The organism is Nocardioides iriomotensis, from assembly GCF_004168035.1.
GTDB classification, from domain to species: Bacteria; Actinomycetota; Actinomycetes; order Propionibacteriales; family Nocardioidaceae; genus Nocardioides_B; species Nocardioides_B iriomotensis.
This window is the reverse complement of the sequence record NZ_SDPU01000022.1, coordinates 113,101-227,513: the sequence shown is the minus strand read 5'-3', so window position 1 is coordinate 227,513 and position 114,413 is coordinate 113,101. Positions and strand designations below refer to the sequence as shown.

Annotated in this window: 104 protein-coding genes and 1 tRNA gene (2 of these 105 only partly in view); 34 read left to right on the top strand and 71 right to left on the bottom strand. The window is 72.2% G+C overall.

Translation table 11 applies throughout. The features are described from left to right. Positions 1-364 carry the 3' portion of an ATP-binding protein gene (locus ETU37_RS11870; RefSeq protein WP_129987537.1) on the top strand. It extends 71 nt beyond the left edge of the window, so only the last 364 of its 435 coding nucleotides appear in the window; the start codon falls outside the window, past its left edge; the stop codon is at positions 362-364. A gap of 20 nt (positions 365-384) precedes the next feature. Here ETU37_RS11870 and ETU37_RS11865 read toward each other — a convergent pair whose 3' ends face one another. Both ETU37_RS11865 and ETU37_RS11860 read right to left on the bottom strand, forming a co-directional pair. Next, positions 385-1,047, bottom strand: a complete 663-nt coding sequence (locus tag ETU37_RS11865) for a class I SAM-dependent methyltransferase (RefSeq protein WP_129987536.1) — start codon at positions 1,045-1,047, stop codon at positions 385-387. Positions 1,048-1,082: 35 nt separating this feature from the next. Beyond that, the gene (locus ETU37_RS11860; protein ID WP_129987535.1) at positions 1,083-3,788 is read right to left on the bottom strand and encodes a bifunctional acetate--CoA ligase family protein/GNAT family N-acetyltransferase; all 2,706 of its coding nucleotides are present in this window, start codon (positions 3,786-3,788) and stop codon (positions 1,083-1,085) included. Positions 3,789-3,859: 71 nt separating this feature from the next. Between ETU37_RS11860 and ETU37_RS11855 the strand changes: the two genes are divergently transcribed. The 5 genes from ETU37_RS11855 to ETU37_RS11835 are packed head-to-tail and all read left to right on the top strand — an operon-like array spanning position 3,860 to position 10,187. Next, a complete protein-coding gene (locus ETU37_RS11855) occupies positions 3,860-6,319 on the top strand; it encodes a DNA gyrase/topoisomerase IV subunit A (protein ID WP_129987534.1) in 2,460 nt (819 codons plus the stop codon). Then, complete coding sequence (locus ETU37_RS11850) at positions 6,316-7,014, top strand: LppX_LprAFG lipoprotein (protein WP_129987533.1); 699 nt, start codon at positions 6,316-6,318, stop codon at positions 7,012-7,014. Before ETU37_RS11855 ends, ETU37_RS11850 begins: the two co-directional genes overlap by 4 nt. After that, complete coding sequence (locus tag ETU37_RS11845) at positions 7,011-8,741, top strand: MFS transporter (protein ID WP_129987532.1); 1,731 nt, start codon at positions 7,011-7,013, stop codon at positions 8,739-8,741. Before ETU37_RS11850 ends, ETU37_RS11845 begins: the two co-directional genes overlap by 4 nt. Continuing rightward, the gene (locus ETU37_RS11840) at positions 8,738-9,679 is read left to right on the top strand and encodes a sucrase ferredoxin (RefSeq protein ID WP_129987531.1); all 942 of its coding nucleotides are present in this window, start codon (positions 8,738-8,740) and stop codon (positions 9,677-9,679) included. The genes ETU37_RS11845 and ETU37_RS11840 overlap by 4 nt, the downstream gene beginning before the upstream one ends. 10 nt (positions 9,680-9,689) lie before the next feature. After that, positions 9,690-10,187 (top strand): beta-class carbonic anhydrase, encoded by a 498-nt coding sequence (locus ETU37_RS11835; protein ID WP_129987530.1) that lies wholly within the window; start codon positions 9,690-9,692, stop codon positions 10,185-10,187. Here ETU37_RS11835 and ETU37_RS11830 read toward each other — a convergent pair. Next, positions 10,184-10,564: a nuclear transport factor 2 family protein gene (locus ETU37_RS11830; RefSeq protein ID WP_129987529.1), complete on the bottom strand. Its 381-nt coding sequence runs from the start codon at positions 10,562-10,564 to the stop codon at positions 10,184-10,186. The genes ETU37_RS11835 and ETU37_RS11830 overlap by 4 nt on opposite strands. A gap of 35 nt (positions 10,565-10,599) precedes the next feature. Here ETU37_RS11830 and ETU37_RS11825 point away from each other — a divergent pair, with 35 nt between their 5' ends. Then, positions 10,600-11,271: a class I SAM-dependent methyltransferase gene (locus ETU37_RS11825; RefSeq protein ID WP_129987528.1), complete on the top strand. Its 672-nt coding sequence runs from the start codon at positions 10,600-10,602 to the stop codon at positions 11,269-11,271. Between the two features lie 3 nt (positions 11,272-11,274). Here the strand turns inward: ETU37_RS11825 and ETU37_RS11820 are convergent, their stop codons facing one another. Continuing rightward, positions 11,275-13,365 (bottom strand): DNA gyrase/topoisomerase IV subunit B, encoded by a 2,091-nt coding sequence (locus ETU37_RS11820; protein WP_129987527.1) that lies wholly within the window; start codon positions 13,363-13,365, stop codon positions 11,275-11,277. A gap of 431 nt (positions 13,366-13,796) precedes the next feature. Here ETU37_RS11820 and ETU37_RS11815 point away from each other — a divergent pair, with 431 nt between their 5' ends. From ETU37_RS11815 to ETU37_RS11805, 3 genes are all read left to right on the top strand, one after another. After that, on the top strand, positions 13,797-14,027 hold the full coding sequence (locus tag ETU37_RS11815) for a DUF7455 domain-containing protein (protein ID WP_129987526.1): 231 nt from the start codon (positions 13,797-13,799) through the stop codon (positions 14,025-14,027). A gap of 93 nt (positions 14,028-14,120) precedes the next feature. Further along, on the top strand, positions 14,121-14,597 hold the full coding sequence (locus tag ETU37_RS11810; protein ID WP_129987525.1) for a DUF456 domain-containing protein: 477 nt from the start codon (positions 14,121-14,123) through the stop codon (positions 14,595-14,597). Continuing rightward, positions 14,597-15,439 (top strand): EamA family transporter, encoded by an 843-nt coding sequence (locus ETU37_RS11805; RefSeq protein ID WP_129987524.1) that lies wholly within the window; start codon positions 14,597-14,599, stop codon positions 15,437-15,439. The genes ETU37_RS11810 and ETU37_RS11805 overlap by 1 nt, the downstream gene beginning before the upstream one ends. Before the next feature lie 66 nt (positions 15,440-15,505). On the opposite strand, the gene ETU37_RS11800 is transcribed toward ETU37_RS11805, so the two are convergent. The 4 genes from ETU37_RS11800 to ETU37_RS11785 all read right to left on the bottom strand — a co-directional run bounded on the left by ETU37_RS11800 (position 15,506) and on the right by ETU37_RS11785 (position 18,873). Further along, positions 15,506-16,072, bottom strand: a complete 567-nt coding sequence (locus ETU37_RS11800) for a hypothetical protein (RefSeq protein WP_129987523.1) — start codon at positions 16,070-16,072, stop codon at positions 15,506-15,508. Positions 16,073-16,261: 189 nt separating this feature from the next. Then, positions 16,262-17,761 (bottom strand): RNA polymerase sigma factor, encoded by a 1,500-nt coding sequence (locus tag ETU37_RS11795; RefSeq protein WP_165372508.1) that lies wholly within the window; start codon positions 17,759-17,761, stop codon positions 16,262-16,264. A gap of 129 nt (positions 17,762-17,890) precedes the next feature. Beyond that, the gene (locus ETU37_RS11790) at positions 17,891-18,457 is read right to left on the bottom strand and encodes an HhH-GPD-type base excision DNA repair protein (RefSeq protein WP_129987521.1); all 567 of its coding nucleotides are present in this window, start codon (positions 18,455-18,457) and stop codon (positions 17,891-17,893) included. Beyond that, positions 18,454-18,873 (bottom strand): universal stress protein, encoded by a 420-nt coding sequence (locus ETU37_RS11785; RefSeq protein ID WP_129987520.1) that lies wholly within the window; start codon positions 18,871-18,873, stop codon positions 18,454-18,456. Before ETU37_RS11785 ends, ETU37_RS11790 begins: the two co-directional genes overlap by 4 nt. A gap of 184 nt (positions 18,874-19,057) precedes the next feature. Here ETU37_RS11785 and ETU37_RS11780 point away from each other — a divergent pair, with 184 nt between their 5' ends. Then, positions 19,058-19,453 (top strand): hypothetical protein, encoded by a 396-nt coding sequence (locus tag ETU37_RS11780; protein ID WP_129987519.1) that lies wholly within the window; start codon positions 19,058-19,060, stop codon positions 19,451-19,453. A gap of 49 nt (positions 19,454-19,502) precedes the next feature. Here the strand turns inward: ETU37_RS11780 and ETU37_RS11775 are convergent, their stop codons facing one another. Continuing rightward, the gene (locus ETU37_RS11775; RefSeq protein WP_129987518.1) at positions 19,503-20,975 is read right to left on the bottom strand and encodes a glutamate-cysteine ligase family protein; all 1,473 of its coding nucleotides are present in this window, start codon (positions 20,973-20,975) and stop codon (positions 19,503-19,505) included. A gap of 60 nt (positions 20,976-21,035) precedes the next feature. Beyond that, a complete protein-coding gene (locus ETU37_RS11770) occupies positions 21,036-22,100 on the bottom strand; it encodes a DUF4192 domain-containing protein (RefSeq protein ID WP_129987517.1) in 1,065 nt (354 codons plus the stop codon). Positions 22,101-22,246: 146 nt separating this feature from the next. Between ETU37_RS11770 and ETU37_RS11765 the strand changes: the two genes are divergently transcribed. From ETU37_RS11765 to ETU37_RS11755, 3 genes are all read left to right on the top strand, one after another. Then, complete coding sequence (locus tag ETU37_RS11765; protein ID WP_129987516.1) at positions 22,247-23,650, top strand: DNA polymerase IV; 1,404 nt, start codon at positions 22,247-22,249, stop codon at positions 23,648-23,650. Positions 23,651-24,071: 421 nt separating this feature from the next. Next, positions 24,072-26,210, top strand: coding sequence for a S9 family peptidase (locus tag ETU37_RS11760; RefSeq protein WP_129987515.1), 2,139 nt, complete (start codon positions 24,072-24,074; stop codon positions 26,208-26,210). A gap of 242 nt (positions 26,211-26,452) precedes the next feature. Then, positions 26,453-27,403 (top strand): sigma-70 family RNA polymerase sigma factor, encoded by a 951-nt coding sequence (locus tag ETU37_RS11755; RefSeq protein ID WP_129987514.1) that lies wholly within the window; start codon positions 26,453-26,455, stop codon positions 27,401-27,403. An 18-nt stretch (positions 27,404-27,421) separates the two neighbouring features. On the opposite strand, the gene coaE is transcribed toward ETU37_RS11755, so the two are convergent. The 11 genes from coaE to ETU37_RS11700 form a co-directional block, all read right to left on the bottom strand. Continuing rightward, positions 27,422-28,027 carry a dephospho-CoA kinase gene (gene coaE, locus ETU37_RS11750; RefSeq protein ID WP_129987513.1) on the bottom strand — a complete coding sequence of 202 codons (606 nt, stop codon included), beginning with the start codon at positions 28,025-28,027 and terminating at the stop codon, positions 27,422-27,424. Between the two features lie 23 nt (positions 28,028-28,050). Continuing rightward, positions 28,051-29,049, bottom strand: coding sequence for an SIS domain-containing protein (locus ETU37_RS11745; protein ID WP_129987512.1), 999 nt, complete (start codon positions 29,047-29,049; stop codon positions 28,051-28,053). Beyond that, positions 29,046-30,158 carry an N-acetylglucosamine-6-phosphate deacetylase gene (nagA, locus tag ETU37_RS11740; protein WP_129987511.1) on the bottom strand — a complete coding sequence of 371 codons (1,113 nt, stop codon included), beginning with the start codon at positions 30,156-30,158 and terminating at the stop codon, positions 29,046-29,048. Before nagA ends, ETU37_RS11745 begins: the two co-directional genes overlap by 4 nt. Further along, entirely contained in the window at positions 30,155-31,348 is a 1,194-nt protein-coding gene (locus ETU37_RS11735) for an anhydro-N-acetylmuramic acid kinase (protein WP_129987510.1), read from the bottom strand. The genes nagA and ETU37_RS11735 overlap by 4 nt, the downstream gene beginning before the upstream one ends. Continuing rightward, a complete protein-coding gene (gene murQ / locus ETU37_RS11730; RefSeq protein ID WP_129987509.1) occupies positions 31,345-33,174 on the bottom strand; it encodes an N-acetylmuramic acid 6-phosphate etherase in 1,830 nt (609 codons plus the stop codon). The genes ETU37_RS11735 and murQ overlap by 4 nt, the downstream gene beginning before the upstream one ends. Next, positions 33,171-34,631, bottom strand: coding sequence for a beta-N-acetylhexosaminidase (gene nagZ / locus ETU37_RS11725; protein ID WP_129987508.1), 1,461 nt, complete (start codon positions 34,629-34,631; stop codon positions 33,171-33,173). The genes murQ and nagZ overlap by 4 nt, the downstream gene beginning before the upstream one ends. After that, positions 34,628-35,452 (bottom strand): carbohydrate ABC transporter permease, encoded by an 825-nt coding sequence (locus ETU37_RS11720; RefSeq protein WP_129987507.1) that lies wholly within the window; start codon positions 35,450-35,452, stop codon positions 34,628-34,630. The genes nagZ and ETU37_RS11720 overlap by 4 nt, the downstream gene beginning before the upstream one ends. Before the next feature lie 2 nt (positions 35,453-35,454). Continuing rightward, positions 35,455-36,471, bottom strand: coding sequence for a carbohydrate ABC transporter permease (locus ETU37_RS11715; protein ID WP_129987506.1), 1,017 nt, complete (start codon positions 36,469-36,471; stop codon positions 35,455-35,457). Positions 36,472-36,491: 20 nt separating this feature from the next. Beyond that, entirely contained in the window at positions 36,492-37,826 is a 1,335-nt protein-coding gene (locus ETU37_RS11710) for a sugar ABC transporter substrate-binding protein (protein ID WP_206053882.1), read from the bottom strand. A 99-nt stretch (positions 37,827-37,925) separates the two neighbouring features. Further along, positions 37,926-38,663, bottom strand: coding sequence for a GntR family transcriptional regulator (locus ETU37_RS11705; protein WP_129987505.1), 738 nt, complete (start codon positions 38,661-38,663; stop codon positions 37,926-37,928). A 48-nt stretch (positions 38,664-38,711) separates the two neighbouring features. Beyond that, the gene (locus tag ETU37_RS11700) at positions 38,712-40,271 is read right to left on the bottom strand and encodes a glycoside hydrolase family 10-like protein (protein WP_129987504.1); all 1,560 of its coding nucleotides are present in this window, start codon (positions 40,269-40,271) and stop codon (positions 38,712-38,714) included. A 97-nt stretch (positions 40,272-40,368) separates the two neighbouring features. Here ETU37_RS11700 and ETU37_RS11695 point away from each other — a divergent pair, with 97 nt between their 5' ends. Then, on the top strand, positions 40,369-41,640 hold the full coding sequence (locus ETU37_RS11695) for a class I adenylate-forming enzyme family protein (protein WP_129987503.1): 1,272 nt from the start codon (positions 40,369-40,371) through the stop codon (positions 41,638-41,640). On the opposite strand, the gene ETU37_RS11690 is transcribed toward ETU37_RS11695, so the two are convergent. Beyond that, positions 41,624-42,577 (bottom strand): helix-turn-helix domain-containing protein, encoded by a 954-nt coding sequence (locus ETU37_RS11690; RefSeq protein WP_129987502.1) that lies wholly within the window; start codon positions 42,575-42,577, stop codon positions 41,624-41,626. The genes ETU37_RS11695 and ETU37_RS11690 overlap by 17 nt on opposite strands. 93 nt (positions 42,578-42,670) lie before the next feature. Here ETU37_RS11690 and ETU37_RS23210 point away from each other — a divergent pair, with 93 nt between their 5' ends. Then, positions 42,671-42,838, top strand: coding sequence for a hypothetical protein (locus ETU37_RS23210; RefSeq protein ID WP_165372507.1), 168 nt, complete (start codon positions 42,671-42,673; stop codon positions 42,836-42,838). 116 nt (positions 42,839-42,954) lie between these two features. Here the strand turns inward: ETU37_RS23210 and rpsA are convergent, their stop codons facing one another. Continuing rightward, the gene (gene rpsA, locus ETU37_RS11685; protein ID WP_129987501.1) at positions 42,955-44,442 is read right to left on the bottom strand and encodes a 30S ribosomal protein S1; all 1,488 of its coding nucleotides are present in this window, start codon (positions 44,440-44,442) and stop codon (positions 42,955-42,957) included. A 306-nt stretch (positions 44,443-44,748) separates the two neighbouring features. On the opposite strand from rpsA, the gene ETU37_RS11680 reads away from it, so the two are divergent. Further along, positions 44,749-45,264, top strand: coding sequence for a hypothetical protein (locus tag ETU37_RS11680; protein WP_129987500.1), 516 nt, complete (start codon positions 44,749-44,751; stop codon positions 45,262-45,264). A gap of 19 nt (positions 45,265-45,283) precedes the next feature. Here ETU37_RS11680 and ETU37_RS11675 read toward each other — a convergent pair whose 3' ends face one another. Next, a complete protein-coding gene (locus tag ETU37_RS11675; RefSeq protein WP_129987499.1) occupies positions 45,284-46,159 on the bottom strand; it encodes a phosphotransferase family protein in 876 nt (291 codons plus the stop codon). 28 nt (positions 46,160-46,187) lie between these two features. Between ETU37_RS11675 and ETU37_RS11670 the strand changes: the two genes are divergently transcribed. Both ETU37_RS11670 and ETU37_RS11665 read left to right on the top strand, forming a co-directional pair. Beyond that, entirely contained in the window at positions 46,188-46,649 is a 462-nt protein-coding gene (locus tag ETU37_RS11670) for a hypothetical protein (RefSeq protein ID WP_129987498.1), read from the top strand. Further along, complete coding sequence (locus ETU37_RS11665) at positions 46,642-47,460, top strand: class I SAM-dependent methyltransferase (protein WP_129987497.1); 819 nt, start codon at positions 46,642-46,644, stop codon at positions 47,458-47,460. Before ETU37_RS11670 ends, ETU37_RS11665 begins: the two co-directional genes overlap by 8 nt. Before the next feature lie 74 nt (positions 47,461-47,534). Here ETU37_RS11665 and ETU37_RS11660 read toward each other — a convergent pair whose 3' ends face one another. The 4 genes from ETU37_RS11660 to ETU37_RS11645 all read right to left on the bottom strand — a co-directional run bounded on the left by ETU37_RS11660 (position 47,535) and on the right by ETU37_RS11645 (position 54,305). Continuing rightward, positions 47,535-50,171, bottom strand: coding sequence for a hypothetical protein (locus tag ETU37_RS11660; RefSeq protein ID WP_129987496.1), 2,637 nt, complete (start codon positions 50,169-50,171; stop codon positions 47,535-47,537). Next, the gene (locus tag ETU37_RS11655) at positions 50,168-50,737 is read right to left on the bottom strand and encodes a hypothetical protein (protein ID WP_129987495.1); all 570 of its coding nucleotides are present in this window, start codon (positions 50,735-50,737) and stop codon (positions 50,168-50,170) included. Before ETU37_RS11655 ends, ETU37_RS11660 begins: the two co-directional genes overlap by 4 nt. 219 nt (positions 50,738-50,956) lie before the next feature. Next, entirely contained in the window at positions 50,957-53,653 is a 2,697-nt protein-coding gene (polA, locus tag ETU37_RS11650; protein WP_129987494.1) for a DNA polymerase I, read from the bottom strand. Positions 53,654-53,714: 61 nt separating this feature from the next. Beyond that, positions 53,715-54,305 (bottom strand): GNAT family N-acetyltransferase, encoded by a 591-nt coding sequence (locus tag ETU37_RS11645; RefSeq protein ID WP_129987493.1) that lies wholly within the window; start codon positions 54,303-54,305, stop codon positions 53,715-53,717. A 182-nt stretch (positions 54,306-54,487) separates the two neighbouring features. On the opposite strand from ETU37_RS11645, the gene ETU37_RS11640 reads away from it, so the two are divergent. The 5 genes from ETU37_RS11640 to ETU37_RS11620 all read left to right on the top strand — a co-directional run bounded on the left by ETU37_RS11640 (position 54,488) and on the right by ETU37_RS11620 (position 59,637). Further along, the gene (locus ETU37_RS11640) at positions 54,488-55,246 is read left to right on the top strand and encodes a DUF554 domain-containing protein (protein WP_129987492.1); all 759 of its coding nucleotides are present in this window, start codon (positions 54,488-54,490) and stop codon (positions 55,244-55,246) included. Between the two features lie 231 nt (positions 55,247-55,477). After that, positions 55,478-56,866 carry a branched-chain amino acid ABC transporter permease gene (locus ETU37_RS11635; RefSeq protein WP_129987491.1) on the top strand — a complete coding sequence of 463 codons (1,389 nt, stop codon included), beginning with the start codon at positions 55,478-55,480 and terminating at the stop codon, positions 56,864-56,866. A gap of 14 nt (positions 56,867-56,880) precedes the next feature. Next, entirely contained in the window at positions 56,881-57,876 is a 996-nt protein-coding gene (locus tag ETU37_RS11630) for a branched-chain amino acid ABC transporter permease (protein WP_129987490.1), read from the top strand. Between the two features lie 19 nt (positions 57,877-57,895). Then, a complete protein-coding gene (locus ETU37_RS11625; RefSeq protein ID WP_240755683.1) occupies positions 57,896-58,828 on the top strand; it encodes an ABC transporter ATP-binding protein in 933 nt (310 codons plus the stop codon). Then, positions 58,825-59,637 carry an ABC transporter ATP-binding protein gene (locus tag ETU37_RS11620; RefSeq protein ID WP_129987488.1) on the top strand — a complete coding sequence of 271 codons (813 nt, stop codon included), beginning with the start codon at positions 58,825-58,827 and terminating at the stop codon, positions 59,635-59,637. Before ETU37_RS11625 ends, ETU37_RS11620 begins: the two co-directional genes overlap by 4 nt. Before the next feature lie 392 nt (positions 59,638-60,029). Here ETU37_RS11620 and ETU37_RS11615 read toward each other — a convergent pair whose 3' ends face one another. The 3 genes from ETU37_RS11615 to ETU37_RS23205 all read right to left on the bottom strand — a co-directional run bounded on the left by ETU37_RS11615 (position 60,030) and on the right by ETU37_RS23205 (position 62,374). Then, positions 60,030-61,322, bottom strand: coding sequence for an ABC transporter substrate-binding protein (locus ETU37_RS11615; RefSeq protein WP_129987487.1), 1,293 nt, complete (start codon positions 61,320-61,322; stop codon positions 60,030-60,032). A 195-nt stretch (positions 61,323-61,517) separates the two neighbouring features. Continuing rightward, positions 61,518-62,162, bottom strand: coding sequence for an ANTAR domain-containing response regulator (locus tag ETU37_RS11610; protein ID WP_420819109.1), 645 nt, complete (start codon positions 62,160-62,162; stop codon positions 61,518-61,520). Positions 62,163-62,200: 38 nt separating this feature from the next. Continuing rightward, on the bottom strand, positions 62,201-62,374 hold the full coding sequence (locus ETU37_RS23205; protein ID WP_165372506.1) for a hypothetical protein: 174 nt from the start codon (positions 62,372-62,374) through the stop codon (positions 62,201-62,203). Positions 62,375-62,468: 94 nt separating this feature from the next. Here ETU37_RS23205 and ETU37_RS11605 point away from each other — a divergent pair. Next, positions 62,469-62,555 (top strand) — tRNA-Leu (locus ETU37_RS11605). Positions 62,556-62,602: 47 nt separating this feature from the next. Next, a complete protein-coding gene (locus ETU37_RS11600; RefSeq protein ID WP_129987485.1) occupies positions 62,603-63,382 on the top strand; it encodes a transcriptional regulator in 780 nt (259 codons plus the stop codon). A gap of 3 nt (positions 63,383-63,385) precedes the next feature. Here ETU37_RS11600 and pyk read toward each other — a convergent pair whose 3' ends face one another. The 10 genes from pyk to trpC form a co-directional block, all read right to left on the bottom strand. Then, a complete protein-coding gene (pyk, locus tag ETU37_RS11595) occupies positions 63,386-64,834 on the bottom strand; it encodes a pyruvate kinase (RefSeq protein ID WP_129987484.1) in 1,449 nt (482 codons plus the stop codon). 51 nt (positions 64,835-64,885) lie between these two features. Then, on the bottom strand, positions 64,886-66,352 hold the full coding sequence (locus tag ETU37_RS11590; protein ID WP_129987483.1) for a glutamate synthase subunit beta: 1,467 nt from the start codon (positions 66,350-66,352) through the stop codon (positions 64,886-64,888). Next, entirely contained in the window at positions 66,345-70,910 is a 4,566-nt protein-coding gene (gene gltB / locus ETU37_RS11585) for a glutamate synthase large subunit (RefSeq protein WP_129987482.1), read from the bottom strand. The genes ETU37_RS11590 and gltB overlap by 8 nt, the downstream gene beginning before the upstream one ends. A 173-nt stretch (positions 70,911-71,083) precedes the next feature. Then, a complete protein-coding gene (locus ETU37_RS11580) occupies positions 71,084-71,830 on the bottom strand; it encodes a VIT1/CCC1 transporter family protein (RefSeq protein ID WP_129987481.1) in 747 nt (248 codons plus the stop codon). A gap of 84 nt (positions 71,831-71,914) precedes the next feature. Then, on the bottom strand, positions 71,915-72,781 hold the full coding sequence (locus ETU37_RS11575; RefSeq protein WP_129987480.1) for a DMT family transporter: 867 nt from the start codon (positions 72,779-72,781) through the stop codon (positions 71,915-71,917). Between the two features lie 3 nt (positions 72,782-72,784). Next, entirely contained in the window at positions 72,785-73,636 is an 852-nt protein-coding gene (gene lgt, locus ETU37_RS11570; protein WP_129987479.1) for a prolipoprotein diacylglyceryl transferase, read from the bottom strand. Next, positions 73,633-74,301: an SCO family protein gene (locus ETU37_RS11565; RefSeq protein ID WP_129987478.1), complete on the bottom strand. Its 669-nt coding sequence runs from the start codon at positions 74,299-74,301 to the stop codon at positions 73,633-73,635. The genes lgt and ETU37_RS11565 overlap by 4 nt, the downstream gene beginning before the upstream one ends. Continuing rightward, positions 74,294-75,094 carry a tryptophan synthase subunit alpha gene (gene trpA, locus ETU37_RS11560; protein WP_129987477.1) on the bottom strand — a complete coding sequence of 267 codons (801 nt, stop codon included), beginning with the start codon at positions 75,092-75,094 and terminating at the stop codon, positions 74,294-74,296. Before trpA ends, ETU37_RS11565 begins: the two co-directional genes overlap by 8 nt. Before the next feature lie 49 nt (positions 75,095-75,143). Continuing rightward, entirely contained in the window at positions 75,144-76,343 is a 1,200-nt protein-coding gene (trpB, locus tag ETU37_RS11555; protein ID WP_276319686.1) for a tryptophan synthase subunit beta, read from the bottom strand. After that, positions 76,340-77,161, bottom strand: a complete 822-nt coding sequence (gene trpC / locus ETU37_RS11550) for an indole-3-glycerol phosphate synthase TrpC (RefSeq protein ID WP_129987476.1) — start codon at positions 77,159-77,161, stop codon at positions 76,340-76,342. Before trpC ends, trpB begins: the two co-directional genes overlap by 4 nt. Positions 77,162-77,321: 160 nt before the next feature. Here trpC and ETU37_RS11545 point away from each other — a divergent pair, with 160 nt between their 5' ends. Next, entirely contained in the window at positions 77,322-77,606 is a 285-nt protein-coding gene (locus ETU37_RS11545) for a DUF4190 domain-containing protein (RefSeq protein WP_165372505.1), read from the top strand. Between the two features lie 4 nt (positions 77,607-77,610). Here ETU37_RS11545 and ETU37_RS11540 read toward each other — a convergent pair whose 3' ends face one another. The 6 genes from ETU37_RS11540 to ETU37_RS11515 form a co-directional block, all read right to left on the bottom strand. Further along, positions 77,611-78,024, bottom strand: a complete 414-nt coding sequence (locus ETU37_RS11540; protein WP_129987474.1) for a DUF2752 domain-containing protein — start codon at positions 78,022-78,024, stop codon at positions 77,611-77,613. A 25-nt stretch (positions 78,025-78,049) separates the two neighbouring features. After that, positions 78,050-78,256 (bottom strand): HGxxPAAW family protein, encoded by a 207-nt coding sequence (locus ETU37_RS11535; protein ID WP_129987473.1) that lies wholly within the window; start codon positions 78,254-78,256, stop codon positions 78,050-78,052. A gap of 68 nt (positions 78,257-78,324) precedes the next feature. After that, positions 78,325-78,888, bottom strand: coding sequence for a Trp biosynthesis-associated membrane protein (locus tag ETU37_RS11530; protein WP_165372504.1), 564 nt, complete (start codon positions 78,886-78,888; stop codon positions 78,325-78,327). Next, positions 78,885-79,286, bottom strand: a complete 402-nt coding sequence (gene hisI / locus ETU37_RS11525; RefSeq protein ID WP_129987471.1) for a phosphoribosyl-AMP cyclohydrolase — start codon at positions 79,284-79,286, stop codon at positions 78,885-78,887. Before hisI ends, ETU37_RS11530 begins: the two co-directional genes overlap by 4 nt. Before the next feature lie 31 nt (positions 79,287-79,317). Next, positions 79,318-81,102, bottom strand: coding sequence for an ABC transporter ATP-binding protein (locus ETU37_RS11520; protein WP_129987470.1), 1,785 nt, complete (start codon positions 81,100-81,102; stop codon positions 79,318-79,320). Beyond that, entirely contained in the window at positions 81,099-82,919 is a 1,821-nt protein-coding gene (locus tag ETU37_RS11515) for an ABC transporter ATP-binding protein (protein ID WP_206053880.1), read from the bottom strand. The genes ETU37_RS11520 and ETU37_RS11515 overlap by 4 nt, the downstream gene beginning before the upstream one ends. Positions 82,920-82,942: 23 nt before the next feature. On the opposite strand from ETU37_RS11515, the gene ETU37_RS11510 reads away from it, so the two are divergent. From ETU37_RS11510 to ETU37_RS11495, 4 genes are read left to right on the top strand one after another with little or no spacing between them, the layout of a single operon-like run. Then, the gene (locus ETU37_RS11510) at positions 82,943-83,578 is read left to right on the top strand and encodes a TIGR03085 family metal-binding protein (protein ID WP_206053879.1); all 636 of its coding nucleotides are present in this window, start codon (positions 82,943-82,945) and stop codon (positions 83,576-83,578) included. Positions 83,579-83,628: 50 nt separating this feature from the next. Beyond that, positions 83,629-84,375, top strand: coding sequence for a bifunctional 1-(5-phosphoribosyl)-5-((5-phosphoribosylamino)methylideneamino)imidazole-4-carboxamide isomerase/phosphoribosylanthranilate isomerase PriA (gene priA, locus ETU37_RS11505; RefSeq protein WP_129987468.1), 747 nt, complete (start codon positions 83,629-83,631; stop codon positions 84,373-84,375). Further along, positions 84,372-85,142: an imidazole glycerol phosphate synthase subunit HisF gene (hisF, locus tag ETU37_RS11500; RefSeq protein ID WP_129987467.1), complete on the top strand. Its 771-nt coding sequence runs from the start codon at positions 84,372-84,374 to the stop codon at positions 85,140-85,142. Before priA ends, hisF begins: the two co-directional genes overlap by 4 nt. Positions 85,143-85,185: 43 nt before the next feature. Next, positions 85,186-85,926 carry a hypothetical protein gene (locus tag ETU37_RS11495; protein ID WP_129987466.1) on the top strand — a complete coding sequence of 247 codons (741 nt, stop codon included), beginning with the start codon at positions 85,186-85,188 and terminating at the stop codon, positions 85,924-85,926. 18 nt (positions 85,927-85,944) lie between these two features. Here ETU37_RS11495 and ETU37_RS23200 read toward each other — a convergent pair whose 3' ends face one another. Genes ETU37_RS23200 through hisD form a run of 5 tightly spaced genes read right to left on the bottom strand, consistent with a single transcriptional unit; the run spans position 85,945 to position 89,946 of the window. Beyond that, complete coding sequence (locus ETU37_RS23200; protein WP_165372503.1) at positions 85,945-86,289, bottom strand: hypothetical protein; 345 nt, start codon at positions 86,287-86,289, stop codon at positions 85,945-85,947. A 12-nt stretch (positions 86,290-86,301) separates the two neighbouring features. Then, positions 86,302-86,946, bottom strand: coding sequence for an imidazole glycerol phosphate synthase subunit HisH (gene hisH, locus ETU37_RS11485; RefSeq protein WP_129987465.1), 645 nt, complete (start codon positions 86,944-86,946; stop codon positions 86,302-86,304). Then, a complete protein-coding gene (gene hisB, locus ETU37_RS11480) occupies positions 86,943-87,554 on the bottom strand; it encodes an imidazoleglycerol-phosphate dehydratase HisB (protein WP_129987464.1) in 612 nt (203 codons plus the stop codon). The genes hisH and hisB overlap by 4 nt, the downstream gene beginning before the upstream one ends. Further along, entirely contained in the window at positions 87,551-88,636 is a 1,086-nt protein-coding gene (locus ETU37_RS11475; protein ID WP_129987463.1) for a histidinol-phosphate transaminase, read from the bottom strand. Before ETU37_RS11475 ends, hisB begins: the two co-directional genes overlap by 4 nt. Further along, the gene (hisD, locus tag ETU37_RS11470; RefSeq protein ID WP_129987462.1) at positions 88,636-89,946 is read right to left on the bottom strand and encodes a histidinol dehydrogenase; all 1,311 of its coding nucleotides are present in this window, start codon (positions 89,944-89,946) and stop codon (positions 88,636-88,638) included. Before hisD ends, ETU37_RS11475 begins: the two co-directional genes overlap by 1 nt. Positions 89,947-90,021: 75 nt before the next feature. Here hisD and ETU37_RS11465 point away from each other — a divergent pair, with 75 nt between their 5' ends. Together ETU37_RS11465 and ybaK are read left to right on the top strand one after the other, a co-directional pair. Then, positions 90,022-90,696 (top strand): LON peptidase substrate-binding domain-containing protein, encoded by a 675-nt coding sequence (locus ETU37_RS11465; RefSeq protein ID WP_129987461.1) that lies wholly within the window; start codon positions 90,022-90,024, stop codon positions 90,694-90,696. Between the two features lie 27 nt (positions 90,697-90,723). Continuing rightward, the gene (gene ybaK, locus ETU37_RS11460; RefSeq protein ID WP_129987460.1) at positions 90,724-91,218 is read left to right on the top strand and encodes a Cys-tRNA(Pro) deacylase; all 495 of its coding nucleotides are present in this window, start codon (positions 90,724-90,726) and stop codon (positions 91,216-91,218) included. 56 nt (positions 91,219-91,274) lie between these two features. Here the strand turns inward: ybaK and ETU37_RS11455 are convergent, their stop codons facing one another. The 8 genes from ETU37_RS11455 to ETU37_RS23915 all read right to left on the bottom strand — a co-directional run bounded on the left by ETU37_RS11455 (position 91,275) and on the right by ETU37_RS23915 (position 101,023). Next, on the bottom strand, positions 91,275-92,921 hold the full coding sequence (locus ETU37_RS11455; RefSeq protein WP_129987459.1) for a DUF3352 domain-containing protein: 1,647 nt from the start codon (positions 92,919-92,921) through the stop codon (positions 91,275-91,277). 161 nt (positions 92,922-93,082) lie between these two features. After that, a complete protein-coding gene (locus ETU37_RS11450; RefSeq protein ID WP_129987458.1) occupies positions 93,083-93,649 on the bottom strand; it encodes a hypothetical protein in 567 nt (188 codons plus the stop codon). Position 93,650: 1 nt separating this feature from the next. Next, a complete protein-coding gene (dnaE, locus tag ETU37_RS11445; RefSeq protein ID WP_129987457.1) occupies positions 93,651-97,235 on the bottom strand; it encodes a DNA polymerase III subunit alpha in 3,585 nt (1,194 codons plus the stop codon). 149 nt (positions 97,236-97,384) lie between these two features. Further along, on the bottom strand, positions 97,385-97,837 hold the full coding sequence (locus ETU37_RS11440; RefSeq protein ID WP_129987456.1) for a PPOX class F420-dependent oxidoreductase: 453 nt from the start codon (positions 97,835-97,837) through the stop codon (positions 97,385-97,387). Between the two features lie 40 nt (positions 97,838-97,877). After that, complete coding sequence (locus tag ETU37_RS23675) at positions 97,878-98,636, bottom strand: GNAT family N-acetyltransferase (RefSeq protein ID WP_165372502.1); 759 nt, start codon at positions 98,634-98,636, stop codon at positions 97,878-97,880. Further along, a complete protein-coding gene (locus ETU37_RS11430) occupies positions 98,623-99,579 on the bottom strand; it encodes an RluA family pseudouridine synthase (RefSeq protein WP_129987455.1) in 957 nt (318 codons plus the stop codon). The genes ETU37_RS23675 and ETU37_RS11430 overlap by 14 nt, the downstream gene beginning before the upstream one ends. Then, positions 99,576-100,184, bottom strand: a complete 609-nt coding sequence (gene lspA / locus ETU37_RS11425) for a signal peptidase II (protein ID WP_129987454.1) — start codon at positions 100,182-100,184, stop codon at positions 99,576-99,578. Before lspA ends, ETU37_RS11430 begins: the two co-directional genes overlap by 4 nt. After that, positions 100,157-101,023 carry a TraR/DksA family transcriptional regulator gene (locus ETU37_RS23915; protein WP_129987453.1) on the bottom strand — a complete coding sequence of 289 codons (867 nt, stop codon included), beginning with the start codon at positions 101,021-101,023 and terminating at the stop codon, positions 100,157-100,159. The genes lspA and ETU37_RS23915 overlap by 28 nt, the downstream gene beginning before the upstream one ends. A 479-nt stretch (positions 101,024-101,502) precedes the next feature. On the opposite strand from ETU37_RS23915, the gene ileS reads away from it, so the two are divergent. Further along, the gene (gene ileS / locus ETU37_RS11415) at positions 101,503-104,652 is read left to right on the top strand and encodes an isoleucine--tRNA ligase (RefSeq protein WP_276319685.1); all 3,150 of its coding nucleotides are present in this window, start codon (positions 101,503-101,505) and stop codon (positions 104,650-104,652) included. Between the two features lie 176 nt (positions 104,653-104,828). Here ileS and ETU37_RS11410 read toward each other — a convergent pair whose 3' ends face one another. The 11 genes from ETU37_RS11410 to ftsW form a co-directional block, all read right to left on the bottom strand. Next, positions 104,829-105,581, bottom strand: a complete 753-nt coding sequence (locus tag ETU37_RS11410; protein WP_129987452.1) for a DivIVA domain-containing protein — start codon at positions 105,579-105,581, stop codon at positions 104,829-104,831. A gap of 186 nt (positions 105,582-105,767) precedes the next feature. Next, positions 105,768-106,061 carry a YggT family protein gene (locus tag ETU37_RS11405; RefSeq protein ID WP_129987451.1) on the bottom strand — a complete coding sequence of 98 codons (294 nt, stop codon included), beginning with the start codon at positions 106,059-106,061 and terminating at the stop codon, positions 105,768-105,770. A 59-nt stretch (positions 106,062-106,120) separates the two neighbouring features. Continuing rightward, positions 106,121-106,642, bottom strand: coding sequence for a cell division protein SepF (locus tag ETU37_RS11400; protein WP_129987450.1), 522 nt, complete (start codon positions 106,640-106,642; stop codon positions 106,121-106,123). A gap of 61 nt (positions 106,643-106,703) precedes the next feature. After that, on the bottom strand, positions 106,704-107,435 hold the full coding sequence (locus tag ETU37_RS11395; RefSeq protein ID WP_129987449.1) for a YggS family pyridoxal phosphate-dependent enzyme: 732 nt from the start codon (positions 107,433-107,435) through the stop codon (positions 106,704-106,706). Next, entirely contained in the window at positions 107,432-108,166 is a 735-nt protein-coding gene (locus ETU37_RS11390) for a purine nucleoside phosphorylase YfiH/LACC1 family protein (protein ID WP_129987448.1), read from the bottom strand. Before ETU37_RS11390 ends, ETU37_RS11395 begins: the two co-directional genes overlap by 4 nt. 2 nt (positions 108,167-108,168) lie before the next feature. Beyond that, positions 108,169-109,410, bottom strand: coding sequence for a cell division protein FtsZ (gene ftsZ / locus ETU37_RS11385; RefSeq protein WP_129987447.1), 1,242 nt, complete (start codon positions 109,408-109,410; stop codon positions 108,169-108,171). A 219-nt stretch (positions 109,411-109,629) separates the two neighbouring features. Then, positions 109,630-110,142 (bottom strand): hypothetical protein, encoded by a 513-nt coding sequence (locus ETU37_RS11380; RefSeq protein WP_129987446.1) that lies wholly within the window; start codon positions 110,140-110,142, stop codon positions 109,630-109,632. A gap of 26 nt (positions 110,143-110,168) precedes the next feature. Then, on the bottom strand, positions 110,169-110,915 hold the full coding sequence (locus ETU37_RS11375; RefSeq protein WP_129987445.1) for a cell division protein FtsQ/DivIB: 747 nt from the start codon (positions 110,913-110,915) through the stop codon (positions 110,169-110,171). Next, the gene (gene murC, locus ETU37_RS11370; RefSeq protein ID WP_129987444.1) at positions 110,899-112,368 is read right to left on the bottom strand and encodes a UDP-N-acetylmuramate--L-alanine ligase; all 1,470 of its coding nucleotides are present in this window, start codon (positions 112,366-112,368) and stop codon (positions 110,899-110,901) included. Before murC ends, ETU37_RS11375 begins: the two co-directional genes overlap by 17 nt. Next, positions 112,365-113,459 (bottom strand): undecaprenyldiphospho-muramoylpentapeptide beta-N-acetylglucosaminyltransferase, encoded by a 1,095-nt coding sequence (gene murG, locus ETU37_RS11365; protein WP_129987443.1) that lies wholly within the window; start codon positions 113,457-113,459, stop codon positions 112,365-112,367. Before murG ends, murC begins: the two co-directional genes overlap by 4 nt. A 57-nt stretch (positions 113,460-113,516) precedes the next feature. After that, positions 113,517-114,413: the 3' portion of a putative lipid II flippase FtsW gene (gene ftsW / locus ETU37_RS11360; RefSeq protein WP_240755681.1), read on the bottom strand. 381 nt of this gene lie beyond the right edge of the window; 897 of the gene's 1,278 nt are visible here — the last part of the coding sequence; the start codon falls outside the window, past its right edge — the gene reads right to left on this strand; it ends in the stop codon at positions 113,517-113,519.

Below are 114,413 nucleotides of genomic sequence, written 5' to 3'. Positions count from 1 at the left end.
GCTCCACGACGTCCTCGCCGAAGCACGCGCCGACCACCCCTCGCTGAGCGAGGGCGACATGTCGATGATCGAGATGGCGATCATCGAGATCGCAGGCAACGTCGTCCAGCACGCACCGCCGGGCCTGACGGTCGTCTACACCTTCGTCCTCGACGTCCACGACGACCGGCTCGTGGGCGTGCTGTCCCACTCCGGCCCGGAGGTCGAGGTCGCCGACGACCCGGAGATGCCCGACGACCTGATGGCCGAGAGCGGCCGCGGTCTCGCGCTCGCCGAGGCAGCACTGGACGAGCTGCGGCACGAGTTCACCGACGACCAGAACGTCTGGACCCTGGTCCGCCGCCGCGAGGTCGCCCGCGCCTGACACGCGGGCCGGGGTCGTCCTCAGCGGACGCGGGCCAGCGTGACCCCGTCGGCCACCGGCAGCAGCACCATCGACACCCGGTCGTCCGCCACGATCTTGGCGTTGAGCGCCTGGATCGACCGCGTGTCCTCGTCGTCGGTCTCGTCGTCGACGACCCGGCCGCCCCACAGCACGTTGTCCACGGCGATCAGCCCACCGGGACGGACCAGCCGGAGGCAGCGCTCGTAGTAGGCGTCGTACCCGCTCTTGTCGGCGTCGATGAACGCGAAGTCGTACGTCGACTCGCCGTCCTCTGCGATGAGCCGGTCGAGCGTCTGGGTCGCCGGCGCGATCTCGAGGGTGATCTTGTGGTCGACGCCCGCCTCGACCCAGGCGCGCCGCGCGATCGTCGTCCACTCCTCCGAGACGTCACAGCACACCAGCCGGCCGTCGTCGGGGAGCGCGAGCGCGATCGCCGTGGACGAGTAGCCGGTGAACGTGCCGACCTCGACGCAGCGCCGCGCGCGTGTCAGCTCGACCAGCATGGCGAGGAAGGCGCCCTCCTCGGGGGCGACCTGCATGGCGTGCTGCGGAAGCGCCGCCGTCTCCGCGCGGAGCTGCGCGAGGACCTCGGGCTCGCGGGTGCCGACCCGGCGGACGTAGCCGGCCAGGTCGTCGGAGATGCCGATCGTGCGGTTGGCCATGCCCTCGACCCTAGTCCCGCGCGCGGGGCCGTGGGTCAGCCGTGGAGGGTGTCCCCGGTGACCGCGCTCATCCGGCGGGTGAACCAGTCGGAGCGCGCGTCGGCGACCGGCTCGACCCGGCCGACGGCGTTCAGCACGGTGGCGCCGTCGGCGCCGACCAGCACGAGGTTGAGGTCGACCGCCCGGACCTGGGGCAGGTCGTTCTTCAGCTGGGCGATCCGCAGCAGCAGCCACTCGACCGCGTCGACGTCGACCTTCTCGCTGCCGCGGTAGCCGAACAGCAGCGGCGCCGCCTTGATCTCGCGGACCATCTCGGCCGCCTCGCCGCCGTGCATCGGCGGGATCCGGTACGACCGGTCGCCGAGCAGCTCGGTCGCGGCCCCGGAGACGCCGAACGACACGACCGGCCCGAACAGCGGGTCCTCCATGCCGGCGATCGACACCGGGACGCCCGGCTCGGCGACCTTCTGCACGATGAAGCCGGCGGCCTCGGGGTGGTCGATCAGCCCGTGCATGGTCTGCCAGGCGTCGCGCATCTCGGCCTCGGTGTCGATGTTGCGCCACACGTGGGCCAGGTCGGGCCGCTGCCGCAGGTGCTCGGCCGTGGCCTTGAGCACGACGTCGTACCCGAGCTTCTCGGCGGCGTCGACCGCCTCCTGCTCGGTGGCGACCTCGTGCCGCTCCCACATGCTGATCCCGTAGGCATCGAGCAGGTCGCGCAGCTCGGTGAAGCCGAGCTCGCGGCCCTCGGGCCGCTCCACCAGCACCCGGTTGACCAGGCTGCGGGCGCGTCCGATGTCGACCTCGTCGGGCTGGACCAGGTCGCCCTCGGGCTTGCGCTTCCACTCGGCGTAGTCGACGACCCGGGCGAGCGCGCGGACGGCGGCCTCGACCGCGGGGTACGACGGGACGGAGCCGCGGCCCGCGGTGGAGCCGGCGACGTCGGGGACGCGGAGCAGCTCGGGGATGCCCTCGACGCCGAGGAACGACGACACGAGCGGCTTGTCGGACTGCTCCCCCACGGCCGCGAGCACGTGCGCGACCTCGGCGCCGGACGTGTTGAGCGGCGGGATGAACACCGCGACCACGGAGTCGACCTCGGGGTCGTCGATCGCGGCGTCGAGCGCCTCCTCGAAGTCCTCGGCGCTGGCGTCCGCCCCCAGGGCGACCGGCTCCTTGGCGACCAGGCCGACCGACGCGGCGGCGTCGGCGGCGAGCAGGCCGAGGGCGTCGGAGTTGCCGACGACCGCGACCCGGCGGCCGCGCGGCAGCGGCTGGTGGGCGACGAGCTGGGCGACGTCGAACATCTCGTCGAGGGTGTCGACCTGGATCACGCCGGCCTGCCGGAACATCGCGTCGACCGCGGCCTGCGGCGCCTGCATCGAGCGGACGGCGTGACCCATCGGCACGCCCTGGGTGCTGCGGCCGGACTTCACGGCGATCACCGGCTTGCGCCGCGAGACCCGTCGAGCGACGCGGGAGAACTTGCGCGGGTTGCCGATCGACTCCAGGTAGAGCAGGACCACCTCGGTGGAGTCGTCCTCCTCCCAGTACTGCAGCAGGTCGTTGCCGGAGACGTCGGCGCGGTTGCCGGCGCTGACGAACGTGGAGAGGCCGAGCCCGCGGCGGCCGACCTTCTCCAGGATCGCGACGCCGAGCGCACCGGACTGGCAGAAGAACCCGGCCCGGCCGCGCGGCGGCATCACCGGGGCGAGCGAGGCGTTGAGGGAGTACTGACCCGCCGTGTTGATGATGCCCAGGCAGTTGGGCCCGATCAGCCGCAGGCCGTAGCTGCGCGCGAGCCCCACGAGACGCCGCTGGCGCTGCCGTCCCTCGTCGCCGGTCTCGGCGAAGCCGGACGACACCACGACCAGTCCGTGCACGCCCTTGGCCGCGCAGTCGAGCACGACGTCGGGGACCGCGTCGGACGGCACGGCGACGATCGCGATGTCGACATCGTCGGGGATGTCGCCCACCGCGGGGTACGCCGGCAGGCCGGCCACCGACGTGGCCGCCGGGTTCACGACGTACACGCGGCCCTGGTAGTCGCCGAGCACGAGGTTACGGACGAGGGTCTGGCCGATGGTGTCCTGGCGGCGGGACGCGCCGATCACGGCGACGGAGCGGGCGTTGAAGAAGTTCTGGATCGAGGCGGCCTCGGCGCGGTGCTCGCGCGCCTGCATCACGTTGACGGAGGTGTCGGTGGCGTCGATCGGGAAGACCAGGCGCATCACGCCGTCCTCGTAGCCGCCGGCGACCTGGTAGCCGGCCTCGCGGAAGATCTGGATCATCCGCACGTTCTCGGGCAGCACCTCGGCCTCGAACTTGTCGACCCCGCGCTCGCGCCCGGCCTGGGCGAGGTGCTCGAGCAGGAGCTGCGCGATGCCGCGACCCTGGTGGGCGTCCTGCACCAGGAAGGCCACCTCGGCGACGACCGGCTCGCCGGCCTCGTGCGGCAGCGTGTCGAACCGGCCGACGGCGATCATCTTCTGCGCGACGGTGAGCACGAACGCCACCCGCTCGTGGTGGTCCACGTCGGTGAACCGCTGGATGTCGCGCTCCGACAGGTGCGGCATCGGGGCGAAGAAGCGGAGGTACTTCGACTCGGCCGACACCTGCTCGTAGAAGTCGACGAGCAGCTCGCGGTCGTCCGGCGCGATCGGCCGCAGGTGCGCGGACTGGCCGTCGCGCAGCAGGACGTCGGCCTCCCAGTGCCGCGGGTAGCCCGATGTCTCGCTCACGTGAGGAATCTATCGGCTCCCGCCAGCGTGCCCCGTCCGGGCCGGTCCGTGGCACAGGCGAGAATGCCTGCATGGCACGCCGTTCCAAGAGCACCCTTCCGCCGGACGACTTCGAGGAGCACATCCTCGACATCGACGTCGGCGACGAGATGCGCACCAGCTTCCTCGAGTACGCCTACTCGGTGATCTACAGCCGTGCCCTGCCCGACGCCCGCGACGGCCTCAAGCCGGTGCAGCGCCGGATCCTCTACACGATGGCCGACATGAACCTCCGGCCCGACCGCGGCCACGTCAAGAGCGCCCGCGTCGTCGGCGAGGTGATGGGCCGGCTGCACCCGCACGGCGACGGTGCGATCTACGACGCGCTGGTCCGGATGGTGCAACCCTGGTCGCTGCGCGTGCCGCTGATCGACGGCCACGGCAACTTCGGCTCGCCCGACGACCCGCCGGCCGCGATGCGCTACACCGAGTGCCGGATGGCCGCGCCCGCGCTCGCGATGACCGGCTCGATCGACGAGGACACCGTCGACTTCAAGCCCAACTACGACTCCCGCGAGCTCGAGCCGTCGGTGCTGCCGTCGGCGATCCCCAACCTCGTCGTCAACGGCGCCGCCGGCATCGCGGTCGGCATGGCGACCAACATGGCCCCGCACAACCTCGTCGAGGTCGTGCAGGCGCTGCGGCACCTGATCACCCACCCGCAGGCCGACCTCGAGGCGCTCATGCGTTTCATCCCCGGCCCCGACCTGCCCACCGGCGGCAAGATCGTCGGCCTCGACGGCATCCGCGACGCCTACGAGACCGGCAAGGGCTCGTTCCGGATGCGGGCGACCGCCCGGGTCGAGAGCGTCACGCCGCGACGCAAGGGCATCGTCGTCACCGAGCTGCCGTACGGCGTGGGCACCGAGAAGGTCATCGAGCGGATCAAGTCGCTCGTCCAGGCCAAGAAGCTCCAGGGCATCGCCGACGTCAAGGACCTCACCGACCGGGAGAAGGGCCTCCGCCTGGTGATCGAGGTCAAGAACGGCTTCCACCCGGAGGCGCTGCTCGAGCAGCTCTACAAGCAGACCCCGATGGAGGACTCCTTCGGCATCAACGCCGTGGCGCTCGTCGAGGGGCAGCCGCGCACCCTGGGCCTGAAGGAGATGCTCGAGGTCTTCCTCGGGCACCGCTTCGACGTCGTACGCCGCCGCTCGGCGTTCCGCCGCGGCAAGGCCGCCGACCGGCTGCACCTCGTCGAGGGCCTGCTCATCGCGATCCTCGACATCGACGAGGTCATCCAGCTGATCCGCTCGAGCGACAACGCGGAGCAGGCCCGCGAGCGGCTGATGGGCGTCTTCGACCTCACCGAGCTCCAGGCCAACTACATCCTCGACATGCCGCTGCGCCGGCTCACGAAGTTCTCCCGGATCGAGCTGGAGAAGGAGCAGTCCGAGCTGCTGCAGACGATCGCCGAGCTCGACGAGATCCTCGGCGACGACACGCGGCTGCGGAAGGTCGTCTCCGACGAGCTGGCCGAGGTCGCCAAGACCTACGGCACGCCCCGGCGGACGGTCCTGCTGGAGTCCGCGGGCCAGGCCGTGTCGGCCGCGGTGCCGCTCGAGGTGGCCGACGACCCGTGCTTCGTCTACCTGTCCTCGAGCGGCCTGCTCGCCCGCACCTCCGACACCGAGCCTCCGGGCGAGGGCGGCGGCCGGGCGAAGCACGACGTCGTGGTCTCCGCCGTACGCACGACCGCGCGCGGGCAGGTCGGCGCGCTCACGACCCTCGGCCGGCTGGTGCGCCTCGACGTGCTCGACCTCCCCGGCCTGCCCGCGACCGCCAACGCGCCGCACCTGCAGGGCGGGGCACCGGTGAGCGAGTTCCTGTCGTTGGAGGGCGGTGAGCGGGTGCTCGCGCTCGCGCCCCTCACCGACGAGGGCCCCGGGCTCGCGATCGGCACCCGGCTCGGCGTGGTGAAGCGGGTCAACCCCGAGGTGCTCTCGAACAAGGACACCTGGGAGGTCATCCGGCTCAACGACGGCGACGAGGTGGTCGGCGCGCTGCCCCTCACCACGGGCGAGGAGGAGCTCTGCTTCGTCACCAGCGACGCCCAGCTGCTGCACTTCCCCGCCTCCGGTGTCCGCCCCCAGGGCCGCTCCGGCGGCGGTATGGCCGGGGTCCGGCTGGCCCCCAAGCAGCGCGTGGTGTTCTTCGGCGCGTTCACGCCCGGCGACGACGCCGTCGTCGTCACCGCGTCCGGGTCGTCGTCGGCGCTCCCCGGCACCGAGGCCGGGGCGCTCAAGGTCACGCCCTGGTCGGAGTACCCCGGCAAGGGCCGCGGCACCGGCGGCGTCCGCTGCCACCGGTTCCTCAAGGGCGAGGACACGCTCGTGCTGGCGTGGGCCGGCAACGGCCCGGCGCGGGCCGCGGCCGCCAGCGGCGCCCCGGTCGAGCTGCCCGAGCCCGTCGGGCGCCGGGACGGGTCCGGCACCGCGGGGTCGCAGCCGATCCTCGCCGTCGCCGGCCCCGTGGGAGGCTTGCCCGCATGACGCGTCCCCGCGCCTTCGCGGCGCTCGCCGCGCTCGCGCTGCTCGGGTCCGGCACGCTCGCGGCCTGCGGCGGCGACGACGAGACCCCCGAGCTGACCCCCGAGGAACGGCTCGCCGCGGCCAAGACCACCCTCGACGAGACCGAGGGCGTGCGGATCGCGCTGAAGGCCGACGAGCTGCCGCCCTCGGTCAACGGCCTGCTCACCGCCGACGGGGTCGGCACCCACGCGCCGGCCTTCGAGGGCGACATCCAGGTCTCCGCGAGCGGGCTCACCGCCAAGGCCAAGGTGATCGCGGTGGACGGCAAGGTGTGGGCCGTGCTGCCGTTCACCACCGACTACGCCCCGATCGACCCCGCTGACTACTCCGCGCCCGACCCGGCCGCGCTGATGGCCGCCGACGGCGGCCTGTCGTCGCTGCTCACCGCCGCCGACTCCGTGGAGGAGGGCGAGCAGGTCCGCGAGGGCGAGGAGGTCCTCACCGAGATCACCGGCACGCTCCCCGGCGACGCGGTCGCGTCGGTCATCCCGAGCGCCCAGGCCGACGCCGACTTCGACGCGACCTTCACCCTCGACGACGGCAACCAGCTCTCCGAGGTCACGATGACCGGGCCGTTCTACCCGAAGGCCGCCGACGTGACCTACACGATCCGGTTCTCCGAGTACGGCGTCGAGAAGGAGATCACCGCGCCGTGACCGGCACCGGCCGGGCCGAGCGGACCCTGCTCGTCCTCGCCGCGGCGGCGGTCGGCTTCGCGGCCGCCGACACCTACGTCGTGGTGCTCGCCCTCCCGGACATGATGACCGGGGTCGGCCTGGCCATCGACGAGCTGCAGCGCGCGGCCCCGATCGTCTCCGGGTTCCTGCTCGGGTACGTCGCCGTCCTGCCGCTGATCGGGCGGATCGCCGACCTGCGCGGACGGCTGCCGGTGCTGGTCGGCTCGCTCGTCGTGTTCGCGCTCGGCTCGCTGGTCACCGCCGCGGCCTTCGACCTGGAGACGATGGTCGCCGGCCGGTTCCTCCAGGGCGTCGGCGGAGGTGGCCTGGTGCCGGCCACGCTGGCGCTGGTCGCCGACCTCTACCCGCCGCAGCGCCGCGGCGTCCCGCTCGGCGTCGTGGGGGCGGTGCAGGAGCTCGGCAGCGTCGTCGGCCCGCTGTACGGCGCGCTGGTGCTCGCGGTGAGCAGCTGGCACGCGATCTTCGCGCTCAACCTGCTCGTCGGCGTCCTGCTGGCCGTCGTGATCCGCCGGCTCGGGCCGCACCGCCCGCTGGACCGGCTCGGGGCACTCCTCGCCCTGCTCGCCGCGGCCGCGCTCACGCTGGTGATGCTCGAGCCACCGGCGATCGCGCGCGACGTGACCTGGGGGCTGATGTTCGTGCCGGTGACCGGCGACAGCCGGCTGCTGTCCCCGGCCGGCCTGGCCCTGCTGGTGCTCGTCGTGCTGCTCGCGGTGCGGTGCGTCACCGCGGCGTCCCCGCTCGTCGACCTGCGCGGCTGGCGCCGTACCGCCGCCGAGATCGACGTCCTCGGCGCCGCCCTGCTCGGCCTCGCCCTGTCCGGGGTGATCCTCGCGTTCGCGACCGCCGACCCCGAGGTCTCGGTGTTCTCCCCCGCCGGCCCGTGGCTCCTGGCCGGGTCCGCCGTCGCCGCCGCCGGTTTCGTGTGGCGCAACCGGGTCAGCCGCCATCCGCTCGTCCCGCACCGCGCGCTGCGCGCGACCCCGGCCTGGGGCGCGCTGGTCGTGAGCCTGTTCGTCGGCGCCGCGCTGATCGCGGCGCTCGTCGACATCCCGATCTTCGCCCGCATCACGGTCTACCGCGACTCCCAGCTGCTCGCCGCGCTCGTGCTGGTGCGGATGCTCGTCGCGCTGCCGGTCGGCGCCCTGCTCGGCGGGTTCCTCACCCGCCGGGTCCCGGCCGGACTCGTGACCGCCGTCGGGATGCTGCTCGCCGCGGGTGGCTTCGTGTGGATGGCGCAGTGGGGGCTGACCAGCCTGGAGCACCCGGTCGCGACCGTCCCGCTGGTGATGGCCGGGCTCGGCTTCGGACTCGCGCTCGCACCGGTCAACGCCGCGCTGCTGGCCGCGACCGACGACGCCGTGCACGGCGTCACCAGCGCCTTGCTCGTGGTCGCCAGGATGGTGGGCATGCTCGTCGGGATCAGCGCGCTCACCACGATCGGCCTGCGCCGCTACTACGCCGTCCAGGTCGACCTGCCCACGCCCACCGAGGTCTGCGCCTCCGGCACCCAGTGCGCGGAGTACACCCGGCTGCTCAAGGAGGCCGGGCTCGCCCAGCTGCAGACGGTGTTCTGGGGCGCCGCGGTGTGCGCGGCGGTCGCCGCCGTCGTCGCCGTGGTCACGTTCCGTGGTGCGGCCACCCGCGCCCTCTCCCCCGGCGAGACCGTGCGGGGTGCGGTGTGACCGGCTCGTCCTGCTCGGCCGACTCCGCCCTCGTCGGCGAGCAGCTCGCGGGCTCCGCCCCGCAGGCGCTCGGCTGGGTGGCGCTGGAGCAGAGCGGACCGTGGGGCGCGAAGGCGTTCACCGCCAGCCACCTCGACCCCGAGCTGGGCCGCGCCATCGAGGCCGTCGCCGCCGAGCACGACGTCCGTCCCGTGCTGGTCCGGCGGCCGGGGCGGCACGCGGACGAGCACGTCGACCACGACCACGACGCCCGCCGTCTCCTCGTCGCGCACACCCGTCCGGGTGCCACGTGGCTGCTCTCCGGGACGATCGCCGCGCCCGAGGACGTGCTCGCGCTCGACTGGGCCGCGGTCCGCGACGGCGACCAGGAGGCGGTACGCCGATCGCTCCCCTCGCTCGTGCCCGTCGACCGCGCGCAGCTCCTGGTGTGCACCAACGGGACCCGCGACGTCTGCTGCGCCGTCGAGGGCCGGCCGGTCGCCATCGGCGCCGCCGCCGCGCACACCGGGCGGGTCTGGGAGGTCACGCACACCTCCGGCCACCGGTTCGCGCCCACGGCCGTGCTGCTTCCCGCGGGCACGCTGCACGGACGGCTCGACGTCGACGGTGCCAGCGCACTGCTCGCCGCGGCCGACCGCGGCGAGACGGTCGTGTCCGGCAGCCGCGGCCGGTCCACCTGGTCCGGGCCCGCGCAGGTGGCCGAGCTCCTCGTGCGCGAGGCCACCGCCGAGGTTTCCCTCGACGCCCTCGCCGTACCCGCGTGCGAGACGGACGGCGACCAGGCCTGGACCGCCACCGTCACGCACGCCGACGGCCGGCGCTGGCAGGTGCGCGTCGTCTCGGAGCCGACCGACGTCGAGCGCCGGGAGTCGTGCCTCAAGGGTCCGGTCGGGCTGCGGCGGTGGACGGCCGCCGTGACGGAGTCGGCACTCCGGTAGGTTCCGACGCGTGACCGACGCGTTCGAGGACCTCCTGGCCGCCAACCGTGCCTACGCGGAGACGTTCGACCTGAGCGGCTTCGACGGCATCGCCCACGCCGGCATCGCCATCGTGACCTGCATGGACTCGCGGATCGACCCGCTGCGCATGCTCGGCCTCTCCCCCGGCGACGCCAAGATCTTCCGCAACCCCGGCGGCCGCGTCACGGACGCGGCGCTCGAGGCGCTCGTGCTCGGGGCGCACCTGCTCAACGTCAAGCGGGTGCTCGTCGTGCCGCACACCCGCTGCGCGATGGCGAGCTCGACGCTGGAGCAGCTGCGCGAGCGGGTCGGCGAGTCGGCCGGCCAGGACGCCTCCTGGCAGACGTTCGGCGTCGTGACCGACCAGGTCGCCGCGCTGGAGGACGACGTGCGCAAGGTCCGCAGCCACCCGCTGATCCCCGACACGGTCGAGGTCGGCGGCTTCCTCTACGACGTCGACAGCGGGCTGCTCGACCAGAAGGTCTAGCCGGCTGTGCCCCGAGGCGGCGCGATCGGCCACTCCTCGAAGTGGCTGCACCGCCCGTCGGCCGCGAACCGCAGCACCCACAGGTCGCGCCAGGCCTGAGGTTCGTCGCCGGTGTAGTGCACCTCGACCCGGACCACCGCCGCGTGCGCGTCGACCGCCACGACCTCGCTGGTCATCGTGAACGGCTCGTCGGGCCCGTCACGCTCGGCGTCCCAGAAGGCGCCGATGTCGGCGAGGCCCGTAACCGGGTCGGCCCACGGCGAGGTCAGGTACGTCGCGTCGTCGGTGAAGAGCGACGCGACGCCGTCGACCCCGGGCGTGCGCCAGACCTCCTCGTAGCGGGTGACCCAGTGGCTGACGGCGTCGTGATCGAGCATGGCGCCATGCTGCCAGCCCGGCTACCGTCGCGTCCGTGACCGACGAACGGAGCTGGGCCCGCGCCGCCGACCGGCTGGGCACGGCGGCAGCCCGCGACGGCGAGCCCACCCGATGGTTCGAGGAGCTGTGGTCCGCGGCTGTGCGCGACGAGGTCGACACACCGTGGCCTCGGACCGACCCGATGCCGCTGGTCGCGCAGCACCTCGCCGCGCTCGGCCCCGGTGAGGGTCGCCGCGCGGTGGTCGTCGGGGTCGGCCTCGGCGCCGACGCGCAGGCCACCGCGGCGCACGGCTGGGCCACCACCGCTTTCGACATCTCCCCCAGCGCGATCCGGCTCGTGACCGCCCGCTACCCGGACAGCCCGGTCGAGTTCCGCGTCGCGGACCTGCTCGACCTCCCGGAGGACCTGCGCGGGGCGTTCGACCTCGTGGTCGAGGTGTTCACGGTGCAGGCGATGCCGCCCGTGGTCCGCTCCGAGGCGGGCGCCGGGCTGCGGGCGCTGCTGCGTCCGGGCGGGGAGATGGTCGCGGTGCAGGTCATCCGGCCCGACGGCGCGCCGTACCCGGAAGAGCCGCCGTGGCCGCTCGACGAGGCCGAGATGCGCGCGCTCGCCGGCGACGACGTGCGGCTGGTGTCGCTGGACCGCCACGCCTCCTCCGACGGGCAGTGGCCGTTGTGGTCGGCCGTGCTCAGGCGCGACGCCTGAGGGCTACGCGTCCAACGTGTCCGCGTCCACTTCGTAGGCGCCTTGGATGATGAAGTCCTTGCGCGGCGCGACCTCGGACCCCATCAGCAGCTCGAACACCTCGGAGGCGACCTCGGCGTCGTCGAAGGTGATGCGCCGCAGGGTGCGGTGCATCGGGTCCATCGTCGTCTCGGCCAGCTGGTCGGCGTCCATCTCACCGAGGCCCTTGTAGCGCTGCACCGGCTCCTTCCAGCGCACGCCCTTCTTGGTCAGCTCGGCGAGCTTCCGCTGCAGGTCGGGGTCGGAGTAGGTGTAGACGTACTTGTCCATCCCCTTCTTGGGGTTGGACAGCTCGATCCGGTGCAGCGGCGGGACCGCGGTGTAGACGCGGCCTTCCTTGATCAGCTCGGGCATGTACTTGAAGAAGAGCGTCGTGAGCAGGCAGCGGATGTGCGCGCCGTCGGAGTCGGCGTCGGCCATGAAGATGATCCGGCCGTAGCGGCGTGCGTCGATGTCGAACGTGCGGCCCGAGCCCGCGCCGACCACCTGGATGATCGAGGCGCACTCGGTGTTTTTCAGCATGTCGCCGACCGATGCCTTCTGCACGTTGAGGATCTTGCCGCGGATCGGCAGCAGCGCCTGGAACTCGGAGTTGCGCGCGAGCTTCGCCGTACCGAGGGCGGAGTCACCCTCGACGATGAAGAGCTCGCTGCGGTCCATGTCGTTGGACCGGCAGTCGGCGAGCTTCGACGGGAGCGCGCTGGACTCGAGGGCGTTCTTGCGGCGCTGCGTCTCGCGGTGGGTGCGCGCGGCGATCCGGGTGCGGGAGGCGTTGGCCACCTTCTCCAGCACCAGCTTGGCCTGCGCCTTCTCGGCGCGCTTGGTCGAGGTGAGGAACTTCTTCAGCTCGGCGGCGACGACCTTGCGCACGATCGTGCGGGCGGCCGGCGTGCCGAGCACCTCCTTGGTCTGGCCCTCGAACTGCGGCTCCGCGAGCCGGGCGGTGACGACGGCGGTGAGGCCCTCGAGAACGTCGTCCTTGACGACGTCGGCCTCGGCGGTCTTCAGCGTCTTGGTCGCGCGGAGCACGTCGTTGAACGTCTTGGTGAGCGCGGCCTCGAACCCGCCGACGTGGGTGCCGCCCTTGGGCGTGGCGATCACGTTGACGAAGGACCGCAGCTCGGTCTCGTAGCCGGTGCCCCAGCGGAGGGCGACGTCGACGACCAGGTCGCGCTCGACGTCCTGCGGCGTCATGTGGCCCTGGTCGTCGAGCAGCGGGACCGTCTCGGTGAACCGCTCCTCGCCCTGCAGGCGGAGCACGTCGGTGACGGCCTCGTCGGCGGCGAGGAACTCGCAGAACTCCGAGATGCCGCCGTCGTGCTTGAAGCTCTCCTCGACGGGCTCGTCACCGCGCAGGTCGCGGATCAGGATCTCGAGGCCCGGCACGATGAACGACGTCTGCCGCGCGCGGGTCACCAGCTCGTCGTAGACGAAGGTCGCGTCCTTGGTGAAGATCTGCCGGTCGGCCCAGAACTGGATGCGGGTGCCGGTGACGCCCTTCTTGACCCGGCCGCCCTTGCGGGTCAGGCCGGACTGCGGCGAGAACGCAGCCTTCGGTCCCTCACCGTCGAAGACGCCCGGGTTGCCGCGCTGGAACGACATGCCCTGGACCGACGGGGACCGCTCGACGTCGATGTCCATCCGCGCCGACAGCGCGTTGACGACGGAGAGGCCCACGCCGTGCAGGCCGCCGGTGGCGACGTACGACGAGCCGCCGAACTTGCCGCCGGCGTGCAGCTTGGTCGCGACGACCTCGACGCCGGGGAGCCCGGTCTTGGGCTCCTTGTCGGTCGGGATGCCGCGACCGTCGTCGTGCACCTCGACGGAGTCGTCGGGGTGGAGGACGACCTCGACCCGGCTCGCCGCGCCGGCCAGCGCCTCGTCGACGCCGTTGTCGATGATCTCCCACAGGCAGTGCATGAGGCCGCGGGTGTCGGTGGAGCCGATGTACATGCCGGGCCGCTTGCGGACGGCCTCCAGCCCCTCGAGGACGAGGAGGTGGTGGGCGTTGTACGTGTTGTCGATCGTGGTTCCTCCGGCGGTGCGGGGCGGCAACTCGGCTCCTTCATGCCTGGGCGGGGGCTGCCCGGCAAATCTACCCGCGACACGCCGGGCGCTCCGTCGCGCCACGCCTACCGACGTACGACCGTCGCGAGTGTCACGATGCGGCCACGGAAGTTTCAAGGAACGCGCGATTGGCAACGAACAGGTGCCAAGCCGCGTCACACTTGAGAACGAACCATCTGCACGGGACGGACGACGAGGTCCGGCCAGGGAGGACCCGGGGACGGAAGTCCTCAGGTGAGGAGCAGGCCGCACGAACATATGTGGGAGAGGTCACCCGGTCTCACGGGGAGATACCACCCACCGGTGGGAAGCACTAGGCGTGATTGGATGTTGTGTCCGATGAGGCGAGACGGGTACCCGAGGAACATTGGCCGCCCGCGCTACGTTGAACCGGACACCAGGAAGGAAAGAGGCCTCAAGTGACCACTGCAGTTGCCCCGAGCACGCCGCTCTCGGCTCTTGACCGCTGCGACCGTTGCGGCGCGCAGGCCTACCTCCGCGTCGAGCTCGCCGGTGGTGGAGAGCTCCTGTTCTGCGCGCACCACGCGCGTGAGCACGGCGACAGGCTGCGCGAGATCGCTATCCACGTCCACGACGAGACCGAGAAGCTGTCCGACACTCCGGCCACCGCGTCCGAGAGTGAGCGCTGACCGCTTCCCGACTCTCCAGAGCTTCGACGAGCCCCGGCCGCACGGCCGGGGCTCGTCGCGTCTCCGGGTCGGTCCGCCCCCTAGGCTGCTCCCGTGGACGCGACCGAGGTGATCGTCGGGCTGGCGGTGCTCGTCGGCCTGCTGGGCGTGCTGGTGCCGGTGCTGCCCGGCAGCGTGCTGATCCTCGCCGCGGTGCTCGTCTGGGCCGCCCTGGACGGCACCGCCACGGCGTGGACGGTGTTCTCCGTCGTGGTCGTGCTGCTGGCGGTGGGCACAGTCGTCAAGTACGCCGTACCCGGGCGGAACCTCAAGAACGCCGGTGTGCCCAACCGCACCCTCATGGTCGGCGGCCTGCTCGGGCTCGTCGGGTTCTTCGTGGTCCCCGTGGTCGGGCTGCTGATCGGGTTCGTGCTGGGCGTGTACCTCGCCGAGCTGCAGCGGGTCGGCCGTGACGACGCCTGGCCGTCCACGAAGCATGCGTTGAAGGCGGCCGGCCTCTCGGTGCTGATCGAGCTCGTCGCGGCGGGACTCGCCGCCGCGACGTACTTCGTCGGCGCCACCCTGACCTGATGGCGATCCTCCTGGCGCTGGTCTCCGCGATGGCGTACGGCGTCTCCGACTTCATCGGCGGGATCGTGTCCCGGCGGGTGTCCGCCTGGTCCGTCGCTGTGGTCGGCAACACCTCCGCGACCGTCTGCGTGGCCCTGGTCGCGCTCGCCGTGCCGGGCGACCCCTCGGGCCGCGACTTCGCCTGGGCCGCCCTTGCCGGGGTGGCGACCGGCCTCGGCACGGGGTTCCTCTACCGAGGCTTCGCCTCCGGCCGGATGAGCGTGGTCGCCCCGATCTCGGCCGTCGGCGCGGCGGTGGTGCCGGTCCTGGCCGGCGCCGTCGGCGGCGAGCGCTTCGCGCCGCTCGTGTGGTTCGGCATCGCCGCCGCCCTGCCGGGCATCTGGCTGGTCGCCAGCGTTCCCGAGGAGCACCGCACCGGCCCGCGGGCCAGCCTCGCCGAGGGGCTGGTGGACGGGCTGCTCGCCGGGCTGGGCTTCGGCGTTCTCTTCGCCGCGCTCGGACAGGTGCCCGACGGCGCGGGGTTGTGGCCGCTCGCCGCGGCCCAGGGTGTCTCGGTCCCGACCGTTGTCGTGCTGGCTCTGCTGCTGCGCGGCTCCTGGGTGCCGCGCGAGCGGCCGGTGCGCTGGGCCGTGCTCGCCGGACTCCTCGGCGCGCTCGCCACGTGGTCGTTCCTGGTCTCGACCCAGCTCGGTTACCTGACGATCTCGGGGATCCTCGCCTCGCTGTACCCGGCGACCACGGTCCTGCTCGCCGCGCTGGTGCTGCACGAGCGCGTGCACAGAGCCCAAGGCGTGGGCCTTGGGCTCTGCGCTGTGGCGGTCGCGCTGGTGGCCGCCGGTTGACCCCACCTGTCGCTTCACCCGGGCCAGCCCGGACGGAACGTGGAGCCATGCGCGGACCTGGGCGATTCAGCCCTTGGCGACCCATTCGGTCAGCTGACGGCGGCCGCCGAGCCAGTCGGTGACGACGTCACCGTCGGCCTGGGTGCCGGCCGCCTTGACCGCGACACGGATCTCGCCGGGGTTGCCGAGGCACGCGGGGTCGATGCGCATGGTGCTGACGTCGCGCGCGAAGTCGAGGCGGAGCTCGTAGCCGCAGGTCAGCGGCACCGCACGGCGGCCGAAGCCCCAGCCGTCACCCCGCGTCTTGATGAGGGCGTAGTCGCCACCCTGGTAGGCGACGGACGGGAACGCGAACTCCGGGCCCGGCCTCGACGGGTCGGTGTCGAGGAAGACCGTCTGGCTGGCGCCGCTGCGCCAGGACTTGACGATGTCCGCGTGCTGGACCGTGATGCGGACGCTCTTCTCGTTCACCACCTTCACCGACTCGAGGTCGACCCCGTGGGCCACGTCGCCCTTGGCGTCCTGGAAGGTGGCGGTGGCGGCGAGCGCCGGGGCGGCGGTGCCGACGAAGGCGGCGAGGGCGAGGCCCGCGGCCGCCAGGGTCGCGCGCTTGGTGCTGGCGATGCTGGTCATGGCTGTTCTCCTGGAATGGTCCGCCGGACGGCGGTCGAGCACCTCCCTGCGAGGCCCTCACTGCAGCCAAGACGCAACTTCCTCCGGCCGGGTTGCATCCGCGCCGGAAAAGGCACGGCGCCCGCTCCCCTGCTCGGGAAGCGGGCGCCGGAGCGACACTGGGTCGCGGACGACGTGCGGCGGCGGACCTCAGTCGAGGTAGTCGCGCAGCACCTGCGAGCGCGACGGGTGCCGCAGCTTCGACATCGTCTTGGACTCGATCTGCCGGATGCGCTCGCGGGTGACGCCGTACACCTTGCCGATCTCGTCGAGCGTCTTCGGCTGGCCGTCGGTCAGGCCGAAGCGCATCGAGACCACGCCGGCCTCGCGCTCGGAGAGCGTGTCGAGCACGGCGTGCAGCTGCTCCTGCAGGAGCGTGAACGAGACCGCGTCGGCCGGGACGATCGCCTCGGAGTCCTCGATGAGGTCACCGAACTCGGAGTCGCCGTCCTCGCCGAGCGGGGTGTGCAGCGAGATCGGCTCGCGGCCGTACTTCTGGACCTCGATGACCTTCTCCGGGGTCATGTCGAGCTCCTTGGCCAGCTCCTCCGGGGTGGGCTCGCGGCCCAGGTCCTGGAGCATCTGGCGCTGCACGCGGGCGAGCTTGTTGATGACCTCGACCATGTGCACCGGGATGCGGATGGTGCGGGCCTGGTCGGCCATCGCGCGGGTGATCGCCTGACGGATCCACCAGGTGGCGTACGTGGAGAACTTGTAGCCCTTGGTGTAGTCGAACTTCTCGACCGCGCGGATCAGGCCGAGGTTGCCCTCCTGGATCAGGTCGAGGAAGAGCATGCCGCGGCCGGTGTAGCGCTTGGCCAGCGAGACGACGAGGCGGAGGTTGGCCTCGAGCAGGTGGTTCTTGGCGCGGCGGCCGTCCTCGGCGATCCACTCGAGCTCCTCGAGCGTCTTCGCCGCGATCTTGCCGCCCTTGCCGAGCTTCTCCTCCGAGAACAGGCCGGCCTCGATCCGCTTGGCGAGCTCGACCTCCATCTCGGCGTTGAGCAGAGGGACCTTGCCGATCTGCTTCAGGTAGTCCTTGACCGGGTCGGCGGTCGCACCCGCGACCATGACCTGCTGCTCGGGCTCGTCGGAGTCGTCGGCCTGGGAGACGACGAAGCCGGTCTGCTCCGTGGCCTCCTTCTCGTCCTCCTTGATGGTGGGGTCGGCCGCGAGGTCCGCCTCGAACTGGTCGTCGCTGATGTCGGGCAGGACCTTCTTGCCGTCGGGCCCGACGGCCTCGGCGGCGGTGCCGTTGTCGGCGGCCGACGTCGCGGTCTTCTTGGCGGCGGTCTTCTTCGCCGGCGCGGCCTTCTTGGCCGCGGCCGGCTCGGCCGTCTTCGCCGGAGCCTTCTTCGCTGCGGCCTTCTTGGTGGTGGCCTTCACGGTGCTGCGGGTGCTGGACGCCGCGGCGACCTTCTTCCGCGCGGTGGCGGAGTCAACAGCGGCCACGACCACGTCGATGTCGAGCTCGCCGAGGTACCGCAGCAGCGCCTTCAGGTGCGCCGGGCTGTGCACGGCGGTGTCCGTCGCCGTGCGGAGCGCATCGGCTGTCACGTGTCCGGAGGCCTTGCCTTGGTCGATCAGCGCGACGATGTCGGGGTGTGCGAGGACGTCGGCAGGGAGCTTGCGGGACGTGGCTGTCGACACGAATACCTCTCGTACAGCGGATGTCGGGCGCGGCAAAGCCCGTACACGTCAAGAGCCGCTCTCCCATTGTGACACGTCCCCGGGGCGATCCAAGCCAGGACCCCGCCGATGCGGGACGGCCGGACCGGCTCAGGCCTTGGCCGCGGCCTTCTTCTCCTTCTTGAACGACCGCACCCTCTCCAGGGACGTCCCGTCGACGACGTCGGCCACCGACCGGTAGGAGCCGGTCTCCGCGTAGTCCCCCGCTGCCTGCTCCCAGCCATCGGGCCGGACCCCGAGCTGCTTGCCGACCAGCGCGGTGAAGATCTGCGCCTTCTGCTTGCCGTAGCCGGGCAGCGCCTGGAGCCGCCGCATCAGCTCCTTGCCGGACCCGGCCTCCTCCCAGAGGCGCTCGGCGTGACCGTCGTACTCCTCGACCACGACGGCGGCGAGCGCCTGCACGCGCGCGGCCATCGAGCCGGGATAGCGGTGGATCGCCGGCGGTGTCGAGCACAGCGCCGCGAACTCCTCGGGGTCGGCGCTCGCGACCGCCGCCGGGTCGAGGGAGCCGAAGCGGTCGAGGATCTTGGCCGGACCGCGGAACGCGTGCTCCATCGGGTACTGCTGGTCGAGCAGCATGCCGACCAGCAGCGCGAAGGAGCTCGCGCTCAGCACCTCGTCGGCATGCGCGTCCTGCGCGATCCGGATCGACGTCACTCGACCGGCTCGTCCTCGCCGGCCTTGACCGCCAGCACCGGGCACGGGGCGTCGAGCAGCACCCGCTGGGCGTTGCTGCCGAGGATGAGCTTGCCGACCGGCGAGCGCCGGCGGAGGCCGATCACGATGATGTCGGCGCCGACCTCGTTGGCCACGTTGACCAGGTCGTCGGCCGGGTCGAGGCCGCGCACCAGCTGGCGCACCTCGTGCTCGACGCCCGCCTCCTGCAACGTGGAACGCACCTCGTCGAGCTGGGCCTCGGACTCGATCGCGTCGTCGCGGTCGAACTCACGACCGCCCCGGTGGGAGTTCACGACGACCAGGCGCATGCCGCGCAGCCTGGCCTCCTCGGCGGCGCGGCGGAGCGCGGCCCGCCCCTCGGGCTTGGGCACGTAACCCACGACGATGGTCCCCATTGACCGTCCTCCTCTTCGTACCCGGTGCGAACCCGGGTCGGCTGCGTTCACGACCTCACGACTGCACGGCGTGTACCCGCGAGGTCTCGGGGCGAACCTATCCACCCCCGGCGCGCCCGCGCCACCCGTTCGGCCCTGTGGACGAGCCCGAACGCGGCCGGGACGATCACGCGATGCTGGGCGGGTGGACGTCACCCAGCTCCTGCGCACCGAGGTCGGGCTGCTCCGGCAGCGCGAGTCGCGGCGCGTCTTCGACACCGCCGTCCACGTCGGCACGCTCGGCGGCACCCACGACTCGTGGGTGTCACGCCGCGCGGACGCCCCGGTCGTCGACGCGGCGCTGCGCACCGACGTCGTGTCCGCCCTGCTCGAACGGACCGCGGGCCTGAGCGACACGGTGTGGCTGACCCGGTCCGGCCGCCCGGAGGCCTACGACGAGGACCTCGCGTGGCTGGCGGCGGCGACCACCGCGTTCGCGCAGCACGGACGCGCCGTCGGCGACTGCTACGCCGTGACGCGGTACGGCTGGCGCGACGTGCGCACGGGCGAGTCGCGCTCCTGGCAGCGGCTGCGGCTCTGACCCGCGCCCAAGACGACGGGGCGCCGCGTGGGATCCGCCCCGTCGGGCGCTACTCCCAGCTGTGCACGGGGTCGTTGGTGTGCATGTGCGCGCGGTACTCGTTCAACGTGTCGCGCAGCGCGGCCAGACGGTCGGAGTCGCCCTCGCCCGCCCGCTCGTGGAACCGGTCGACGAACCACGACGCACCGTTCTGCCCGGCCAGGCAGCGCTGCTCGATGATCCCGAGCAGCCGGTCGCTCTCCTCGGAGAGCACGCCCCACGAGTCCAGGCCTGCCCGCGCCATCGGGAGCAGCCGGCGCAGCACCAGCTCGGTGGCGGGCACCTGGCCGAGACCGGGCCAGTACAGGTGCGCGTCGATGCCCTGCCGTGCCGCGACGTGGAAGTTCTCCTCGGCGGCGCTGAACGACATCTGCGACCACAGCGGCCGCTCGTGCTCGGCCAGGGTGCGCACCAGCCCGAAGTAGAAGGCCGCGTTGGCCATCGTGTCCGCGACGGTGGGCCCGGCCGGCAGGACGCGGTTCTCGACCCGCAGGTGCGGGGTGCCGTCGACGACGTCGTACACCGGGCGGTTCCAGCGGTAGATCGTGCCGTTGTGCAGGCGCAGCTCCGCCAGGGCCGGGGTGTGCCCCGCCTCGAGCTGCTCGAGGGGGTCCTCGTCCTCGATGATCGGTAGCAGCGCCGGGAAGTAGCGGACGTTCTCCTCGAAGAGGTCGAAGATCGAGTTGATCCAGCGCTCGCCGAACCACACGCGCGGGCGGACGCCTTGCGTCTTCAGCTCCTCGCTGCGGGTGTCGGTGGCCTGCTCGAACAACGCGATCCGGGTCTCCCGCCAGAGCTCGCGCCCGAGCAGGAACGGGGAGTTCGCCCCGATCGCGAGCTGCACACCCGAGATCGCCTGGGAGGCGTTCCAGTAGCCGGCGAAGTCCTCCGGGCTGACCTGGATGTGAAGCTGGGTGCTGGTGCAGGCCGCCTCGGGGATGATCGAGTCGGCCGTCGTGCGGAGGCGCTCGGGTCCGCCGATGTCGATCACGATGTCCTCGCCGCGCGAGGCCAGGATCTGGTCGCTGAGCAGCTGGTAGCGCGGGTTGGGGCTCAGCGAAGCGGGGCTCATGTGGCCGGCGGAGAGCGTCGGCAGGATGCCGATCATCACCATGTGGGCGCCGACCTGGGCCGCCTTGGACTCGGCGTCGTTGAGGCTGTGCCGCACGCCTTGCTCGAACTCGGTGAAGCCGCGGTCCTTGAGCTGCTTCGGCGGGACGTTGATCTCGAGGTTGAACTGGCCGAGCTCGGTCTGGAAGTCGGGGTCGGCGATCGCCTCGAGCGCCTCGAGGTTCTTCAGCGCCGGGTCGCCGGCATCGTCGACGAGGTTGAGCTCGATCTCGAGCCCGGTCATCGGGTAGTCGGCGTCGAACCGCGATTCCCGCAGCATGCGGGCGAACACGTCGAGGCAGCGCCGCACCTTCTCGCGGTAGCGGGTGCGGTCCTCGCGTGAGAACTCCTGCTGTGCGACCTCTTCGCCCATGGCGTGACAGTAGTGCCCGCAGCCACCTCGCGGCACTCATCGCGGCGAGGCGGGTCGCCGTCACGCGCCGCTCCGGTCGCCGCGGAAGAGGGTGAGCGCCGACTCGGGCATCGGTTGCCAGCTGTCGGGCGGCAGTCCCGCGGCGAGCGCCTGGGTGAGCAGGCCGGCCAGGGAGTAACCCGGCTCGGCGTCCTGGCAGACGTCGAGCGCACAGGCGGCGAGCGCACCGTCGCCGGAGAGCCAGGCGGCGAAGGCGAGCAGCGCGGCCGGCGCTGCGCTCGTCTCGTGCGGCGCACGGCGCACGACGTCGCGCCAGAGGTCGACGTGCCGGTGGGCTCCCTGGTGGGTGATCTCCGCCCACGCGACGTCGCGGACCTCGACCGCGGCCACCGCCACGAGGAGCCGACCGACGTCGTGGCTGTCGAGGCGCAGCCCGTCGGCCACGAACCGGCGGACGCGGTGCTGCAGCCAGCGGCCCTCGGACACGAGGTGCGCACGACCGAGACCGGGATCGGGAGGCGCCGCAGGGTCGGAGGCGGGGACGCAGGCCGCGAGCAGCCGGTCGCCCGCGACCTCGACGGCGTCGCCGACCCGGTCGACCTCGGCGAGGTCGTCGGCCACGAGGGAGTCGCGCAGCGCAGTCCGGCTGGCGTGGACGACGCGGCCCTCGACGAGCGCCTCGATGGTGAGCGGGTGCCGGCTGATGTCGTACGGCGTGCCGTCCGGCGGGCACGCGTGAGGGCACGACGCGTCGGAGTCTCCGAGGCAGAACCACCTCGCGCCGTCGGCACGCAGCGCGACCGGGACCTCGATCCCGGCGCCGGTCAGGCCCTCGACGAGGGCGCGGGCGACGGCGTCGGAGCCGGCCGGGTCGTCGGAGTAGGCGACGACGGCGGCCCGGGCGAGACCCGAGCGGCGCGCGACGGTCACGAGCTCGGTGACGAGCTCGGGAACCTCGGCGGGGTCGTCGGGCAGGTCCTGGCGTGCGTGCACGGGGGTGCGGGCCCGGCCGATGGTCATGAGGACGAGCGAGCGCTCGGGATGGAAGCCGAGCAGGAACGGGACCATCGCGAGCAGGTCGTCGGGGCCGGTCGCCCGGATGGTGCGGTGCGCGGGTGCGGTCATGGGAGGACTGTCCGCCGGTGCGGGCACCGCGACGACCGGTGTGCGCGGCGACGGTGGACAAGGGGCGGCAGCGGGCGGCTGGGGACGCAACCGGGCGCGGGGCCGGTGCCGCCGGGACCGTCGGTGCTCCGTTGCATGATGGGCGCGTGCGACCTCCCAGGCCACGCGCGGAGCCGACGATCCTGCACGTCGACCTCGACGCGTTCTTCGCGGCCGTGGAGCAGCGCGACAAGCCCTCCCTCCGGGGCAAGCCGGTCGTCGTCGGTGGCGTCGGCGGGCGGGGCGTGGTGTCGACGGCGTCCTACGAGGCCCGGCTGTACGGCGTCCGCTCCGCGATGTCGACGGCGGAGGCGCGGTCGCGCTGCCCGCACGCGGCGTACCTCAGCGGCAGGTTCGACGCCTACCGGCAGGCGAGCCGGGCGGTCATGTCGCTGCTGCGCGACCTGTCGCCGCTGGTGGAGCCGCTGTCGCTCGACGAGGCGTTCGTCGACCTCGCGGCCTCGGGGCACACGGACTTCTCGGTCGCCGGCGTCACCGAGATCGCGCAGACGCTCAAGGACGGGGTGCGCGAGGCGACCGGCGGACTGACCGGGTCGGTGGGGGTCGCGACGTCGAAGTTCATGGCCAAGGTCGCCAGCGAGCTCGACAAGCCCGACGGGCTCTGCGTCGTCCCGGCCGGCACCGAGCAGGAGCTGATCCGCCCGATGAAGGTGTCGGTCATCCCCGGTGTCGGACCGGCGACGGCCGAGCGGCTGCGCCGGGTCGGCGTGCACACCGTCGCCGACCTCGAGGCGCTGTCCCAGGACGAGCTGGTGCGGCTGGTCGGGCAGGCGCACGGCACGTCGCTCTACCACCTGTGCCGCGCCCAGGACGACCGGCCGGTCGTGGCGGAGCGGGAGGCCAAGTCCGTCAGCGTCGAGGACACCTACGACACCGACCTGGTCGACCGCCGGCTGCTGGAGGCGCTGATCGACCGGTACGCCACCCGGGTCACGGAGCGGCTGCAGAAGGCCCGGTTGTCCGGACGCACGATCACGCTGAAGGTGCGGCTGCACGACTTCAGCACCCACACCCGGTCGACCACCCTGCCGTCCCCGACCGACCGCACCCGGACGGTGTCGCGGCTGGCCCGCGCCCTGCTCGCCGAGGTCGACACCTCGGGCGGCGTCCGGCTGCTCGGCGTCGGTGTGTCCGGGCTGGCCGACTGGATCCAGGAGGACCTCTTCGAGATCGACGGCACGCTCGCTGAGGACGAGGAGCGCGAGCCCGCCGAGGAGCTGCCCGCGGTGGACCTGTCCCGGCTCGGCCGCGACCGGCGCTGGTCACCGGGCCAGGACGTGCAGCACGAGGAGCACGGGCCGGGCTGGGTGTGGGGATCCGGACGCGGCCGGGTCACCGTGCGGTTCGAGACCGCGCAGACACCGCCCGGGCCGGTGCGGACGTTCCTGGTCGACGACCCGGCGCTGTCGCCGCGCGCCGTGGTGGACCCGGCGGCGGAACCGGAGGCGACGAGGGTGCAGACAGAGGTGTGGGGCCCTTCGGAAGTATGAGTTCCAAAGGGCCCCACGGATGATCCGGCTCGTGCGAAGCACGGTGACGACGCCCGATCGACCAGCAGTCCTCCCAGTCCCGGCGGCCCCGTCACGAGGCTGCCGGATGCGGGTTGCCCCGCACCTGTGGACCTGTCGTCCTACCGGTCCTGCGCTCCCTTGCGGGAGTGCGTGAGAGATTTCTACGGCACCCGGAACCGCCGCACAACCCTTTCCTGCAGGAAGATTCGAGCATTTCTCGCGGACACCGGTGTGTCCACAGACGGCCGGGAACTACCCACAGAGAACTGGGCGTCGTGCACAGCTTGTCCACAGCGAGAGGGGTCGATCTGTGCACGAGTCCCGGCCCGTGCCGGCACGCGCCGGCACCGCCGGTGGACCGATCCGCCCGCCGTACCCGTCCGCCGGTTAGGTTCTGCGCATGCCTGACTTCCCGGTCGCGAAGAAGGTGCCCACCGAGCGCACCCACCACGGCGAGACCTTCGTCGACGACTACGAGTGGCTGCGCGACAAGGAGTCACCCGACACGCTCGCGTACCTCACCGCCGAGAACGACTACACCGCTGCGCGCACCGCCCACCTCGAGGGGCTGCGCGAGGCGATCTTCGGCGAGATCAAGGCCCGCACCCAGGAGACCGACCTGTCGGTGCCGTCGCGGATCGGCGGCTACTGGTACTACGGGCGGTCGGTCGAGGGCCAGCAGTACGGCATCAGCTGCCGCTGCCCGGCCGGGGACACCGACGGCCTCGACGACTGGACCCCGCCGAGCCTGACCGCCGACGAGGAGGTGCCGGGCGAGGAGGTGCTGCTCGACGTCAACGCGCTGGCGGAGGGACACGACTTCTTCTCCCTCGGTGCGGCGTCCGTCAGCCCAGACGGCAACCTCCTGGCGTACAGCACCGACACGGTCGGCAACGAGCGGTTCCTGCTGCGGGTCAAGGACCTGCGCACGGGCGAGGTGCTGCCCGACCAGGTGCCGGACACGCTCGGCGGGGCGACCTGGGACCTCAAGGGCACCACCCTGTTCTACGCGACCGTCGACGAGTCCTGGCGGCCCGACAAGGTCTGGCGGCACGTGCTCGGCACCCCGGTGAGCGAGGACGTCGTCGTGCACCACGAGACCGACGAGCGGTTCTGGACCTCGGTCGGCCGCAGCCGCAGCGACCGGCTGGTGGTCATCGGCTCCGGGTCGAAGACCACGACGGAGTACCGCGTCCTGGACGCCGCGGACCCGACCGGCGAGTTCCGGGTCGTCGCGCCGCGGCGGCAGGGCGTCGAGTACGGCATCGAGCACGCCGTCATCGGCGGCGAGGACTGTCTGCTCGTGCTGCACAACGAGGGCGCCGAGAACTACGCGCTGGCCCGGGCGCCGTTCGACGCGACCTCCCACGAACAGTGGCAGCCGCTGATCGGGCACGACCCGGCGGTGCGGCTGGAGGACGTCGACGCGTTCGCCGGCCACCTCGTGGTCAGCCAGCGCAGCGACGGCCTCACCCAGCTGCGCGTGATCGAGCTCGACGACACCCGCCCGGACGGGCTCGGTGACGACTACCTCGTGCACTTCGACGAGCCGGTCTACACCGTGGGCGCGGGCAGTAACGCGGAGTTCCACCAGCCCACGATCCGGCTCGGCTACACGACGATGGCGACGCCCCCGTCGGTCTACGACTTCGACGTACCCACGCGCACGCTGCACCTGCGCAAGACCACCCCGGTCCTCCCCCATCCGGTGCGCGGCCCGTTCGACCCCGAGCACTACGAGCAGCACCGGACCTGGGCGACGGCGTCCGACGGCACGAAGGTCCCGATCTCGCTCGTCGTCCCGGCCGGCACCCCCCAGGACGGCAGCACACCGTTCCTGCTCTACGGCTACGGCTCCTACGAGGACTCGATCGACCCGTACTTCTCGATCGCCCGCCTGTCCATGCTCGACCGCGGTGTCGGCTTCGCGATCGCGCACGTGCGCGGCGGCGGCGAGATGGGGCGGCACTGGTACGACGACGGCAAGCTGCTGCGGAAGAGGAACACCTTCACCGACTTCGTCGCCTGCGCCGAGCACCTCGCCGCCGAGGGCTGGACGTCGGCGGACCGGCTCATCGCCGAGGGCGGCAGCGCCGGCGGCCTGCTGATGGGGGCGGTCGCCAACCTGGCGCCCGAGGCGTTCGCCGGGATCGTGGCCGAGGTGCCCTTCGTCGACCCCCTCACGACCATCCTCGACCCGACGCTGCCGCTGACCGTCGTGGAGTGGGAGGAGTGGGGCAACCCGCTCGAGGACCCCGAGGTCTACGCCTACATGAAGTCCTACTCCCCCTACGAGAACGTCGAGGCCAAGCGCTACCCGCCGCTGCTGGTCGAGACGTCGCTGCACGACACCCGGGTGCTGTACGTCGAGCCGGCCAAGTGGGTCGCGCGGCTCCGCGAGGTCGCCGCGAACCCCGAGGACGTGCTGCTCAAGACGCAGATCACGGCCGGTCACGGGGGTGTCTCGGGCCGCTACAACGCGTGGAAGGACCGGGCGTTCTCGCTCGCCTGGATGCTCGACCGCTTCGGCCTGGCCTGAGCGGGGAACCCTTCCGCGAGCCCCGTCCCTGAGAAGTCCCTGAGTTCTGTCTCACCCGGCAACTTCCCAGGACTGCCGGACGTCGTACCGGGCAAGAGAGCCACACGGTTCGGTGGTCGCCGAGGTATCACCGGGATTCGCGTACCGCGGGAATCCCCAGGGGCCTTCGTCCGTTGGGATGAGTACAGGGGCTACCGGTGGGTACGCCGGGAGGTCCCCGGGGCACTGTGAAGGGAGCGCACGTGGCAACGAGTCGCACGCACACACGCGAGATCGAGGGGCGCGACAGCGTAGGGCTGTACCTCGACGAGATCGCGCGTACTCCGCTGCTCGACGCGGTCACCGAGGTGGAGCTGAGCAAGTCCATCGAGGCCGGGCTGTTCGCCCAGGCCCTGCTCGACGAGGGTCGGGTCGGGCGCAAGAAGGGTGGCGCCCCCAAGTACGCCACCCAGGAAGAGCTCGAGTGGATGGTCGAGGAGGGTGAGCGCGCGGTCCAGCGGTTCATCGAGGCCAACCTCCGTCTGGTCGTGTCGATCGCGCGCAAGTACGGCCGCAGCCAGATGCCGATGCTGGACCTGGTCCAGGAGGGCAACACCGGCCTGATCCGCGCGGTCGAGAAGTTCGACTACCGCAAGGGCTTCAAGTTCTCGACGTACGCCACCTGGTGGGTGCGTCAGGCCATCACCCGCGGCATCGCGCAGCAGGCCCGCGTGGTCCGCCTCCCGGTGCACGTCGTGGAAGAGCTCAACCAGGTCGGCGCCGCGCGCCGGACCCTCGAGCGCCAGCTCGGCCGCGAGCCGGAGGCGCAGGAGATCGCCGACGAGCTCGGCATCGACCTCGACCGGGTCATCGACCTGCTCAGCTGGGGCCGCGAGCACGTCAGCCTGGACACCCCGGTCGACGAGGACGGCGACACCTCGCTGGGCGACCTGATCGCCCAGGAGACGGCGCCGGGTCCGGACAGCACGTTCCTCGACGTCGAGTCGCGTGACCGTCTCGGTCACCTCGTCGAGCTGCTCGACGACCGGGCGGCCGACATCATCCGGTCGCGCTACGGCCTCGTCGACGGCCGCCAGCACAAGCTCGCCGACATCGGCGCCAAGCACGGCATCTCCGCCGAGCGGGTGCGCCAGCTCGAGCGGGAGGCCCTGCAGAAGCTGCGGGAGCTGGCCGACCCCGACCTGGCCGCCTGACAGCGACCGTCAGAAGCCTCAGCGCCTGCCTTCCCCCGAGCGGGCGCTGAGCTCGTGGAAGACCTCCGTGACCCGGTCACGGAGGTCTTCGCGCGTCCCGGTGTTGTCGATGACGTACGTCGCCGCGGCGATTCGCTGCTCGCGGGTGGCCTGCGCCCGGATGCGGGCCTCGGCGTCCTCGCGGCTCATCGCGCGCAGCGACATCATCCGCTCGACCTGGGTCTCGACCGGGACGTCGACGACGACCACCGCGTCGAACAGCGCGGGCTGCCCGGTCTCCACCAGCAGCGGGATGTCGTGCACCACGACCGAGCCGGGCGGGGCGGCCTCCTCGAGCTCGCGGCCCCGGGCGCGCACCCGCGGGTGGATGATCCCCTCCAGGGTGCGGCGCTTCTCGTCGTCGCCGAACACGATCGCGCCCAGCGCCGGCCGGTCGAGCGAGCCGTCCGGCGCCAGCACGTCCTCGCCGAACGCCTCGACGATCTTGGCCAGGCCGTCGGTGCCGGGCGCGACCACCTCGCGGGCGAGGAGGTCGGCGTCGATCACCACGGCGCCGAGCTCGGCGAGGATCGCGGAGACGGTGCTCTTCCCCGAGGCGACTCCCCCGGTCAGTCCGACGCGCATGCGCGCAGTCTGGCAGGCCCGGCTCAGCGGGTGAGCGTCACCTTGGACAGGTCGCCCGGGTGGTCGACGTCGACGCCGCGCAGCTCGGCCAGGCGCCAGGCCAGCAGCTGGCCGGGCACGATCGCGGTGACCGGGCTCAGCCAGCCCGGCAGCTCCGGGCCGTCGCGGCCGAGCAGCACCACCGGGGCGCCGCGACGACGCAGCTCGGGTTCGGCGTCGAGGACGCTGGCCGTCGCCGGCTCGTCGGGTACGACGAGGAGCGCGGGCACGTGCGGCCCGACCGCGGCGACCGGCCCGTGCATCAGGTCGGCCGGCGACCACGGCACGACGAGCGTGCCGGTGAGCTCGGTGACCTTGAGCGCGGTCTCGTGGGCAGTGGCGAGGTTCAGGCCGCGGCCCACCGCCACGGCACGGTCCGCGCGCTGCAGGACCGCGGCGGACTCCTCGGTGCCGGTCGTCCCGGTGACAGCCGCCGCCAGCGCATCGGGCACCTTGCGGAGGTCGTCGCCGCCGGCCGCGTCGCCCAGCGCGACGCCGAGCACCGCGAGGGCGAGCAGCGAGGACGTGTAGGTCTTGGTGGCCGCGACCGAGCGCTCCGCGCCGGCCCCGAGGTCGACCACCACGTCGGCGGCCTCGGCCAGCGGCGACGCCGGGTCGTTGGTGACGGCCAGGGTGGGACGGCCGGCGTCCCGGGCCTGCTCCACGACGGCCACGACGTCCGGCGACCGGCCGGACTGCGAGACGGCGACGACCGCCTGGCGTCGCAGGTCCGGCGGGACGCCGTACACGGTCGCGAGGGAGGGCGTGGCGAGGGTGACGGTGACGCCGGCGCGGACCGGCCAGAGGTACTGGGCGTAGCGGGCGGCGTTGTCGGAGGAGCCGCGGGCGACGAGGTACACCTGCTCGGCGCCGCGCGAGGTGAGGTGCGCGCGCAGGTCGGCGACCTGCGGGAGCAGCCGGTCGAGCAGCCGGGCGGCGACGTCGGGCTGCTCGCGGATCTCGCGCTCGAGGTGGGTGGTCACCGGGTCGCCCTCCCGGCGAGGTACGTCGCCGCGACGGTGAGGTCGTCCTCGAGCACGACGAGGTCGGCGCGCGAGCCGGGCGTAAGCACGCCGAGGTCCGGGCGGCCGACCAGCCGGGCCGGGGTGGCGGTGACGGCGGTGAGCACCTCGGCGAGGTCGAGCCCGAGCGCGGCGGCGTTGCGGACCGCGGCGTCGAGGGTGAGGGCGCTGCCGGCGAGCACGCCGGCGGTGTTGCGGACGGCTCCGGCGCGGACCTCGACGGGCACGCCGGCGATCTCGTACTCGCCCTCCTCACGGGCGGCCGCCTCGGTCGCGTCGGTCACCAGGACGACGCGCCCGCGGGCGGCGGCCCAGACGACGCGCACGACGTCGTCGGCCAGGTGGTGGCCGTCCACGACGAGCTGGACGGTGACGTCGGGCCGCGCGAGCGCGGCGCCGGGCAGGCCGGGCCGCCGGTGCCGCAGCGGGCTCATCGCGTTGAACAGGTGGGTCGCGGTGCGGGCGCCGGCGTCGAACCCGGCGTGCGCCTCCTCGGCGGTCGCGTCGGAGTGGCCGAGCGACACCAGCACCCCGTCGGCGCTGAGCTTGGCGACCAGCTCGAGCGCCCCGGGGAGCTCGGGCGCGAGGGTGACGGCGACGACCGGGCCGAGACCGCGCCAGGCGTCGAGCTCGGCGGGGTCGGGGTCGCGGCGGTGGTCGGCGGGGTGGGTGCCGAGACGCTGCGGGCTGAGGAACGGTCCCTCGAGGTGCACGCCGAGGGCCTGCGCGCCGGGGGTACCGGCCGCGACCGCCTCGGCGAGGACGCCCAGCGCGCGACGCGTGCGGGCGGCGGGCGCCGTGATCAGGGTGGGCAGCCAGGCCGTGACGCCGTGGTCGGTGAGCGCGGTCCCGATCCGGCCGATGCCCTCGAGGTCGGCGCTCATCACGTCGACCTCGGCGAACCCGTTGACCTGGAGGTCGAGGAAGCCGGGGGCCGCGATCCGTCCGCCGGTGGCGGGCGGCAGACCGACGGCCGTGACGGTGTCGCCGGTGACCTCGACGTCGCCGGGCAGCAGCGCGCCGTCGACGAGGGCGGCGGCGACGCCGAGGCGGCGGGGCTGGTCGTTCATGCGGAGCGGACCTCCGTGGTGGGCAGGTCGTGGGCCGCCGCTCGCACCCGCAGCCGGGTCGGCGGCGTCAGCGGCGGGGGCAGGACGAGCGGGTCGGCTCCGGGGCTGATCCGGCCGAGCACCCGGGGCGGCCGTCCGGACGCGGGGTCGGTCGTCACCGGCACGCCGTACCAGGTGAGGAAGCCGAGCAGTGCCCACAGCACCGCTTCCTTGCCGTCGACCGGCAGGCCCAGGTCGTCGCTGGTGCGCACCGGGGCGGGCAGGTGCCGGGCGAGGGCCGCCATCAGCGACGGGTTGCGGGTGCCCCCGCCGGAGGCGACCACCTCGGTGACGTCGTACGGCGCGAGCGCGTCGGCCACGGTGCGGGCGGTGAGCTCGACGAGGGTGGCGGCGACGTCGTCCCAGGCGGGATCCGGCCCGACCAGGTTGTCGAGGTAGGCGGCGGAGAACGTCTCGCGCCCGGTGGAGACGGGCGGCGTGAGGGCGAAGTGGGGGTGCGCGAGCAGCCGGTCGAGCAGCTCGGGCAGCACCCGGCCGCGGGCGGCCATCGCGCCGTCGACGTCGTGCCCGTGCGCGCCGCCGCTCGCGCGGGAGGCGGCGACGTCGAGGAGGCAGTTGGCCGGGCCGGTGTCCCAGGCGAGGGAGGTGCCGTCGGGCTGCACGACCGAGACGTTGGCGATGCCGCCCAGGTTGAGCGCCACGCGCTGGCCGGCGCCGCCCGCGAGCCAGAGGCTGTCGAGGATCCCGGCGAGCGGGGCGCCGTGGCCGCCGGCCGCCACGTCACGAGTGCGCAGGTCAGAGACGACCGGCAGCCCGGTGGCCTCGGCGACCCAGGCGGGCTGGCCGATCTGCAGGGTCCCGAGGCACCGGTCGCCGTCGATCTCGTGGTGCACGGTCTGGCCGGGCGAGACGACGAGGTCGGCACCACCGGCCCGGGCGGCGGCCTCGGCGGCTACCGCCCCGACCGCCTGGCCGACCGCGGTGTCGAGGGCGCACACCTCGGCGGCGGTCGTGGTCGCGGGCGGGAGCAGGGCGAGCAGCCGGTCGCGCAGGTCGTGCGGCCACGGCTCGGTGGTGCTGGCCAGCACCTCGACCTCGACGGTGCCGGCGTCGTCGCGGACGGACAGGTCGACCACGCCGACGTCGAGCGCGTCGACCGACGTGCCGGAGGCCACGGACACGACGATCACGAGGCACCTCCGCGGAGCGCGTCGAGCGCCGGCCGCACCCGGTCGTCGTGGTCGGCGAGCGCGGCCTGCGCGGCCGGCACGTCGACGCCGCCGAGCAGGGCGACGAGGGCGGGCTTGGTGCGCCAGCCGGCCTCCTCGAGCAGCCGGAGCGCGGTGGCGTCGTCGGTGCCGGTGGCCTCGCGCAGGATCCGGCGGGCGCGGCGCCGGAGCTTCTCGTTGGACGCGACGACGTCGACCATCCAGGCGCCGTAGGTCTTGCCGTGCGCCACCATCGCGCCGGTCGAGATCACGTTGAGGCTGATCTTCTGGGCGGTGCCGGACTTGAGCCGGGTCGAGCCGGACAGGACCTCGGGCCCAGTGAGCAGCTCGACGGCGACGTCGGCGGCCGCGGCGACGACGCTGCCGGGGTTGTTCACGATGGCGACGCTGCGGGCGCCGGCGCGGCGGGCGGCCTCGAGCGCGCTCAGGACGTACGGCGTGCGGCCGGACGCGGTGATGCCCACGACCAGGTCGGCGGGGCCGGGGTCGAGGGCGAGGAGGTCCTTCTCCCCCGCCGTCGCGTCGTCCTCGGCGCCCTCGACGGCGGTCCGGTCGGCCTCGCGGCCGCCGGCGAGCACGGCGACGACGCGTTCGGGCGAGGTGCCGAAGGTCGGCGGGCACTCCGCGGCGTCCAGCGCGGCGAGCCGGCCGGGGGTGCCGGCCCCGACGTACAGCAGGCGGCCGCCACGGTCGAGCGCCTCCCCCGCCAGCCGGACCGCCTCGGCCAGCGCGGGCCGGGCGGCGGCGAGGGCCGCCGGGACCGTGGCCTCGGCGTCGAGCAGCACGCCGACGACCTCGTCGGGGCTGCGGGTGTCGAGGTCGTGCAGGTCGGCGCGGACCTGCTCGGTGGCGAGCGCGTCGACATCGTTGCCGGACGCGGGTGCGGCGACCGCCGGCGTGGCCCGCTGCACCGACGACTCGTGGGGCAGGTCGCGGCTGCGCGCGACGAGCACGGCGCCGTCGAGCGGACTGCCCGGCTCGTCCACGAGCGTGAGGTCGCCCGGCAGCAGCGACACGAAGCGGTCGTGGAGCGCCGGCACGGCGGCGAGCCCACCGACCACGGCCACGCGCGGGTCGCCGACCGCGTCGGCGCCAGCCCGCACCTGGGCGACCCAGTGCGCGACCGCGCGGTCCAGGATCAGCGCGGCCGCGTCGTCGCCGGACTCGGCGAGCGCGACCACGTCGGGCGTGAAGGAGCCGGTGGTGCTGGCGACGCTGCCGGACTCGTGGATGCGGCGCGGCAGCAGGTCGAGGTCGCCGAAGCGGGCGACCGCCGCCGCCGACAGCGCCGTCGCGGGACCGCGTCCCTCGCGGGCGGCGAGCACCGCTCGCAGCGCCTCCCGGCCGATCCAGGCCCCGCTGCCGTCGTCGCCCAGCCAGGGTCCCCAGCCGTCGACCTGGCGGCGCCGCCCGTCGGCGCCGAGCGCGAGGGCGACCGAACCGGTCCCTACGGCGAGCACGGTGCCCGGGGAGCCGCCGAGCGCGCCCGCGTGCGCGGTGACGGCGTCGGAGGTGACGGCGACGGAGCTGCCCGGGTACGCCGCCGCGACCCGTCGGGCCAGCTCGCCGGCCTCGCCGGGTGCTGCCTCGGCGCCCGCGGCCCCGATCGCGACGTCCGCGGGCCCGTCGAGGGCCAGCGCGTCCAGCACGAACCGCACCGGGTCCTCGGCGCGGTCGACGCCACCGGGGTCGGCGAGGCCGGGTGCACCCGGACCCTCCGCCGTCCGGCCGCTGTCGGTGCGGACGGCGCGGCAGCCGGTCTTGCCGAGGTCGACGCCGACGATCATTCCTCTTCCTCCCCGAGCAGGAGCAGGGCTGTCGCGCGCGCGGTTGCCGCGCCGGAGCCGTGCGTGTGGATGGTGCGCGCGCCCTGGTCGTCCGCGCGGCGGAGGCCGCCGTGGACCACGACGGCGTCGGGGCGGACGTCGAGGACCGCCGCGACCGCGGGCGCGAGCGCGACGGTGTCGGCTCCTTCGACGACGACCAGGACGTCGGTGTCCTCGGCCGGGACGGTGTCGTCGAGCGACTCGGCGAAGCGCCACCCGGGGCGCCGGGCCTGCAGCTCGGCGACCAGGGCCGACGCCTTCCGCCCGGCGGCGTACCCGGTGACCGGGCGGGGCACGACGACGACGGCGTCGTCGCGGAGCCGGATGTCGCCGGCGACGGTCAGGGCCCGGGCGGCGACCGCCGTACCCGCGGCGATCAGGGCGTCCCGGTCGGGCGCGGGCAGCGGGTCGGAGACCGGGCGCGCGGCGAGCCGCCCGACCCGGCGGGAGGCCTCCTCGAGCCGGGTGAGCGGCAGCGTGCCGTCGGTGACGGCTGCGGTGATCGCGGCGACGATCTCCTCCAGCACCGCGACCTCGTCGTAGCCGTCGGGGAAGGTCGGGTTCCCGACGCACAGCAGGTCGACGCCGGCGGCCAGAGCGCGTGCGGCGCCGGCGGCGCGGCCCCCCGGGGCGTCGGCGATCGCCCGCATGTCGAGGGCGTCGGAGACGACCACGCCGTCGAAGCCGAGCTCGTCGCGAAGAATGCGCAGCACGGCGGCGCTGGTGGTGGCCGGCTGGTCGTCGAGCGCGCGGACGACGACGTGCGCGGTCATGACCGCGGCCGTCCCGGCGTCCACCACCGCCGCGAACGGCGGCAGGTCGCGCTCGCTCCAGACCGAGCGGCTGACGTCGAGCACGGGCAGCCCGACGTGCGAGTCGGTGGTCGTCGCGCCGTGCCCCGGGAAGTGCTTGGCGCAGGCGGCGACACCGGCGTCCTGCAGCCCGCGCACGAACGCGGCGCCGTGCCGGCTGACCAGGTCGGTGCTCGCACCGAAGGAGCGGACCCCGATGACGGGGTTGTCGGGCTCGGAGTTCACGTCGACCACGGGCGCGAGGACCAGGTCGACCCCGCAGGCGCGGGCCTGCCGGCCGAGGCCGACGGCAACGTCGTACGTCGCCTGCGGGTCGTCGAGCGCACCGAGCGTGGCCGCACCCGGCCAGGGCGAGCCGAGGCCCGCGTCAAGCCTGGTGACGGAGCCGCCCTCCTCGTCGGAGGCGACCAGCACGTCGGGCCGCTCGTCGCGCAGCGCCGCGGTCAGGGCGCGGACCTGGTCGGCGCCCTCGACGTTGTGCCCGAACAGGCAGACGCCGGCGAGGCCTTCGGTGACGGTGCGGCGCAGCCAGGGCGGCGGCGTGGTGCCGGTGAAGCCCGGCATCAGGACGGACAGCGCGAGGCGCCGGAGGGCCGGTTCGGTCATCCCTTCACCGCCCCCGCGACGAGGCCGTCGCTGAGCCGCTTCTGCACGATGACGAAGAAGATCATCACCGGCAGCGTGATCAGCGTGGAGCCGGCCATGACCGCACCCCAGTCGGTGCCGTACTGGGTGAAGAACTGCCGCAGCCCGGCCGCGACGGTGTAGGAGTCCTGGTCGTTGAGGAACGTGATCGCGAAGACGAACTCGTTCCAGGCGGTGATGAACGAGAACACGCTCGTCGCGACGAGGCCGGGTGCGACCAGCGGGAACAGGATCGACCAGAACATCCGCGGCCAGCTGGCGCCGTCGACGTACGCCGCCTCCTCGAGCTCACGCGGGATCGCGGAGACGAAGCCGCGCAGCGTCCAGATCGCGAACGGCAGGCTGAAGGCGACGTACACGACGACGAGGCCGAAGAGGTGGTTGAGCATCCCGAGGGTCTTGGCCTGGATGAACAGTGGGATGACCAGCGCCTCGAGCGGCACCATCTGCACGACGAGCACCATGATCAGGACCGAGGTCCGGAACCGGAACCGGAAGCGCGACACTGCCACCGAGGCGAGCAGCGCGAGCGCGCTGCTGATCACGACGGTCGCCAGCGCGACGACGAGCGAGTTGCGCAGGTAGGTGACGAAGCCGCCCTCGTCGAGCACGAACGCGAAGTTCTCCAGGCTCCACTCGGTCGGCAGCAGGCCGCGGGAGCCGTCGTTGGCGCGACCGTCGAACGCCGTCGACAGCATGATCAGCACCGGGCCGAGGCTGAAGCCGAGCACGACGAGGAAGCCGATCGCGAGCCAGAAGCGGCTGGAGGCGGTGCGGGTCATGGCTACAACTCCTCCTGCTTGAAGAGCGTACGGAGGTAGACCGCGGTGATGACGAGCAGCAGCAGCGTGAGGAGTACGGCGATGGCGGCGCCGAGCCCGTAGCGGTTCTGCGAGATCGCGGTGATGTAGGACCAGGTGCCGAGGTTGAGCACCTCGCGGTTGGTGCCCGAGCCGCCGGGCATCAGGTAGATCTGCGTGAACACCTTGAAGTCCCAGATCGTCGACAGGATGGTCACGACCGCGAACACCGGCTTGAGCAGCGGCATCGTGACGTAGCGGAACCGCCGCCACGCACCCGCGCCGTCGAGCGCCGCCGCCTCGAGCATCTCCTTCGGCACGGTCATCAGGCCGGCCAGGATCGTGACCGCGACGAAGGGGAAGCCGTGGTGGACGACGTTGGCGGTGGCGATCGCGAAGAACGGCAGCCGCTCGGTGAACCAGTTGGTGGTCTCGGGGTCGACGAGCCCGAGCGAGCCGAGGGTCTGCATGACGAACCCGTCACGCGCGTCGAAGAGGTAGACCCAGACGTAGGTGCCGGTGACGGCCGGCATCGCCCAGGCGACCATGATCGCGCTGGTCAGGATGCCGCGAGCCCACGGGCCGAGCTTCGCGAGCAGCAGCGCGACCGCCGTACCGACGGCGACGGTGAGGAACACGTTGACCGCGGCGAAGACCGCGGTGTTGGGCAGCGCGACCTTCCACAGCAGCGGGTCGGTGAGGACCTCGGTGAAGTTGTCGAGCCCGACCCAGCTGGACTCGCCGGTGACCAGCTCGCGCAGGCCGAAGTCCTGGAACGACAGCACCGCGACCCGCACCAGCGGGTAGACGAGCAGGCCGAACAGGACGACCAGCGCGGGCGCCTGGAGCAGCCAGGGCAGCCAGCCCGGGGTGAGCCCGTTGCCCGCGCGGTCGCGGCGCGACGGCCGACCGCCCGGGGCGGCCGGACCGGAGGGCGCGGCAGGGGTCTGCCGGCTCTCGGTCACGGCCACTCCGGGCTGGACGTCGGGCGAGGTGGTCATCGTCCTACAGGTGCGGGCGGTCAGCCCTGGTTGAAGATCTCGTCCATCTCGTCGGCCGCCTGGCTCGACGCGTCGGCGACGGAGGCGTCGCCGGACAGGATGGACTGGAGCATCGCGGAGACGGTCTTCTTGCCCTGCACCTGGCCGTACAGCGGGGTGACCGGGAGGCTGGCGCCGCCGTCGACCATCTGCGTCGCGAACGGCGAGACGACCGGGTCGTCCTCCTCCTGGACCTTCTGCAGCAGCGACTCGGTGCCGGGGAAGAAGCCGGACTGCTGGCTCCACTCGTCGGCCATGTCGCCGGTGGCCATCAGCTTGACCAGGGCCCAGGCGAGGTCCTTGTTCTCGGAGGCCTCGAAGACGCCGAGGTGCGAGCCGCCCAGGAAGGACGGGGACACGCCGCCGTCGGGACCGGGGATCGGGAAGGCGCCGATCTTGCCCTCGAGGTCGGGGTTGGCCTCGACCAGGGCGCCCGGGGTCCAGGATCCGGCGATCATCATCGCCACGTCGCCGCGCGAGAAGGCGTCGGACAGGTCGGCCTCGTCCCAGGTGGTCGCGGCCGGGGTCGAGAAGCCGTGCTCCTTGGCGAGGTCGGTGTAGAAGCTGATGCCCTCCTGCGCCTCGGGCGAGTCGATCTCGCTCGCCCAGGTGTCGCCCTCCTGCGCGGCGATCTCGCCGCCGGCGCCCCAGACGAACGGGTACACGCCGTACTCGCTGTCACCGGGGACCGGGAAGGTGATCATGTCCGGGTTCGCGGCCTTGAGCTTCTCGCCGGCGGCGACGAGCTCGTCCCAGCTGGTCGGCGGGGTGACGCCGGCCTTCTCGAACACGTCGGTGCGGTAGACGACCGAGCGGACGCCGGCGTACCACGGCATGCCGTAGAGGCCGCCGTCGACGGTGCCCGCGTCGACCAGTCCCGGGACCAGGTCGCCGTCGAGTCCCGCCTCGTCGACGACGTCGGTGAGGTCCGCGAGCGCGCCGGCGTCGGCGAACTCGGGGGTCCAGGTGGTGCCGACCTCGGCCACGTCGGGGGTGGTGCCGCCGGCGATCGACTTCACGAACTTGTCGTGGGCGTCGGCCCACGGCACGAACTGCACGTCGAGGTCGGCGCCGGTCTCGTCCTTGAAGGCGGTCTTGAGGTCCTCGACGTACGGGTCGGCGTCGGGGTTGGTGCCTTCCATGATCCAGACGCTGAGCGACTTGCCCTCGCCGGAGACCTCGTCGGCGTTCTGCAGCTCCTCGCCGCCGCCGCTGTCGCCGCCGCACGCAGCCGTCGCGAGCACCATCGAGGCGAGACCGAGTCCCAGCGCCCCGCGCCGCGTCCTCGTCAGCCCGCCCGAGCCGAACTTCCTCATCCCTGCACCACCTTGCCGAAGGACCGAATGAACCAAAGGTCTAAGACCTCTGGTCGATTCTTGCCAGTCCCGCCGTCGGGCGTCAAGACCCTGGTGGGTTCAGGAGGCCGGGTCCGGCGGGAAGATGTCGACGACGATCCGGTACCGGTCACCGCGGTAGGTCGACCTGACGAACTCGGCGACGCCGCCGCTGCGCACCCGCGAGGTGCGCTCGAACAGGAACACCGGCGAGCCGGCCTCGACGCCGAGCAGGTCGGCGACGTCGGGGTTGACCAGGGCGGGCTCGACGGTCTGGGTGCCCGAGACCACCGGGTCACCGTAGCGCTCGGCGAGCAGGTCGTAGAACGAGGTGCCCTCGAGGTCCTCCCCCGTGAGCCCGGGCGCCACCGTCGCCGGGACGTGCAGGTCCTCGACGGCCATCGGCTCGTCGTCGGCCAGGCGCAGGCGCCGGACGTAGAGCACGTCGGTCTGCGGCGGTACGTCGAGCAGGCCCGCGAGCATCATCCCCGCCGGGAACCGCCGCGCCTCGATCGTGCGACTGCCGGGGCGCATCCCGCGGGCGCGCATGTCGGCGGAGAACGACGTCGCCGCCAGCCGCTGGGTCACCTTCGCGCCGGCCACGAACGTTCCGGCCCCGCGTCGGCGGATCAGCCGCTGGTCGTCGACGAGGCCGTCGACGACCCGGCGCAGCGTCATCCGGGCGACGCCGAGCTCGCGGGCGAGGTCACGCTCGGCGGGCAGCGGCTCGCCCGGGACCAGGCCGGCGATCAGCGTCTCGAGCTGCTCGCGGACCTGCTGCTGCTTGCCCGGGGCGGCGCCTTCATGGACGGTGCTCATGGACCATTGGTACAGGATCGAGCGGGCATGCGTCACCTCACCTCGCCCTCAACGGACCGTGGCCTGGTCATCGACGTCGCTCTCCCGGTAGGCCCGGTCGAGCGCGGTCACGACGTAGGTCACCCGGCCGTCCGGCGCGGTCGTGTCGACGAACCGCTCGTCGCGCGTCGTGCCCACCAGGTGCGTCGCGTCGGCGGTGTCGCAGCGGCCGACGCGCGGGCCGTCGACGCGGTACACGGCGTACGACGTGCCGCCGCCGTCCCAGGTGACCGTGACGCCGTCGGCGCCCCGCGCGGCGTCGAGCCGGCGGACCGGCTTCGGGGCGCGGCCCGGCACGTCGGCGGTGACCGGGAGCAGCGCCGGGTGCGCGTAGTGCTCGGCCTGGAGCAGGTCGAAGTGGTCGAGCCGGTCGGCGCGCACGTCCTTGGCGGAGAAGTAGATGTCGCCGTCGACCTCGGGCACGTCGCGGTTGAACGTGAGGTGCTTGCTCATCTCGCCCGGGTCCATCCACTGCGGCGCCTGGGTGGAGGTGCCGACCTTGTACGTCGCCTGCCCGACGTACAGCTGGACGTTGGTGCCGCGCACCTGCTCGGCCCACCACGGGACGAGCACGGCGTAGTCGGCGACGGTGAACCCGATGTTCCAGTAGACCTGCGGCGCGACGTAGTCGAGCCACTCCTCGCGGACCCACTTCCGCGTATCGGCGTAGAGGTCGTCGTAGGTCTGCGCGCCGGCCTGGGTGGCCGAGCCCTCGGGGTCGGTGCCGCCGTTGCGCCAGACGGCGAACGGGCTGACGCCGAACTTCACCCACGGCTTCGCGTCGTGGATGCGCTGGTCGAGCTCACTGACCAGCAGGTCGGTGTTGTGCCGGCGCCAGTCGGCGAGACCCTGCGGGGCGTCCGGGAAACCGTCGCCGTGGGCGGCGAACGTGCCGGCGTCGGCGAACGTCTGGCCCGCGACCGGGTAGGGGTAGAAGTAGTCGTCGAAGTGCACGCCGTCGACGTCGTAGCGCTCGACCACCTCGAGGATCACGTCCTCGGTGAGCCGGCGGACCTGCGGCAGGCCCGGGTCGTAGTAGAGCTTGCCGCCGTAGGCGATCACCCAGTCGGGGTGCTGCGCGGCCGGGCTGTCGGGGGCGAGCTGGGTGCGGTCGGTGTTCATCGCGACCCGGTAGGGGTTGAACCAGGCGTGGAACTCCAGGTTGCGCTCGTGCGCCTCCTCGACGGCGAAGGCCATCGGGTCGTAGCCGGGGTCGCCGTCGGGCGTGCCGGTCAGGTAGCGCGACCAGGGCTCGAGGTCGGAGGGCCAGAACGTGTCGGCGGTCGGCCGGACCTGCACGATCACGGAGTTGAGGCCGCGGTCGGCGGCGTCGTCGTACCAGCGCTCGAGCTCGGCCTTCTGCTGCGCGACCGTCAGGCCGGGGCGCGAGGGCCAGTCGATGTTGACGACGCTGGCGATCCAGTCGGCGCGCAGCTGCCGCTTCGGTGCGGCGGGATCGGTCACGCAGGCCGGGCCGTCGCCGGCGGTGGCCGGGGCGGTCGTGACGATGCCGGCGGCGACCAGACCGGTCGCGGCGACGAGGACGGACAGCAGGCGGTGACGCCGCATGGACCACACTCCCGAGAATGAGTGAACCATTGGACTAGACCAAACACCTTGTCGGCCCGCGAGCCCGGCGTCAAGAGGGGGACGGCAGGATGTTCCGGTGACCTCCTCCCTCGCACGGCTCGCGTCCGGCGACCGGGTGGCGTTGCTGGTGCCCGGGTCCGTGCGGTACGTCGAGGTGGTGCTCGGGCTGCTGGCCGCCGAGGTGGTGTCGGTGCCGCTCGACCCGCGCCTCACCCCGCACGAGCGGGACGGCATCCTCGGCGACGTCGAGCCGGCGCTGGTGGTCGAGGACCCGGCGGTGCTCGACGACCTGGCCGCGGCGTTCCCGGTCGGTCTCCCCCGGTCCCGCCCGATGCACGTCACGAGCGGCACGACCGGGTGGCCGAAGGGCGTGTGGTCCGGCATCCTCGACGTCGCGTCGGCCGAGGCGCTGGTGGCCGAGGAGCGCGACCTGTGGGGCTTCGCGGCCGAGGACGTGAACCTCGTCGTCAGCCCGCTGCACCACTCCGCGCCGCTGCGCTTCGCGATGGGCACGCTGCTCGCGGGTGGCCGCGTCGTGGTGCCGGGGCCGTTCGACGCGGCCACCCTGTCCGCGACGATCGTCACCGAGGGCCCGACCACCATGTTCGTCGTACCGACGCACCTGCAGCGGCTGTTCGCGCACTGGGACGCCACAGGCGGCCCGCCGGACCTGTCGTCGTTCCGGCTCGTGGCACACGCCGGCGCGGCCTGCCCGCCGGACGTGAAGCGCCGCCTGGTCGAGGCGTTCCCGATCGGCACGACGTGGGAGTTCTACGGCTCGACGGAGGGCCAAGTCACCGCCTGCCGCAGCGAGGAGCAGCTCGACCGTCCCGGCACGGTGGGGCGGGCCCGGCCCGGCCGGGCGCTGAAGGTGGACGGCGACGGCACGATCTGGTGCGGGGTGCCGGAGCACGCGCGCTTCGAGTACTGGGGCGCGCCGGAGAAGACCGCGGCCGCGTGGCGCGGCGACGCGTTCACCGTGGGCGACCTCGGCCGGCTCGACGACGACGGCTACCTGTACCTCGACGGCCGCCGCGAGGACCTGGTGATCAGCGGCGGGGTGAACGTCTACCCCGTCGAGGTCGAGCACGTCCTGGCGGCGCACCCGGGCGTGCGCGAGGTGGCGGTGTTCGGCGTGCCGGATGCGGAGTGGGGCCAGCGGGTCTGTGCGGCGTACGTCGGCGACGCCGACGAGCAGGAGCTGCGCGCCCTGGCGGCGGAGAACCTGGTGCCGCCGAAGCGCCCGAAGACCTACCACCGGCTCGACACGCTGCCCCTGACGGCGACGGGCAAGGTGAAGCGGCTCGACCTGGTCGACCGGTTCGGCGGGGTCAGACTGCCGCGCTGAACGTTCGGCGGTACTGCTGCGGGCTGACCGACCGGGCGCGGGTGAAGTGGTGGCGCAGCGTCGCGGCGTTGCCGAATCCGACCTCGTCGGCGATCCAGTCGATCGAGCGGTCGGTGGTCTCGAGCAGCTCCTCGGCGCGCAGCACGCGGCGGCTGGTGATCCAGGCGTGCGGGGTCGTGCCGGTCTCGTCGCGGAACCGGCGGGCGAAGGTGCGCGCCGACATCGCGGCCTGCCGGGCGAGACCGTCGACGGTGTGCGGCTGGTCGAGGTGCTCGTCGAGCCAGGTCAGCAGCGGGCCGAGGGTCTCGGCGTCGCAGCAGTCGGGCACGGGCTTGGTGATGAACTGCGCCTGGCCGCCCTCCCGCTGAGGCGGCACGACCATCCGCCGCGCGATCTTGCTCGCGGCCGCGGCGCCGTACTCCTGCCGCCAGAGGTGCAGCGTCGCGTCGATGCCGGCGGCGGTGCCGGCGCTGGTGATGATCGGGCCGTCGTCGACGTAGAGGACCTCGGGGACGACCTCGGCCTTCGGGTAGCGGCGGGCGAGCTCGTCGGTGTAGCGCCAGTGCGTGGTGCAGCGACGCCCGTCGAGGAGGCCGGCCTCGCCGAGCACGAACGCGCCGGAGCAGACCGACATCACGCGGGCTCCGCGGTCGTGCGCTGCGCGCAGGGCGTCGAGCGCCTCGTCGGGCAGGTGCGTGCCGTCGGCGAAGGCGGGGACGCCGATGAGGTCGGCCTCGGCGAGGCGGTCGAGCCCGTGGTCGACGGTGATCCCGAACCCGCCCTGGGTGGAGTAGGTGCCCGGCTCCACCGCGCAGACCGCGAAGTCGAGGACGGGCAGCCCCTCCTCGGACCGGTCGTAGCCGAAGGCCTCGACCAGCACGCCGAGCTCGAAGGGAGCGATCCGGTGGTGGGCCAGCACGGCCACGTTGGAGAGCACGCCACCATGCTGCCACAACATTGGCAGAAAATCGATGGAGGTTGTCATTCCTGCCACTCGTGGCAGGATCTGGCGCAGAGCATGATTACTGCCATGACCGAGATCATCGTCCTCATCACCGCCACGCTGATCGTCGCCGCGATCGTCGGCACGATCGTTGTCACGCTGCGCGAGGTGTTCTCCGACGGAGTCGGACACCCGCGCATCCCCAGCAGCCACTTCCCCGACGCGTTCGACCCGCGCTACCAGAAGCTGGCCTGAACGCCCCGACACACAGCACAGCGCCCCGCAGCCGGATGGCTGCGGGGCGCTGTTCTTGCTGCTGGTGACCGGTGGCTCAGCCCTTCGACAGGCTCACGAACCGCCCTTCGACAGGCTCAGTTGCCGCCGCCGGTCAGCTTCTCGCGGAGCGCCTGGAGCGCCTCGTCGGAAGCCAGGGAGCCGGCGCCGCTGTCGCTGGGGGTCGGCGAGCTCGAGCCGCCACCGCTGCCGCTGTCGGACGAGTAGGACGTCGCCTCGCCGGCCTCGACCTCGGCCTGCTTGGCCTCGGCCTGCTGCTTGACGTGGGCCTCCCAGCGGGCGTGCGCCTTGGCGTACTGCTCCTCCCAGGTCGCGCGCTGCTCGTCGAAGCCCTCGAGCCACTCGCCGGTCTCCGGGTCGAAGCCCTCCGGGTAGATGTAGTTGCCCTGCTCGTCGTACGACGCGGTCATGCCGTACAGCGTCGGGTCGAACTCCTCGGCGTCGCTCGCGGCGGCCGTCTCGTTGGCCTGCTTGAGCGACAGCGAGATCCGGCGACGCTCGAGGTCGATGTCGATGATCTTGACCATGACGTCGTCGTTGACCTGGACGACCTGCTCGGGGATCTCGACGTGACGCTCGGCGAGCTCGGAGATGTGCACCAGGCCCTCGATGCCCTCCTCGACGCGGACGAACGAGCCGAAGGGCACCAGCTTGGTGACCTTGCCCGGCACGATCTGGCCGATCTGGTGGGTGCGGGCGAAGTGCTGCCACGGGTCCTCCTGCGTCGCCTTCAGCGACAGGGAGACACGCTCGCGGTCCATGTCCACGTCGAGGACCTCGACGGTGACCTCGTCACCGACGGCGACGACCTCGGACGGGTGGTCGATGTGCTTCCAGGACAGCTCGGAGACGTGGACGAGGCCGTCGACGCCGCCGAGGTCCACGAACGCACCGAAGTTGACGATCGAGGAGACGACACCCTTGCGGATCTGACCCTTCTGGAGCTGGGTCAGGAAGCCCTGGCGGACCTCCGACTGGGTCTGCTCGAGCCAGGCGCGGCGGGACAGGACCACGTTGTTGCGGTTCTTGTCGAGCTCGATGATCTTGGCCTCGAGCTCCTTGCCGACGTACGGCTGGAGGTCGCGGACGCGACGCATCTCGACGAGGGAGGCGGGGAGGAAGCCGCGCAGGCCGATGTCGAGGATGAGGCCGCCCTTGACGACCTCGATGACGGTGCCGGTGACGACGCCGTCCTCCTCCTTGACCTGCTCGATGGTGCCCCAGGCGCGCTCGTACTGGGCGCGCTTCTTGGACAGGATCAGGCGGCCTTCCTTGTCCTCCTTCTGGAGGACGAGGGCCTCGACCTTGTCGCCGACCTCGACGACCTCGGAGGGGTCGACGTCGTGCTTGATGGACAGCTCGCGCGAGGGGATGACGCCCTCGGTCTTGTAGCCGATGTCGAGCAGGACCTCGTCACGGTCGACCTTCACGATCGTGCCCTCGACGATGGAACCGTCGTCGAAGTACTTGATGGTGGCGTCGATCGCTGCGAGGAAGTCCTCTTCGGAGCCGATGTCGTTGACCGCGATCTGCGGGGCGTCCGAAATGGAGGGGGTGATCGTCATAGGGATGTGGATTCCTTGGATGGACATGGAGTTGTACGGGCGCGCGAGAAGTCCGGTTTCACTACCCAGGTGATGAGATCGCCTTGGCCCCCACGTCGACCCTGTGGTCACGCGGAGAGATAGCGAGCGGGAACCTGCTCCGTCTGAGACTCCAGCAGACCCCTGCGCACCGTTCAGGATACCGGCGGGGGCGTGCGCGAGTCCAACCGCGGGCCTGGGGCGGGTCGTTGCGGGTTCGTGCACTGCACGAACGTGCGAGGGCGGCGCTCTCCCCGTCCCGCGCCCCCGATCCTAGGTTCGGGGACCATGACGATCTCGGACATCTCCCCCACCACCCGTCGACCGCGGCCCCGCTCCCTCGCCGCCGCCGTCCTCCTCGCCCTGGTCACGCTCGTCGCCACGGCGCTGCCCGCGTCGGCTGTCACCCAGTCGTACGCCGAGAGCCGGTTCCGCTCGGTCGGCATCACCTGGTCCTCGTCCGGCGGCTGCACGAACCGGTACAACTCCACGTGCACGTCCTTCGAGGGGCTGCGCCAGGCAACCGTCGACGGCGCGGTCACGCTGAAGACCGCGAGCGGCTGCGCGCTGAACATCACCGGTGGCACGGAGACCGGCCACGCGTCCGGGACCTACAGCCACTGGAACGGCTACAAGCTGGACTTCAGCAAGTACACCTGCATCGGCTCCTACATCACCCGGAACTTCACCTACATCGGGCTGCGCGGCGACGGCGCCCCGCAGTACAGGTCCGGCGCCGGCAACGTGTACGCCGACGAGGGCAACCACTGGGACGTGACCTTCTACAACTGCGGCGGCTGCTGAGCGGCGTGGCGGCCGCGTTCTACTGCGCGTGCAGGTCGCGGCTCCGGGAGATCGCCCGGAGCCGCGCGGCCGCCCGGTCGGCGACGGGGTTCTCGCCGGCGCGGGACGCGAGGTCGGCCAGGGCGACCAGGTCCGCGGCTCTGGCGCGGTCGAGGGCGCGCTGCCTGGCGCCCGGGCGGTCGAGGCCGTCGAGGTGGCCCGCGACGGACAGGTAGCCGTCGAGCACCGCCTCGACGAACACCGGCTCGCGGTCGAACCGCAGCAGGTTGCCCAGGTCGGTCGACGGATGACCGGCGTGCGCGAACTCCCAGTCGAGCAGCCCGGTCACCGCGCCCGTCGCGGCGTCGACGAGGACGTTGTTGGGGTTCACGTCGCTGTGCACGAGACAGACCCGGTCGACCTCGTCCAGCAGCGCCTGCGCGTCCTCGGCGACCGCCTCCAGGCCGGGGACGAGGTCGTCGGAGAGCTCGAACGGCGGCCACGGCTCGATCGTGAGGTCGCCGTCGACGAACATCCCCGCCCTCGGCATCGGCATCTGCGCGAGCCGGCCGAGGACCACGCCGAGGTTGCGGCCGGTCGCCGCCCGGACGTCGTCGGGCAGGTCGGGCAGGACGACGTCGAGCCGCTCGCCCGGCAGGAACGACGTGACGAGCAGGCCCGGCGTGCCGTGCTCCTCGTCGGCGCGACGGATCTCCAGCACCTCCGGCACCGGCAGCAGGCCGCGCACCAGGCGCAGCACCGCCGCGTCCACCTCGGGCGCCGCCGGGCCGCGACGTGCGCCACGGTCGACGTACAGGCGGACGACGGTGCGCTCCCCCGCGGCCTCGCCCAGGAAGGTCTCGCCGCTGAAGCCGCCGGCCAGCGGCTGGAGCCCGAACCCGTCCGCCCGATCCATGCCCGCGATGGTGCCCTACGCTCGATCCGTGCCCGTCCTCGACCTGGTCACCCTGCCCGTCCGGCTCACCTCCGCCGCCGTCGACACCACGCTCACGCTGGGACGTCTCGTGTCCCAGGACGGACCCGTGCGGCGGCCGCAGGGGTACGCCGAACGGGTGATGGCCGTGATCGGCGAGGGCGGCCTGCTCGAGCGGATCGCCGCCGTCGTCACCGAACCCGACGGCCCGCGCCGGCTCGTGGACACGGTGGCCGACGGGCTGGAGCCGGGCGGCTCGCTCGACCGGCTGCTCGCTCCGGGCGGGACGCTCGACCAGCTCGTCGCGCTCGGCGAGACGCTGGAGCGGATCCAGCCGCGGCTGGACACGCTGGCGCGGCTCGTCCCGGAGCTGCACGCCTCGGTCACGGCGCTCAACGAGGTCGTCGAGCCGCTCAGCCAGCTGGCCGGCCGGATCCCGGGCGCGCGTCGCAAGGCGCCCGTCGATGGCTGAGCCCGAGCTGGACCCGTCGGTCCAGCCGGTCCGCCGCCCCGTCGGCGAGGTCGAGACCCGCCGGGCGAACCGGCGCGACTGGGACGCCTACGCGGACGAGTACCAGGCGACGCACGGTTCCTTCCTGCGCGACGACGGTTTCGTCTGGGGGCCGGAGGGGATCGACGAGGCCGACCTGCGGATGCTCGGTGACGTCGACGGCCGCAGCGTTCTCGAGATCGGCTGCGGTGCCGCGCAGTGCGCGCGGTCGCTGGTCGCGCGCGGCGCCCGCGCCACCGGCCTCGACCTCTCGTTCCGCCAGCTCCAGCACTCGCATCGGATCGACGAGGCGCTCGACGTCCGGGTCCCGGTCGTGCTGGGCACCGCCACCCACCTGCCGTTCGCCGACGCGTCCTTCGACGTCGCGTTCTCGTCGTTCGGCGCGCTCCAGTTCGTCGAGGACATCGAGCGCTGCGTCGGCGAGGTGGCGCGCGTGCTGCGCCCGGGTGGGCGGTTCGCGTTCTCCATCACGCACCCGATCCGCTGGTCGATGCCCGACGACCCCTCCCGCGAGGGGCTCGTCGTGACCGCGTCGTACTGGGACCGGACGCCGTACGTCGAGGAGGACGCCGACACCGGTGAGGCGCGCTACGTCGAGCACCACCGCACGCTCGGCGACTGGGTCGGTCTGCTCGCTGCGGCCGGCTTCCGGATCGTGCGGCTCGAGGAGCCGCAGTGGCCGGAGGGGCACGACCGGATCTGGGGTGGCTGGGGACCCGAGCGCGGTCTCCTCATCCCGGGCACGGCGATCGTCGCCGCCGACCTCGGCTGAGCCCGCGCGTCTGAGCACGGCGAAGGGGCGCCGCCTCACGGCGACGCCCCTCCGACTGTTTCGAGCTCGGTGCCTCAGATCAGGCGGCGACGCAGCGCGAACGCACCCGCGCCCGCACCGAGGATCGCCAGACCCGCCACGCCGCGGGTGAGGTTGCGGCCACCCTCGCCGTTCTCACCGTTGATGACGAAGCTGTACGCCGTCAGGCCCATCGCGCCCTCCGGAGCGCCGTACGCCATGTTCTCGGTCTGGGCCCGCTCGGAGCCCGCCTCGATCGTGGCGTAGAGCTCGCCGTAGTTCTGCGCGGTGTCCTCGCCGGCCTCGACCAGCTTCTTGGTGCCCTCGTCGGACAGCCTCTCCGCGCCGTCGACGAGCTTCGGCGCGCCGTCGGCCGCGGTGGCAAGTCCGTCGGTCAGGCGGCTCGAGCCGTCCGCAGCGTCCTTCAGGCCGTCCGCGAGCTGACCCGCGCCGTCCGCGAGCCGGCCGGAGCCGTCCTTGGCCTCGCCGGTGCCGTCCGCGAGCTGGCCTGCGCCGTCGTCGATGCGGCCGAGGCCGTCCGACAGGTCACCGGAGCCCGCGGCGAGCTTGGCGCCGCCGTCATTGAGCTGGTTGACGCCGTCGACCAGCTTCGCGACACCGGCGGTGAGGTCGCCGCCGCCTGCCGCCAGCGCGGCCGCCGCGCAGCGCAGCGTCTCCTCCGGGTCGCAGCCGGCGGTCGGCTGGCCGATGCCCGCCATCAGCTCCGTACTGATGTTGTTGGCGATTCCGTCGACCAGCATCGGGATGCCGGTCGTCTGGATGAACGTCGCTGCCTCCTTGATGCCGCAGTCGTCAGCCGTGGTTGCCGTGGCCTTGGCGGTGAGGCAGTTGCCGGCCGCAGGATTCGAGAGACCTGAAGCCAGCTTGGGGATGGCCAAGCTCACGATGCCAGCATCGACCTTGGTGTAGATGTCCTCGAGTGCCCCTGAGGCAGTCTGGGACTGCTGCTTGACGCCACCCAGTGGGAACGACTTGTTGACCAACGGCAGGGAGGTTCCGACAGGGGCATTCAGCCCATAGATCACCAGGCCGCCGTAGGTGCACGCCGGCGTGCCCAGGAACGCCGGGTAAGGCGGCAGACCGGCGCTGAGCGCGGGGCAGCCTGCGAGGCTGTATGCCTGCTGGGCAGCCCCAATCAACTGATCCAGGTCGCCGCCAGCCGCCGTCGCTGCCTTCAGGTTGACGGCGATGGTCTGCACCCCGTCCATGGCCCCGCAGGCCGTCTTCGTCGTCAAGCAGTTGACGGGGTCGTAACCATTCGGGTGCCTCAGACCGTACTTGATCGCGTTGAGGCCACCCAGAAGAGTCGCGGGCTGTCCCGTCACGGGACTCGTCACATCGGTGGGCTTGCCGACACCGTCCGCAATAGCCTGAAGCGCGCCGAGAAGGGCGTTGTACGACGTGTCCGCCTTCAGCTTCTCCTTGACACTCTCGGGCAGCAGGTCGACCCCGTCGTACAGGGTCTTCAGACCACCGGCCAACGCCTTCTGGCCGTCGGCCAGCTGGTTCGCGCCCGCGTCGAGGTCACCGGCACCCTTGTCGAGGTCGCCGAGACCGCCCTTGAGACGCTTGGCGCCATCGGCGAGATCACGGCTGCCGGCGAACGCCTCACCCGTGCCGTCCGCCAGTCGGCGGGCACCGGAGTTGATCTGGCCGAGGCCGCTGTCGAGCTGACCCGCGCCGTCGGCGAGCTTGGCGGCACCGGGGGCAGCCTCGCCGGACAGGCCGGCCTGCAGCTGGCTGGAGCCGTCGCGCAGCTGGATCAGACCCGCGAGCAGGTCGCCCGCGCCGTCGCGCAGCTTGAGGAGGTTGCTGTCGATCTGGGTGGCGCCGTCGGCGAGCGTCTCACCGGTGGTCGCGCCACCCTGGTAGCTGTCGGCCGCCGTCTTGAACGTCGGGCTCGCCAGCGGGTTGACCGGCAGGGCGGAGATGTCCGCGCGCGGGACGACGCCGTCCACGATGTGCGCGGTGTAGCCGAACTCGGCTGTGTCCGAGCCGAGCGGCGGGAAGAGCGTCATCGTGAAGGACAGCTTGGTGCCGCCCTTGCCGTCGCCGGCGATGTTCGCCTGGTCGGACTGCACGTCGGTGAAGTTCGACGGGGCGACGGTGGTCAGGGAGCCGACCATCGGGATCGGGACGTCGACGGTCTTGGTGACCTCGCCACCGGAGCCGTCGGTGTAGGTGACCTCCTGCGGCGACGAGGTGACGTTCTTGACGGTGTACTGGACGCCGAGCTTGCCGCTCGCGCCGACGAGGTCGCCGGGCTCGACGCGCTCGTCGTCGAGGAAGTACTGGACCGAGACCTCCAGGGGGAGGTCACCGTCGTAGTTGCTGACGGTGCGCAGGCGCTTCTCGCCGTCGACCGCGATGTTCGCGACCTGGTTGCCGTCCTCGACGTCGAAGCCACCGAAGCCGTCGAGGTTGCGCAGGCCGTCCGTCTCGATCGGGTTCGCCAGGTCGACGGTGCCGGAGCCGGTCATCGCGACCTGCTCGTAGACGCGCTTGGTCTGCACCGCTCCGGTCGCGTCGGTGTACACCTGCACGGTCTCGGTGTTGACGACCTGGACGTCGCCGCCGGCGGCGACGGCGGCCGGCGCGAGGGACAGACCGGTCAGGGTCACGGCCGCAGCGACGGCGGCGACGCGCAACGGCATGTGGATGCGGCGGGTCACTTGGAGGTCTCCATCATGTCGTCGAACGAGGTCGTCTCCTCGTCCGCCGTCGTACGGCGGGAGAAGAAGGTGGAAGGGCGCGGCTCGCGCGGGGAGAGCACGGCGGTGGCGAGGAAGCCGACGGCCGAGGTCATCAGGAGCGCGGTGACGGCCGACACGGAGGTGGACATCACCTCGGGCGGCGCAGCCGAGTAGCTGAACTCGTAGGCGCCCACCATCGCGGCGACGCCGAGAAGCCCGGACCAGAGCGGGACCCGGCCGGCCGTGGCGACAGCCACGGCCACACAGACCGCGAGCACGACCACGACGGCGACCGCGCGCCCACCCACGCTGTCCGGCAGGAGGCCGGCACGAAGCAGGTATCCGACCCAGGCCGCGGCGATGCCGACGGCGAAGCCGATGAGCCGCGTGGCTGGGCTCTCGTCGGGTACGAGTGCCACGACGGCACCGACAGCCAGCCCCAACAGGGCAGCCGAGTCGAGTTTCAGGTCGAACAGGTCGCTCACGACGACGACCACCACGGCCGCCACCATCAGCACCACGCCGACCAGCAGATTTCTGCGCATGCTGGCGCGCTCCCTCCAAAAAGAATGCCGGGATCCCGATGAATCCCGGCGGCGTGCCCTCCCTAGGTCACGGCCCGGCGAGACTATAGGTACTCGCTGGTAACGGGGAAGCAACGGAGGAATGTTGCAGAAATGTTGCCGATCCCCCTCAAGGCGGGAAATCGTCCCGTCAGGTGATGAACGTCACGAAACCTGACGACCGTGGTCTAGGGCACGCAGCTAGTGCGCAGCCTCGTGCCACGAACTGCCGGTCCCGACCGAGACGTCCAGCGGCACGGTCAGCTCGGCGGCGCCGGCCATCTCGCGGCGCACGAGCTCGTCGAGCTGCTGCTCCTCCCCCGCGGCCACCTCGAACACGAGCTCGTCGTGGACCTGGAGCAGCATCCGGCTCCTCAGCTTCGCCTCGCGCAGCGCCTCGTCGACGCGCAGCATGGCGACCTTGATGATGTCGGCGGCCGACCCCTGGATCGGGGCGTTGAGCGCCATCCGCTCGGCCATCTCGCGGCGCTGGCGGTTGTCGCTGGTCAGGTCGGGCAGGTAGCGGCGGCGGCCGTAGATGGTCTCGGTGTAGCCGGTGCGGCGGGCCTCGTCGACGATGCCGCCGAGGTAGTCGCGGATGCCGCCGAACGTCTCGAAGTACTCGTCCATCAGCCCGCGCGCCTCGCCGGTGTCGATGCCGAGCTGCTGGGACAGGCCGTAGGCGGACAGGCCGTAGGCGAGGCCGTAGTTCATCGCCTTGATCTTGGCGCGCATCTCGGTCGTCACCTCGGCGGCGTCGACGTCGAAGACGCGGGCGGCGGTGGCGGCGTGGAAGTCGCGGCCTGACCGGAACGCCTCGATCAGCAGGTCGTCCTCGGACAGGTGCGCCATGATCCGCATCTCGATCTGGCTGTAGTCGGCCGTCATCAGGGTGGCGAAGCCCGCCCCGACGACGAAGGCCTCGCGGATGCGGCGGCCCTCCTCGGTGCGCACCGGGATGTTCTGCAGGTTGGGGTCGGTGGATGACAGCCGGCCCGTGGCCGCGATGAGCTGGTTGAACGTCGTGTGGATCCGCCCGTCGGACGCGACGGTCTTGAGCAGACCTTCGACGGTCTGCCGCAGCCGCGAGACGTCGCGGTGCCGCAGCAGGTGCATGAGGAACGGGTGCTCGGTCTTGACGTACAGCGCCTGCAGCGCGTCGGCGTCGGTGGTGTAGCCGGTCTTGGTGCGCTTGGTCTTCGGCATCCCGAGCTCGTCGAACAGCACGACCTGGAGCTGCTTGGGCGACCCGAGGTTGATCTCCTTGCCGATCTGCTCGAACGCCGCGTCGGCGGCGAGCTTCACCTCGCCCGCGAAGTGCGACTCGAGCGCCTGCAGCTGGTCGACGTCGACCGCGACGCCGGTGCGCTCCATCTGGGCCAGCACGCCGATCAGGGGCAGCTCGATCTCGCCGAGCAGCCGGGTGCCGCCGCCCTTGCCGAGCTCCTCGTCGAGCGCGGCGGCGAGCTCGAGCACCGTCCAGGCCTGAAGCATGGCCGTGTCGCCGGTGCCGTCGTCACCGACGGAGTCGAAGCTCAGCTGGCCCTCGTCGGAGTCGTCGGTCGACAGCTTCAACTCTCGCTTGAGGTAGCGCAGAGTCAGGTCGGCGAGGTCGTAGGAACGCTGGTCCGGGCGGGCGAGGTACGCCGACAGCGCGGTGTCGCGCTCCAGCCCGACGAACTGCCAGCCGCGGGCGGCCAGGGCCAGGATCGGGCCCTTGGCGTCGTGCAGCACCTTGCGGAACCGACCGTCGGCCAGCCAGTCGGCGAGCACCTGCTCGTCGCCCGCGGACAGCCGCTCGACGTCGATCCAGGCGGCGGCCTCGTCGCCAGCCGCGAGCGCGATGGCGAAGACGTCGCCGGTGCCGGCCTGCCAGGTGCCCTGCACGACCATGCCGACCAGGGCGTCGGGTTGCGAGTGCGCGGCGAGCCAGCCGGCCAGCTCCCCCTCCTGCAGCCGCGTCATGTCGAGGTCGAAGTCGACCTCCTCGAGGATCTCCTCGGACGTCAGCTCCTGGAACAGCCGGTCGCGCAGCACCCGGAACTCCAGGCCGTCGAACAGCGTGTGCACGGCCTGCCGGTCCCACGGCTGCTTGGCCAGGTCGGTCGGGGTGACGGCGAGCGCCAGGTCGCAGACCAGGGCGTTGAGCTGCCGGTTGCGGATCACGTCGCCGAGGTGCTCGCGGAAGTTGTCGCCGGCCTTGCCCTTGATCTCGTCGGCGTGGGCGATCACGTTGTCCAGGCCGTCGTAGGTGGCGATCCACTTGGCGGCGGTCTTCGGCCCGACGCCGGGCACGCCCGGCAGGTTGTCGGAGTCCTCCCCGACGAGGGCGGCGAGCTCGGGGTAGCGGGACGGCGGCACGCCGTACTTGTCCTCGACGGCCGCGGGAGTCATGCGGGACAGCTCGGAGACCCCGCGCGTGGGGTAGAGGACCGTGGCGTCGTCGGACACGAGCTGCAGCGAGTCGCGGTCGCCGGTGAGCAGCAGCACCTCCATGCCCTCGGCGGTGGCCTGGGTCGTCAGCGTCGCGATGATGTCGTCGGCCTCGTAGCCCTCGAGGTCGAGGTGGCGGATGTTGAGCGCGTCGAGGACCTCCTTGATCAGCGGCAGCTGGCTGGAGAACTCCGTCGGGGTCTTGTTGCGCTTGGCCTTGTAGTCGGAGTACTGCTCGAGCCGGAACGTCTGCCGCGACTTGTCGAAGGCCACGCCCACGTGGGTCGGCTGCTCGTCGCGCAGCACGTTGATGAGCATCGAGGTGAAGCCGTAGACGGCGTTGGTCGGCTGCCCGGTCGTCGTCGAGAAGTTCTCCACCGGCAGCGCGAAGAACGCCCGGTAGGCCAGCGAGTGGCCGTCGAGCAGCAGCAGGCGGGGACGCGCGTCAGGGGCGGTGTCAGGCACGTGGCCACCCTAGTGGCCGGCACCGACGGTGACGGGGGCGCCGTCGGGGGTACGGCGGCCGTCAGGAGGTCTTGGTCTGCGCCCGTCGTAGCGAGCGCCGGCGGGCCAGGACCTGGCCGACGGTGCGGGTGCTCTGGCGGTTGGAGATGCGGTTGTCGAGACAGACCGCCGGCGCCTCGACGGGCAGCTTGGCGCGCAGCGCGGCGACGGGTGCCGCACGGACGACGGCGAGCTGGCTGAGCCCGAGCCGGGCCATGAAGCGGTTGGCGTCGCGGGACCCGACGTTCGCGGCCGCCACCACATGGGCGGTGTCCTTCTCCTCCGCCCACGCGACCGCGGCCTCCATCAGCGCAGTGCCGACGCCGCGACGGCGGCACTCGTCGAGGACGTGCAGGTGCAGGATGTGCACCGCCTGGGCCGACTGGAGGGGCGACACGGGCGCCCGGACCAGGTGCGCCGCGCCGGCCACCTGGCCGTCGAGGAGCGCCACGAGCAGCCGCTGGTCGGGGTCGGCGTTGATCCGCGCGACGGCGGAGTCGGCCTCCCCCGGCGTCTCGTCGACGATCGGCCCGGCGGCGCCCGCCATCACGAAGCGGAGCGCCTCGACGTCTCCGAGGTCGGCGTCGCGGACCGTCACGGCGCTGCGGAACACGGGCACCTCTTCCCAGCCGGTCGTCCGGCGACGATTCACGTAGTTGCGAGGGAGGTCTTGCGACGGAACCGGTCGCTGGAGACACCCCGAGACAGACGAACCGGACTGAGGTGAGAGATTACGCCTAGAACCGACAGATCCGGTAGTCCGGATTTCAACCTTGTTCCAGGAGCGGCGGCACCGTGTTCCCCGGCATCGGCACCCTCGTCAATGTCGCCACGGTGCTGCTCGGCACGGTGATCGGCGTGCTCGTCGGGCACCGGCTGTCACACCGTACCCGGGACGTGGTAACCGACGCGCTCGGCCTGGTCACCCTCCTCATCGCCGGTACGGCGGCCATGGCTGTCGGCGACGCAGCCCTCGTCGACGCGGTGGGCTCGAGCGCCCCGATGCTGATCGTGCTGGCGTCGCTCGTCCTCGGCGGCGTCGTCGGGTCCCTGCTCGGCATCGAGGACCGGCTCGAACGCTTCGGGGGCTGGCTGCAGACCCGGCTCCAGGCGCGCGCGGGCCGCCGCGGCGACGGCGCGGAGCGGCAGCGGTTCATCGAGGGCTTCCTCACCGCCTCACTGGTGTTCTGCGTCGGCCCGCTGACCATCCTGGGCTCGCTCAACGACGGGCTCGGCAACGGCGCCGACCAGCTCTTCCTCAAGGCGGCGCTCGACGGGTTCGCCGCGATCGCGTTCGCCGCGTCGTTCGGCTGGGGCGTCGGCGCCAGCGCGATCGCCCTCGTCGCGGTGCAGGGCTCGCTCACCGTCGTCGGGATGCTGCTCGGCGACGTCCTCCCGGACGCGCACGTCGCCGCGCTCGGCGCCACGGGCGGCCTGATGCTGGTAGGCGTCGCGCTGCGGCTGCTCCGGATCAAGCAGCTCCCGGTGGGTGACCTGCTGCCCGGCCTGGTGCTCGCCCCGCTGCTCACGGCGCTCGTGATCGCGCTGCGCTGACCGCGCCGCGAGACGGTGGTCACGGGACCGGGACGTCGTCCCGCGAGAGCGTGACCGGTTTGTTGCCGCAAAACCTTGCCGCAAACAGTCCCGGGGGCGCCGGGATGGTTTTAGGGTGCAGAAACGAGAGGGACGCCGGCGGGACTCACGCCGGGCGGAGGGGCGCTCGACGTACGTGTCGCTATAGTCCCGCCCGTCCCGATCCACGGAATCCGAGGCGACAGGAGTCCCATGCACGCCCGCCCGATCCGCTTGGCCGCGCTGCTGGCGCTGCTGGTCACCGCGCTGGTGCTGACCGGGGGGACGGTGTCCGCTGCGACCGCCTCCCCTGCCACCCAGGCCGCGGCGTCCGGCGCCGCCGCCGAGTGCGCGCTGCCCAAGCCCACAGACGACGACACGATCTCCATCCTCGGCCGCATCTGCGACCGGCGCGAGGACCCGCAGGTGCCCGTCGAGGGCGTCGACGTGACGGTCGAGGACGACGCCGGCAAGGTCGTCGGCGAGGCCACGTCCGGTGCCGACGGCACCTTCGTCGTCGACCTGCCCGGCGCCGCGGTGTCGCTGCTCGGCAAGACGTTCACCGTCAAGATCAACGAGGACTCGCTGCCCGAGGACACCGAGCCCGAGGTGCTCACGCGCAAGCTGCCGATCAACCTCGACAACGACGTCTCGGTGACGTTCCCGATCGGCGCCGCCGGGCCGGGAGGCACCGGGTTCGCCGCCCAGGCCCTCCAGCTCGCGGTCGGCGGCCTCGTGTTCTCGGCCCTGCTGGCGATGGCCGCACTCGGCCTGTCGATGGTCTTCGGCACCACCGGCCTCACCAACTTCGCCCACGGCGAGCTGATCACGTTCGGCGCGCTCGTCGCGCTCGCGATCGACAGGCTGCCCGGCACGATCTCGATCGGCGGTGTCGAGGTCACCGTGATCATCGGCGTCATCGCCGCGTTCGTCCTCGGGGGGGCCTTCGGCTGGCTCAACGACGCCGCTCTGTGGCGGCCGCTGCGCCGGCGCGGCACCGGCTTGATCGCCATGATGATCGTCAGCATCGGCCTGTCGCTGTTCCTGCGCAGCGTCTACCAGTACATCGGGGGCGCGCAGAGCCAGAACTACTCGCAGTACGCCGCCGTCACGCCCTGGGAGATCGGGCCGGTCCTGCTGACCCCCAAGGAGCTCCTCGTGTTCCTGCTGGCGATGGGTGTTCTGGTGGTCACCACCTCGCTGCTGCAGTTCACCCGGATCGGCAAGGCCACCCGCGCCGTCGCCGACAATCCCGCACTGTCCTCCGCCACGGGCATCAACGTCGAGCGAGTGATCTCGCTCGTGTGGATCGGCGGCACCGCCCTCGCCGGCCTGTCGGGCGCGCTCCTCGGGCTCACGCAGGGCTTCGACTACCAGATCGGCTTCAAGATCCTGCTGCTCGTCTTCGCCGCCGTCGTTCTCGGCGGCCTGGGCACCATCTGGGGCGCCATCGTCGGCGCGTTCATCATCGGCCTCTTCACCGAGCTCAGCACGCTGTTCGTGCCGGCCGAGTTCAAGTTCGTGGGCGCACTGCTGCTGCTGATCGTGGTGCTGCTCATCCGTCCCCAGGGTCTGCTCGGCCGGGCCCAGCGGGTCGGCTGAGGGAAGGACGTCGCATGGACATCACCAATCTCTTCGGCTTCGCGGTCCAGCAGGCGCTCGGCCCGACGGCGATCATCTACTGCCTGGCCGCGATCGGCCTCAACATCCACTTCGGCTACACCGGCCTGCTCAACTTCGGCCAGGCCGGCTTCATGCTGGTCGCCGGCTACTCCATCGGCGGCGCCGTGACGATCTTCGGGTCGTCGCTCTGGGTCGGCACCGTGGTGGGCCTGCTGCTCTGTGTCGGCCTCGCGCTGCTGCTCGGTGTCCCGACCCTGCGACTGCGCGCCGACTACCTCGCCATCGTCACCATCGCGGCCGCCGAGATCATCCGGCAGACGGTCGGTGCGGCGGCGTTCTCGGACACGTTCGGCGGCCAGGACGGCATCACGGACTTCATCCCCGGGTTCCGCGCCGCCAACCCGTACAACGGCCCGATCGACCTCGGCATCGTCTCGTGGGGCGCCTACGACGCGTGGGTCATGACCGTCGGTTGGGCGCTCGTCGCGGTGTGCTGCGTGATCGTCTGGCTGCTGATGCGCAGCCCGTGGGGCCGGGTGCTCAAGTCGATCCGCGAGGACGAGAACGCCGTGCGCTCGCTCGGCAAGAACGTCTACTCCTACAAGATGCAGGCCCTGATCATCGGTGGCGTCATCGGTGGCCTGGCCGGCTTCATGACGTCACTGCGGTCCGCCGCGGTCGGTCCGTCCTTCTTCGCCACCGACGTGACGTTCTTCGCCTACACCGCGCTGCTGATCGGCGGTGCCGCCCGGGTGCTCGGGCCCGTCCTCGGCGCCATCGTCTTCTGGTTCCTGATCAACTTCTTCGGGTCGTTCTTCAGCCAGGCCACCAGCGGTCCCGACCCGCTGATCCCGAGCTGGATCATGGACTCCAGCCAGGCCAGCATCATGCGCTTCATCCTCGTCGGCCTCGGGCTGATGCTGCTGATGATCTTCAGACCACAGGGAATCCTGGGAGACCGAAGGGAGCTGGCGATCGATGCCCGCTGACGCGAGCGACTCCACAACCGTGGAAGTCCAGAACGAGACCGGCGTCGACATCGGCGCCGCGCGCCGCGCGCTCGGCGACGTAGCGCACGAGCCGGGCTCGAAGAAGCCCGACCCGATCGTGGTTGCCGACGGCGTACGCCGCATGTTCGGCGGCCTCATCGCCGTCGACGTCGAGCACGTCGAGATCCAGCGTGGCGTCATCACCGCGCTGATCGGGCCCAACGGTGCCGGCAAGACCACCTTCTTCAACCTGCTGACCGGCTTCGACCGGCCCGACGCGGGCGAGTGGTCGTTCAACGGCACCAGCCTCGGCAAGGTGCCGGCGTACAAGGTGGCCCGCATGGGCATGGTCCGCACCTTCCAGCTGACCAAGGTGCTCTCCAAGCTCACGGTCATGGAGAACATGCGCGTCGGCGCCACCGGGCAGAAGGGCGAGAAGCTCCGGTCGGCGATGTTCGCCCCGCTCTGGCGCGGCCAGGAGAACGCGAACACCGAGCGGGCTAACGGCCTGCTGGAGCGCTTCCTCCTGATCAAGAAGAAGGACGACTTCGCCGGCTCGCTCTCGGGCGGTCAGCGCAAGCTGCTCGAGATGGCTCGCGCGCTGATGGCCGACCCGGAGCTGGTCATGCTCGACGAGCCGATGGCGGGCGTGAACCCGGCGCTGAAGCAGTCGCTGCTCGGTCACGTGAAGTCGCTGCGCGACGAGGGCCGCTCGGTTCTCTTCGTCGAGCACGACATGGACATGGTCCGCGACATCTCCGACTGGGTCATCGTCATGGCCCAGGGGAAGATCGTGGCCGAGGGCCCGCCCGACGCCGTCATGGCCGACCAGCGCGTCATCGACGCCTACCTCGGCGCGCACCACGACACCGACATCTCCGAGGAGCAGGAGGAGCAGATCCTCGCCGCTGCCGAGGCTGAGATCGCCGCCAAGCAGGAGGAGCCCCAGTGACCGACGAGAACCAGACCCCGGACGCTGCGGTCGAGTCGCGGTCGGACCTCGAGGTCCCCGGCCGCGAGGAGCACCTCAAGAACGCCGAGGGCGCCGTCCTGCGGGCCGACGACCTCATCGCCGGCTACCTGCCAGGGGTGAACATCCTCAACGGCGCCGACCTCTACTGCCAGCAGGGAGAGCTCGTCGGCATCATCGGCCCGAACGGGGCCGGCAAGTCGACGCTGCTCAAGGCGCTCTTCGGCCTGGTGAAGATCAACACCGGCACGGTCTCCCTCAACGGCGACGACGTCACCAACCAGCGCGCCGACGCGCTGGTGACGAAGGGCATCGGCTTCGTCCCCCAGACGAACAACGTGTTCCCGTCGCTCACCATCCAGGAGAACCTGGAGATGGGCGTCTTCCAGCGCCCGAAGTCGTTCAAGAAGCGATTCGACTTCGTCGGTGAGCTGTTCCCCGCCCTCGTCGACCGTCGTGCCCAACGTGCCGGGTCGCTGTCCGGTGGTGAGCGGCAGATGGTCGCCATGGGCCGCGCGCTCATGATGGAGCCGTCCGTGCTGCTGCTCGACGAGCCTTCCGCGGGCCTCTCCCCCGTCATGCAGGACGAGGTGTTCGTGCAGACCCGGCGCATCAACCGCGCCGGCGTCTCGGTCGTCATGGTCGAGCAGAACGCCCGCCGCTGCCTGCAGATCTGCGACCGCGGTTACGTGCTCGACCAGGGCCGCAACGCCTACACCGGCACCGGCAAGCAGCTCGCCAACGACCCCAAGGTCATCGAGCTCTACCTGGGCACGCTGGCCAAGGCCTAGCAACCCAGCACGACGCAGAGGGCCCCGGCCGCCGACAGGCGGCCGGGGCCCTTTGCTGTGCACCGGAGGCAGGAAGGCGCCAGGCAGGGACTGGCCTGCACGACAGCCAGCAGGGAGGCAGTGGGGCCACCACGAGCCCTGCGGTGAGGGGTCCGTTCCGCGCGACGAGCCGCTAGGCGAGGACGTGTGGAACTGACCGTCACCGCCCCGCAGGGACCGCACGTGCGCAGGGCCTGCGGGAGCCCGAGAAGGCAAGGTGGCCCTGGTAGCGGCGCGCGGCCACAGCGAGACGTAGTGCCAGCCACGGAGCGCCAACGACGAAGGGCCCGGCCTTGCGGCCGGGCCCTTCGCTGAGCTGTCAGAACGTCAGACGTCCGGGGCGCTCGGGTGGATCAGTTGACGACGCCGGAGACCGCGTCGACCTGCTTGTACTTGTTGTCCTTCGAGTACAGCTGGACACCGATGGTGCCGGAGGCCGGGCTACCGGTGTCGTTCATGTCGGTCGGGCCGGAGGCACCTTCGTAGTCGATGTCCTCGCCCTGCTCGAGCAGCTTGGCGCACTCCTCGAAGGACGAGCACTGCGTGCCGTCCTTGGTGACGTCGATGATGTTGGCACCGACGGCCTCACCGGAGTCGTCACCGGCCGCGATCGCCGCGAGCGCGATGATCACGACGGCGTCGTACGACTGGGCGCTGTAGGAGAAGTCCTTCAGCTTGGGGTTGATCTCGAGGAGGCGGTCGTTGAACGACTCGTCGACCTCGGCCGGGACCGGGATGGTGCCCTTGACGCCAGCGAGGTCGAAGTTCTCGCTGGAGTAGTCGGCCGTGTTGCCGTCCACGAAGTAGAGCTGGACGTCCTGCGGGCCGACCCCCTTGGCGATGAGCTGCGGGACGATCTTCGTGGTCTCCTCGAAGGCCACCAGCACGATGGCGTCGGGCTTGGAGGCGGCGACCTTGTTGACCTCGGCGGTGAAGTTCTGCGCGTCGGCGGAGTACAGGACGTACTCGCTGACTGTGGCGCCCTTCTCCTCCAGCGTGGACTTCACCTGCTCGGCGAGACCCTCACCGTAGAAGTCCTGGCGCGCCATGATGGCGACGTTGGAGAAGCCGTCCTCGACGGCGAGGTTCGCGAGAACCTGGCCCTGCAGACGGTCGGACGGGGCCGTGCGGAAGTAGAGGCCGTTGTCGTCGTAGGTGTCGAAGCCCGCCGCGGTGTTGGCCGGCGAGAAGTGGACGACACCCGCGCCGGTGATCTTGTCGATCACGGACACGGACACACCCGAGGCGGCCGCGCCGACGATGGCGTCGACCTTCTGGTTGAACAGCTTGTCGACCTCGGAGCCGGCGATGTCCGGCGTACCGTCACCGGAGTCGGCGTCGAACTCCTCGATGTCCTGACCGAGGACACCGCCGGCGGCGTTGATGTCCTTGATGGCCAGGTCGACACCGGCGAACTCCGGCGGGCCGAGGAACGCGAGGTCACCGGTCTGCGGGAGCAGCGAGCCGATGCGCAGCGTGCCGTCGCCCTTGGGCTCAGCGGCCGGGCTCTCGTCGCCCGAGGCACTGGCACTGTTGGTGGGCTCGTCAGCGCTGTCCGATTCGGTGTCACTGCCGCAGGCGGTGAGCACCAGCGCCGCGGTCGCGAGGACCGCAGCTGCGCGCCAGGCGCGGTTGGGGCGAATCAATGGGGCCTCCGTCGTCAGGAGAGTCAGCGATACCCGGACTCAGGGACCCAGGGTCGCTCTTGCGAGAGCGAACCTAGCGCCAAAACCCCTTGTTTCTGGCGACCTCTGACGAAATTGGTGGAGGGTCGTTGCCATTTCGTGACCTCCCCCAGGCCGACGCTCGGACGATGTCCGAAATAGTCGGAATTGTCTGTGTCAGGCGTCTCCGCCGCCGACGGCGCTGCCGGCCGCGCCACCGACGCTCGGACCGTGCTGCACGACCCCGTCGGCGACCTGCCGCATCGACAGCCGGAGGTCCATCGCGGTCTTCTGGATCCAGCGGAAGGCGTCGGGCTCGGAGAGGCCGAGCTGCTTCTGCAGGATGCTCTTCGCACGGTCGACGGCCTTGCGCGTCTCGAGCCGCTCCGACAGGTCGGCGACCTCGGCCTCGAGCAGCTGGAGCTCGGCGAACCGGCTCACGGCCATCTCGATCGCGGGGACGAGGTCGCTCTTGGTGAACGGCTTGACCAGGTAGGCCATCGCGCCGGCGTCGCGCGCACGCTCGACGAGGTCGCGCTGGCTGAACGCCGTCAGGATGACGACCGGCGCGATCCGCTGCTCGGCGATCCGCTGGGCGGCGCTGATCCCGTCGAGCTTGGGCATCTTCACGTCGAGCACGACCAGGTCGGGACGGTGCTCCTCGGCGAGCGTGACGGCCCGCTCGCCGTCGCCGGCCTGGCCGACGACGTCGTACCCCTCCTCGCCGAGCATCTCGGCGAGGTCGAGCCTGATGAGCGCCTCGTCCTCCGCGATGACGACGCGGCGGACGGGGGTCTCCTGCGGTGCGGTCACGCGGCTCAGATTATCCGGGGGCCGCGCCGGTCGCACCGGCCGGTCGGTCAGGCTGTGCGGCTCACCCGGCGGCGCGGGGCGTGGGCCGCGAGGAACAGCTCGACCTCCTCGCGCTCGACGCGCGCCCGAGACAGCTCGGTCGCGGCCGCGCGGGCGTTGGCGCGCGCCCGTTCCTGGCTCTGACGGTTCAACCGGTCGACCAGGTCCTTGAGTCCGCGCACGTTCCCTCCCTCTGACGTTCCGGATTCAAACTATAGTGAGTCAGTAGAGATTGGGCAAGGGGTTTCTCGGCTACGGTTGGCTCCGTCACCGGCGGCCGGGTTGGCGGAATCGGCAGACGCGATGGTCTCAAACACCATTGCCCGAAAGGGCGTGTGGGTTCAAGTCCCACACCCGGCACCAGTGGATGCCCGCGCCGAACTGTCGGCGCGGGCCGCCACGATCACGGCATGGTCCACGTCCGCGCCGACGAGCTCGTCGCCTCAGCGCTCGCCGCGTCAGACGCTGGTGTCGGCGATGCGGAGAACGCCGCCCAGCACGGTGTGGCGGTCAAGACCATCCGACGCTGGCGACGCCTCTACCAACGCCGCGGGAGACCACGCGGCCAAGCGCACACCCGAGTTCCGTGCCCTCGTTGCGGCGATGCCACGCTCGCAGATGAGGCATACGCCGAGCTCCTCGGCTGGTACCTGGGCGACGGGTGGATCGAGACATCACCACGTGGGGTCTTCACGCTGCACATCTACAACGATGCGACCTACACCGACCTGAACGACCGGGTCGAGGAGCTGCTCCGTCTGGTGAAGCCCGGCGGTAGACCGCACCGACGGCTTCGCAACGGTTCCTGCACGATCTCCGTGGGCTGGAACCACTGGCCCTGCCTGCTCCCCCAGCACGGCCCCGGCCGCAAGCACGAGCGGGTGCTGCCGATGGAGGACTGGCAGTGGCAGGTCGTCGAACGCCGCCCGGGCGACTTCCTGCGCGGGCTGTTCCACTCCGACGGCGCCCGCGTCGCCAACTGGGCGACCCGGACGGTCGCGGGAGAGACGAAGCGCTACGACTACGCCCGGTGGCAGTTCGTGAACCGGTCCGAGCAGATCCTCGGCTGGTGCACCGACGCGCTCGACCTCGTCGAGGTGCCGTGGCGACGCAGTGGCCGCTGGACGGTGTCGGTGTCGACGCGGGCCGGGGTGGCGCGGCTGGACGAGCTGGTCGGCCCGAAGAGCTGAGCCTCAGCCGAAGCGACGGTACGCCGGTGCCACCTCGTTGATCGCGTCGCCCATGCGGTGGATGCGCAGCGCGTTGGTGGAGCCGGGAAGGCCGGGTGGGCTGCCCGCGATGATCACCACGAGGTCGCCCTCGACGACCCGGTTGATCTTCAGCAGGTGCTCGTCGACCTGGCGCACCATCTCGTCGGTGTGCTCGACCTCGGGCGCCTTGAACGTCTCGATGCCCCACGACAGCGCGAGCTGGGAGCGGACCGCCGCGACGGGCGTGAACGCGATCATCGGGATCGGTCCGCGGTAGCGCGACAGCCGGCGGGCGGAGTCGCCGCTCTGCGTGAACGCGACGAGGTACTTCGCGCCGACCCGCTGCGCCACCTCGGCGGCCGCCTTGGCGATGACGCCGCCACGGGTGCGGGGCTGCCAGTCGATGGCGGTCATCCGGCCGAGGCCGTGCACCTCGGTGGACTCGATGATCCGGGCCATCGTCTCGACCGTCTCGGTCGGCCAGTCACCGACGCTGGTCTCGCCGGACAGCATCACGGCGTCGGCGCCGTCGAGCACGGCGTTGGCGACGTCGGACGCCTCGGCGCGGGTCGGGCGCGGGTTGGTGATCATCGACTCGAGCATCTGCGTGGCGACGATGACCGGCTTGGCGTGGCGGCGGGCGACGTCGATCACGTGCTTCTGCAGGAACGGGACGTCCTCCAGCGGGCACTCCACGCCGAGGTCGCCGCGCGCCACCATGAAGCCGTCGAACGCGTCGACGATCCCCTCGATGTTGTCGATCGCCTGCGGCTTCTCGATCTTCGCGATCACCGGCAGGAAGATGCCCTCCTCGTGCATGACCATCCGGACGTCCTCGACGTCCTTGGCCGAGCGCACGAACGACAGCGCGATGAAGTCGACCGTGAGGTGCAGCGCGAAGCGCAGGTCCTCCTTGTCCTTCTCGGACAGGGCCGGCACCGACACGGCGACGCCGGGCAGGTTGATGCCCTTGTTGTCGCTGACGGGTCCGGGCACGACCACCCTGGTCGTCACGTCGGTGTCGTCGACCTCGAGCACCTCGAGTCGCACCTTGCCGTCGTCGATGAGGATCTGGTCGCCCTTCGCGACGTCGCCGGGGAGACCGTCGTACGTCGTCGAGCAGATCTCCGTGTCGCCCGGCACCTCACGCGTGGTGATCGTGAAGGTCGCACCCTCCTCCAGCTGGCACGGCCCAGCCGATACTTTCCCGAGCCGGATCTTCGGCCCCTGCAGGTCCGCGAAGATGCCGATCGCGTGACCGGTGGCGTCGGAGGCCTCGCGGACCATCCGATAGACCTTCTCGTGGTCGGCGTGGCTCCCGTGGCTCATGTTCATCCGAGCGACGTCCATGCCGGCGTCGACGAGCGCCCGGATCGACTCCGGGGAGGAGGTGGCGGGACCGAGGGTGCAGACGATCTTGGCTCTACGCACGCCCGAAGCCTAGCGGACTTGAACGATCCAAGCCCGCCCGTCCGCTGGTCGTCAGACGACCAGCGGACGCTCGGTCGGCTTGATCGGCGCCGGCAGTGTGGTCGCACCCGTGAGGTGCGTGTCGACGGCAGCCGCCGCGGCCCGGCCCTCGGCGATCGCCCAGACGATCAGGGACTGGCCACGACCTGCGTCGCCGGCAACGAAGACACCCGGCACCGTGGAGTGGTACGCCGCATCGCGCTTGATGTTGCCGCGCTCGTCGAGCTCGACGCCCAGCTGCGCCAGGACTCCGTCCTGCTCCGGGCCGGTGAAGCCCATCGCGAACAGGACCAGCTCGGCCGGGATCTCGCGCTCCGAGCCCTCGACGTCAGAGAACCGGCCGTCCTTCATCTCCACCTCGACCAGGCGCAGCGCCCGGACGTTGCCCTGGTCGTCGCCCAGGAACTCCTTGGTCGACACGGAGTAGACCCGCTCGCCGCCCTCCTCGTGCGCGGACGAGACGCGGAACAGCATCGGGTACGTCGGCCACGGCTGGCCGGCCGGGCGCTCCTCCCCCGGCTGCGGCATGATCTCCAGCTGCGTCACGGACTTCGCGCCCTGGCGGTGCGACGTGCCGAGGCAGTCCGCACCGGTGTCGCCGCCGCCGATGATCACGACGTGCTTGCCGGTGGCGGTGATCTGGTCCTCGACGTCCTCGCCGAGCGAGGCGCGGTTGGACTGGGGCAGGAACTCCATCGCCTGGTGGATGCCGGCGAGCTCGCGGCCGGGGATCGGCAGGTCACGCGCGGCGGTGGCGCCGACGGCGAGGACGACGGCGTCGAACCGCTCGCGCAGCTGGTCGCCGGTCACCTCGGAGCCGACGTCGACGCCGGCCCGGAAGATCGTGCCCTCGCGGCGCATCTGGTCGAGGCGCCGGTCGAGGTACTTCTTCTCCATCTTGAACTCGGGGATGCCGTAGCGCAGCAGGCCGCCGACCTTGTCGGCGCGCTCGTAGACCGCGACGGTGTGACCGGCCCGGGTGAGCTGCTGCGCGACGGCGAGGCCGGCCGGGCCGGAGCCCACGACCGCGACGGTCTTGCCGGTCAGCCACTCCGGCGGCTGCGGCCGCACGAAGCCGGAGTCCCACGCCTTGTCGGCGATGGCCACCTCGACGTTCTTGATGGTCACCGGGTCCTGGTTGATGCCGAGGACGCAGGCGGTCTCGCACGGCGCCGGGCACAGCCGCCCGGTGAACTCCGGGAAGTTGTTCGTCGCGTGCAGGCGCTCGGTCGCGCCCTCCCAGTCGTCGCGCCAGACCAGGTCGTTCCACTCGGGGATGATGTTGCCGAGCGGGCAGCCCTGGTGGCAGAACGGGATGCCGCAGTCCATGCAGCGCCCGGCCTGCTTGGTGATGATCGGCAGCAGGGAACGGCCCGCCCCCTCGGGGTAGACCTCGTTCCAGTCTTGCACCCGCTCGTCGACGGGACGGCGGGTCGCGACCTCGCGGCCGTCCTTCAGGAAGCCCTTGGGGTCAGCCATGGAGCGCCTCCATCATCTTCGTCGCGGTCTCGTCGTCGGACAGTCCGTCGGCCTCGGCCTGCTCCTTCGCAGCGAGCACCTTCTTGAAGTCGGTCGGCATGACCTCGGTGAAACGTCGTACGGCGTTCGGCCAGTCGGCCAGCAGCTCCTCGGCGACGGTCGAGCCGGTCTCCTCGTGGTGCTGCTTGACCAGGCCCTCGAGCTCGACGGCGGCGTCGCCGTCGACGGGGGCGAGCTCGACGAGCTCGGGGTTGACCCGGCCCTCGTCGAGGTCGAGCACGAACGCCACGCCGCCGGACATGCCCGCGGCGAAGTTGCGGCCGGTCGGACCGAGGACGACGACGCGGCCGCCGGTCATGTACTCGCAGCCGTGGTCGCCGACGCCCTCGACGACAGCGGTCGCGCCCGAGTTGCGCACGCAGAACCGCTCGCCGACCTGGCCACGTAGGAAGATCTGACCCGAGGTCGCGCCGTAGCCGATGACGTTGCCGGCGATGATCTGGCCGCTCGCGTCGAAGGACGCAGCGCGGTCGGGCCGCACGACGATGCGGCCGCCGGACAGGCCCTTGCCGACGTAGTCGTTGGCGTCACCCTCGAGCCGCAGCGTGATGCCGCGCGGCACGAACGCGCCGAACGACTGGCCGGCCGAGCCCGTGAAGGTGATGTCGATCGTGCCGTCGGGCAGGCCCTCGCCCTTGTAGCGCTTGGTCACCTCGTGGCCGAGGATCGTGCCGACGGTGCGGTTGACGTTGCGGATCGGGATCTGTGCCCGGACCGGGTCGCCGTCCTCAAGCGCCGCCTCGGCGAGCGAGACGAGCTCGTTGTCGAGCGCCTTGTCGAGCCCGTGGTCCTGACCGGTGGTGTTGTGCCGGGCCGCCCCCTCGGGCAGCTCGGGCACGTGCAGCACCGGGGTGAGGTCGAGGCCGGCCGCCTTCCAGTGGTCGACGGCCCGGTGCACGTCGAGCACCTCGGCGTGACCGACCGCCTCCTCGAGGGTGCGGAAGCCGAGCTCGGCGAGCAGCTCGCGGACCTCCTCGGCGACGTACATGAAGAAGTTCACGACGTGCTCGGCCTTGCCGGCGTAGCGCTCGCGCAGGACGGGGTTCTGCGTGGCGACGCCGACCGGGCAGGTGTCGAGGTGGCAGACGCGCATCATGATGCAGCCGGACACGACCAGCGGCGCGGTCGCGAAGCCGAACTCCTCGGCGCCGAGCAGCGCGGCGACGACGACGTCGCGGCCGGTCTTGAGCTGGCCGTCTGTCTGCACCACGATCCGGTCGCGCAGGCCGTTGAGCAGCAGGGTCTGCTGGGTCTCGGCGAGGCCGAGCTCCCACGGGCCACCGGCGTGCTTGAGCGAGGTGAGCGGCGACGCGCCGGTGCCACCGTCGTGCCCGGAGATGAGCACCACGTCGGCGTGCGCCTTGGACACACCCGCCGCGACCGTGCCGACCCCCACCTCGGCGACGAGCTTGACGTGCACGCGCGCCGACGGGTTGGAGTTCTTGAGGTCGTGGATCAGCTGCGCCAGGTCCTCGATGGAGTAGATGTCGTGGTGCGGCGGCGGCGAGATCAGGCCCACGCCCGGCGTGCTGTGCCGGGTCCTGGCCACCCACGGGTACACCTTGTGCCCGGGCAGCTGGCCGCCCTCGCCGGGCTTCGCGCCCTGCGCCATCTTGATCTGGATGTCGTCGGAGTTGGTGAGGTACTCCGACGTCACGCCGAAGCGTCCGGACGCGACCTGCTTGATCGAGCTGCGGCGCTCGGGGTCGTAGAGGCGGTCCGGGTCCTCGCCGCCCTCGCCGGTGTTGGACTTGCCGCCGAGGCGGTTCATCGCGATGGCGAGGGTCTCGTGGGCCTCCTGGCTGATCGACCCGTAGGACATCGCGCCGGTGGAGAACCGCTTGACGATCTCCGACGCCGGCTCGACCTCCTCGATCGAGATCGGCGTGCGACCGGTGGCCTCGCCGTCCTTGAAGCCGAACAGGCCGCGCAGCGTCATCAGCCGCTCGGACTGCTCGTTGACGCGGGCGGTGTACTGCTTGAAGACGTCGTACCGGCCGGCGCGCGTGGAGTGCTGCAGGCGGAAGACCGTCTCGGGGTCGAACAGGTGCGGTTCGCCCTCGCGGCGCCACTGGTACTCGCCGCCGATCTCGAGCTGCCGGTGGGCGGGCGCGAGGCCGTCGACCGGGTAGGCCTTGCGGTGTCGCCGCGCGACCTCCTCGGCGACGGTGTCGAGGCCGATGCCGCCGAGCTTGCTGGTGGTGCCGGTGAAGTAGCGGTCGACGAGCTCCTGGGAGAGACCGACGGCCTCGAAGATCTGGGCGCCGGTGTACGACGCCACGGTCGAGACACCCATCTTGCTCATCACCTTGAGGACGCCCTTGCCGAGGGCCTTGACGAGGTTCTTGACCGCCTTGTCGCCGTCGACGTCGACGTAGTGGGCGTCGCGGGCGAGGTCCTCGACGGACTCCATGGCGAGGTAGGGGTTGACCGCCGCGGCGCCGAAGCCGATGAGCAGCGCGACGTGGTGCACCTCGCGGACGTCACCGGCCTCGATGACCAGGCCGACCTGGGTGCGGGTCTTCTCGCGCACGAGGTGGTGGTGCACCGCGCCGGTGAGCAGCAGCGACGGGATCGGCGCGAGCTCGGCGGTGGAGTGCCGGTCGGAGAGCACGATGACGCGGGCGCCGCCGGCGATCGCGGTCGAGACCTCCTGGCAGATCTCCTCGATCCGCCGCTCCAGGGCCGCTCCCCCGCCCTCGACCTCGTAGAGGCCGCGGGAGACGTGGGTGATGAAGCCCGGCAGGTCGCCGTCGCGGTTGATGTGCCGGATCTTGGCCAGCTCGTCGTTGGTGATGACCGGGAACGGCAGCACCACCTGGCGGCACGACGCGGGCGTCGGCTCGAGCAGGTTGGCCTCCGGGCCGATGGTGCCGGCGAGCGAGGTCACCAGCTCCTCGCGGATGGCGTCGAGCGGCGGGTTGGTGACCTGCGCGAACAGCTGCGAGAAGTAGTCGAACAGCAGCCGCGGCCGGTCGGACAGCGCCGCGATCGGGCTGTCGGTGCCCATCGAGCCGAGCGGCTCCCCACCGGTCCTGGCCATCGGCGTGAGCAGGACGCGCTTCTCCTCCTCGGTGTAGCCGAAGATCTGCTGGCGGCGCGTGACGGAGGCGTGCGTGTGCACGATGTGCTCACGGTCGGGCAGGTCGCCCAGGTGGATCATCCCGGCGTGCAGCCACTCGTCGTACGGGTGCTCGGCGGCGAGCTCGCCCTTGATCTCCTCGTCCTCGATGATCCGGTGCTCGTCGGTGTCGACGAGGAACATGCGCCCCGGCTGGAGCCGGCCCTTGCGGACCACGGTAGCGGGGTCGATGTCGAGCACGCCGACCTCGGACGCGAGCACCACGAGACCGTCATCGGTCACCCAGTAGCGGGACGGGCGCAGACCGTTGCGGTCGAGCACGGCGCCGACCTGGGAGCCGTCGGTGAAGACCACGCACGCGGGGCCGTCCCACGGCTCCATCATCGACGAGTGGAACTGGTAGAACGCGCGCCGGGCGGGGTCCATCTCGGCGTGGTTCTCCCACGCCTCCGGGATCATCATCAGGACGGCGTGCGGCAGGGAGCGGCCGCCCAGGTGGAGCAGCTCCAGCACCTCGTCGAACGACGCGGAGTCGGAGGCACCCGGGGTGCAGATGGGGAAGAGGCGCTCGAGGTCCTCGGCGGATCCGGTCCCGTCGGGGCTGGCGAGCAGGTCGCTGGCGAGCAGGGCCTCGCGGGCCCGCATCCAGTTGCGGTTGCCCATGACGGTGTTGATCTCGCCGTTGTGGGCGATGAACCGGAACGGGTGCGACAGCGGCCAGCTCGGGAACGTGTTGGTCGAGAAGCGCGAGTGCACGACCGCCACCGCCGACTCGACGCGCTCGTCGGTCAGCTCGGGGTAGAACCGGTCGAGCTGGTCGGTGGTGAGCATGCCCTTGTAGGCGATGGTGCGCGACGACAGCGACGGGAAGTACACGTCGGTCTCGCGCTCCGCCCGCTTGCGCAGGCAGAACGCCCGGCGCTCCAGAGGCATGCCGATCAGCGGCGCACCGGTGGTGGCGACGAACAGCTGGCTGAACGACGGCATCACGCTGCGCGAGGTGGCACCCAGCATCGACGGGTCGGTCGGCACGTCGCGCCAGCCGAGGACGGTGAGGCCCTCCTCGGCGGCGAGCTCCTCGATGCGCTGCCGGGTCTTCGCGACGTGCTCGTCGTCGCCGGGCAGGAAGGCCGTGCCCACGGCGTACGAGCGCGGACCGGGCAGCTCGAAACCGAGCGCCGCGGCCTCCTCGCGGAGGAAGCGGTCGGGAACGCCGAGCAGGATGCCCGCGCCGTCGCCCGTGTCGGGCTCGGCTCCGGTCGCGCCACGGTGCTCGAGGTTGCGCAGGGCCGTGATCGCCTTCTCGACGATGTCGTGGCTGGCAACGCCGGTCAGGGTCCCGACGAAGGCAACACCGCACGCGTCGTGCTCGTGTCGCCCGTCGTACAGGCCCTGGGGCGGCGGGAATGCATGCATGGGGCACTCTCCCGTCGTCGTTGCACCTGCCGCCCGAGAGGGCCGGTGCTGCTGTGAGTTGCGAACTAGCTGCGAACTGGCGCGGGACGACATTGGCCCTTGCGGTTCAGGAAGCGTACAACACTCGTCGGTAACCCAGGTTGCCCCGATATCGAGGCATGGAATCCGCCCGGCTAGCCCAGGCCGGTGCCGACCAGCGCGCCGAAGCCGTAGGTGAGCGCGGCGGCCGCCCCGCCGAGGACGAGCTGGCGGAGCCCGCCGAACCACCACGGGCGGCTGGTCACCCGGGTGACGACCGCGCCGCAGGCGAACAGCGCGACCAGGGTGGCGACCAGGCCGGGCGTCAGGGTGCCGGCACCCAGCAGGTACGGCAGCACCGGGACCATCGCGCCGACGGCGAACGCGAGGAACGACGAGACCGCGGCGAGCATCGGCGAGGCCAGGGCGTCGGGGTCGACGCCGAGCTCCTCGCGGGCGTGCACGTCGAGCGCGTTGTCGTGGTCGCGGTGGATCTGCCGGGCGACCTGCTCGGCCAGCTCGGGCTCGATGCCCTTGCCGACGTACATCTCGGCGAGCTCGCGGAGCTCGCCCTCGGGGTTGCGCAGGAGCTCCGCGCGCTCCTTCTCGATCTCCAGCTCGGCGGCCTCGGACTGGCTGGCGACCGAGGTGTACTCCCCCGCCGCCATCGAGAACGCACCGGCGGCGAGACCGGCGAGTCCGGCCAGCACGACGGCGGTGGGAGCGCCCGCGGCGCGGGTGCCGCCCGCGACGCCCGCGATGAGGGCGAGGTTCGAGACGAGGCCGTCCATCGCGCCGAAGACCGCGGGCCGCAGCCAGCCGCCGGTGACGTCGGCGTGCTCGTGCTGGACACCAGGGTTCTCGGGGACGTTGCCGGGGGCGGGGACGGCGTCGCTGGTCATGGTCGGAACATAGCCCGAGGTCAGGGCCCGTTTCATCGAAGGGAAGGCTTGCCTTCGCGCCGGAGGGAGCGCCGACCGGGAGGCTCAGGCGAGGCTCAGCAGCGCTATCCCGCCCAGCACCACGGCGGCGCCGGCGAGCCGACGCGCGGCTCGGGGCTCCCCGAGCAGCCACCAGCCCAGCACGGCGCCAACGACGATGCTGGACTCCCGAAGCGGGGCGACGAGGGACACCGGGGCGGACGTGAGCGCCTGGAGGACGAGGACGTAGGCCAGCGGCGACAGCACGGCCACGGCGAGCACCTCCAGCCAGTAGCGGCGCAGCACCGGTGCGACCTGGGCGCGCCGTCCGGCGCCCGCGACGGTCGCGACCGTCAGCGGGACGGCCTGGAGCAGCAGACCGAGGCAGAAGTACGTCAGCGGCGGTACGGCGAGCGCGGACACGGCGTGGTGGTCCCAGAGCGTGTAGGCCGCGATCGTGAGACCGGTCGCCACACCCCAGAACGTGCCGTCGGCGCGACGGCGGCCACCGCCTCCGCCGAGCGTCATCACCAGCACCCCGAGCACCACGAGGCAGGCACCGGCGAGGGCGGCCGGCCCGGGCGACTCCCCCAGCAGCCCGACCGCGACCACGAGCACGACGAGCGGGCCGACACCGCGGGCGAGCGGGTAGACGAGGTTGAGGTCGCCGGCGGCGTACCCGTGCACCAGCACCAGGTTGTAGGCGACGTGCAGCAGCGCCGAGACGCCGGCGACGAGCAGCCAGCCCCCGTTCGGCCGCTGGCCGCTGACGACGGCCCAGACCAGCGCCGGCGGCACCCACAGCACGGCCGCCCCGACGACGTACAGCCAGACGAGGACGACCCGGTCGGCGACGACCCGCTTGGCGGCGAGGTTCCAGAGGGCGTGCGCGACCGCGGCGGTCAGGACGAGCGCGAGCGCGGCCGGCGTCAAGCCTCAGGCCTCGACGGGCTCCGGGACGCGCAGCACCTGCTCCTCACGGCCGGGGTGCTTGCGTCGCGACCACAGGAAGAACCCGAGCGCGCACAGGAACACGACGATCGAGGTCCACACGTTGAGGCGCAGGCCGAAGACGTCGCTGCCCTGCACCTCGTCGATGCGGAGGTACTCGATCCAGCCGCGGCCGGCGGTGTAGCCCATGACGTACAGCGCGAAGGCGCGGCCGTAGCCGAGCCGGAACCGCCGGTCGGCCCAGATCACCAGGCCAGCCACGCCGAGGTTCCACACGAACTCGTAGAGGAACGCCGGGTGGAACAGCAGGTTCGGGTCCTCGTAGCCCTCCTCGCGGTGCTCCTGGTCGATCTCCAGCCCCCAGGGCAGCGTGGTGGGACGGCCGTAGAGCTCCTGGTTGAACCAGTTGCCCCAGCGGCCGATCGCCTGGGCGATGGCGATGCCGGGGGCGAGGGCGTCGGCGAGCGGGAGGAACTTCGCGTTGTAGCGGCGCGAGCCGATGTAGGCGCCGACGCCGCCGAGCGCGATCGCGCCCCAGATGCCGAGGCCGCCCTGCCAGACGTAGAGGGCGGTGATCGGCTCCTTGCCCTCGCCGAAGTAGAGCCGCCAGTCGGTGATGACGTGGTACAGCCGGCCGCCGACGAGGCCGAACGGCACCGCCCAGATCGCGATGTCGCCGACCTGGCCGGGCTTGCCGCCGCGGGCGACCCAGCGCTTCTCGCCGAGCCAGATCGCGACGACGACGCCGAGGATGATGCACAGCGCGTAGGCGCGGATCGGCAACGGGCCGAGGTGCCAGACGCCTTGGGCGGGGCTGGGGATGCTGGCCAGGATCACGAGCCGCTCACCTCCGGTACGCCGTCGGCGAGGATCGCCTGCAGGTCCTGGGCGATCCGGTCCGGTCCGGTGCCCTCCGTCCACACGACCGGCGCGGTCCCGTCGGGCAGCAGCCCGACGACCTGCGTGCCGTGGTTGACCTCGTAGCCGCCGCTCGGCATCTTCTCGCCCTTCTCGATCGCCACCCCGAGAGAGTGACCCACCTCCACGATGCGCGGCAACGGCCCGGTGAGCCCGCCGAACGACGGGTCGAACCGGTCGAGGTACGCCCGCAGGGTGGCCTCGTCGTCGCGCGCCGGGTCGGTGGTCACGAAGGTCATCCCGATGCGCTCGCGCTCGTCGTCGTCGAGCCGGGTCAGCGCCGAGGCGATGTCGGCCATCACGATCTGGCAGATGTCCGGGCAGTGCGTGTAGCCGAAGAACACCAGCGTCAGCTCGTCCCCGGCGTCGGCGGTGACGGTGTCGAGTGCCTGCTTGCCGCCCTCGGTGTCGGTGAGCGGCACGTCGGAGGCGGCGTACGGCGTGGGCAGCACGGCGCCGTTGAGGCCGTCGTCGTCCTGCACGGTCATGCCCGCGACGGGGCCGCCGTCGTCGGGCGGGGTGCCGACCGAGCAGGCGGAGAGGAGCAGGCCGGACAACCCGGCCGCGACCAGGGCCCTACGCACGTCGCACACCGTCCGCGAGGTCGCGGGTGAGGTCGGCGAGCGCCTCGAGGCCGGTGGTGCGGTCGGGGGCGTCGAGCAGGACGCGCACGAAGGCCGAGCCGACGATGACCCCGTCGGCGTGCCGCGCCACCTCGGCCGCCTGGTCGCCGTTGGAGACGCCGAGGCCGACGGCGACCGGCAGGTCGGTGACCTTCTTGGTCCGCTCGACGAGCGGTGCGGCGAGCTCGCTGGTGGACTCGCGGGCGCCGGTGACGCCCATCACCGCGGTGGCGTAGACGAAGCCGCGGCAGGCGGCCGTGGTCATCGCGAGGCGGGCGTCGGTCGAGGAGGGCGAGACGAGAAAGACCTTGTCGAGGTCGTGCGCGTCGGCGGCCGCGATCCAGCCGGTCGCCTCGTCGGGCACCAGGTCCGGCGTGATCAGGCCGGCTCCGCCGGCGGACGCGAGGTCGGCGGCGAACCGGTCGACGCCGTACCGCTCGACAGGGTTCCAGTAGGTCATCACCAGCGTCGGGGCGCCGGTGGCGGCGACGGCCTCGACGGTGCGGAGCACGTCGCGGGTGCGGACCCCCTGCTCGAGCGCCTGCTGGGCGGCGGCCTGGATCGTCGGGCCGTCCATGACCGGGTCGCTGTAGGGCAGGCCGACCTCGATCGCGTCGCAGCCGTTCTCGACCATGACCTTGATGGCGTCGATACCGCCCGCGACGTCGGGGAAGCCGGCCGGGAGGTAGCCGACCAGGGCGGCGCGGCCCTCGGCCCTCGCCTGGTCGAAGGCGCGGGTGGTGCTGTGGCTCATTCGGGGTCCCCGACGCGGCGCGAGCGAAGCGAGTGGCGTGGTGGGGTGATCACTGGTCCGCCTTGCCGAGTCCGAAGTACTCCACGGCCGTGCCCATGTCCTTGTCGCCGCGACCCGAGAGGTTGACCAGCAGCGTGCTGCCGGGCACCTCCTTGGCGAGGGCGAGCGTGCCGGCGACGGCGTGGGCGGACTCGATCGCCGGGATGATCCCCTCGGTGCGGCTGAGCAGCGCGAAGGCGTCCATCGCCTCGGCGTCGGTGACCGGGCGGTACTCGCCGCGGCCGGACTCGGCCAGGAAGGCGTGCTCGGGCCCGACGCCGGGGTAGTCGAGACCGGCGGAGATCGAGTGGCTCTCGACGGTCTGGCCGTCGTCGTCCTGGAGCACGAAGGTGCGGGCCCCGTGCAGGACGCCGTACTCCCCCGCGCTGATCGTCGCGGCGTGCCGGGGACCCGGGAATCCCTCGCCGCCGGCCTCGAAGCCGACCAGCCGGACGGACGGGTCGTCGACGAACCCGGCGAACAGCCCGATCGCGTTGGAACCGCCACCGACGCAGGCGGTGACCGCGTCGGGCAGGGCGCCGGTGAGCTCGAGGCACTGGGCGCGGGCCTCGTCGCCGATGCCGCGGCAGAACGACTTGACCAGCGACGGGAACGGGTGCGGGCCGGCGGCGGTGCCGAAGACGTAAGCGGTGTGGTCGACGGTCGCGACCCAGTCGCGGATCGCCTCGTTGATGGCGTCCTTGAGGGTGCGGGAGCCGGACTTCACCGCGATGACCTCGGCGCCGAGCAGCTGCATCCGTGCGACGTTGAGCGCCTGCCGCTCGGTGTCGACCTCGCCCATGTAGACGACGCAGTCGAGCCCGAGGTACGCCGCCGCGGTGGCGGTCGCGACGCCGTGCTGGCCGGCGCCGGTCTCGGCGATGACCCGCGTCTTGCCCATCCGCTTGGTGAGCAGCGCCTGCCCGAGCACGTTGCGGATCTTGTGGGCGCCGGTGTGGTTGAGGTCCTCGCGCTTGAGCAGGATGCGCGCGCCGGCCAGCTCGGAGAGCTTCGTGGCGTCGTACAGCAGGCTCGGCGTGCCGGCGTACTCGCGCAGCATCCGCTCGAACTCGCCCGTGAACGCCGGGTCGGCCATCGCGTCCTGCCAGGCGACGGTGAGCTCGTCGAGGGCCGCCATGAGCGCCTCGGGCATCATCCGGCCGCCGAAGCGCCCGAAGGTTCCGTCGCCGGCCTGCGTCGTGGCGGTCACCGGCCGACCTCGCGCTGCTTGAGGGACGGGTGCGCACCGGCGGCGACGAGGTCGGCGACCGCCTCGCGCGGGTTGTCGCCCTTGACCAGCGTCTCGCCGACGAGGACGACGTCGGCGCCCTGCTTGGCGTACTCGAACACGTCGTGCGGCCCCCGCACCCCGGACTCCGCGACCCGGACGACGCCGTCGGGGATGCGAGGGGCGAGGCGGGCGAAGGTGTCGCGGTCGACCTCGAGGGTCTTCAGGTTGCGGGCGTTGACGCCGAGCAGGGTGGCGCCGGCGTCGACCGCGCGCTCGACCTCCTCCTCGTCGTGCACCTCGACGAGCGGGGTGAGGCCGATGGAGACCGCGCGCTCGAGCAGGCCGACGAGGGTGGGCTGGTCGAGGGCGGCGACGATCAGCAGGGCGAGGTCGGCGCCGGCGGCGCGGGCCTCCCAGAGCTGGTACGACGTCACGATGAAGTCCTTGCGCAGCACCGGGACGTCGACGCGGCCGCGCACGGCGCGCAGGTCGTCGAGGCTGCCGCCGAAGCGGCGCTGCTCGGTGAGCACGCTGATCGTGGCGGCACCGCCGGCGGCGTACTCGGCCGCGAGCGACGCGGGGTCGTCGATCGTGGCCAGCGCGCCCTTGCTCGGGCTGGAGCGCTTCACCTCGGCGATCACGCTGACGCCCTCGGCGCGGAACGCCGGCATCGGGTCGAGCGCGTCGGGCGCCTTGCGGGCCATGGCCTTGAGCTCGTCGAGCGACGTCACGGCCTCCCGGGCGGCGAGGTCCTCGCGCACGCCCTCGACGATCTCGGCCAGGACGGACGTGCTCACGACGGCTCCTTCTCCCCCAGGGGTGCTACGGCGAGTCTGCTGACTCTTGATGGCTCTGGTGACTGCGGCGAATCTGCCGTCCTTAGACTCTCATGCGCCGCGGGCGCCGCGTGCCGGGAGGTCCGCCCCGCGAGCGGGCCGAGCCTTGCCTGGGGGAACCATGAGCACGCCCGTGCACCCGCCCGTCCACCGGAGGGCGACGACCGCCCTCGTCGTCGGGGTGGTCACGCTCGTCGGCTTCTGGACCTGCTTCGCCGGGTTCCTCGGCGTCGTCGCCGTCGTCCAGGGGGTCCGGGCCCGAGCCGAGATCCGCGCCTCCGCCGGTGCGCTCGGCGGGGACGGGCGGGCGGTCGCGGGGATCGTCACCGGCGCCCTGGCCGTGCTGCTGTCACTCGTCGTCGCGTACGCCGTGCTGGAGACGTTCGCGACCGGCGGCGCGGCCTAGCGCTCTACGGCAGGAGCCAGGCGCTCACCGGCAGGTTCCGCACCACCCAGAACGCCACCGTCAGCCCGACGCCGGTCAGGAGGAGCAGCCGCACCGTGCGGTCGTCGTACGGCGACCCGCGGCCGCGCCACCCGGCGGCCAGGGACCGCAGCCAGACGGCCGCGAGGACCGGGAGCGACGCCACGAGCAGGAGGTTGCTCGACGCGGCGGCGACCACGTCGCCCCGGCCGAGGTCGTTGACCGCGCGGAGACCGCCGCACAGCGGGCAGGCGGTCCCGGTCAGCGCGAGCCACGGGCAGAACCCGTAGCTGCCGTGCAGGTGCGGGTCGCGCACCTGCAGCAGGAGCGCGGCGGCGAGCGCGACCGCCGCGAGGAGGATCGGCGTGCGGACCCCGCGCCAGCGGGCGGCGGTGGTCATCGCACGGCGTCGTCCGTGAGGGTCGTCAGTGGGAGGAGGACGAGGCCGGCTCGGCGCCGAGGCCCATCTTCTGCATGATCTTGCCGACGATGCCGCCGATCGGGCAGAGCGCGACGCCGACCCAGAACAGCGCCCACTGGTCGATGATCATGCCGATACCGCCGATCACGAACCCGATCAGGATGATCGTCACGCCGGTCCAGGCGGCCGGGGTGTTGCCGTGGTGAGCCATGTCGGTGGTTCTCCCTCTGTCGTTCGTCGGCCGGGGTCGGCGCGCCACAGTCTAGGGGACGGCGATCCTCAGGCCGTCGGGTCCCGACCCTCGTCGAGCGCCTTCCAGAGGTCCTCGTCGGTCCTCGGCGTCGCGGCCGCGTCGCGGGCGGCCGGGTTGTCGTAGCGGCTGCCCATCGCCGGCCAGCCCGGCGCGCGCAGCACGGCGACGACGAGGGCGGCGAGCGAGAGGACGCCGGCGACGAGCGCGGTCCAGTACCAGGCGGTGATCGACGTCGCGAACACGTCGGAGGTGGCGCCCGCAGCACGCGCGGCCTCGACGGCTGCGGCGTCCACGTCGCCGTACGCGAGGACGACCGCGGTCACGACCCCCGCGGCGGCGAGCGCGCCGACGACCGCGACGACGCGGCGGGCCCGGCCGCGCAGCACGAGGAGCACACCCCACGACGCGAGAGCGACGAGCGCGAGGGCCAGGGCCAGCGGCGCGGTCTGGGCGCCGTCGGCACGGCCGGTGGCGGCGACGCCGGCGTTGTCGCCGGTCGCCTCGCCCCAGTCCTGGGCCGCGGCGACGGCGGTGAGCGCCGCGGCCGCGAGACCGCCGAGGACGGTCGGTCCGAAGCTGCGGTCCCTCACACCGCTCCCGGCGTGGTCGGCGCCACCGGCGTGGCCACGGTCAGCTCGCGCGCGTCGAAGCAGGTGCGGTCACCCGTGTGGCAGGCCGCGCCCTCCTGGTCGACGGTGACGAGCAGGGTGTCGCCGTCGCAGTCGAGGCGGACGCCCTTGACCCACTGGCGGTGACCGGAGGTCTCGCCCTTGACCCAGTACTCCTCGCGGGACCGGCTCCAGTACGTCGCGCGGCCGGTGGTGAGCGTGCGGTGCAGCGCCTCGTCGTCCATCCAGCCGACCATCAGCACCTCGCCGGTGTCGTGCTGCTGCACCACGGCGGTGACCAGGCCGGCGTCGTCGCGCTTGAGGAGGGCGGCGATCTGCGGGTCGAGACGTTGACCTGAGCCTGTCGAAGGGGTGCTCACCGGGCCAGTCTCCCACCGGGGCGGACGTGACTCAGAGCAGGGACTGCTGCGCGATCCAGGACGCGTGCAGGCGGCCGTAGACGCCGCCCTCGACCAGCAGGGCAGCGTGCGGGCCACGCTGCACGATGCGGCCCTTGTCGACCACGACGACCTCGTCGGCGTTCTCGGCGGTGGACATCCGGTGCGCGATCGTGACGGAGGTGCGGCCGCGGGTGAGACGTTCGAGCGCCCGGCCGATCCGCATCTCCAGCGCGGGGTCGACCGCCGAGGTGGCCTCGTCGAGGACGAGCAGGTCGGGGTCGGCGAGGTGGGCGCGGATCAGCGCGGCGAGCTGCCGCTCCCCCGCCGACAGCGACTCGCCGCGCTGCCCGACCGGGGTGTCGAGGCCGCGCGGCAGCGTGTCGAGCCAGTCGGCCAGGCCGAGCTCGGTCGCGGCCGCGACGATGTCCTCGTCGGTGGCGTCGAGCTTGCCGTAGAGCGCGTTGGCGCGCAGCGTCGAGTCGAACAGGAACCCCTCCTGCGGCACCATCACCACGCGGTCGCGCAGCGACGAGAACGGCACGGTGCGGAGGTCGACCCCGTCGAGTCGCACCACGCCGGAGGTGGGGTCCATCAGCCGCGTGAGCAGCTTGGCGAGCGTGGTCTTGCCCGAGCCGGTCTCGCCGACGACGGCCACGCGCGTGTTCGGCGCGATGTCGAGGTCGACGTCGTGCAGCACCGGCCGGCCGCCGGGGTAGGCGAACGTGACGTCCTCGAACCGGATCGCGACCGCACCCTTCGGCAGCACCTCGCCCGCGGCGCCGGGGTCGACCACGTCGGCGGGGGTGTCGAGGATGCCGATGACGCGACGCCAGCCGGCGATGGCGTTCTGCGCGTCGGTGAGCACCTGGGTGCCCATCTGGACCGGGCCGACGAACAGCGTGACGAGGAACGCGAACGCCAGCACCTCGCCGGCCGTGATCGTGCCGTCGACACCGAGCAGCACCCCGAAGATCAGCACGCCGGCGTTGGCCAGGCCGGCGGAGACACCGCCGAGCGAGAACGAGAACGCCGTGAGCCCCTGGGCCTTGGTGCTGGCCTGCTTGTAGCGGTCGATCGCCCCGTCGATGCGCTCCTGGGTGCGGTCCTCGATGGCGTAGGAGCGGACCGTCGCCGCGCCCACGACCGGCTCCGAGATCGCGCTGAGCATCACGCCGACCTGCTGACGGACGATGCCGTACGCCGCGGAGAGCTTGCGCTGGAAGTAGCGCAGGGAGAGGAACAGCGGCAGGAAGCAGATCCAGACGACCAGCGTGAGCTGCCAGGAGTAGAACAGCATCACGACCGTCGCGATCGCGATCTGCCCGACGCTGACCACGGCGATCAGGCCGCCGAAGATCAGGAACTGTGACACCTGGTCGACGTCGGAGGTGACACGCGAGACCAGGGCGCCGCGGCGCTCGGTGTTCTGCGTGAGCAGCGGCAGGTCGTGGACGTGCCGGAACGCCTTGATCCGCAACGTCGCGAGACCGCGCTCGGCGGCGGTGAACAGCCGAGCGGTCATGAAGTACGACGCCACGGCGGTGACCAGGATCGCGGCGCCGGCGAGCGTGGCCATCCAGCCCATGAACGACAGGTCCGGCTCACCGGCGGCGCCGAGGCCGCGGTCGAGGGTCTGCTGGACGGCGATCGGGACGACGACCCGGCCGAGGGTGGACAGGACGGCGAACGCGAAGGTGCCGCCGATCCCCTCGCGCAGCTCGGGCGAGAACTCGATGCCGCGGCGGATGGTCTGCCAGGCACCGATCTCCTCGCCGGTGTCGAGGGTCGTGCTCACCTGCTCACCTCCGCCTGCTCGTCGGGGTGCTCGACCTCGTAGGCGTTGACGAGGTGGGCGTAGCCGGGGCTGCGGTCGAGCAGCTCGGCGTGGGTGCCCTGGTCGGCGACCCGGCCGTCGCGCAGGTAGACCACCTGGTCGGCGAGCGCGATCGTCGCCTTGCGGTAGGCGACGACCAGGACGGTCGAGCCCTCCTGGCCGGGGGTGCCCCGCAGCGCGGCGAGGATCCGGGCCTCGACCTCCGGGTCGACCGCCGACGTGGCGTCGTCCATGATCAGCAGCCGCGGCCGGCGGACCAGCGCGCGGGCCAGCGAGAGCCGCTGCCGCTGGCCGCCCGACAGGGACGTGCCGCGCTCCCCGAGGCGGGTGTCCAGGCCGTCGGGCAGCGCGGCGACGAAGCCGTCGGCCTGCGCCGTGCGCAGCGCGGCCCACACGTCCTCGTCGGGGACGTCGGCGCCGAGCGCCACGTTGCCGCGCACGGTGTCGTCGAAGAGGAACGCCTGCTGCGGCACCAGCGCGACGTGCGCGGCGAGGGCGCCGGGGGCGAGGGCGCGCAGGTCGGTGCCGTCGAGGCGTACGGCGCCGTCCCGCGGGTCGACGAGGCGGACGAGCAGCGACGTCAGCGTGCTCTTGCCGGACGCGGTCGCGCCGACGACGGCCACGGTGCGGCCGGGCTCGGCGTCGAAGGTCACGCCCTCGAGCAGCGGGGGCCCGTCGTCGTAGCGGTAGGCCAGGTCGTCCACCTCGAGCAGCGCGCCCGGCCGGCCCCGCTCGGGCGCCGCGGCGCCGTACTGCATCTCGCCGGTGGCGGCGAGCACCGCGGACACCCGGCGGAAGCCGACGACGCTGCGCGGGAACTCGCCGAGCAGCCAGCCCAGCGACCGGATCGGGAAGGCCACGATCGTGAGCAGGTAGCCGATGGTGACCACGTCGCCCGGGTCGGCCTGGCCGTGGAGCACGCGCTGCACGCCGACCGCGAGGACCGCGAGCACGCCGAGGTTGGGCAGCGCCTCGAGCGCGGGGTCGAAGAACGCGCGGACGTGCCCGGCCTTGATGTTGGTGTCGCGGAGCTGGTGGGCCTTGCGGGCGAACCGCTCGGTCTCCTCCTGCTCGCGGCCGAGCGTCTTGACGACCTGCGCGCCGTCGAAGGACTCGTGGGCGACCTCGGACACCTCGGCGCGCAGGGCCTGCGCGCGGGTCATCAGCGGCGACTGCAGCCGCTGGAACACCAGGTTGGCCAGGATGACGGCCGGGAAGACCAGCAGGCCGACGAGCGCCATCACCAGGTCGGTGAGCAGCATCTGCAGCACCGCGATGACCATCATCGCGACGGTGCCGACGGCCATCGGCAGCGGCGCGATCGGCGCCCACGCGGCCTCGACGTCGGCGTTGGCGTTGGAGAGCAGCTGCCCGGTCGGGTGCTTCTGGTGCCAGGACATCGGCAGGCGGAGGTACTGCCGGGTGACGTCGCGGCGGTAGTGGGCCTGCATGCGGTACTGCATGACGCCCGCGCCGAGCCGGCGCGCGACGATCCCGACCGCGCGGAGGATCGCGACGCCGAGGAACAGCGCGAGCACCGCGACGAGCCCGCCCCAGCCGACCTCGCCGGTCTCGAACGCCGGCAGCACGACGTGGTCGGTCGACCAGCCGAGCACCCAGGCGTCGGCGACGGTCAGCGCGCCGAAGAGCAGGCTGCCCAGGGTGGAGACCGTGAAGATCCACGGCTCACGGCGGATCGCCACCCCGAGGACCGCGAACCCGTCGCGCAGGGTGCTGCCCGCCGAGACCGAGGAGGACCGGTCGCGGGTTCGACTCACGGGCACAACCCTAGGCTGAGGGGGTGACAGTCCGGATGGCGCAGTCGGAGCGCGCGGCGCTCTGCGACACGGCCCTGCAGGTCGGCGAGGACCAGCCCACGCTCTGTGGCGACTGGACCGTGAAGGACCTCGTGGCCCACCTCCTCGTCCGCGAACGCTCCCTCGGCGCGGTCGGCATCGCCGTGGCGCCGCTGGCCCGGGTGACCGAGGCGGAGATGCGCCGTGTGGGCAAGGCCGGCTTCGCCGAGCTCGTCGAGCGGCTCCGCGGAGGGCCGCCGCTGTGGTCGCCGTACGCCGTCCCGAAGATCGACCAGCTGACGAACACCCTGGAGTTCTTCGTCCACCACGAGGACATCCGGCGCGCTCAGGACGGCTGGGAGCCGCGCGTGCTCGGGGACGACGAGCAGAAGCTGCTCTGGTCGATGGTCCGCACCGCCGGCAAGCAGCTCGTCCGCAACGCCACCGTCGGCGTCTGGCTGCGCAACGCGACGACCGGCTCCGAGGTGGTGCTCAAGGACGCGTCCGAGCCCGTCGTCGTGACCGGCGTGCCGAGCGAGCTGACGATGTTCGCCTTCGGCCGGCAGCAGCAGGCCCGGGTCGAGCTGTCCGGACCCGACGAGGCGGTGGCCACCCTGACCGGGGCGTCCCTCGGTTTCTGAGCCCTGAGACCGGGCACCGTCACGGGCTCCACGGCTCCTAGGCTGGAGCCATGAGCGCTTACCTCGAGCTGCTGCCCGCCGTCGACATCGCGGACGGCCAGGCCGTCCAGCTGGTGCAGGGCGTCGCCGGCTCGGAGAAGCACTTCGGCGACCCGGTCGAGGCCGCGCTCAACTGGCAGCGCCGCGGCGGGGAGTGGATCCACCTCGTCGACCTCGACGCGGCGTTCGGCCGCGGCCACAACCGCGACCTGCTCGCCAAGATCGTCGGCACCCTCGACATCAAGGTCGAGATGAGCGGCGGGATCCGCGACGACGACTCGCTCGAGGCCGCGATGGCCACCGGCTGCCGCCGGGTCAACATCGGCACCGCCGCCCTGGAGCAGCCGGAGTGGTGCGCGCGGGCGATCGCGTCGTACGGCGACCGGGTGGCGGTCGGCCTCGACGTCCGCGGACGCACCCTCGCCGCCCGCGGCTGGACCCGCGAGGGCGGCGACCTCTACGAGGTGCTCGCACGGCTCGACTCCGAGGGCTGCGCGCGGTACGTCGTCACCGACGTCAACAAGGACGGCATGCTGCAGGGCCCGAACCTCGACCTGCTGCGCGACGTGTGCGCCGCCACGGACCAGCCCGTCGTCGCCTCCGGCGGCATCACCGAGCTCGCCGACCTCGAGGCGCTGCAGGGGCTGGTCGAAGACGGCGTCGAGGGCGCGATCATCGGCACCGCGCTGTACGAGGGCCGGTTCACCCTCGAGGAGGCGCTCACCCTCACCCTGCCGAACGGGCCGAGCGGCGCATGAGCCTCGCGGTCCGGGTCATCCCCTGCCTCGACGTCGACGGTGGCCGCGTCGTCAAGGGCGTGAACTTCCAGGGCCTGCGCGACGCGGGCGACCCCGTCGAGCTGGCCAAGCGGTACGACGCCGAGGGCGCCGACGAGCTGACCTTCCTCGACATCTCCGCCTCCCACGAGGGCCGGGCGACGACGATGGAGATCGTGTCGGCGACGGCCGAGCAGGTCTTCATCCCGCTCACCGTCGGCGGCGGTGTCGGCAGCGTCGAGGACGTCGACCGGCTGCTGCGCGCCGGCGCCGACAAGGTCGCGGTCAACACCGCGGCGATCGCGCGACCCGACCTGGTCGCCGAGATCGCCGACCGGTTCGGCAGCCAGGTGCTGGTGCTGTCGGTCGACGCCCGCCGGGCCGGTCCCGGCACCGCCACCGACAGCGGCTTCGAGGTCACCACGCACGGCGGCCGCACGAGCGCCGGCCTCGACGCGATCGCCTGGGCGAAGCAGGCCGCCGACCTCGGCGCCGGCGAGATCCTGCTCAACGCGATGGACGCCGACGGCACCCGCGAGGGCTTCGACGTCGACCTGATCCGGCTCGTCCGTGCCGAGGTCTCGATCCCGGTGATCGCGTCGGGTGGGGCCGGTGCGGCCGAGCACTTCCCGCCGGCGGTGGAGGCGGGGGCGGACGCCGTCCTGGCGGCATCGGTCTTCCACTTCGGCACCGTCGCCATCGCCGAGGTCAAGGACGCCCTGCGCGGCGCCGGGCACGCCGTCCGCTGAAAACCGGCGGCGCGGCGGCCGTCGTTCCCGCAGAATCTGCGCCATGCCGACCCTGCACACCGCCGCCGAGCGCCCCGACCTCTGGGAGCGCGGCATCGAGTCCGAGGACGTCTGGCCGGAGTACAACCTGCACGGCGACGTGCTCAACCAGTACTGGGGCCGGCTCGACCAGGAGCTCGCCGACTTCCAGTTCGTGCTGTACGACGAGGCGACGGACACCGTCCTGGCGGAAGGCCACACCGCCCCGATCTTCTGGGACGGCGACGACGCGACGCTCCTGCCCGGGATCGACGCCGCCATCACCGCGGCGTTCGCCGACGGGGAGCGCGAGCGCGCCAACACGCTCTGCGCGCTCGCCGCGGAGACGCCGCGCGACAGCCGGGCGCGCGGCATGGCCGTCGAGATCCTCGGCGCGATGCGCACCCTGGCCGGCCGGCACGGGCTGACCCACCTGGTCGCGCCGGTGCGGCCGTCGTGGAAGGAGAGGTACCCGCTGACCCCGATCGAGCGGTACGTCACCTGGCGACGCGAGGACGGCCAGCTGCTCGACCCGTGGATGCGGGTGCACGAGCGGCTCGGCGCCCGCGTGGCCACCCCGCTGCCCGAGTCGATGCTGATCTCCGGGACCGTCGCGGAGTGGGAGTCGTGGACGTCGATGGTCTTCCCGGAGAGCGGCGAGTACGTCTTCCCCGAGGGCCTGGCCACCCTGCGGATCGACCGGGAGAACGACACGGCGACCTACTGGGAGCCGAACATCTGGCTGGTGCACCCCGACCTGCCCTGAGGCGGGCCGGCTCGCGGGTCAGCGACGGACGAGCATGTGCTGGAGGACGGGGTAGGCCAGAACGCTGACCACCAGCGCGGCAAGCCGGGCCTCCCAGTCGGGGCGGACCACCCAGCACAGGATGTTCAGCGCGAGCAGGAGCGCGACCAGCAGGCCGCGCTGGATCCGGCGCCTGCGCGCCAGCGCGCCGGTGTCGCGGCCGACCGGGCGCAGCCGGGGCAGCCGGTCGGTGGTGTGCCGGCGGACGGCCTTCGACCTGGCCGCGCGGCGCTCCCGCCGCTCGGCCTCGGCCGCGCGCGCGGCCGCCCTCACTGCCGCCTCGCGCTCGCGCTCCTCGCGCCGGCGGGCGCGCTCCTTGCTCATCGGGCCACCGGCTCAGGCGGCCTTCAGCGAGCCGACCCAGTTGGCCAGCAGTCGGGCACCGGCGTCGCCGGACTTCTCCGGGTGGAACTGGGTGGCGCACAGCGGGCCGTTCTCGACGGCCGCGACGAACCGGTCGCCGCCGTGCTCGGACCAGGTGACCAGCGGCGGCCGGGTGCGGCCGTGGGTGCGCAACGTCCAGTCGCGCACGCCGTACGAGTGCACGAAGTAGAACCGCTCGTCCTCGATCCCGTCGAACAGCAGGCTGCCCTCGGGCGCCTCGACGGTGTTCCAGCCCATGTGCGGCACGACGGGCGCCTGCAGCCGCTCGACGACGCCGGGCCACTCGTCGAGCCCCGCGGTGTCCTCGCCGTGCTCGACGCCGTGCTCGAACAGCACCTGCATGCCCACGCAGATGCCCAGCACCGGTCGGCCACCGGCCAGCCGGCGGCCGATGACCTCGTGCCCGCGGACGGACCGGATGCCCTCGACGCACGACCGGAACGCGCCGACGCCGGGCACGACGAGGCCCGCGGCCTCCTGCGCGGCGGCACGGTCGGCGGTCAGCGTGACGTCGGCACCGGCGCGTTCGAGGGCGCGCACGGCGGAGCGGAGGTTCCCCGAGCCGTAGTCGAGGACCACCACGGGGGGTGCGGTCACAGGCTGCCCTTGGTGGACGGCACGCCGGTCTCGCGGGGGTCGAGGGCCACCGCGTCACGCAGCGCGCGGGCGACCGCCTTGAACTGCGCCTCGACGACGTGGTGCGGCTCGCGCCCCGACAGCACCCGCACGTGCAGGGCGATCTGGGCGTGGAAGGCAAGCGTCTCGAAGACGTGCCGGGTCAGCGCGCCGAGGTAGCCGTCGCGACCGATGGCCACGAACTCCTGGCCCTCGGGCTCGCCGATGTGCACGCAGTAGGGCCGGCCGGACACGTCGACCACGCCCTGCACGAGCGCCTCGTCGAGCGGCACGGTGGCGTCGCCGAAGCGGCGGATGCCCTTCTTGTCGCCCAGCGCCTCGCGGAGCGCCTCGCCGAGGACGATTGCGGTGTCCTCGACGGTGTGGTGGGCGTCGATGTGGGTGTCACCGTCGGTCTGGATCGTCAGGTCGATCAGCGAGTGCCGGGAGAACGAGTCGAGCATGTGGTCGTAGAAGCCCACACCCGTGTGCACGTCGCCGCGCCCGGTGCCGTCGATGTCGAGCTCGACCAGGACCTTGGACTCCTTGGTCGTCCGCTCGATGCGTGCTCGTCGCGCCTGCGCACTCATGGGGTTCCCTTCCCTGTCACGTCCACCAGGGCTGCCCGGAAGGCAGCCATCTCCTCGGGCGTCCCGATCGACACCCGCAGCCAGCCGTCGGGGCCGGTCTCCCGGATCAGCACGCCCCGGTCGAGCAGCCCCTGCCACACAGCATGCCGGTCGTCGAACCGGCCGAACAACGCGAAGTTCGCGTCGGAGTCGGCTACGTCGTGGCCCTGCGCGCGCAGCCAGTCGACGGTCCGGTCCCGCTCGGCACGCAGGTCGTCGACCCGGCCGAGCAGCTCCGCGCTGTGCCGCAGCGCCGCCAGCGCGACGGCCTGGGTCACCGAGGACAGGTGGTACGGCAGCCGCACGACCCGCAGCGCGTCGACGATCTCGGTCGACGCGGCGAGGTACCCCAGCCGTGCGCCGGCCAGGGCGAAGGCCTTGCTCATCGTGCGGCTGACGACCAGGTTCGGCGTGGCCGACAGCAGCTCCAGCGCGCTCGGGGTGCCGGCGCGGCGGAACTCGCCGTACGCCTCGTCGATCACCAGCACGCCGCCGACCTCCGCCGTCGCCGCGGCGAGCGAGCCGACGGTGTCGGGCGGCAGCGCCGTGCCGGTCGGGTTGTTGGGCGACGGCAGCAGCACGACCGTCGGCCGGTGCTCCTTGACCACCGACACGGCGTGCTCGACGTCGAGGCTGAAGTCCTCGGCGCGGTGGCCCACGACCCAGCCGGTGGCCGTGTCGCGGGCGTACTCGGGGTACATGGAGTACGTCGGCGCGAACGACACCGCCGTACGGCCGGGGCCGCCGAACGCCTGCAGCAGCTGCAGCATGACCTCGTTGGAGCCGTTGGCGGCCCACACCTGGTCGGCGGTGACGCCGTGACCGAGGTACGCCGCCAGCGCCTCGCGGAGCGCGCGGGCCTCACGGTCGGGGTACCGGTTGAGCGAGCGGGTCGCCTCTGCCACCGAGCGCGCGACGTCGGCGACGACGTCCTCGCTCGGGGCGTAGGGGTTCTCGTTGACGTTGAGGGCGACGGGCACGTCGAGCTGCGGTGCGCCGTACGGCTGGATCCCCCGCAGCTCCTCACGCAGAGGAAGCTCCATCACGCCTCCTGGTCGAAGCGCACGCGGATGGCGGCGCCGTGGCCGGGCAGGTCTTCGGCCTCGGCGAGCGCGACCACGTGGTCGGCGACGCCGCGCAGGGCGGGCTCGTCGTAGGAAATCACGTGCACGGCCTTGCGGAACGCGCGGACCGACAGCCCGCCGCTGTGGCAGGCGCAGCCGGCGGTGGGCAGGACGTGGTTGGAGCCGGCGGCGTAGTCACCGAGCGACACCGGGGCGAACGGGCCGACGAAGATCGCGCCCGCGTTGACCACCCGCGCGGCCCAGCGCTCGGCGTCGCGGGTCTGGATCTCGAGGTGCTCGGCGGCGTAGGCGTTGACGACGGCGAGGCCCTGCTCCAGGTCGTCGACCAGCACGATGCCGGACTGGGCGCCGCTCAGCGCGGTGCGCACCCGCTCGACGTGGCGGGTGACGGAGACCTGTTTGTCGAGCTCGGCCTCGACGTCGGCGGCGAGCTCCTCGGAGGTGGTCACCAGCACGGACGCGGCCAGCGGGTCGTGCTCGGCCTGGCTGAGCAGGTCGGCGGCGACGAACGCCGGGTCGGCCGTCTCGTCGGCCAGGATCGCGATCTCGGTGGGGCCGGCCTCGGAGTCGATGCCGACGACGCCCTTCAGCAGCCGCTTGGCCGAGACGGTGTAGATGTTGCCGGGCCCGGTGACCAGGTCGACCTTGCGGCACGGACCGGCGCCGTAGGCGAACATCGCGATCGCCTGGGCGCCGCCGACGGCGTACACCTCGTCGATGCCGAGCAGCGCGCAGGCCGCGAGGATCGTCGGGTGCGGCAGCCCGCCGTGCTCCGCCTGCGGCGACGAGGTCAGCGCGATCGAGCCGACCCCGGCGACCTGCGCCGGGACGACGTTCATCACGACGCTGGACACGAGCGGGGCGATGCCGCCGGGGACGTACAGGCCGACCCGCTCGACCGGGATCATCCGCTGGGTGACGGTGCCGCCGGGCACGACCTCGGTGACCTTGTCGTGCTCGAGCTCGGCCTCGCAGGTGCGGCGCAGCCGCGCGATCGACTCCTCGAGCCCGGCCCGCACCGCTGGGTCGAGGCCGTCGAGTGCCGTGCGCAGCGCCTCGGCGGGCACGGCGATGTCGGTCTGCTCGACGCCGTCGAAGCGGGCGGCGTACTCCGTGATCGCCTCGACCCCGCGATGACGGACCGCGTCGCAGATCGGGCGCACGACGTCGAGGGCGGCCTCGACGTCGAACTCTGCGCGCGGCACGACGGCGCGGTAGTCCGGGGTCGCGTCGTCGGCGCGGCCCCGGAGGTCGGTACGGCGGATCATGGCCACCAGTCTAAGAGCGGGGCCGACACGGCTCCGCGGGCGTTCCGAGCCGGGAGATGTGGCTATGTTGCAGGTGTGCAGGTGCAGCTCCCGATCTTCCCGCTGAACACCGTGGTGTTCCCGGGCGTCACCGTGCCGCTGCACGTGTTCGAGGACCGCTACCGGGCGCTGGTGCACCACCTGCTGACGATCAGCGAGAAGCCCGAGCGGCTGTTCGGGATCGTCGCGATCCGGGAGGGCTACGAGGTCGGCTCCCACGGCGTCCAGTCGGTGCACCGGGTCGGCTGCGTGGTGCAGATGACCTCGGTCGACCCCTACCCCGACGGCCGGTTCGACATCGAGGTCGTCGGCCGCCGGCGGCTGCGGCTCGACGCGCTCGACACGTCCGGGCGGTACCTCGTCGGCGACGTCGAGACCGTCGACGAGGCCAAGGTCGACACCCCGCTGGGCCGGGAAGAGGCGGAGCGGACCCGCGCGACGTTCGAGGAGTACCGCCGCCGGCTTTCCGAGATGCGCGGCGACGACGTGCTCGACGGCGACCTGCCGCGCGACCCCGAGTACCTCTCCTACAGCCTCGCCGCGACCTGCCTGCTCACCCTGCAGGAGCGGCAGGCGCTGCTCGAGGCGTCCAGCCCGGTCGACCGGCTGATCATGCTGCGGCACGCGCTGCTCGAGGAGATGCGCGCCATGCGGGCGCTCCCCTCGCTTCCCGCGACCGAGGTCGCCCGGACGAGCTGGTCGCCGAACTAGAGCCACGCCCTCGCTAGCCTCCTGGACGTGGCGAAGAAGAAGCAGCCCGGCTCCGGCGGCACCCCCGCCACCGTCGCGCTGACGCGGGCCGGCGTCGAGCACGCCGTGCACACCTACGAGCACGACCCCGCCGCGGCGTCGTACGGGCTGGAGGCGGCCGAGGCGATGGACCTCGACCCCGGGCGGGTGTTCAAGACGCTGCTGGCCTCGGTCGACGACAAGCTCGTGGTCGGGATCGTGCCGGTCTCCGGGCAGCTCGACCTCAAGGCGGTGGCCGCCGCCGTCGGCGGCAAGAAGGCGGTGATGGCCGACCCGGCCGACGCCGAGCGCGCCACCGGGTACGTCGTCGGCGGGATCAGCCCGCTCGGCCAGAAGCGCGCGCACCCGACCGTCGTCGACGCCTCCGCGCTCGGCCACCCGACGGTGTTCGTGTCGGGTGGCCGCCGCGGGATGGAGATCGAGCTGGCCCCGGCCGACCTGGTCGCGCAGACCCGGGCGACGGTGGCCGCGATCGGGCGGTAGACCGGATCACGCACGACCCGCCGGCAGGACCGGTGGGGAGCTGGCCTCTCGCGCCGTCAGTCGGTGGAGAGGATCAGCGAGCCGTGCTGGACCCGGTCGTCGTCGAGCCAGGAGGACAGGCCGAGGGCGTCCAGCGGCGCGACGTTGGCCTTCACCTCGGGCTCGTCGGGGAACATCTCCCCCGCGACCCGGGTGGCCCAGTCGCCGGCGTCGAAGTTGACGAACACCCCGCCGCTGACCCGGTCCGCCTCGGGCACGACCGCCCGGAACGACGGGTCGTCGGCGAGACCGCCGCCGCCCGAGGTCAGCGTGTCGACGTACGCCTGGTCGAGGCCGAGCACGACGTACCCGTCGCCGCTGGTCCGCTTCAGCTCGTCCAGCTCACCGGCCGGCACCTGCGCCAGGAGGGTGTCGAGGACGCGGTCGATCTCGGCGGCGTCGCCGTTGATCCGGATGCCGATCGGGACCGTGGGGACGTCCGGGCTGTCCAGCGCCGCGGTGTCGAGCGAGGAGTCGACCGACACCCGCAGCCCGTCGCCGAGCAGCGTCTCGACGTCCTCGGGCAGCTGCAGCCCGGTCGCGGCCTCCAGGTCCTTCCAGAGGTCCTCGGAACCGCCGCCGGCCGCACCGCCACCGAGCAGGTCGCCCATCGACGTCATCCAGTCCTGGAGCCAGTTGTCCGGGAACGACACCGTGAACGCCGCTGCCGTCGAGGCCGGCAGGTCGCCGAGCGCCGGGGCGCCGGGCGCGTCCACGGCCGCGACGCCGCCGGGCATGCCCTTGGTGGCCATCGCGAGCTCCAGCGTCCCGTCGTCGAAGCGCAACGTGCCGGCGGCGCCCTCGAAGTCGCGGTAGAGCTCCACCACGTCCTGCCGCATCTTCTGCATCTGCTCCTGCGGCGCCACGTCGTCGCCGGCCTCACCGGCCATGTCGGCGGCGACGTCGGTCATCCGCGCCGGCGCCTCGGCCGAGACGTAGACGTTGACGATGCCGGGGTCGCCGATCCGGTCGGTCCAGGTCCGGTAGTCGGCGTCGTCGGACAGCGCCGAGGCCTCGGCGGCCCGGGCGTAGGAGTCGGCGTCGGCCTGCTTCTCCGTCAGCACGGCGTAGTCGCCGACGAACGCGACCCCGATGTCCTCACCCTCGCCGCACGAGTCGGCGAGCGCGCGGACCCCCTGCGCAGCCGCGTCCGGGTCGGTGACCTGGACTGCGAAGAGCGGCGCGACGGTCGAGCCCTGGTCCGGCACGGCGGCGAGCGCCATCCGGTTGCCGATCCACGGTGCGACGTCGGCCTCGTAGGTCACGCCCTTGCAGCCGTCGTCGAGGACGTCCTCGAAGAACCACTTCCGCACGTCGTCGCGCGCGTCGAGGCCCATCTCCTCCTTCAGCGCGGGGAACTTCCGCAGCATCTGGATCGCGGCGATCTTCTGCGACGCCGACGGGTCGAGGTCGACGCTGACGTAGGCCAGCGCGTTCGCCGGTACGGCGTCCGCCGGGGAGCCCGACCCGGAGAGCAGCTGCGCGAGACCGAAGCCACCGGCGGCGACGACGGCCACCACGCCCGCACCGGCTCCCGCGACCAGGCCCCAGCGCGGCCCGGAGCGCGAGGCTCCCTCCGCACCCGGCTCGGTCGCGGGCGCGGCCGCGCCTCCGAGGTACTCCGGCTCGCCGTACCCGGGCGCACCGGTGTGCTGGTCGCTCATGCGTGGACTCCTCCCGTGTCCGCCTGCCACAGGCGGCCGACGGGTCCGGTCGCCAGCCTAGGACGCGGCGGCGTGGGACCGGGTCGGAACCGGGGGTTCTTCACCGGGTCGTGACGTGCGGTCCAGAGCCGTGACCACCGGTCGAGCAGTGGGAAGGCCGGTCAGGGCTGGTCGACGGGCGGCGGCGACCACAGCACGATCAGGCAGCCGATCATCGCGGTGACCGGCCAGACGAGGTAGCAGACCGTCGCGTCGACGGCGAGCTGCGTCGGCACGGTGGCGCCCACGGCGACGGTGGCGGCCACCGACTGCGGGTCGGGCGGTCCGAGCCAGCCGCCCAGAACGGACATCACGCCCGCGGCGACCAGGGAACCACCGAGGACCAGCGCGGAGGTCAGCAGCGGGTCGCGGCTGCGCCACCACGACAGGGCGGTGCCGGACAGCAGCCCGCCGATGCCCGCGATCACGGCGTACCAGGCGTCGGCGTTGAACCGCTCGCCGAGCTGGCCCTCCCCCATGCCGAGCCCGCCGCTGGCGGCCTTGGTGAAGAGCGCGGGCTCGACGAGCAGCCACCAGAGGACCGCCCCCAGCACGCCGAGGGCGACGTAGACCCCGAGCACCGCGACCACGTCGTCGAGGGCGCCCGCACGTCGGGGTCCCGGCGAACCGTGCGGCTCGTCGGGATCGGCGACCTCCCGGACCGCGGGGTCGCCGGACGGGACGGACATGTCAGCTGCCCGACAGGCAGTGCGGCCCGAGCAGCGCCTTGAGGTCGGCGAACAGGGCCGGGCTGGGCGCGACCCGGAGCCGGTCGTCGAGGCGCATGACGGTCGTGGCGTGCTTGGTCATCAGGCGCAACCGTACTTCGGTCACCCCAGGGTGCGTACCGAGGACGTCCTTGAGCTGCTCCACGACGGGCGGCGTGCACCGCGTCGACGGCATCGAGATGATCACCGGGCCCGACGGTCCGTCGGACAGGTCGGGCAGGGTGACCTCCTGGCCGAGCAGCTCGGGCTGGTCCTTGGACCGGGACAGCCGGCCCTTGACCGTGATGATCGCGTCCTCCTGGAGCAGGGTGCTCGCGAGCTGGTAGGAGCTCGGGAACAGCAGCACGTCGATCGCGCCCTCGAGGTCCTCGAGCGTCACCATCGCCCACGGGTCGCCGCGCTTGGTGATCTTGCGCTGGACGCTGGTGACCAGGCCGGAGACAGTGACCATGCTGCCGTCGGGCCGGTCCTCGTCGAGCAGGAGTCCGCCGATCGTGGTGTCCGTGCCCCGGGACAGGAGGTGCTCGAGGCCGAGCAGCGGGTGGTCGGAGACGTAGAGGCCGAGCATCTCCCGCTCGTGACCGAGCAGGGCCATCTTGTCCCACTCGTCGATGTCGGGGATGGCGACCGCCATGTCGAAGATCGGCTCGGCGCCGCTCGTGCCACCCTCGTTGAACAGCGAGTCGAAGAGGGAGTCCTGTCCGGAGCCGGCGTCCTTCTTGATCGCGGCGTAGCGGTCGACCGCCTCCTCGTGGATGCTCACGAGCGCGCGGCGCTTGTGCTTCATGTCGTCGAAGGCCCCGGCCTTGACCAGGGACTCGATGACGCGCTTGTTGCACACGAGGGCGTCGACCTTGTCCATGAAGTCGTTGAAGTCGACGTAGCGCCCGCGCTCCTCGCGGGCCTCGACGATCCTGTCGACCACGCTGCTGCCCACGTTGCGCACGGCGGTGAGGCCGAAGCGGATGTCGTGGCCGACCGGGGTGAAGTTGTGCGCCGACTCGTTGACGTCGGGCGGAAGGACCTGGATCTTCATCCGCCGGCACTCGTTGAGGTAGATGGCCATCTTGTCCTTGTCGTCCTTGACGGACGTCAGGAGCGCGGCCATGTACTCGGCGGGGTAGTTGGCCTTGAGGTAGGCGGTCCAGTAGGTGATGACGCCGTAGGCCGCGGAGTGCGACTTGTTGAAGGCGTAGTCGGAGAACGGGAGCAGGACCGCCCACAGCGTGTCGATCGCATCCTGCGGGAAGCCGCGCTCGATCATGCCGCCCTGGAAGCCGGCGTACTGCTTGTCGAGCTCCTCCTTCTTCTTCTTGCCCATCGCCCGGCGCAGGTTGTCCGCGGCACCCAGGGTGAAGCCGGCGAGCACCTGGGCGATCGCCATGACCTGCTCCTGGTAGACGATCAGGCCGTAGGTCTCCCCCAGCACCGGCTCGAGCGCCTCGGCCAGCGCGGGGTGGATCGGCTCGATCGCCTCGCGGCCGTTCTTGCGGCGGGCGTACTTGTTGTGGGAGTCGGCGCCCATCGGGCCCGGGCGGTAGAGCGCCGAGACGGCGGTGATGTCGGCGAACACGTCGGGCTGCATCGACCGCAGCAGCGCGCGCATACCGCCGCCATCAAGCTGGAACACGCCGAGCGTGTCGCCACGGCCCATCAGCTCGTAGGTCGCCCGGTCGTCGAACGGGAGGTCCTCGAGGACCACCTCCTGGCCGCGGTTGAGAGCGATGTTCTCGACGGCGTCCTGGAGCGTGTGCAGGTTGCTGAGGCCGAGGAAGTCCATCTTGACCAGGCCGAGCGACTCACACATGGGGTAGTCGAACTGGGTGATGACCGCGCCGTCCTGGGCGCGGGCCATGATCGGCACCACGTCGATCAGCGGCTCGCTGGACATGATCACGCCGGCTGCGTGCACACCCCAGTTGCGGATCTGGCCCTCGAGGCCGACGGCCGTGTCGTAGATGGTGCGGACGTCGGGGTCGGACTCGTGCAGCGACCGGAACTCGCCACCCTCGGCGTACCTCTTGTGCTCGGGGTTGAACAGCTCCTTGAGCGGCACGCCCTTGCCCATCACGTCGGCGGGCAGCGCCTTGGTGATCCGGTCGGAGATCGCGAAGCCGTGGTCGAGCACGCGTGCAGCGTCCTTGATCGCGGCCTTCGCCTTGAGCCGTCCGAACGTCGCGATGTAGGCGACCCGGTCGGAGCCGTACTTGTCGGCGACGTACTGGATGACCTCGGCCCGGCGGTGGTCGTCGAAGTCGATGTCGAAGTCGGGCATCGACGGCCGCTCGGGGTTGAGGAACCGCTCGAAGAACAGGCCGTGCTCGAGGGGGCACAGGTCGGTGATGCGCAGGGAGTAGGCGGCGATGGAGCCCGCACCGGAGCCACGGCCGGGGCCGACCCGGATGCCGTTGTCCTTCGACCACTGGATGAAGTCGGCGACGACGAGGTAGTAGCCGCAGTAGCCCTTCTGCGAGATGACGCCGAGCTCGAGCTCGACGCGGTCCCGGACCTCCTGGGTGAGCCGGTCGCCGGGGTAGCGCGTCTCGATGCCGCGCCAGACCTCCTTGCGGAACCAGCTCTCCTCGGTCTCGCCGGCCGGCACGTCCGCGCGCGCCATGTAGCCGCCGGTGGACTCGGTGAACTCGATCTCGCAACGCTCGGCGATGGCGAGGGTGTTGTCGCAGGCCTCCGGCATGCCGTGCTGGACCGCCCAGAGCTCGCGCATCTCGGCGGCGGACTTGATGTAGTAGCCGCCGCCGTCGAACTTCAGCCGGTTGGGGTCGGCCAGCCGCTTGCCGGAGGCGACGCAGATCAGGGCGTCGTGGGCGTCGGCGTCCTGAGGGGTGTTGTAGTGCGAGTCGTTGGTGGCCAGCGGCGGGATGCCGAGCTCGCGACCGAGCCGGAGCAGGTCGTCGCGGACCCGCTTCTCGATACCGATGCCGTGGTCCATCAGCTCGAGGAACACGCTCTCGCGGCCGAAGATGTCCTGCAGCTCGCCGGCCTCGCGGACCGCCTCGTCCCACTGGCCGAGCCGGAGCCGGGTCTGGATCGCGCCGCTCGGGCACCCGGTGCTGACGATCAGCCCCTTGCTGTGCTCGGCGAGGATCTCCTTGTCCATGCGCGGCTTGTAGAAGAAGCCCTCGAGGCTCGAGCGCGAGGACAGCCGGAACAGGTTGTGCATGCCCTCGGTCGTCTCCGCCCACATCGTCATGTGGGTGTAGGCGCCGCCGCCGGCGACGTCGTTGCCGCCCTCCTCGGCGATGTCGCCCTTGCCCCAGCGGACCCGGCGCCGCTCTCCGCGCGGCGTGCCGGGCGTGACGTAGGCCTCGATGCCGATGATCGGCTTGACCCCGTGGCGGCGAGCCTTGGACCAGAAGTCGTAGGCGCCGTGGAGGTTGCCGTGGTCGGTCATTGCGATGGCGGGCATGCCGAGCTCGGCGGTCCGGCCGAAGAGCCCGTCGAGGAGCGAGGCGCCGTCGAGCATGGAGTACTCGGTGTGCACGTGCAGGTGCACGAAGCTGCTCGGGTCGGACACTGCTGCCGTCATCTGCTGCGATGACCCCTTCCGGAGCGTGTGCGGGCATGCCAGGGACGACCGGGGATGGTGGCCGGCCGCACCTCGATGGGGAAGGACGTCAGCCTACGCGACCCGGTGCCCCCAATGTGGCAGGACCCACCGACTGTTTCGCGCTCCGGTCAGGAGCCGGCCGGCGTCCCCGCGGCGATGCTCGTGCGGCCCCAGCCGTGCACCTTGTCGATCGCGATCCAGGCGTCGACGCGGCCGCGGTCGCGGCGCTTGTACGGCGAGCCGGTGTAGTGCAGCGCGAGCCGGTCGATGCCCGCCAGGTCGGGGTCGTCGGCCATCTCCTCGACGTGGCCGGTGAGCGACACGTGGGTGTACCAGCCGGCCTCGTCGAGCACGGTCAGCGCCACCCGCGGGTCGCGCCGGAGGTGGCCCAGGCGCTTGCGGCCCTGGTCCATGTTCACGTGGATTCGGTCGCCGTGCTCCTCGGAGCTGTCCAGCAGGTACCAGGTCGCCACCGACACCGGGGCGCCGTCCTTGCGGAGCGTCGTGATCGTCGCCGGGTTGGGCTTGGCCAGCAGCGCGCGGACGTCGTCGGGCAGCCGGAAGGGTGCGTTCTCTGCCATGCGTCGAACGTACCCGTGCGGGGTGGCGCCTACCCGCATGCTAATCCGCGGCGTCGAGGCTCTCGGAGATGACGACGTGCATGATCCGGCCCAGCCGGTCACGCCCGAGCCGGTCCCCGACGGCCGGTCCGCGGCGCGCCATCCGGGCCGCGATCTCGGCCTCGCGCGCCGGGTCGCGCCCGGCCTCTCCCGGCACGTCCTTGAGCCGCTGGGCGGCCGCGGTCAGCGCGGCGCGCTCCGCGAGCAGGCCGGCGAGCCGGTCGTCGACGTCGTCGATCCGCCGCCGGACACCGGCGACCGGGTCGGCGCCGAACCACGACATCTCCAGGTCGGGCGCGCGCTCCTCGTTGTCGGACCCGTCGGTCCGCCGTACGACGACCAAGCCGTGGCGGGCGTAGAACGCCTGCGCCCGGATGTTGGTCTCGAAGACCCAGAGCCCGAACCCGGCCGGGAGCAGGCCCTTGACGAGGTCGAGCAGGACGGTCCCGATGCCCTGCCCGGTCAGGTCGGGGCGGACGTACAGGGAGTCGAGCCATCCCGGGTCGACGACGACGTAGCCGACGACCTCGCCGCGCCGGGCGGCCACCCAGGTCGCCCGTTCGAGCGGCATCGCCGTCGTGCGCGGCTCCAGGCCGAGGACCTCGCGGAACCAGTGGCCGCACTCCTCCCGCGTGTGCACCGAGCGCGGCATGGCCGGGTGGGCCGCCTCGCGGGCTGCCCAGAAGAGGTCGGCCAGGGTCCCGGCGTCCGCCCCGATCGCCGGGCGGAGGTCGAGGTCGCCTGGGTCAGTGGGCGTCACGGATCTGCTCGAGCGAGGCGGCCAGGTCGTCGGGGTAGTCGGACTCGTACTCGACGTACTCCCCCGTGTCGGGGTGCTCGAAGCCGAGGCGTACGGCGTGCAGCCACTGCCGCTCCAGGCCGACGCGGGCGGCCAGCGTCGGGTCGGCGCCGTAGGTGAGGTCGCCGACGCAGGGGTGCTTGAGCGCCGCCATGTGCACGCGGATCTGGTGCGTGCGGCCGGTCTCGAGGTGGATCTCGAGCAGGCTGGCGAAGCGGTGCGCCTCGAGCGTCTCGTAGTGGGTGACGCTGTGCTTGCCGTCGGCGCGGACGGCGAACTTGTAGTCGTACTTGGGGTTCCGGCCGATCGGCGCGTCGACGGTGCCGCGCAGCGGGTCGGGATGCCCCTGGACGAGCGCGTGGTAGGTCTTGTCGACCGTGCGGTGCCGGAAGGCGTTCTTGAGCCGGGAGTAGGCGTACTCCGACTTGGCGATGACCATGACGCCCGACGTACCGACGTCGAGCCGCTGCACGATGCCCTGCCGCTCCGAGGCGCCGCTGGTGGCGATCCGGAAGCCGGCCGCGGTCAGGTGGCCGACGACGGTGGGGCCTGACCAGCCCGGGCTGGGGTGGACGGCGACGCCGATGGGCTTGTCGATGACGACCAGGGCGTCGTCGTCGTGGATGATCTTGATGCCCTCGACGATCTCGGGGACGACGGCCACCGGGTCGAGCGCGGCGGGGATCTCGACGTCGAGCAGGGAGCCGGCGTGCACCCGCTCCGACTTGGCGGGGGCGTGCCCGTCGACGCGGACCAGCCCCTGGGCGACCAGGTCGGCGGCGCGCGAGCGGGAGAAGCCGAACATCCGGGCGAGGGCGGCGTCGAGCCGCTCCCCCGCCAGCCCGTCGGGCACGGTGACGGTGCGGTGCTCGCTCGAACCGGTGCCCTGGGGTGCCGCCGTCACCGGGGCAGGTCCTGGCGGCGCGGCTCGCCGTCCCGGGTGCCGTCGACCCGCATCCCGCGGATCGCCTGGAGGATCACCAGCCCGGCTGCGATGTTGATGCAGACGTCGGCGACGTTGAACACCGGGAAGCTCGGGAACCGGAAGAAGTCCACGACGTGCCCGCGCATGGGGCTGGGGTCGCGGAAGATCCGGTCGGTGAGGTTGCCGATGACCCCGGCGAGCAGGAACCCGAGGCCGAGCGCCCAGCCGACGCTGTGCAGGCGGCGGGCCGTCCAGAGCACGGCGACCGCCGCGCCGATCGCCACGCAGGACAGCAGGAACGTGTAGCCGGTGCCGAGGCTGAACGCCGCCCCGCTGTTGAAGGTCAGGAAGATGCTGAACCAGTCGCCGACCACGGGGACGCCGGTGTGCGGCTCGAGGGTGGCGAGCACCAGCTGCTTGGACCCGAGGTCGAGCGCGTAGCCGGCGAGCGCCACCGCCGCGAACAGCAGCAGGTGTCGTCGGCTGGGCACGGGGCGGCCACGCCCCGTCGGGGCAGGCTGGTCCGGGGTCTCGGGCTGGGTGTTGTCGTCGCCGGTCAGCGACGCTCCTCGCGCTGCTTGCATGACAGGCACAGTGTCGCACGCGGGAATGCCATCAACCGCATCTTGCCGATGGGCTCCCCGCACCGCTCGCACACGCCGTAGGTGCCGTCCTCGATGCGGGTCAGGGCCTTCTGCGTCTGGGCGAGCATCTCGCGGGCGTTGTTGGCCAGGCTCATCTCGTGGTCGCGCTCGAACGTCGTCGAGCCCACGTCGGCCTGGTCGTTGCCGGCACCGTCGCCGGCGTCGCGCATCAGGTCGTGCAGCTCGTGCTCGGCGAGGTTGAGCTCGTCCTTGAGCCGGTCACGCTCGGCGAGCAGCTCGCCGCGGACCTCGTCGAGCTCCTTCTTGGTCCAGGGCTTCTCGTCGGCCTTGACCGCGAGCTTGCGGGGCGCTCGGGCCGGGGCAGCCTTCTTCGCGGCGGCCTTCTTCACCGGCGCGGCCTTCGCCGCCGTCTTCTTCGCGGGGGTGGCCTTCTTGACCGGGGCAGTGACCTTCTTCGCGGCGGTCTTCTTGGCCACGGTCTTCTTCGCGGCCGTCTTCTTGGCCGGCGTCGCCTTCTTGGCGGCAGCCTTCGTGGCGGGGGCCGCCTTCTTGGCCACGGTCTTCTTCGCCGCAGTCTTCTTGGCCGCCGTCTTCTTGGCCGGCGTCGCCTTCTTGGCGGCAGCCTTCGTGGCGGGGGCCGCCTTCTTCGCCGCAGCCTTCGTGGCAGGCGCCGCCTTCTTGGCGGGCGTGGACTTCTTCGCCGGGGCCTTCTTCGCCGGGGCCGTCGTGGCCGCGGACCTCCGGGCACCGCCGGAGGTCACGCGCTTCGCCGCCGCGGCCGCCTTCCCGGCGACTTTGCGTGCCGTCCCTCGTGCCATGTCCAGGCCCCCTCGAACAGGTGGGCACCCGGCCCGGGCGGGCCGGATACTAAAGGCACGTGTGGCTCCTGCCACACGCGTGCGGCGAGGATAGACCCGCGGACCGGGCCAGACAACCAGCCGCGCCGCCCATTTTCGGGCCCGCCGTACCGAAACCCGCATGATCCCGGCTGCCGTCGTCTGGCAGACTCTCCCGTACCGCACAGGCGTGGACGGGACGAGTAGCTCCGAGCACAGCCGGCAGCGACCCGGGGAGGGTGAGAGCCCGGGGGTGTTGTCCGGAGCGAAGATCACCCCCGAGCCGCCGGAAGAGCGCCGCACCGGGACCGCGAGGCCCCGCACGGCAGGTAGACCCGGCAGCGGTGGAGCACGAGAGGGTGCTCGCGGACCGGCCAGGGCCGGAAAGCGGGCGTCAAGAAGGGTGGTACCGCGGGACCGGCCGAGGGTCGGACTCGTCCCTTCACGGCAGAGCATCGACCGTGAAGGACTCGTCAGACGTGAACAACTACACCCCGGTCCCGCCGCAGGTGGACCTCCCCGCCATGGAGCACGACGTGCTGGCGTTCTGGGAGGACGACAAGACCTTCGAGCATTCGCTGGACCTCACCGGCGACCGGCCTCGCTGGACGTTCTACGAGGGGCCGCCGACCGCCAACGGCATGCCCGGCACCCACCACGTCGAGGCCCGGGTGTTCAAGGACGTCTTCCCGCGGTTCAAGACCATGCAGGGCTACCGGGTGGACCGCAAGGCCGGTTGGGACTGCCACGGCCTGCCCGTCGAGCTCGCCGTCGAGAAGGAGCTGGGCTTTTCCGGCAAGGGCGACATCGAGGCGTACGGCGTCGCGGAGTTCAACGCCAAGTGCCGCGAGTCGGTGCTGCGGCACGTCGACGCGTTCGAGGAGATGTCGGACCGGATGGGCTTCTGGGTCGACAACGAGGACCCCTACGTCACCATGACGCCCGGCTACGTCCAGTCGGTGTGGTGGGCGCTCAAGCAGATCTTCGACAAGGGCCTGCTCGTCGAGGACTACCGCGTGGCGCCGTACTGCCCGCGCTGCGGCACCGGCCTCTCCGACCACGAGCTGGCTCAGGGCTACGAGACCGTGACCGACCCGTCCGTGTACGTCCGGTTCCCGCTCACCTCCGGGCCGTGGGCCGGCAAGGCCGCGCTGCTGGTGTGGACGACGACGCCGTGGACGCTGGTGTCCAACACCGCCGTCGCGGTGAACCCGGACGTCGACTACGTCGTCGCGTCGAACGGCGAGGAGAGCCTCGTCGTCGCGGAGCCGCTGCTCGCGCAGGTGCTGGGCGAGGGCTGGACCGTCGAGGCGACGCTGCCGGCCACCGAGATGGAGCGGTGGACCTACCAGCGGCCGTTCGAGCTCGTGGAGTTCCCCGAGGCCGCCCACATCGTCGTGCTCGCCGACTACGTCACCACCGAGGACGGCACCGGCCTGGTGCACCAGTCCCCCGCCTTCGGCGAGGACGACCTCAAGGTCTGCAAGGCCTACGACCTGCCCGTCGTGGTGCCGGTGCGGCCCGACGGCCACTTCGAGGACGACATCGACCTGGTCGGCGGCCAGTTCTTCAAGCACGCCGACACCGACCTGGTGGCCGACCTCGAGGCGCGCGGCCTGCTGTTCCGGCACGTCGCCTACGAGCACTCCTACCCGCACTGCTGGCGCTGCCACACCGCGCTCATGTACTACGCGCAGCCGTCCTGGTACGTCCGCACCACCGCGGTCAAGGACGCCCTGCTGCGCGAGAACGAGAAGACGAGCTGGTACCCCGACACGATCAAGTGGGGCCGCTACGGCGACTGGCTGAACAACAACATCGACTGGGCGCTGTCACGCAGCCGCTACTGGGGCACGCCGCTGCCGATCTGGCGCTGCGGCGAGGGCCACCTCACCTGCGTCGGCTCGCTCGCCGAGCTGTCGGAGCTGTCCGGGTCCGACCAGTCCGAGCTCGACCCGCACCGCCCGTACGTCGACGACGTCGTCGTCACCTGCCCGGAGTGCGACGGCGAGGCGCGCCGCGTGCCCGAGGTCATCGACGCCTGGTTCGACAGCGGCTCGATGCCGTTCGCCCAGTGGGGCTACCCGCACAGGCCGGGGTCGGCGGAGCGGTTCGAGGCGGCGTACCCGGCCGACTTCATCTGCGAGGCGATCGACCAGACCCGCGGCTGGTTCTACACGCTGATGGCGATCGGCACGCTGGTGTTCGACCAGTCGTCGTACAAGAACGTGCTCTGCCTCGGCCACATCCTCGCCGAGGACGGTCGCAAGATGTCCAAGCACCTCGGCAACATCCTCGAGCCGATCCCGCTGATGGAGCAGCACGGTGCCGACGCGGTGCGGTGGTTCATGGCCGCGTCCGGCTCGCCGTGGGCCTCCCGCCGGGTGGGGCACGCCTCCATCCAGGAGACGGTCCGCAAGGTGCTCCTGACCTACTGGAACACCGTCGCGTTCCACGTCCTCTACGCCCGTACGGCGGGGTGGACGCCGGCTGACGGCGCGCCCGAGGTCGCGGACCGGCCGGTGCTGGACCGGTGGCTGCACGCCGAGACCGCGCGCCTGGTCGGCCAGGTGACCGCGGCGCTGGAGGTGTTCGACACCCAGCGCGCGGGCAGCCTGATCGCGCAGTTCGTCGACGACCTGTCCAACTGGTACGTCCGCCGCTCGCGGCGCCGCTTCTGGGACGGCGACCCGGCCGCGCTGGCGACGCTGCACGAGACGATCGACGTGGTGACCCGGTTGATGGCCCCGCTGGTGCCGTTCATCACCGAGCGCGTCTGGCAGGACGTCGTCCGGTCGGTCGACCCGGGCGCGCCGGCGTCGGTGCACCTGGCCCCCTGGCCGGCGTACGACGAGGCCGCCGTCGACGCGGATCTGTCCGGCGCCGTCGCGCTCGCCCGGCGGCTGGTCGAGCTCGGCCGCGCCGCCCGCGCCGACGCGAAGGTGCGCACCCGGCAGCCGCTGCGCCGCGCGCTGGTGGCGTCCTCGGCGCACGCCCGGCTGACCGAGGAGCTGCGGCGCGAGGTGGCCGACGAGCTGAACATCGGCGGCCTGGAGCCGCTGTCGACGGCCGGCGAGGGGCTCGTGGACCACACGGCCAAGGGCAACTTCCGCGCCCTCGGCAAGCGGTTCGCGAAGCAGACGCCGCAGGTGGCCGCCGCGATCGCCGCGTCCGACGCCGCCGCTCTGGCCGCCGCCCTCGAGGCAGACGGCCGCGCCACCGTCCTCGTCGACGGCGACGAGGTCGAGGTGCTGCCCGACGAGGTCATCGTCTCCGAGCGGCCGCGCGAGGGCTGGTCGGTCGTCAACGAGCAGGGCGAGACCGTCGCCCTCGACCTCGAGCTGACGCCCGCGCTCGTCCGCGCCGGCCTGGCCCGCGAGGCGGTGCGGCTGGTGCAGGAGGCCCGCAAGAACAGTGGCTTCGACGTCAGCGACCGGATCGCGCTGCGCTGGGCGGCCAGCGGCGAGACGGCCGAGGCGCTGCGCGAGCACGCCGACCTGGTCGCCGACGAGGTGCTGGCCGTGGAGATGGCCGAGGTCGGCTCTGTCGACGGCGACGGCGCGTTCCGCGACGAGGACCTCGGGCTGGCGTTCACGGTGGCCAAGGCCTAGGGGGTTTTCCCCAGGGCAACCCGTCCTTTTCTTGCGCATCCGGGCCGAAGTTTCGGCCCGGATGCGCAAGTTTCCCAGCAGATGCTGGGAAACCGACAGGCCCCACGCACGACGAAGGCCGGGTCCCCCGCGAGGGGAACCCGGCCTTCGGTCAGACGTGACGCAGGTGCGGCGGCTCAGGCGTTGTCGGACTCGTCACCGAGCAGCGACTTGAGGCGCTTGGGCGCGTGGTCGCTGGTTGCGAGGGCGGGGCCGCCGGACTCGCCGGAGCTGTCGAGGACCTCGAGCTGCTGGGTGAAGTAGGACTTCAGCCGGCTGCGGTACTCGCGCTCGAAGTTGCGGAGCGTCTCGACCTCGCCGTTGAGCTTGTCCTTCTCCTTCTCCAGGTCGCCGAAGAGCTGCTGGCGGCGCTCGGCGGTCTCGGAGTCGAGCATCTGGGAGCGGGTGCGGGCGTCGGCCTCCATGCGGTCCGACTTGACCTTGCTCTCGGACTCGAGGCGCTCGGCCTTGGTGCGGGCCTCGCCGACGATCTTGTCGGCCTGGTTCTTGGCGTCGGCGACGAGCTCGTCGGCGTTGCGGGTCGCGATCTCGAGCAGGCGGGCCGCGGCGCTGGACGCGTCGGCGACGGTGGCCACCTTGATCGTCTCGACCGGCGCGGCGGCCGGGGTCGGCGCGGGGGCGGGCTCGGGAGCCTTCACGGGCTCCGGCTCGGGAGCCTTCACGACCGGCTTCTCCGGTGCCGGAGCGGCCCCGCCACCCTGCTGGGCGGCCTGGAGCTTCTGGCGGAGGTCGTCGTTCTCGCGCGTGAGCCGCGCCAGCTCCGCCTCGACCTCGTCGAGGAACTGGTCGACCTCACCCATGTCGTAGCCCTCGCGGAGGCGGACCGGAGTAAAGCGCTTGTTGCTCACGTCCTCAGGCGTCAGCGGCATGACCTCACCCTTACTCGTTGTCGTCTGTGTTGCTGCTTGCGGACCTGCGTCGTGCCCACCGTACTCCGAAGAAGCGCTCCGGCGTCCAGTGGGGCCACGCCCCCCGGATCAGCCGCGGGACCGTTGGCAGCCTACCTTCGCAGCGGGCCCTCGTCACACCGTGACCGCGGCGTGGCCTGCGGTTTCTCAGGACAGGAAGATCATCCGGTTCAGGATCTGGAGCAGGTACACGGCGATCAGCACGATCAGGAAGCTGGTGTCGAGCGCGACGCTGCCGATCCGCAGCGGCGGCACGAACCGGCGCACGAAGAGGATCGGCGGGTCGGTGATGGTGTACACGATCTCCAGCACGAACAGGACCGGCCCGGTGGGCGTCCACGAGCGCGCGAAGATCTGGACCCAGTCCACGACCAGGCGGATCAGCATCAGCGCCAGGAAGATGAACAGGATCGTGTCGATGATCGATCCGACGAGGAGCACGCAGGGATCCTAGCCAGGCTGTCTGAGAACCACGTGAGGGTATGTCGGCGTGGCCGCCCTCAGGACTGGTTGAAGAAGCCGTCCTCGCGGATCCGCTGCTTGTCCTCGGCCGCGACGGTGACGTTGGGCGGCGACAGCAGGAACACCTTGTTGGTGACCCGCTCGATGCTGCCGCGGACGCCGAAGATCAGGCCGGCCGCGAAGTCGACGAGGCGCTTGGCGTCGGCGTCGTCCATCTCGGAGAGGTTCATGATCACCGGCACGCCCTCGCGGAAGTTCTCGCCGATGGTGCGCGCGTCGTTGTAGCTGCGCGGGTGCAGCGTGGTGATCCGCGACAGCTCCGCGACCGATGCGGCCGGAGCGGCGGCCGGCTGCGGACGGCGCCGCTCGGCGATGTCGGCGACCGGGGCAGGACGGGACTCGACACGCTCCGCACGCTCGATGCGGTCGAGGCGGGCCTCGTCGCGCGGGTCACGGCGAGCGGGCTGCTCGTCGTAGTCGTCGTAGTAGTCGTCGTCGTAGCGCTCGGTGTCCTCGAGCAGGCCGAGGTAGACACCCATCTTGCGCATCGCGCTGCCCATGACTTTGCCTTCCGGTACGGCGCCAGGCCCCGTCGACCTGGTGCTGCTGGCGTGCATGACACTACCGTCCGGGAGGCCTCGGTCCGAGGACCGCAGACCCAATCCGCACGTGTGTCGCACCTGTCCGAACGGCGTCCTCGAGGTCGCCGCTCATCCCCGCCGAGACCCACGTCGCGGAAGGGTCCACCCGGCGGACCTCGTCGGCCAGCCGGGCGAGTCGTTCGAACGCCGGACGGGGGTCCTCCTCCCCCAGCGGCGCCACGGCCATCACGCCACGCAGGCGGAGGCCTTCGGCGGCGGCCACGGCCTCCGCCAGCGCGGGTACGTCGGCCGGCGCGGCGCCGCCGCGACCCGTGCCCGTGCCCGCGTCGGAACCGGGGTCGAGGTTCACCTGCACGAGGCAGTCGAGGGTCGCGGCGCGCCGGTGGGCGCCGCGGCTCAGTCCGGTCAGCAGCTTGGTGCGGTCGACGGACTCGACGACGTCGGCGTAGCGCGCGACCGCGGCCGCCTTGTTGCTCTGCAGGGAGCCCACGAAGTGCCACCGCATCCGGAGGTCCTGGAGCTCGGCGGCCTTGGCCTCCGCCTCCTGGTGCTTGTTCTCCCCGACGTCGGTGACCCCGAGCTCGGCGAGCAGACGTACGTCGGACGGCGGGAAGTACTTCGTGACCACCGTCAGCGTCACCTCGTCGGGCGAGCGGCCGGCGTCGGCGCAGGCGGACGCGATCCGCTCGCGCACGGTGGCGAGGTTCCCGGCGATCTGCTCTCGCCGGGCGGCCTGGTCGAGGTCGGTCACGGCCGCACCCGCACGATCCCCGCGAGCCGGCCCGAGGCGGGCCCTTGGCGGCGGTAGGAGTACAGGTCGTCGTCCTCGATCGTGCAGCGGCTCGCGTCGACCACCTCGACCTCCACGCCGTCGGCGGCGCGAAGCTGGGCGACCACGCCGGCGCCGATGTCGAGCGCCGGGGTGCCCCAGGAGGTGGTCGCGGCCGACTCGGGGACGACCGCGACGACCTCGTCGCGCATCTCGGCGGGCACCTCGTAGCAGGAGCCGCACACGTGCGGGCCGACCCACGCGACGAGCCGGTCGGCGCCGAGCGCCCGGAGGCGTTCGACGGCGGCCGGCACCACGCCGGCGACGAGGCCGGGCCGGCCGGCGTGCACCGCGCCGACGAGGCCGGCGTCGGGGTCGGCGAGCAGCACGGGCACGCAGTCGGCGACGCGCACGACCAGGCCGAGCCCGGCCGTGCCCGTGACCAGGCCGTCGGCGACCGGCGGCTCGCCCGGGCCGTCGACCCGCGCGACGTCGCGGCCGTGCACCTGGCTCATCAGGGCGAGCGGCGTACCGGGGTCGCCGGCGAACGCCTCCGCCAGCCGGCCGAGGTTGACGTCGAGCTCGCCGGACTCGGCGGCGTGGCGACCGAGGTCGAGCGACGCGTACGGACCGCCACTGACTCCTCCGTGGCGGTCCGTGAACGCGACGTCGACCGTGGTGGCCCCGACGCGGGTGCTCTGGTAGGCGAACACGCCTACTTGAGGAAGTCCGGGACGTCGAGCTCGTCGTCGTCGAACTGCACCGGGCGCGGCTGCTTCGGCGGCTGCTGCTGCGTGGCGGCCGGGGGCGGGGTGACCTGGCGGGACGGCTGCGGGCGGGTGCCCTCACCGGCCACCGGAGCGGGTGCCGGCGCCGGGGTGCTCGGCGTGGGCGTCCCGCGCTCGGGGGCGCGGGTCGCGGCGGCCTGCGCGGCGGCACGGGTCTCGGACTGGCTCTGCTGCGGGGCGGGGTCGCGGCGCAGGACGTTGACACCGTCGCGACGCTTCGGCATGCCGCCGTCGAAGCCCGCGGCGATGACGGTCACACGGACCTCGTCGCCGAGCGCGTCGTCGATGACCGCACCGAAGATGATGTTGGCCTCGGCGTGCGCGGCCTGCGACACCAGCGCGGCGGCCTCGTTGATCTCGAACAGGCCGAGGTCGGAGCCGCCCGCGATGGAGAGCAGCACGCCGTGGGCGCCGTCGATCGAGGCCTCGAGCAGCGGGCTCGACACCGCCATCTCGGCGGCGGCGACCGCGCGGTCCTCGCCGCGCGCCGAGCCGATGCCCATCAGGGCGGAGCCGGCGTTGGCCATCACGGACTTCACGTCGGCGAAGTCGAGGTTGATCAGGCCCGGCGTGGTGATCAGGTCGGTGATGCCCGAGACGCCCTGGAGCAGCACCTGGTCGGCCTGCTTGAACGCGTCGAGGACCGAGACGTTTCGGTCGCTGATCGACAGCAGCCGGTCGTTGGGGATCACGATGAGGGTGTCGACCTCCTCGCGGAGCTGGGAGATCCCCTCCTCGGCGGAGTTGGCGCGCCGGCGGCCCTCGAAGGCGAACGGGCGGGTGACCACACCGATCGTCAGGGCGCCCAGCGAGCGGGCGATGCGCGCGACGACGGGGGCGCCGCCGGTGCCCGTGCCGCCACCCTCGCCGGCGGTCACGAAGACCATGTCGGCGCCCTTGATGACCTCCTCGATCTCCTCGGCGTGGTCCTCGGCGGCCTTGGCCCCGACCTCGGGGTTGGCGCCGGCACCGAGGCCGCGCGTGAGCTCGCGGCCGATGTCGAGCTTGACGTCGGCATCGCTCATCAGGAGGGCCTGGGCGTCGGTGTTGATCGCGATGAACTCGACGCCCTTGAGGCCGACCTCGATCATCCGGTTGACGGCGTTGACTCCACCTCCACCGATACCCACGACCTTGATCACGGCCAGGTAGTTCTGCGGTGCTGCCACGGCAGGTGCCTCTCACTGCTCGGGCTGCCCGGCGGACCTCCGATGGAGGTGCCGGACAGACAGGTGTACGTCGGTGGGGAAGTGCACCCGGCTGCCATGAACCCTAACCCTGAAGTAGAGGGTTATAGTTATGTCAACCTCGTGCTGATGAAGAACGTAATGACGCGGCGTGCCCGATCCCGGGAGACACGCCGCGTCGTCGCGTTTTCTTCCGTGAGTTCAGCCCGCCGGGCGGTACACCACGAGCTCGCCGGACTCGTCGTAGCAGTACCTGTCGGCCACCGTCACCGGCACCGCGAAGTGCCGCAGGTCCGCGCACTGGAAGGCCTCCTGCCCCGCGATGACCTCGCGCCAGCGGCCGTTCCAGCGCGCGGCGATCGAGGTGTAGCCGCCGCCCGAGCAGGACGCCGGGTCGCCGGCGTGGGCGAAGTTGCCGGTGTTGCCGATCCGGGCGTACCTCCGGGCGTCGTACACCTTCACCTGCACGAGGGTGGAGTGCGCGCAGCGCGGGCGGGCGCCGGCCTGCCGCCAGAGGACGTCGAGCCGGTGCGCCACGAAGCGACGGAAGCCGGCCGTCGTCTCGTCGAGCTTCGCCAGGTCTCCCCCGTGCCGCCAGACCTGGACTCCGCGACCGTCGTAGCGGACGACCCCGGGCTGCGCGGCGGTCGCCGTGCCGGCCACTGGCGAGAGGAGGGCGGACAGGGCCAGGAGCGTGACGAGAACCTTGCGCATGCCAAGGATGCTAGGGGGCGGGGCGGCTACTTGCGGATGACGGGCTGGCCCGGGACCGAGACGTCGTAGAGGCTCGCGGGCTGGTCGAGCAGGACGGCGAGCACCTCGGCCTTGGACGCGGAGTCCTCGGCGCTCCCCCAGCGCACGACCTTCCCGTTGCGCAGCCGCAGCGAGATCGTGTCGACGGTGGCGACGGAGACGTAGCGCACCCGAGCGCGGAGGTCGTCGGGCAGCGCGCCGACGACGCGGGTCGCCTCGGCGAGGGCGGCCTTGTCGGTGCGCAGCGTCGTGCGGACGAGCGGGAGGCTCGGCGGCCGGGAGGGGTACCGGCGGAACACCACGCCCTCGGCGTCGACGCCCTGGACGGCGCCGTCGCTGATCACCACCGCGACCGCCTCGCGCTCGGTGAGGTCGATCCGGACCTTGTCGGGCCAGGCTCGCGACACGTCGACGTCCTCGACGGGGGTGAGCCGCTCGACGCGCTGCTTGACGGCGTCGAGGTCGACGGTGGCGAGCGGCGAGCCCGTGGGTACGGCGGCCACCGAACGGACCTCGCGCGGGTCGAGCACCTCGGCTCCCTCGACGCGGACGCCCTGGACCGCGAGGACCGACGAGAAGAACACCAGCCAGGTCCCGCCCGCGACCACGCCGGCGACGGCGACCAGGCCGAGCAGCACCCGCCAGGCGAGCCAGCGGCGCGCCCACTGCCGGCGGGCGAACCGCCTGCGGGCGACGAGGAGCGGGTCGTCGCGACGGTCAGTCGGCGTGGGCATCCGTCTCCAGCCCCGTCTCCCGGCCCGTGTCCGCGCTCTCCTCCCGCTCGCCGAGCAGCTCGAGCACCTCGGGCCCGACGAGCGTGACGTCGCCGGCGCCGAGGGTGAGCACGAGGTCGCCGGGCCGGGCGCGCTCGACCAGCGCGGCCGGCGTCGCGGACCACGAGCGCACGAACGACACGTGCTCGGGCCGCAGCGGGACGTGGGACGCGACCAGGGCGCCGTCGACGCCGGGCTCGGGATCCTCGCGGGCGACGTACACGTCCATCACGACGACCTCGTCGGCGGCGCCGAGCTCGCGGCCCATGGCGGCGCCGAAGATCCGGGTGCGCGACACGAGGTGCGGCTGGAAGGCCACCACGACCCGGCCGTCGCCGGCGAGGGCGCGGGCGGCCTGGAGGTCGCCGCGGATCTCGTTGGGGTGGTGGGCGTAGCTGTCGTAGACGCGCACGCCGGCGGCCTCGCCCTTGTGCTCCATCCGGCGGCGGGTGCCGGTGAACGACTCGAGGCCTCGCTTGAGGTCGGAGAACGAGAAGCCGAGGCGGAGTCCCGCGCCGAGCGCCGCGAGCGCGTCGAGGACGTAGTGCCGTCCGGGGATCTGCAGCGCCACCTCACCGAGCCGGCGGCCCCGGTCGATGACGGTGAACGTCGACGTGGAGCCGCGGAACGACAGGCCCTCGGCGCGCAGGTCGGCGTCTGGCGACTCCCCCACCGCCACGGTGTCGATGCCCTTGGTGCGCGCCTCCGCGACCAGCGCGGCGGCGCCGTCGTCGTCGACGCACGCGACCAGGAACCCGCCCTCGACGATCCGGTCGAGGAACTCGGAGAACGCCGCGTGGTAGGCCTCCTCGGTGCCCCAGTTGTCGAGGTGGTCCGCCTCGACGTTGGTGACCAGGGCGCCGAAGGGCGAGTAGACGAGGAAGGCGCCGTCGGACTCGTCGGCCTCCGCGACGAACACGTCGCCGCTGCCGTCGTGGGCGTTGGAGCCGGACTCGTTGAGCTCGCCGCCGATCGCGAACGACGGGTCGGCGCCGCAGTGCTGCAGCGCGACGGTGAGCAGCGAGGTGGTCGTGGTCTTGCCGTGCGTGCCGGCGACCGCGACGACGCGGCGGCCCTGCATCACCGACTCGAGCGCGGCCGACCGCGGCAGGATGCGCAGGCCGCGCTCGCGTGCCTCGACGACCTCCGGGTTGTCCTCGCGTACGGCGGTCGACACGATGAGCGTGTCGGCGTCCTGCACCTGGTCGGCGGCGTGCCCGACGTGGCAGCGCGCGCCGAGCGCCCGGAGCGCCTCGAGGGTGCGGGAGTCCTTGGCGTCGCTGCCGCTGACCGCGATGCCGCGGGCCAGCATGATCCGGGCGATCCCGGACAGGCCGGCACCGCCGATGCCGACGAAGTGCACCTTGCCGAGCTCGTCGGCGGGCAGCAGCACCTCGGGGACGGGGACCTTCACGCGCGGACCTCCCGGGCCGCGTCGAGCACGATCCGGGCGAGGCGCTCGTCGGCGTCGCGCGGGATCAGCCCGGTCGCGGCCCGCGACATCGAGGCGATCCGCTCCGGGTCGGTGACCAGCGCGGGGACCGTGGCGGCGACCCACTCGGGCGTGAGCGCGGCGTCCTGCACGAGCAGGCCGGCACCGGCGTCGACGAGGGCGCGGGCGTTGAGGTCCTGCTCGCCGTTGCCGATCGGCAGCGGCACGAACACGGCGGGCAGCCCGACGGCGGCGGTCTCGGTGACCGTGTTGGCGCCGGCCCGGCACACGACGAGGTCGGCGGCGGCGTAGGCGAGGTCCATCCGGTCGACGTAGGGCACGACGACGTAGGGCGGGGCGCCGTCGGTGCGCCCCCGCGGCGCGACGCCGTCGTTCTTGGGGCCGGGCACGTGCAGCACCTGTGCGCCGGCCTCCGCGAGCGCGGGAGCGGCGGCGGTGACGGCCTCGTTGATCCGGCGCGCGCCCTGGGAGCCGCCGGTGACCAGCAGCGTCGGCCGGTCGGCGTCGAGGCCGAAGAAGTCGCGGGCCTCGGCCCGCAGCGCGGCGCGGTCGAGGGTGGAGATCATCCGGCGGATCGGGAGGCCGACGTACTCCGCGTCCTTGAGCGGGGTGCCGGGGAAGCTGGTGGCGACGTGGTGGGTGAACCGGACGCCGAGCTTGTTGGCCATGCCGGGCAGCGCGTTGCCCTCGTGGACGACCAGGGGCAGCCGGCGGCGGCGCGCCGCGAGGTAGGCGGGCACCGAGACGTAGCCGCCGAACCCGACCACGACGTCGGGCCGGAGCCGGTCGACGACGTCGAGCGCGCCCTTGACCGCGCCGCGGAGCCGGCCCGGCAGCCGGGCGAGGTCGGCGTTGGGCCGGCGCGGCATCGGCACGGGCGGGATCAGCTCGAGCGGGTAGCCGGCCTCCGGCACGACCCGGGTCTCCAGGCCGCGGGCGGTGCCGAGCGCGGTCACCTCGACGCTGTCGTCGAGACGGCGCAGCGCGTCGGCGGTGGCGAGGAGCGGGGAGGTGTGCCCCGCGGTGCCGCCACCGGCGAGAAGTACCTTCATCAGTCTGGTTCCTACGATCCTGCGGTCGGGGGGCGGTCGGTCAGCGGATGGCACCCATCATCGTCCGACGCCCCCGGCGGTGACCCCGGCGGGGGTACGGCGGCGGCGCCGCGCGCGCAGCGCCGCCTTGGCGCCCGGCTCGTGCCGGGCGAACGAGACGAGCAGGCCGAGCGCGACCAGCGACGGCAGCAGCGCCGATCCGCCGTAGGACACCAGCGGCAGCGGGATGCCGATGACCGGCAGCAGCGCGAGCACCATGCCGACGTTGATCATCATCTGGACGGTGAGCCAGATCGTGATGCCGGCGGCCATGAAGCGCACGAACGCGTTGTCGGTGCGCAACGCGACCCGGATGCCGGCGTAGGCGATCGTCAGGAACAGCACGAGGACGAGCAGCGTGCCGACCAGGCCGAGCTCCTCGCCGAGCACCGCGAAGATGAAGTCGGTGTGCGCCTCGGGCAGCGAGCCCCACTTCTGCTGGCTGGCGGAGATGCCCTTGCCGAACACGCCGCCGCTCGACATCGCGAAGAGGCCGTGGGCGGACTGCCAGCCGGCGCCCTGGTAGTCCTTGAACGGGTCGGCGAAGTTGGTCAGCCGCTCGAGCCGCTCCTGGCTGGTGGTGGCCAGCCAGAGCACGAGCACGCCGACGCTGGTCAGCCCCATCACGAACAGCTTGGCCGGCGCCCCGACGACCCAGAGCATGCCGAGCACGATGGCGAACAGCACGAGGGCGGTGCCGAGGTCCTTCTGCCACACGACCATGCCGACGACGGCAGCGGCGACCGGAGCCATCGGGAACAGCACGTGCCGCCAGTCGCCGAGAAGCTTCTCCTTGCGGGCGTAGAGGTCGGCGCACCACAGGATCAGCGCCAGCTTGGCCACCTCGGAGGGCTGGATGCGCAGCGGGCCGAGCGACAGCCAGTTCTGGTTGCCGTTGGCCTCGAAGCCGAGGCC

What these genes read in the sequence shown, in the direction of transcription:
- gltB (WP_129987482.1), bottom strand. Translation starts at nt 70,910, where the DNA reads ATGCATGCATTCCCGCCGCCCCAGGGCCTGTACGACGGGCGACACGAG.
- ETU37_RS11720 (WP_129987507.1), bottom strand. Translation starts at nt 35,452, where the DNA reads ATGACCCGCACCGCCTCCAGCCGCTTCTGGCTCGCGATCGGCTTCCTC.
- ETU37_RS11855 (WP_129987534.1), top strand. Translation starts at nt 3,860, where the DNA reads ATGGCACGCCGTTCCAAGAGCACCCTTCCGCCGGACGACTTCGAGGAG.
- ETU37_RS23210 (WP_165372507.1), top strand. Translation starts at nt 42,671, where the DNA reads ATGACCGAGATCATCGTCCTCATCACCGCCACGCTGATCGTCGCCGCG.
- hisD (WP_129987462.1), bottom strand. Translation starts at nt 89,946, where the DNA reads ATGATCCGCCGTACCGACCTCCGGGGCCGCGCCGACGACGCGACCCCG.
- priA (WP_129987468.1), top strand. Translation starts at nt 83,629, where the DNA reads ATGAGCGCTTACCTCGAGCTGCTGCCCGCCGTCGACATCGCGGACGGC.
- ETU37_RS11665 (WP_129987497.1), top strand. Translation starts at nt 46,642, where the DNA reads ATGGCTGAGCCCGAGCTGGACCCGTCGGTCCAGCCGGTCCGCCGCCCC.
- ETU37_RS11805 (WP_129987524.1), top strand. Translation starts at nt 14,597, where the DNA reads ATGGCGATCCTCCTGGCGCTGGTCTCCGCGATGGCGTACGGCGTCTCC.
- ETU37_RS11770 (WP_129987517.1), bottom strand. Translation starts at nt 22,100, where the DNA reads ATGACCGCACCCGCGCACCGCACCATCCGGGCGACCGGCCCCGACGAC.
- ETU37_RS11495 (WP_129987466.1), top strand. Translation starts at nt 85,186, where the DNA reads ATGCCGACCCTGCACACCGCCGCCGAGCGCCCCGACCTCTGGGAGCGC.
- ETU37_RS11580 (WP_129987481.1), bottom strand. Translation starts at nt 71,830, where the DNA reads ATGACCAGCGACGCCGTCCCCGCCCCCGGCAACGTCCCCGAGAACCCT.
- ETU37_RS11700 (WP_129987504.1), bottom strand. Translation starts at nt 40,271, where the DNA reads ATGCGGCGTCACCGCCTGCTGTCCGTCCTCGTCGCCGCGACCGGTCTG.
- ETU37_RS11590 (WP_129987483.1), bottom strand. Translation starts at nt 66,352, where the DNA reads ATGGCTGACCCCAAGGGCTTCCTGAAGGACGGCCGCGAGGTCGCGACC.
- ETU37_RS23200 (WP_165372503.1), bottom strand. Translation starts at nt 86,289, where the DNA reads ATGAGCAAGGAGCGCGCCCGCCGGCGCGAGGAGCGCGAGCGCGAGGCG.
- ETU37_RS11655 (WP_129987495.1), bottom strand. Translation starts at nt 50,737, where the DNA reads ATGCGCAGAAATCTGCTGGTCGGCGTGGTGCTGATGGTGGCGGCCGTG.
- ETU37_RS11545 (WP_165372505.1), top strand. Translation starts at nt 77,322, where the DNA reads ATGAGCACGCCCGTGCACCCGCCCGTCCACCGGAGGGCGACGACCGCC.
- coaE (WP_129987513.1), bottom strand. Translation starts at nt 28,027, where the DNA reads ATGCGCGTCGGACTGACCGGGGGAGTCGCCTCGGGGAAGAGCACCGTC.
- ETU37_RS11400 (WP_129987450.1), bottom strand. Translation starts at nt 106,642, where the DNA reads ATGGGCAGCGCGATGCGCAAGATGGGTGTCTACCTCGGCCTGCTCGAG.
- ETU37_RS11800 (WP_129987523.1), bottom strand. Translation starts at nt 16,072, where the DNA reads ATGACCAGCATCGCCAGCACCAAGCGCGCGACCCTGGCGGCCGCGGGC.
- ETU37_RS11830 (WP_129987529.1), bottom strand. Translation starts at nt 10,564, where the DNA reads ATGCTCGATCACGACGCCGTCAGCCACTGGGTCACCCGCTACGAGGAG.
- murG (WP_129987443.1), bottom strand. Translation starts at nt 113,459, where the DNA reads ATGAAGGTACTTCTCGCCGGTGGCGGCACCGCGGGGCACACCTCCCCG.
- ETU37_RS11375 (WP_129987445.1), bottom strand. Translation starts at nt 110,915, where the DNA reads ATGCCCACGCCGACTGACCGTCGCGACGACCCGCTCCTCGTCGCCCGC.
- ETU37_RS11600 (WP_129987485.1), top strand. Translation starts at nt 62,603, where the DNA reads ATGGTCCACGTCCGCGCCGACGAGCTCGTCGCCTCAGCGCTCGCCGCG.
- ETU37_RS11760 (WP_129987515.1), top strand. Translation starts at nt 24,072, where the DNA reads ATGCCTGACTTCCCGGTCGCGAAGAAGGTGCCCACCGAGCGCACCCAC.
- nagZ (WP_129987508.1), bottom strand. Translation starts at nt 34,631, where the DNA reads ATGACCGAACCGGCCCTCCGGCGCCTCGCGCTGTCCGTCCTGATGCCG.
- ETU37_RS11440 (WP_129987456.1), bottom strand. Translation starts at nt 97,837, where the DNA reads ATGGCAGAGAACGCACCCTTCCGGCTGCCCGACGACGTCCGCGCGCTG.
- ETU37_RS11410 (WP_129987452.1), bottom strand. Translation starts at nt 105,581, where the DNA reads ATGCCGCTGACGCCTGAGGACGTGAGCAACAAGCGCTTTACTCCGGTC.
- ETU37_RS11705 (WP_129987505.1), bottom strand. Translation starts at nt 38,663, where the DNA reads ATGAGCACCGTCCATGAAGGCGCCGCCCCGGGCAAGCAGCAGCAGGTC.
- ETU37_RS11380 (WP_129987446.1), bottom strand. Translation starts at nt 110,142, where the DNA reads ATGCGCAAGGTTCTCGTCACGCTCCTGGCCCTGTCCGCCCTCCTCTCG.
- dnaE (WP_129987457.1), bottom strand. Translation starts at nt 97,235, where the DNA reads ATGACGGCAGCAGTGTCCGACCCGAGCAGCTTCGTGCACCTGCACGTG.
- ETU37_RS11630 (WP_129987490.1), top strand. Translation starts at nt 56,881, where the DNA reads ATGGACATCACCAATCTCTTCGGCTTCGCGGTCCAGCAGGCGCTCGGC.
- hisB (WP_129987464.1), bottom strand. Translation starts at nt 87,554, where the DNA reads ATGAGTGCGCAGGCGCGACGAGCACGCATCGAGCGGACGACCAAGGAG.
- murQ (WP_129987509.1), bottom strand. Translation starts at nt 33,174, where the DNA reads ATGATCGTCGGCGTCGACCTCGGCAAGACCGGCTGCCGCGCCGTCCGC.
- ETU37_RS11540 (WP_129987474.1), bottom strand. Translation starts at nt 78,024, where the DNA reads ATGACCACCGCCGCCCGCTGGCGCGGGGTCCGCACGCCGATCCTCCTC.
- ETU37_RS11455 (WP_129987459.1), bottom strand. Translation starts at nt 92,921, where the DNA reads ATGAGCGACCAGCACACCGGTGCGCCCGGGTACGGCGAGCCGGAGTAC.
- ETU37_RS11635 (WP_129987491.1), top strand. Translation starts at nt 55,478, where the DNA reads ATGCACGCCCGCCCGATCCGCTTGGCCGCGCTGCTGGCGCTGCTGGTC.
- ETU37_RS11450 (WP_129987458.1), bottom strand. Translation starts at nt 93,649, where the DNA reads ATGTCCGTCCCGTCCGGCGACCCCGCGGTCCGGGAGGTCGCCGATCCC.
- rpsA (WP_129987501.1), bottom strand. Translation starts at nt 44,442, where the DNA reads ATGACGATCACCCCCTCCATTTCGGACGCCCCGCAGATCGCGGTCAAC.
- nagA (WP_129987511.1), bottom strand. Translation starts at nt 30,158, where the DNA reads ATGAACGACCAGCCCCGCCGCCTCGGCGTCGCCGCCGCCCTCGTCGAC.
- ETU37_RS11680 (WP_129987500.1), top strand. Translation starts at nt 44,749, where the DNA reads ATGACGATCTCGGACATCTCCCCCACCACCCGTCGACCGCGGCCCCGC.
- ETU37_RS11865 (WP_129987536.1), bottom strand. Translation starts at nt 1,047, where the DNA reads ATGGCCAACCGCACGATCGGCATCTCCGACGACCTGGCCGGCTACGTC.
- ETU37_RS11535 (WP_129987473.1), bottom strand. Translation starts at nt 78,256, where the DNA reads ATGGCTCACCACGGCAACACCCCGGCCGCCTGGACCGGCGTGACGATC.
- lspA (WP_129987454.1), bottom strand. Translation starts at nt 100,184, where the DNA reads ATGCAAGCAGCGCGAGGAGCGTCGCTGACCGGCGACGACAACACCCAG.
- ETU37_RS11715 (WP_129987506.1), bottom strand. Translation starts at nt 36,471, where the DNA reads ATGACCACCTCGCCCGACGTCCAGCCCGGAGTGGCCGTGACCGAGAGC.
- hisF (WP_129987467.1), top strand. Translation starts at nt 84,372, where the DNA reads ATGAGCCTCGCGGTCCGGGTCATCCCCTGCCTCGACGTCGACGGTGGC.
- ETU37_RS11475 (WP_129987463.1), bottom strand. Translation starts at nt 88,636, where the DNA reads ATGGAGCTTCCTCTGCGTGAGGAGCTGCGGGGGATCCAGCCGTACGGC.
- ETU37_RS23915 (WP_129987453.1), bottom strand. Translation starts at nt 101,023, where the DNA reads ATGGCACGAGGGACGGCACGCAAAGTCGCCGGGAAGGCGGCCGCGGCG.
- ETU37_RS11710 (WP_206053882.1), bottom strand. Translation starts at nt 37,826, where the DNA reads ATGAGGAAGTTCGGCTCGGGCGGGCTGACGAGGACGCGGCGCGGGGCG.
- trpA (WP_129987477.1), bottom strand. Translation starts at nt 75,094, where the DNA reads ATGAGCCACAGCACCACCCGCGCCTTCGACCAGGCGAGGGCCGAGGGC.
- ETU37_RS11850 (WP_129987533.1), top strand. Translation starts at nt 6,316, where the DNA reads ATGACGCGTCCCCGCGCCTTCGCGGCGCTCGCCGCGCTCGCGCTGCTC.
- ETU37_RS11775 (WP_129987518.1), bottom strand. Translation starts at nt 20,975, where the DNA reads ATGGGCGAAGAGGTCGCACAGCAGGAGTTCTCACGCGAGGACCGCACC.
- ETU37_RS11785 (WP_129987520.1), bottom strand. Translation starts at nt 18,873, where the DNA reads ATGGGGACCATCGTCGTGGGTTACGTGCCCAAGCCCGAGGGGCGGGCC.
- ETU37_RS11675 (WP_129987499.1), bottom strand. Translation starts at nt 46,159, where the DNA reads ATGGATCGGGCGGACGGGTTCGGGCTCCAGCCGCTGGCCGGCGGCTTC.